Annotated in this window: 106 protein-coding genes and 1 pseudogene (1 of these 107 running past the window's edge); 95 read left to right on the top strand and 12 right to left on the bottom strand. The window is 51.1% G+C overall.

The features are described 5' to 3' along the window. Positions 1-389, top strand: the final stretch of a protein-coding gene (locus tag EDM59_RS27395; RefSeq protein WP_122926537.1) for a sigma-54 interaction domain-containing protein. Its footprint begins 1,063 nt before the window's first position; the window shows 389 of its 1,452 coding nt (coding positions 1,064-1,452); its start codon lies off the left edge, out of view; the stop codon is at positions 387-389. A 118-nt stretch (positions 390-507) separates the two neighbouring features. Here the strand turns inward: EDM59_RS27395 and EDM59_RS27390 are convergent, their stop codons facing one another. Together EDM59_RS27390 and EDM59_RS27385 are read right to left on the bottom strand one after the other, a co-directional pair. Continuing rightward, entirely contained in the window at positions 508-1,632 is a 1,125-nt protein-coding gene (locus tag EDM59_RS27390) for a M20 family metallopeptidase (protein ID WP_122926536.1), read from the bottom strand. Between the two features lie 35 nt (positions 1,633-1,667). Continuing rightward, complete coding sequence (locus EDM59_RS27385) at positions 1,668-2,990, bottom strand: amidohydrolase (protein ID WP_122926535.1); 1,323 nt, start codon at positions 2,988-2,990, stop codon at positions 1,668-1,670. Positions 2,991-3,207: 217 nt separating this feature from the next. Between EDM59_RS27385 and EDM59_RS27380 the strand changes: the two genes are divergently transcribed. From EDM59_RS27380 to EDM59_RS27350, 7 genes are all read left to right on the top strand, one after another. Next, positions 3,208-4,557, top strand: a complete 1,350-nt coding sequence (locus tag EDM59_RS27380) for a M20 family metallopeptidase (RefSeq protein WP_122926534.1) — start codon at positions 3,208-3,210, stop codon at positions 4,555-4,557. Positions 4,558-4,562: 5 nt separating this feature from the next. After that, entirely contained in the window at positions 4,563-5,765 is a 1,203-nt protein-coding gene (locus tag EDM59_RS27375) for a M20 metallopeptidase family protein (protein WP_122926533.1), read from the top strand. Between the two features lie 62 nt (positions 5,766-5,827). Further along, a complete protein-coding gene (locus tag EDM59_RS27370) occupies positions 5,828-7,417 on the top strand; it encodes an ABC transporter substrate-binding protein (RefSeq protein WP_122926532.1) in 1,590 nt (529 codons plus the stop codon). An 86-nt stretch (positions 7,418-7,503) separates the two neighbouring features. Further along, a complete protein-coding gene (locus EDM59_RS27365) occupies positions 7,504-8,421 on the top strand; it encodes an ABC transporter permease (RefSeq protein ID WP_092268351.1) in 918 nt (305 codons plus the stop codon). Between the two features lie 15 nt (positions 8,422-8,436). Beyond that, positions 8,437-9,363, top strand: a complete 927-nt coding sequence (locus EDM59_RS27360; protein ID WP_092268350.1) for an ABC transporter permease — start codon at positions 8,437-8,439, stop codon at positions 9,361-9,363. An 11-nt stretch (positions 9,364-9,374) separates the two neighbouring features. Further along, positions 9,375-10,337: an ABC transporter ATP-binding protein gene (locus EDM59_RS27355; protein ID WP_122926531.1), complete on the top strand. Its 963-nt coding sequence runs from the start codon at positions 9,375-9,377 to the stop codon at positions 10,335-10,337. A 14-nt stretch (positions 10,338-10,351) separates the two neighbouring features. Then, on the top strand, positions 10,352-11,350 hold the full coding sequence (locus EDM59_RS27350) for an ABC transporter ATP-binding protein (protein WP_122926530.1): 999 nt from the start codon (positions 10,352-10,354) through the stop codon (positions 11,348-11,350). Between the two features lie 42 nt (positions 11,351-11,392). Here the strand turns inward: EDM59_RS27350 and EDM59_RS27345 are convergent, their stop codons facing one another. Continuing rightward, entirely contained in the window at positions 11,393-11,908 is a 516-nt protein-coding gene (locus EDM59_RS27345; RefSeq protein ID WP_122926529.1) for a stalk domain-containing protein, read from the bottom strand. A 260-nt stretch (positions 11,909-12,168) separates the two neighbouring features. Here EDM59_RS27345 and EDM59_RS27340 point away from each other — a divergent pair, with 260 nt between their 5' ends. Continuing rightward, positions 12,169-12,852, top strand: coding sequence for a uracil-DNA glycosylase (locus tag EDM59_RS27340; RefSeq protein WP_183193062.1), 684 nt, complete (start codon positions 12,169-12,171; stop codon positions 12,850-12,852). A gap of 78 nt (positions 12,853-12,930) precedes the next feature. On the opposite strand, the gene EDM59_RS27335 is transcribed toward EDM59_RS27340, so the two are convergent. Beyond that, positions 12,931-13,572, bottom strand: coding sequence for a thiamine diphosphokinase (locus EDM59_RS27335; protein WP_122926527.1), 642 nt, complete (start codon positions 13,570-13,572; stop codon positions 12,931-12,933). Positions 13,573-13,651: 79 nt separating this feature from the next. After that, complete coding sequence (locus EDM59_RS31520) at positions 13,652-13,879, bottom strand: 2Fe-2S iron-sulfur cluster binding domain-containing protein (RefSeq protein WP_246011274.1); 228 nt, start codon at positions 13,877-13,879, stop codon at positions 13,652-13,654. Here EDM59_RS31520 and EDM59_RS31515 point away from each other — a divergent pair. Beyond that, positions 13,774-14,055 carry a hypothetical protein gene (locus EDM59_RS31515; RefSeq protein ID WP_246011278.1) on the top strand — a complete coding sequence of 94 codons (282 nt, stop codon included), beginning with the start codon at positions 13,774-13,776 and terminating at the stop codon, positions 14,053-14,055. The genes EDM59_RS31520 and EDM59_RS31515 overlap by 106 nt on opposite strands. Positions 14,056-14,212: 157 nt before the next feature. Beyond that, entirely contained in the window at positions 14,213-15,130 is a 918-nt protein-coding gene (locus EDM59_RS27325) for a GNAT family N-acetyltransferase (protein ID WP_122926525.1), read from the top strand. Between the two features lie 18 nt (positions 15,131-15,148). Here the strand turns inward: EDM59_RS27325 and EDM59_RS27320 are convergent, their stop codons facing one another. After that, positions 15,149-15,958, bottom strand: coding sequence for an Fpg/Nei family DNA glycosylase (locus EDM59_RS27320; protein ID WP_122926524.1), 810 nt, complete (start codon positions 15,956-15,958; stop codon positions 15,149-15,151). 196 nt (positions 15,959-16,154) lie between these two features. On the opposite strand from EDM59_RS27320, the gene EDM59_RS27315 reads away from it, so the two are divergent. The 3 genes from EDM59_RS27315 to EDM59_RS31250 all read left to right on the top strand — a co-directional run bounded on the left by EDM59_RS27315 (position 16,155) and on the right by EDM59_RS31250 (position 20,271). Further along, positions 16,155-17,312, top strand: a complete 1,158-nt coding sequence (locus EDM59_RS27315) for a THUMP domain-containing class I SAM-dependent RNA methyltransferase (RefSeq protein WP_122926523.1) — start codon at positions 16,155-16,157, stop codon at positions 17,310-17,312. A 33-nt stretch (positions 17,313-17,345) separates the two neighbouring features. Further along, positions 17,346-19,970, top strand: coding sequence for a DUF4855 domain-containing protein (locus EDM59_RS27310; RefSeq protein ID WP_122926522.1), 2,625 nt, complete (start codon positions 17,346-17,348; stop codon positions 19,968-19,970). 64 nt (positions 19,971-20,034) lie between these two features. Then, entirely contained in the window at positions 20,035-20,271 is a 237-nt protein-coding gene (locus EDM59_RS31250) for a hypothetical protein (protein ID WP_183193061.1), read from the top strand. A 1,694-nt stretch (positions 20,272-21,965) separates the two neighbouring features. On the opposite strand, the gene EDM59_RS27300 is transcribed toward EDM59_RS31250, so the two are convergent. From EDM59_RS27300 to selD, 3 genes are all read right to left on the bottom strand, one after another. Continuing rightward, positions 21,966-22,604, bottom strand: coding sequence for a hypothetical protein (locus EDM59_RS27300; protein WP_122926520.1), 639 nt, complete (start codon positions 22,602-22,604; stop codon positions 21,966-21,968). Positions 22,605-22,746: 142 nt separating this feature from the next. Next, the gene (locus tag EDM59_RS27295) at positions 22,747-23,997 is read right to left on the bottom strand and encodes an MDR family MFS transporter (protein WP_122926519.1); all 1,251 of its coding nucleotides are present in this window, start codon (positions 23,995-23,997) and stop codon (positions 22,747-22,749) included. 408 nt (positions 23,998-24,405) lie between these two features. Continuing rightward, complete coding sequence (selD, locus tag EDM59_RS27290) at positions 24,406-25,467, bottom strand: selenide, water dikinase SelD (RefSeq protein ID WP_122926518.1); 1,062 nt, start codon at positions 25,465-25,467, stop codon at positions 24,406-24,408. A 92-nt stretch (positions 25,468-25,559) separates the two neighbouring features. On the opposite strand from selD, the gene mnmH reads away from it, so the two are divergent. From mnmH to EDM59_RS27200, 20 genes are all read left to right on the top strand, one after another. Beyond that, positions 25,560-26,621, top strand: a complete 1,062-nt coding sequence (gene mnmH / locus EDM59_RS27285; protein WP_122926517.1) for a tRNA 2-selenouridine(34) synthase MnmH — start codon at positions 25,560-25,562, stop codon at positions 26,619-26,621. Positions 26,622-26,664: 43 nt separating this feature from the next. After that, the gene (locus EDM59_RS27280) at positions 26,665-27,777 is read left to right on the top strand and encodes an aminopeptidase (RefSeq protein WP_122926516.1); all 1,113 of its coding nucleotides are present in this window, start codon (positions 26,665-26,667) and stop codon (positions 27,775-27,777) included. A gap of 198 nt (positions 27,778-27,975) precedes the next feature. Beyond that, complete coding sequence (locus EDM59_RS31245; protein WP_183193060.1) at positions 27,976-28,146, top strand: hypothetical protein; 171 nt, start codon at positions 27,976-27,978, stop codon at positions 28,144-28,146. Positions 28,147-28,225: 79 nt separating this feature from the next. After that, a complete protein-coding gene (locus EDM59_RS27275; protein ID WP_122926600.1) occupies positions 28,226-29,206 on the top strand; it encodes an RluA family pseudouridine synthase in 981 nt (326 codons plus the stop codon). Positions 29,207-29,301: 95 nt separating this feature from the next. Next, complete coding sequence (locus tag EDM59_RS27270) at positions 29,302-29,925, top strand: YhbD family protein (protein ID WP_122926515.1); 624 nt, start codon at positions 29,302-29,304, stop codon at positions 29,923-29,925. A 16-nt stretch (positions 29,926-29,941) separates the two neighbouring features. Next, a complete protein-coding gene (locus EDM59_RS27265) occupies positions 29,942-30,676 on the top strand; it encodes a polymer-forming cytoskeletal protein (RefSeq protein ID WP_122926514.1) in 735 nt (244 codons plus the stop codon). Between the two features lie 166 nt (positions 30,677-30,842). Next, positions 30,843-31,469 (top strand): TetR/AcrR family transcriptional regulator, encoded by a 627-nt coding sequence (locus EDM59_RS27260; protein WP_122926513.1) that lies wholly within the window; start codon positions 30,843-30,845, stop codon positions 31,467-31,469. Between the two features lie 31 nt (positions 31,470-31,500). Then, positions 31,501-32,733: an efflux RND transporter periplasmic adaptor subunit gene (locus tag EDM59_RS27255; RefSeq protein WP_122926512.1), complete on the top strand. Its 1,233-nt coding sequence runs from the start codon at positions 31,501-31,503 to the stop codon at positions 32,731-32,733. Continuing rightward, positions 32,730-35,846 carry an efflux RND transporter permease subunit gene (locus EDM59_RS27250; RefSeq protein WP_122926511.1) on the top strand — a complete coding sequence of 1,039 codons (3,117 nt, stop codon included), beginning with the start codon at positions 32,730-32,732 and terminating at the stop codon, positions 35,844-35,846. The genes EDM59_RS27255 and EDM59_RS27250 overlap by 4 nt, the downstream gene beginning before the upstream one ends. 152 nt (positions 35,847-35,998) lie before the next feature. Then, positions 35,999-37,294 carry an HD domain-containing protein gene (locus EDM59_RS27245; protein WP_122926510.1) on the top strand — a complete coding sequence of 432 codons (1,296 nt, stop codon included), beginning with the start codon at positions 35,999-36,001 and terminating at the stop codon, positions 37,292-37,294. Further along, positions 37,287-37,814, top strand: a complete 528-nt coding sequence (locus tag EDM59_RS27240) for a YwgA family protein (RefSeq protein ID WP_122926509.1) — start codon at positions 37,287-37,289, stop codon at positions 37,812-37,814. The genes EDM59_RS27245 and EDM59_RS27240 overlap by 8 nt, the downstream gene beginning before the upstream one ends. Positions 37,815-37,881: 67 nt before the next feature. Further along, complete coding sequence (locus EDM59_RS31810) at positions 37,882-38,076, top strand: NUDIX domain-containing protein (protein WP_122926508.1); 195 nt, start codon at positions 37,882-37,884, stop codon at positions 38,074-38,076. Beyond that, positions 38,043-38,249, top strand: coding sequence for a hypothetical protein (locus tag EDM59_RS31240; RefSeq protein ID WP_183193059.1), 207 nt, complete (start codon positions 38,043-38,045; stop codon positions 38,247-38,249). The genes EDM59_RS31810 and EDM59_RS31240 overlap by 34 nt, the downstream gene beginning before the upstream one ends. A 162-nt stretch (positions 38,250-38,411) precedes the next feature. Continuing rightward, positions 38,412-38,798 (top strand): thioredoxin family protein, encoded by a 387-nt coding sequence (locus EDM59_RS27230; RefSeq protein ID WP_122926507.1) that lies wholly within the window; start codon positions 38,412-38,414, stop codon positions 38,796-38,798. 42 nt (positions 38,799-38,840) lie between these two features. After that, positions 38,841-39,743, top strand: coding sequence for an S-layer homology domain-containing protein (locus tag EDM59_RS27225; protein WP_122926506.1), 903 nt, complete (start codon positions 38,841-38,843; stop codon positions 39,741-39,743). Positions 39,744-40,384: 641 nt separating this feature from the next. Further along, positions 40,385-43,732 carry an ABC transporter permease gene (locus EDM59_RS27220; RefSeq protein WP_148040859.1) on the top strand — a complete coding sequence of 1,116 codons (3,348 nt, stop codon included), beginning with the start codon at positions 40,385-40,387 and terminating at the stop codon, positions 43,730-43,732. Positions 43,733-43,795: 63 nt separating this feature from the next. After that, a complete protein-coding gene (locus EDM59_RS27215) occupies positions 43,796-46,582 on the top strand; it encodes a lipase/acyltransferase domain-containing protein (protein ID WP_246011268.1) in 2,787 nt (928 codons plus the stop codon). A 15-nt stretch (positions 46,583-46,597) separates the two neighbouring features. Next, complete coding sequence (locus EDM59_RS27210) at positions 46,598-46,930, top strand: hypothetical protein (RefSeq protein WP_122926504.1); 333 nt, start codon at positions 46,598-46,600, stop codon at positions 46,928-46,930. A gap of 80 nt (positions 46,931-47,010) precedes the next feature. Further along, the gene (locus EDM59_RS27205) at positions 47,011-47,508 is read left to right on the top strand and encodes a YwhD family protein (protein WP_122926503.1); all 498 of its coding nucleotides are present in this window, start codon (positions 47,011-47,013) and stop codon (positions 47,506-47,508) included. Positions 47,509-47,799: 291 nt separating this feature from the next. Beyond that, positions 47,800-48,054, top strand: coding sequence for a hypothetical protein (locus tag EDM59_RS27200; RefSeq protein ID WP_092268319.1), 255 nt, complete (start codon positions 47,800-47,802; stop codon positions 48,052-48,054). Positions 48,055-48,119: 65 nt separating this feature from the next. On the opposite strand, the gene EDM59_RS27195 is transcribed toward EDM59_RS27200, so the two are convergent. Beyond that, on the bottom strand, positions 48,120-50,171 hold the full coding sequence (locus EDM59_RS27195; RefSeq protein WP_122926502.1) for a transglycosylase domain-containing protein: 2,052 nt from the start codon (positions 50,169-50,171) through the stop codon (positions 48,120-48,122). Positions 50,172-50,494: 323 nt separating this feature from the next. Here EDM59_RS27195 and speE point away from each other — a divergent pair, with 323 nt between their 5' ends. The 16 genes from speE to EDM59_RS27115 all read left to right on the top strand — a co-directional run bounded on the left by speE (position 50,495) and on the right by EDM59_RS27115 (position 71,504). Then, positions 50,495-51,328, top strand: a complete 834-nt coding sequence (speE, locus tag EDM59_RS27190; RefSeq protein WP_092268456.1) for a polyamine aminopropyltransferase — start codon at positions 50,495-50,497, stop codon at positions 51,326-51,328. 20 nt (positions 51,329-51,348) lie between these two features. Next, the gene (speB, locus tag EDM59_RS27185; RefSeq protein WP_122926501.1) at positions 51,349-52,218 is read left to right on the top strand and encodes an agmatinase; all 870 of its coding nucleotides are present in this window, start codon (positions 51,349-51,351) and stop codon (positions 52,216-52,218) included. 150 nt (positions 52,219-52,368) lie between these two features. After that, positions 52,369-53,613 carry an MFS transporter gene (locus tag EDM59_RS27180; protein WP_122926500.1) on the top strand — a complete coding sequence of 415 codons (1,245 nt, stop codon included), beginning with the start codon at positions 52,369-52,371 and terminating at the stop codon, positions 53,611-53,613. A gap of 25 nt (positions 53,614-53,638) precedes the next feature. Then, entirely contained in the window at positions 53,639-54,088 is a 450-nt protein-coding gene (locus EDM59_RS27175) for a YwiB family protein (RefSeq protein ID WP_246011267.1), read from the top strand. 127 nt (positions 54,089-54,215) lie between these two features. Further along, positions 54,216-54,620, top strand: coding sequence for a hypothetical protein (locus EDM59_RS27170; RefSeq protein WP_122926499.1), 405 nt, complete (start codon positions 54,216-54,218; stop codon positions 54,618-54,620). A gap of 71 nt (positions 54,621-54,691) precedes the next feature. Beyond that, entirely contained in the window at positions 54,692-56,116 is a 1,425-nt protein-coding gene (locus EDM59_RS27165) for a sigma-54 interaction domain-containing protein (protein WP_122926498.1), read from the top strand. Between the two features lie 183 nt (positions 56,117-56,299). Then, positions 56,300-57,670, top strand: a complete 1,371-nt coding sequence (kamA, locus tag EDM59_RS27160; protein WP_122926497.1) for a lysine 2,3-aminomutase — start codon at positions 56,300-56,302, stop codon at positions 57,668-57,670. Between the two features lie 307 nt (positions 57,671-57,977). After that, positions 57,978-60,059, top strand: a complete 2,082-nt coding sequence (locus tag EDM59_RS27155) for a (Fe-S)-binding protein (protein ID WP_122926496.1) — start codon at positions 57,978-57,980, stop codon at positions 60,057-60,059. Positions 60,060-60,216: 157 nt separating this feature from the next. Further along, a complete protein-coding gene (locus EDM59_RS27150; protein WP_122926495.1) occupies positions 60,217-61,395 on the top strand; it encodes an acetyl-CoA C-acetyltransferase in 1,179 nt (392 codons plus the stop codon). 13 nt (positions 61,396-61,408) lie between these two features. Next, positions 61,409-62,260: a 3-hydroxybutyryl-CoA dehydrogenase gene (locus tag EDM59_RS27145; RefSeq protein ID WP_122926494.1), complete on the top strand. Its 852-nt coding sequence runs from the start codon at positions 61,409-61,411 to the stop codon at positions 62,258-62,260. A gap of 32 nt (positions 62,261-62,292) precedes the next feature. Continuing rightward, positions 62,293-63,435, top strand: coding sequence for an acyl-CoA dehydrogenase (locus EDM59_RS27140; protein ID WP_122926493.1), 1,143 nt, complete (start codon positions 62,293-62,295; stop codon positions 63,433-63,435). 69 nt (positions 63,436-63,504) lie between these two features. After that, a complete protein-coding gene (locus EDM59_RS27135) occupies positions 63,505-64,647 on the top strand; it encodes an acyl-CoA dehydrogenase (protein ID WP_122926597.1) in 1,143 nt (380 codons plus the stop codon). A gap of 254 nt (positions 64,648-64,901) precedes the next feature. Next, a complete protein-coding gene (locus EDM59_RS27130) occupies positions 64,902-65,534 on the top strand; it encodes a TetR/AcrR family transcriptional regulator (RefSeq protein ID WP_122926492.1) in 633 nt (210 codons plus the stop codon). Between the two features lie 26 nt (positions 65,535-65,560). After that, entirely contained in the window at positions 65,561-68,812 is a 3,252-nt protein-coding gene (gene icmF / locus EDM59_RS27125) for a fused isobutyryl-CoA mutase/GTPase IcmF (RefSeq protein WP_122926491.1), read from the top strand. A gap of 321 nt (positions 68,813-69,133) precedes the next feature. Beyond that, entirely contained in the window at positions 69,134-69,697 is a 564-nt protein-coding gene (gene rpoE, locus EDM59_RS27120) for a DNA-directed RNA polymerase subunit delta (protein ID WP_122926490.1), read from the top strand. A 205-nt stretch (positions 69,698-69,902) separates the two neighbouring features. Then, the gene (locus EDM59_RS27115; RefSeq protein WP_122926489.1) at positions 69,903-71,504 is read left to right on the top strand and encodes a CTP synthase; all 1,602 of its coding nucleotides are present in this window, start codon (positions 69,903-69,905) and stop codon (positions 71,502-71,504) included. Positions 71,505-71,571: 67 nt separating this feature from the next. Here EDM59_RS27115 and EDM59_RS27110 read toward each other — a convergent pair whose 3' ends face one another. Then, positions 71,572-72,366, bottom strand: a complete 795-nt coding sequence (locus EDM59_RS27110; protein WP_122926488.1) for a lipid II flippase Amj family protein — start codon at positions 72,364-72,366, stop codon at positions 71,572-71,574. 159 nt (positions 72,367-72,525) lie between these two features. Between EDM59_RS27110 and EDM59_RS27105 the strand changes: the two genes are divergently transcribed. From EDM59_RS27105 to spoIIR, 15 genes are all read left to right on the top strand, one after another. Continuing rightward, entirely contained in the window at positions 72,526-72,900 is a 375-nt protein-coding gene (locus EDM59_RS27105) for a response regulator (protein ID WP_049740841.1), read from the top strand. Between the two features lie 98 nt (positions 72,901-72,998). Continuing rightward, a complete protein-coding gene (gene fba, locus EDM59_RS27100) occupies positions 72,999-73,853 on the top strand; it encodes a class II fructose-1,6-bisphosphate aldolase (RefSeq protein WP_092268303.1) in 855 nt (284 codons plus the stop codon). A 15-nt stretch (positions 73,854-73,868) separates the two neighbouring features. Then, positions 73,869-74,513: a fructose-6-phosphate aldolase gene (gene fsa / locus EDM59_RS27095; protein WP_092268302.1), complete on the top strand. Its 645-nt coding sequence runs from the start codon at positions 73,869-73,871 to the stop codon at positions 74,511-74,513. Positions 74,514-74,592: 79 nt separating this feature from the next. Then, positions 74,593-75,876, top strand: coding sequence for a UDP-N-acetylglucosamine 1-carboxyvinyltransferase (locus tag EDM59_RS27090; RefSeq protein ID WP_122926487.1), 1,284 nt, complete (start codon positions 74,593-74,595; stop codon positions 75,874-75,876). A gap of 30 nt (positions 75,877-75,906) precedes the next feature. After that, positions 75,907-76,863: a class II fructose-bisphosphatase gene (gene glpX, locus EDM59_RS27085; protein WP_092268300.1), complete on the top strand. Its 957-nt coding sequence runs from the start codon at positions 75,907-75,909 to the stop codon at positions 76,861-76,863. Positions 76,864-76,909: 46 nt separating this feature from the next. Beyond that, positions 76,910-78,190: a transcription termination factor Rho gene (gene rho / locus EDM59_RS27080; RefSeq protein WP_092268299.1), complete on the top strand. Its 1,281-nt coding sequence runs from the start codon at positions 76,910-76,912 to the stop codon at positions 78,188-78,190. 70 nt (positions 78,191-78,260) lie between these two features. After that, complete coding sequence (locus EDM59_RS27075) at positions 78,261-79,163, top strand: M23 family metallopeptidase (RefSeq protein ID WP_122926486.1); 903 nt, start codon at positions 78,261-78,263, stop codon at positions 79,161-79,163. A gap of 70 nt (positions 79,164-79,233) precedes the next feature. Then, on the top strand, positions 79,234-80,499 hold the full coding sequence (locus EDM59_RS27070) for a radical SAM family protein (protein WP_122926485.1): 1,266 nt from the start codon (positions 79,234-79,236) through the stop codon (positions 80,497-80,499). Between the two features lie 104 nt (positions 80,500-80,603). Then, positions 80,604-80,804, top strand: coding sequence for a 50S ribosomal protein L31 (gene rpmE, locus EDM59_RS27065; RefSeq protein WP_055745712.1), 201 nt, complete (start codon positions 80,604-80,606; stop codon positions 80,802-80,804). A gap of 107 nt (positions 80,805-80,911) precedes the next feature. After that, entirely contained in the window at positions 80,912-82,369 is a 1,458-nt protein-coding gene (locus EDM59_RS27060; RefSeq protein WP_122926484.1) for a cryptochrome/photolyase family protein, read from the top strand. A gap of 28 nt (positions 82,370-82,397) precedes the next feature. Continuing rightward, positions 82,398-82,970 (top strand): thymidine kinase, encoded by a 573-nt coding sequence (locus tag EDM59_RS27055; protein ID WP_092268296.1) that lies wholly within the window; start codon positions 82,398-82,400, stop codon positions 82,968-82,970. Positions 82,971-83,051: 81 nt separating this feature from the next. Next, positions 83,052-83,549, top strand: a complete 498-nt coding sequence (locus EDM59_RS27050; RefSeq protein WP_122926483.1) for a sporulation protein — start codon at positions 83,052-83,054, stop codon at positions 83,547-83,549. A 163-nt stretch (positions 83,550-83,712) separates the two neighbouring features. Beyond that, positions 83,713-84,789: a peptide chain release factor 1 gene (prfA, locus tag EDM59_RS27045; RefSeq protein WP_122926482.1), complete on the top strand. Its 1,077-nt coding sequence runs from the start codon at positions 83,713-83,715 to the stop codon at positions 84,787-84,789. Next, on the top strand, positions 84,773-85,669 hold the full coding sequence (gene prmC / locus EDM59_RS27040; RefSeq protein WP_122926481.1) for a peptide chain release factor N(5)-glutamine methyltransferase: 897 nt from the start codon (positions 84,773-84,775) through the stop codon (positions 85,667-85,669). Before prfA ends, prmC begins: the two co-directional genes overlap by 17 nt. A gap of 140 nt (positions 85,670-85,809) precedes the next feature. Beyond that, positions 85,810-86,655 carry a stage II sporulation protein R gene (spoIIR, locus tag EDM59_RS27035; protein ID WP_122926480.1) on the top strand — a complete coding sequence of 282 codons (846 nt, stop codon included), beginning with the start codon at positions 85,810-85,812 and terminating at the stop codon, positions 86,653-86,655. A gap of 69 nt (positions 86,656-86,724) precedes the next feature. Here the strand turns inward: spoIIR and EDM59_RS27030 are convergent, their stop codons facing one another. Beyond that, a complete protein-coding gene (locus EDM59_RS27030) occupies positions 86,725-87,498 on the bottom strand; it encodes a DUF3298 and DUF4163 domain-containing protein (protein WP_122926479.1) in 774 nt (257 codons plus the stop codon). 229 nt (positions 87,499-87,727) lie between these two features. On the opposite strand from EDM59_RS27030, the gene EDM59_RS27025 reads away from it, so the two are divergent. The 30 genes and pseudogenes from EDM59_RS27025 to EDM59_RS31510 all read left to right on the top strand — a co-directional run. Beyond that, entirely contained in the window at positions 87,728-88,819 is a 1,092-nt protein-coding gene (locus tag EDM59_RS27025; protein ID WP_122926478.1) for an L-threonylcarbamoyladenylate synthase, read from the top strand. Positions 88,820-88,881: 62 nt separating this feature from the next. Next, positions 88,882-89,442, top strand: coding sequence for a manganese efflux pump MntP (locus tag EDM59_RS27020; RefSeq protein ID WP_122926477.1), 561 nt, complete (start codon positions 88,882-88,884; stop codon positions 89,440-89,442). A 32-nt stretch (positions 89,443-89,474) separates the two neighbouring features. After that, entirely contained in the window at positions 89,475-89,939 is a 465-nt protein-coding gene (locus tag EDM59_RS27015) for a low molecular weight protein arginine phosphatase (RefSeq protein ID WP_122926476.1), read from the top strand. A 144-nt stretch (positions 89,940-90,083) separates the two neighbouring features. After that, a complete protein-coding gene (rpiB, locus tag EDM59_RS27010) occupies positions 90,084-90,539 on the top strand; it encodes a ribose 5-phosphate isomerase B (RefSeq protein WP_122926475.1) in 456 nt (151 codons plus the stop codon). Next, the gene (locus EDM59_RS27005) at positions 90,540-91,109 is read left to right on the top strand and encodes a TIGR01440 family protein (RefSeq protein WP_122926474.1); all 570 of its coding nucleotides are present in this window, start codon (positions 90,540-90,542) and stop codon (positions 91,107-91,109) included. A gap of 45 nt (positions 91,110-91,154) precedes the next feature. Then, a complete protein-coding gene (locus tag EDM59_RS27000) occupies positions 91,155-92,405 on the top strand; it encodes a serine hydroxymethyltransferase (RefSeq protein ID WP_092268285.1) in 1,251 nt (416 codons plus the stop codon). A gap of 717 nt (positions 92,406-93,122) precedes the next feature. Beyond that, positions 93,123-93,752 carry a uracil phosphoribosyltransferase gene (gene upp, locus EDM59_RS26990; RefSeq protein ID WP_092268284.1) on the top strand — a complete coding sequence of 210 codons (630 nt, stop codon included), beginning with the start codon at positions 93,123-93,125 and terminating at the stop codon, positions 93,750-93,752. A 16-nt stretch (positions 93,753-93,768) separates the two neighbouring features. After that, complete coding sequence (gene wecB, locus EDM59_RS26985; protein WP_122926472.1) at positions 93,769-94,917, top strand: non-hydrolyzing UDP-N-acetylglucosamine 2-epimerase; 1,149 nt, start codon at positions 93,769-93,771, stop codon at positions 94,915-94,917. A gap of 236 nt (positions 94,918-95,153) precedes the next feature. Next, positions 95,154-98,312 carry a phosphodiester glycosidase family protein gene (locus tag EDM59_RS26980; RefSeq protein WP_122926471.1) on the top strand — a complete coding sequence of 1,053 codons (3,159 nt, stop codon included), beginning with the start codon at positions 95,154-95,156 and terminating at the stop codon, positions 98,310-98,312. A gap of 148 nt (positions 98,313-98,460) precedes the next feature. Beyond that, a complete protein-coding gene (gene bioA / locus EDM59_RS26975; RefSeq protein WP_425456045.1) occupies positions 98,461-99,831 on the top strand; it encodes an adenosylmethionine--8-amino-7-oxononanoate transaminase in 1,371 nt (456 codons plus the stop codon). Next, positions 99,828-100,562 carry a dethiobiotin synthase gene (gene bioD, locus EDM59_RS26970; protein WP_122926469.1) on the top strand — a complete coding sequence of 245 codons (735 nt, stop codon included), beginning with the start codon at positions 99,828-99,830 and terminating at the stop codon, positions 100,560-100,562. The genes bioA and bioD overlap by 4 nt, the downstream gene beginning before the upstream one ends. Next, complete coding sequence (gene bioB / locus EDM59_RS26965) at positions 100,559-101,539, top strand: biotin synthase BioB (RefSeq protein ID WP_122926468.1); 981 nt, start codon at positions 100,559-100,561, stop codon at positions 101,537-101,539. The genes bioD and bioB overlap by 4 nt, the downstream gene beginning before the upstream one ends. A 13-nt stretch (positions 101,540-101,552) precedes the next feature. Then, on the top strand, positions 101,553-102,746 hold the full coding sequence (gene bioF, locus EDM59_RS26960) for an 8-amino-7-oxononanoate synthase (RefSeq protein ID WP_122926467.1): 1,194 nt from the start codon (positions 101,553-101,555) through the stop codon (positions 102,744-102,746). Then, positions 102,747-103,481 carry an alpha/beta fold hydrolase gene (locus tag EDM59_RS26955; protein ID WP_122926466.1) on the top strand — a complete coding sequence of 245 codons (735 nt, stop codon included), beginning with the start codon at positions 102,747-102,749 and terminating at the stop codon, positions 103,479-103,481. Continuing rightward, positions 103,462-104,304, top strand: a complete 843-nt coding sequence (gene bioC / locus EDM59_RS26950; RefSeq protein WP_122926465.1) for a malonyl-ACP O-methyltransferase BioC — start codon at positions 103,462-103,464, stop codon at positions 104,302-104,304. Before EDM59_RS26955 ends, bioC begins: the two co-directional genes overlap by 20 nt. 40 nt (positions 104,305-104,344) lie before the next feature. Then, positions 104,345-105,535 (top strand): acetyl-CoA C-acetyltransferase, encoded by a 1,191-nt coding sequence (locus tag EDM59_RS26945; RefSeq protein WP_122926464.1) that lies wholly within the window; start codon positions 104,345-104,347, stop codon positions 105,533-105,535. A gap of 145 nt (positions 105,536-105,680) precedes the next feature. Then, positions 105,681-105,890, top strand: coding sequence for an AtpZ/AtpI family protein (locus EDM59_RS26940; RefSeq protein ID WP_092268274.1), 210 nt, complete (start codon positions 105,681-105,683; stop codon positions 105,888-105,890). An 11-nt stretch (positions 105,891-105,901) separates the two neighbouring features. Then, positions 105,902-106,270 carry an ATP synthase subunit I gene (locus EDM59_RS26935; RefSeq protein ID WP_092268273.1) on the top strand — a complete coding sequence of 123 codons (369 nt, stop codon included), beginning with the start codon at positions 105,902-105,904 and terminating at the stop codon, positions 106,268-106,270. A gap of 65 nt (positions 106,271-106,335) precedes the next feature. After that, positions 106,336-107,151, top strand: coding sequence for a F0F1 ATP synthase subunit A (atpB, locus tag EDM59_RS26930; protein WP_122926463.1), 816 nt, complete (start codon positions 106,336-106,338; stop codon positions 107,149-107,151). A 54-nt stretch (positions 107,152-107,205) separates the two neighbouring features. Then, complete coding sequence (atpE, locus tag EDM59_RS26925; protein ID WP_029100371.1) at positions 107,206-107,427, top strand: F0F1 ATP synthase subunit C; 222 nt, start codon at positions 107,206-107,208, stop codon at positions 107,425-107,427. Positions 107,428-107,539: 112 nt separating this feature from the next. Then, positions 107,540-108,043 (top strand): F0F1 ATP synthase subunit B, encoded by a 504-nt coding sequence (gene atpF, locus EDM59_RS26920; protein ID WP_122926462.1) that lies wholly within the window; start codon positions 107,540-107,542, stop codon positions 108,041-108,043. Continuing rightward, on the top strand, positions 108,040-108,567 hold the full coding sequence (locus EDM59_RS26915; protein WP_122926461.1) for a F0F1 ATP synthase subunit delta: 528 nt from the start codon (positions 108,040-108,042) through the stop codon (positions 108,565-108,567). The genes atpF and EDM59_RS26915 overlap by 4 nt, the downstream gene beginning before the upstream one ends. 48 nt (positions 108,568-108,615) lie before the next feature. Continuing rightward, positions 108,616-110,127, top strand: coding sequence for a F0F1 ATP synthase subunit alpha (gene atpA, locus EDM59_RS26910; protein ID WP_092268269.1), 1,512 nt, complete (start codon positions 108,616-108,618; stop codon positions 110,125-110,127). A 73-nt stretch (positions 110,128-110,200) separates the two neighbouring features. Then, a complete protein-coding gene (gene atpG, locus EDM59_RS26905) occupies positions 110,201-111,064 on the top strand; it encodes an ATP synthase F1 subunit gamma (protein WP_122926460.1) in 864 nt (287 codons plus the stop codon). Positions 111,065-111,112: 48 nt separating this feature from the next. Next, complete coding sequence (gene atpD / locus EDM59_RS26900; protein WP_122926459.1) at positions 111,113-112,522, top strand: F0F1 ATP synthase subunit beta; 1,410 nt, start codon at positions 111,113-111,115, stop codon at positions 112,520-112,522. Between the two features lie 27 nt (positions 112,523-112,549). Beyond that, positions 112,550-112,948: a F0F1 ATP synthase subunit epsilon gene (locus EDM59_RS26895; RefSeq protein ID WP_092268266.1), complete on the top strand. Its 399-nt coding sequence runs from the start codon at positions 112,550-112,552 to the stop codon at positions 112,946-112,948. Between the two features lie 217 nt (positions 112,949-113,165). Continuing rightward, on the top strand, positions 113,166-113,906 hold the full coding sequence (locus EDM59_RS26890; RefSeq protein ID WP_122926458.1) for a DUF6042 family protein: 741 nt from the start codon (positions 113,166-113,168) through the stop codon (positions 113,904-113,906). A 350-nt stretch (positions 113,907-114,256) separates the two neighbouring features. Next, positions 114,257-114,628 carry an NADH-quinone oxidoreductase subunit A gene (locus EDM59_RS26885; protein WP_092268264.1) on the top strand — a complete coding sequence of 124 codons (372 nt, stop codon included), beginning with the start codon at positions 114,257-114,259 and terminating at the stop codon, positions 114,626-114,628. Beyond that, positions 114,619-115,137, top strand: coding sequence for a NuoB/complex I 20 kDa subunit family protein (locus EDM59_RS26880; protein ID WP_055745678.1), 519 nt, complete (start codon positions 114,619-114,621; stop codon positions 115,135-115,137). Before EDM59_RS26885 ends, EDM59_RS26880 begins: the two co-directional genes overlap by 10 nt. Next, positions 115,134-115,343, top strand: a pseudogene (locus EDM59_RS31510) (NADH-quinone oxidoreductase subunit C); the annotation flags it as partial. The gene EDM59_RS26880 and the pseudogene EDM59_RS31510, both read left to right, overlap by 4 nt.

Below are 115,343 nucleotides of genomic sequence, written 5' to 3'. Positions count from 1 at the left end.
TTCATCATTTTTTGTACCGGTACTCGACACTCCTGCAAAAAGGGCGCTGTCAGCTCGACTCCAGTCTGTCACAGCAGCTCATTGCCTACGACTGGCCGGGTAACATTCGGCAGCTGGAAAATGCCGTGGAATATATGGTCAACATGGCGGAAGATGAGGTGATCGGGGATGAGAATCTACCGGATTACCTGCAAACGGTTCGAGAAGGACTACAAACGGATAGCCCGTCGCTGAGCCTGGAGCAAATGCTGGCCGACTACGAGCGCTCCGTGCTGCAGCGTTACTATGCAAACAGCTCTTGTGCTCAGGATAAGGCAGCCATCGCCAACGAGCTGAAAATCAGTTTGTCTACTCTTTATCGGAAGCTGGAGAAGTACGGATTGGAATAGGAAAGCCAGCTTTGCTCGAACAAAGCTGGCTGATAGACAGAGTAGAGCTGAGCAATCAGCTCTATTTTTTGTGCAGAAAAGAGTTCCTTCTGTAGCCTGTTTCTCACCAAGCTTCCATTTACAATCGGGTCATCAAGCTGGCAAGCAATGCAGCTCGCACGGGAAGCTGGTCGATCAGGATGTGCTCGTATTCGGCATGGGGTCCATCACCCATAGCGCCTAAGCCATCGAGCGTGGGGACTCCCAGGGCGGCCGTAAAATTTCCGTCGCTTCCGCCGCCGACATGCGCTTCGGTGAGGGTCATTCCCAGTTCATTGCCGCATTCCGTAGCGAGGTGAAACAGCTTTTCCGTCTGGGCCGTGCGCTCCATGGGAGGGCGGTTTACGTTCCCCGTAATTTGCAGAGTAGTTCCTTCGAGAAAAGGGGTTGCATGGGTGATGAGATCGCTTATTCTCTCGGCCTCTGACAGCCGGTTGATGCGCACGTCGATATCGAGAAGGGCGCTTTCTGCCACTACATTGGTGCGATTCCCGCCGCTTGCTATGCCGACATTGATGGTTGTTCCCCTGCTGTAGTCGGTCAAGCCCTGCAAAAACAGAATCTGGTGGGCCATTTCTTCTACTGCGCTGATGCCCTCCTCATGATGGTTGCCGGCGTGGGAGGCTTTGCCCTTGATGCTCATGGTAAAGTGGCCGACACCTTTGCGGGAAGTTTTTAAGGCTCCGGAGTTTGCTACAGCTGGTTCAACGACCAATACAACATCACTTTTTCTGGCTTCCTGCTCGATGTATGCGCGAGAGCTGTCACTGCCTGTTTCCTCGTCACTTGTGCAAAGGAAAACCACTTTTTTCTGCAGGGCGACTCCGAGATCTTTGCATGCCTTCACAGCCCAAATCGCCTGGATGATCCCACTTTTCATGTCCAGGATGCCGGGACCGTATGCTTTGTTGCCTTCGACCCGATAAGAGAGTCTCCCGATGTCCCAGACGGTGTCCATATGGCCGAGAATAAGAATTTGTCCGTCTCCCTCCCCATAGGTAAAACGCAGATGGTTCCCGGTCGTATCCATCTGAATGACTTCGGCGGTGAGGCCCAGATGCTCAGCGAACAGGGATTGAAATACTTCCCCGCAGCGGTCGACGGCTTGCTTGTCTTGCGTAGGGGACTCAGCTTTGACGACGCGTTCCACATCGGCCAAGATATGATCCTGATTTTCTTTCAAATAATGGAGCAGTCCCGACATAATCGCATTCCTCCTGTTTTTGTGTATAAGGTCAGTTAGGCATTCACTTTAGACAGAGGTAATTCGTGCGTATGCAACGCGCAGAGAGCCAGTGTTTTTACCGCAATTTTCATGACCTCTTCGTCGATATCGAACTTTTCATTATGATGTCCGGCTGCAAGCGTGGTTCCAAACACGAGATAGGATGCGAGACCGCCGTTTTGCTTCACGCGCTCCATCAAATATGTGGCATCTTCTGAACCGCCTGCTGATGTCGTATCCACGATCGAAGCGACATCCTTCACTTTGCTTGCCTGCGCCCGGATGTAGGGGAGCAGCTCCGGGCTCGGATCGCTGCTGCCTGCTTTACCTACGATATCGATTTGGGACTCAACTCCGTACATCTTTGCCGAACCGTGGATGATGTCAATGGCGCGGGAGAGGATATACTCATTCACTTCACTTGTGTCGCCTCGGGTTTCCAGCTTGAACGAGGCATGGTTCGGTATGATGTTTCGGCCGCTTCCTGCTTCCAGCACCCCCACGTTGATCCTGGAGTTGCCGCCGCTATGACGGGTGATGGAGTGCAAATTCATGACGGCTGACGCTGCAGCAAGCAGAGCGTTTCTCCCTTCTTCCGGATTACCGCCGGCATGGGAGGCGATACCGGTATAGACGACATCCATTTTGGTAGTGGCCAGATAACCATGCGTTCCACAGACGACTTCTCGCAGAGGGATTCCAGTACCTACATGGCAGGCGAACAAGAAGTCAACATCATTGGCAACGCCAGCTTCCACCATGGCTTTGGCGCCTCGAACGCCTTCCTCAGCGGGTTGAAAGATGAGCTTTACACGGCCGTGGAGCTCTTCTTTGCTTTGGCTCAGGACGTAGGCCAGTCCCAACCCAATCGAGGTATGTGCGTCATGGCCGCAAGCGTGCATCATTTTGTCGTTGATAGAAACGAAATCGCCTGCAGCTGGAGCATGATCCAAGGCATGGGATTCTTGCAGATCGAGGGCATCCATATCTACGCGGAAGGCAACTGTGGGGCCAGGTCTGCCAGAGTCCAGAATCCCGACTACACCCGTAAAGCCGCCCGACAAGAGCGGGATCCACTCCGCGACAGCACCCTGTGAGAGGGCCCGTTGTTCCTGAGCTTTGAGAAATGCAAGGGGAGGCACACCCATCCGGGCATCCTCTGCAATGACCTCCCGCCCTGCTTTCACCTCAAAGCCCCACGAAGCAAGCTTGCTGGCTACCATGCTGGCCGTGCGAAATTCCACCCATCCTGATTCGGCGTATTTGTGGAAATCACGTCGCCATTCCTGGAGAGAGGGATACAATTCTTCTACGAGGTCATCTACCTGTCTTTCCATCGTCAAATTCCCCATTTCTAGCTTGAATTTAAAGAATGTTTTCTGAATTTTTCTCTTAATTAAATTTTAAGTGTTCTGCACTATTTCAACAAAACCTGCAAAACTACTAAAAATAATCTTTTAAAATTTAGAATATTTAAAGTTGACACCAAATTCCAATTATTTTATAGTTTTTCTGAACAATTAGCGAATATTTCTGTAAAAGGAGCTGACTTCTGTGCAGGACGTGTTTTCATTCATTGAGCAGAATAGGGAGATGTACATTCGCTGGCTTCAGCAGATTTGCCAACAACCGAGTGTCGCTGCGCAAAATCGTGGCATGAAAGAAACGGCAAACATGGTAGAGCAATTTATCACCCAGATCGGTGGCGAGTCAAAGCAACTAGAAACGTCCGGCTATCCAGTCGTGTACGGCGAGTTTCCTGGAGAGAGCGAGAAAACCTTGTCCTTTTACAACCACTATGACGTGCAGCCGGAAGATCCACTCGATTTGTGGGAGACTCCTCCTTTTGGAGCAGAAATTCGCGATGGCCGCATGTACGCTCGTGGTGTGGCTGACAACAAAGGAAATCTCATGGCGCGCCTAGCCGCAGTTCATGCCTATACACAAGTAAGGGGAAAGCTGCCTACGCGTGTGAAGTTCATCGTAGAAGGGGAAGAAGAGATCGGCAGCGTTCACCTGGAAGAGTTTGTGGAAAGATATCACGATAGGATCCAGGCTGATGGATGTATCTGGGAGTTTGGTTATAAAAATGCGGATGGACGCCCGCAGGTAAGTCTAGGTGTCAAAGGCATGTGCTACGTGGAGTTGGTTTGTCGAGGCGCAAATACTGACCTTCATTCCGCCAATGCAGCGATTATCGAAAACCCTGCCTGGAGATTGCTTTGGGCACTGAATACATTGAAGACACCGGATGAAAAGATTCAAATCAAAGGATTTTACGACAAGGTAGCGACATTAAGCGATGACGATGCCGGAATGCTTGAGCAAATGATCTACAACGAGGAAAGTACGCTAGAAAAGCTGGGACTGAAATCCTTCCTGCTTGACCTGTCAGGAATTCCTTTGAAGGAAAAACTGATTTTCCAGCCGACATGCACCGTTTGCGGACTGGTTTCCGGCTATACGGGCACTGGCTCCAAAACCGTGCTGCCAGCAGAAGCGAGGGTCAAGCTGGACTTTAGACTGGTGCCTGACCAAGATCCGCATGAAATCTTCAGCTTGCTGAGAGCGCACTTGGACGAGCATGGGTTCTCCGATATCGAGATGGAAGGCTTCACTCTGGAGCATCCTGCCCGCACCCCACTTAACAATCCATTGACCCGTGCGGTAGTGAATACCGTCAAAGACATCTACGGAATGGAGCCAACAATCATGCCGATGTCACCGGGTACAGGGCCTATGTACATACTCTGTCAAAATCTCGGAATCCCAGCGGTGTCAGTGGGAGTGGGCAATTTTGCTTCCAACAATCACGCGCCAAACGAAAATGTCATCATTGAAGACTATATTCAAGGCATCAAGCACATGGCTGCCATATTTGAAGAGTTCGCCAAGGAGGCTTAAAGAATATGGACACGATTCCCGTTTTGTACCGAAGCTCCGAGATTTTAGCGAAGGCAAGCTCGCTAAAGGAGGAAGTGATCATGTGGCGACGGGATTTTCACCAAAATCCCGAGCTCGGCTTCGAGGAAGTGCGCACATCGGAACGCGTGGCTAAACACCTCGAAGGCTTAGGACTTGAAGTGCGGCGAGGCATTGGGCGGACGGGAGTCGTCGGTTTATTGCGCGGCAGACAGCCTGGACCTACGATCGGGCTTCGCGCGGATATGGACGCATTGCCCATTCAGGATCAAAAGGAATCGGCCTACCGTTCTACCGTACCGGGCAAGATGCACGCATGTGGACACGATGCGCATACCAGCATCCTGATGGGGGCAGCCCAGTTTCTTTCGCAGCAGGCGAGACCTGAAAAAGGCAATATCGCGTTCGTTTTCCAGCCAGCGGAAGAAGGGCTGGGCGGGGCGAGTGAGATGATCAAGGATGGACTGTTGTCGGCGTACAACATCGAGGCGATGGCGGGACTTCACGTTTTCCCTGGATTGCCGACTGGTCAGATTTCAGCAGTTCGAGGAGTTAGCTGTGCGGCTGCCGACCGGATTCGCATCAACATTATCGGGCGAGGGGGTCATGCCGCACATCCACATCAAGCGATCGATTCCGTTGCGGTGACGGCAGAAGTGCTTTCCGCCTTGCAGCACATCGCCAGCCGTCAGGTGAATCCGCTTGATCCCGTCGTCATTACCATCGGCCAAATTCAAGGGGGCAGCGCGAGCAATGTCATCGCTCCAGAAGTAGAGCTTTTGGGAACCGTGCGGACGCTGAATCCAGCCTTGCGAGAGCAGATGCCGGGCAAGATCGAAGCGGTAGTCAAAGGAGTGACGATGGCGCTGGGCGCTTCCTATGAGTTTGACTACCATTTTGGCTACCCGTCCATCGTGAATGACGATCAAATGGTTGACCGGTTGCTCGTCACGTCTGATCAAGTGCTCGGTCACGGGAAATACCAGATGGTGACGCCATCTATGGGCGGCGAGGATTTCTCGTACTATACAGAGCATGTGCCCGGGGTGTTTTTCCGCTTAGGTGTGGGCAATCCGGAGAAGCAAACGCAGTATCCTCTGCATCATCCGATGTTCGATATCGATGAGGATGCCCTGCCTGTCGGAATCGCCATGCTTTCCGCACTAGCCTTGAACTACCTGGGCCAATAAAAGAATGGTGGAGTCGTGAGTAAAAGAGAAAAGAGAGCGAATAAAGATTAGGGGGCGTACACATGAAAAAACGTCTAGCTGGATTCGGGCTTGCCGCCATTTTGGCGCTGTCTACCGCAATCGTCGGCTGCAGCAGCCAATCGTCGACTACAACGGCACCAACACAGGAGCAAGCAGCCCAAGGAACCGCTGCTCCTGCTGCGAACGATACGGGGGAAAAAGTCCTGACATTTGCCAGCGGCAGCGACATTGTCAGCTTCGACATTCACGACCACAACAACACTTCAACAGAAGCGGTTCATGTAAACATGTTCAACTATCTGGTTAAGAAGGATAAGAATCAAAAGGTTCAGCCTGATCTGGCGACTTCCTGGGAAATCGTCAACGACAAGACGTGGCGCTTCAAGCTTCGTGAAGGTGTAACCTTCCACAATGGAGATCCATTCACGGCAGAAGACGTGAAATTTACCCTGGAGCGGATCGCCAAGGATCAGAAGCTGTTGGAATACGGCAACTACAAGCAAATTAAAGAAGTGAAAATCATTGACCCGCATACGGTTGAAATTATCACCAACGAATCGGAGCCCGTGCTGTTAAACCGGCTCTCCCGCCTCGGCTCAAGTATGCTGCCGTCTAAATACATCAAGGAAAAGGGCTGGGATGAATTCCTCAAAAATCCGGTCGGCACAGGTCCATACAAATTCCAGGAATGGAAGCGTGACGATCGCTTGATCCTGGTGAAAAACGATCAGTATTTCGGCGACAAGCCCAAATGGGACAAGCTAGTTTTCAGAGCGATACCGGAGGATGCGACTCGTGTGGCGGAGCTGATGACTGGCGGGGTAGACATCGCGGTGAACATTCCACCGAGCGACATGGAGCGGATCGAGAGCAATGAAGGCACACATGCGGTCACGGCACCTACGCAGCGGGTCATGCAGCTATCCTTGCGTACTACACCGGGAACCGTGACAGAAAATCCAAAAGTGCGAGAAGCGATTGACCTCGCCATCGATGAAAAAGCAATCGTGGACAACATTCTGGCAGGCGGCGGAACTCCTACACGTACGCGCGTGACCGCAGGAAACTTTGGGGCTGACCCAGAGCTGTATGGCAAATCACTCTATGACCCGGAACGTGCGAAGCAGCTCCTCGCTGAAGCAGGCTACCCGAATGGTGTGGACATTTCTTTCAGCGCAACAAGCGGCCGCTATCTGAAGGACAAGGAGACTGCCGAGCTGATTCAGGCGATGCTGGCAGAATCGGGCATTCGCGCCAAGCTGGATCTGTTGGAATGGAGCAAATTCAACGACACGTACAAAGCGAAAAAATTTGGTGAAGTGTTTATGATTTCCTACGCAAACTCCATGTTTGATGCTTCCTTGGCGTTTGATCGTTTGACGACCGAGCGTGCGAAAGGCGAGTCTGACTACAGCAATCCAGAGGTTGATAAGCTGCTGAAGGAAGCCGAAAAGAACATGAATCTGGATGAGCGTGCAAAGCAGTATGTAAAGGTACAGGAAATCATTGCGGAAGAACGCCCTCAAATCTACATGTACCAAATGAATGCAAACTACGGGGTAAGCGACAAAGTGAATTTCGAGCCTCGTTTGGATGAAATGCTTTTTGCGGATGAGGTCACCAAGAAGTAAAAGGGAAACCAGGAAAGTACCCGGGAGGAGGTCTCTTCAAGCTGAGACCTCCTCCTGTATCCAAAAACTCTTGCGGAGGTGACACCATGAGGCAGTACTTGCTGAAATCCTTGCTCCAGATCATTCCCGTCCTGTTTTTGATCTCTATCATTGTGTTCGTGCTCGTGTACTGTACCGGCGACCCGGTTTCTCTGATGTTGTCCGATACGGCTACGGACGAGGACCGGAGGATCTTGATTGCCGCTCTTGGATTGGATCAGCCATTGTACATCCAGTACTTCACGTTTATCGGACACCTGTTCCAGGGTGACTTTGGAAACTCATTCCGTTACGACATGCCTGCACTGCCGATTGTAATGGAGAGACTTCCCGCTACGTTTGAACTGGCGATTGCCGCCATGCTTGTGGCAACCGTCATCTCCGTTCCTCTAGGCATTCTCTCTGCTACGAAGCGCAATTCATTCCTCGATGTCCTCTTTTCCGGAAGTTCCGTTTTAGGAAAGGCAATGCCGCATTTTTGGCTAGGGATCATGCTCATCCTGTTATTTGCGGTGGAGCTAAAGGCTTTGCCGGTATCTGGCCGAGGGACATTGGCGCATTTAATCCTGCCTGCTTTCACCTTGGGGACTGGCATTGCAGCAGAGATGACCCGTCTGATACGCTCCAGCATGCTGGAAATTCTGAACCAGGATTACATTCGCACGGCTCGCAGCAAAGGCTTGCTGGAATCGATTGTCGTGTACAAGCATGCCTTGCGAAACTCGATGATTCCCGTCGTGACGATCATGGCCTTGCAAACCTCGACACTGATCGGAGGTACGCTGATTACCGAGACCATCTTCTCTTGGCCGGGAATGGGTCAGTTGATCATTCAGGCGGTCAATACCCGGGATATGGCGATCGTTCAGGCAGCTGTGTTTGTCGTGGCAATCCTTGTCATCTTCAGCAACCTGCTGGCAGACATTCTCTATCGTGTCCTGGATCCGCGTATCAAGTACAACTAAACGGAGGTGAGCCGTGTGTCTGCATCCTTGGAAACACAAACGCCGCAACTACAGAGCATAGGCAAACCGGTACAGCATACCGGACAGTTTAAACGATTGACTCGCATGCTGTTTAAAAGCAAGACGGGTACAATCGGATTTCTTATCGTCATTGCCGTCGTGTTCATGTCCATCTTTGCGGGTGCGATCGCTCCGCATGACCCGGCTAAAACGCAGGCGGCCAAACGCTTGAAGCCGCCCATGTGGATGGAGGGTGGATCCTCCGTACATCCATTGGGAACGGACAACCTGGGCAGAGACGTATTGAGCCGGATCATTTACGGTTCGCAGGTATCGCTCATGGTCGGAATCTGTGCCGTCATATTGGCAGGGACGATCGGCGTCATACTAGGGCTGGTCTCCGGTTATTACGGAGGGTGGATCGACAGTATTATTATGCGGACGGTTGATGCGTTTCTGGCGATTCCCAATATATTGTTCATGCTGGTTATTCTAGCTGTCTTGGGCCCAAGCTTGGTGACGCTGATCCTCGTGCTGGGATTTACCAACTGGGTAAAGTATGCGCGGATCATTCGCAGTGAGGTATTGGGGGTAAAAGAGCGAGACTACGTCAAAGCGGCTCGAACCGTCGGAGCCAGCAATCAACGAATTATCCTGACGCACATCCTGCCCAACGTCATCTCTTCTTTTATCGTGGTTTCTACTTTGAGCGTAGCCACCACGATCATCGCAGAAGCGTCGCTGAGCTTCCTCGGGCTGGGCATTCAGCCGCCGACCGTATCGTGGGGTGGTATGCTAAGCGACGGCAGACAGTACCTGGCTACCAGCTGGTGGGTCGCTACTTTTCCGGGAATTGCCATCACGATTACGGTGCTCGGCATCATGTTCCTCGGGGACTGGCTGCGCGATATTCTGGATCCACGGATGAAGGCGAGAAAGTAGGGGGTGGTCAAATGGAAACGAAATTGCTGGAAGTAAGGAACCTGCATACGCACTTTAAAACGGAAGAGGGAGTGGTTCCTTCCGTGAATGGAATCTCCTTTTCTGTTGCCAAAGGCGAGACGCTGGCTATCGTCGGAGAATCGGGTTGCGGCAAAAGCGTTACCTCCCTTTCGATCATGGGTTTGGTGGCTCCGCCAGGACAAGTGGTGGGCGGGGAAATCTTGCTCGAAGGTCAAAACTTGCTTGCGTTGAACAAAAAAGAGCTTCGCAAGCTTCGCGGCAACAAATTGTCGATGATCTTCCAGGAGCCAATGACCTCGCTCAATCCGGTCTTCACGGTTGGAAACCAGCTGGGTGAGGTGTTTCGTCTTCACCAAAACATGGACAAGCAGCAGGCGCGCGGGCGAAGTATAGAAATGCTGGAGACAGTCGGAATTCCGAGAGCGGATAAAGTGGTTGATTATTTCCCGCATCAGCTTTCCGGAGGGATGCGTCAGCGCGTGATGATTGCGATGGCTTTGGCTTGCAATCCAGCTCTATTAATTGCGGACGAGCCGACGACTGCCCTCGATGTAACCATTCAGGCGCAAATTTTGGAGCTGCTGAAAAAATTGAACGATGAATACGATACGGGTGTAATCTTGATTACGCATGACCTCGGTGTCGTTGCCGAGATGGCTGATCGAGTCGTCGTCATGTACGCAGGCGAGGTGGTGGAGCAGGCAAACGTATTTGAGCTGTTCGTAAGTCCCAAGCATCCATATACAAAAGGTTTGCTTGGCTCCTTGCCCAAGCTCGACGAACAGCGGGAAGAGCTGGAATCCATTCCAGGTGCCGTTCCGAATCCGCTGGAAATGCCAGGGGGCTGCGCGTTTCACCCCCGCTGTCCACTGGCAACCGAGCAGTGCCAATCCAAGAAGCCGTCGCTTGTCGAGGTGGCTCCAGACCATCTGGCACGGTGCTTATATGCGTAAGGAGGGAATGCACCATGAATCAGACGCAAGATAAGTTGCTAGAGGTGAAAGGGCTGAAAAAACACTTTCCGTACAAGCAAGGCATGTTTTCCAATAAAATGGGCCATGTGCGGGCTGTTGACGGCGTTGACTTTACGGTGTACCGAGGAGAAACCCTCGGGATCGTAGGGGAGTCAGGCTGTGGTAAATCAACAACGGGACAGATGATTCTCCAGCTGCTGGAGCCAACGGAAGGGGAAATCTGGTTCGAGGGCAAGCACCTGACGGGACTCGATAAAGGAGAAGAGAAGGCGATCCGGCGGAACATGCAGATGATCTTTCAGGACCCTTATTCTTCCTTAAATCCGCGGATGCGAGTAGAGGATATCGTGGCGGAACCACTTCGGGTACACGGTTTGGGGCGTGGAAGGGAGATCCGGGAGAAAGTCGTGGAGCTGCTGCGGCTAGTCGGACTGGATGCCCATCACTTGAGTCGTCATCCCCATGAATTCAGCGGTGGGCAGCGACAGCGTATCGGTATCGCACGGGCGCTCGCACTCCATCCGAGCCTGATCGTCTGCGACGAAGCCGTTTCGGCCCTCGACGTATCCATTCAGTCACAAATCTTGAATCTGTTGAAAAAGCTGCAAAAAGAGCTTCAGCTAACCTACATTTTTATCTCGCATGGACTTCCAGCAGTCAAGCATATCAGCGATCGGATCGCCGTCATGTATCTGGGCAAAATCGTAGAACTGGCTGAACGGGACGAGCTGTTCGAAAGACCCATGCATCCCTACACGGAAGCACTGCTATCGGCTGTTCCGATTCCGGACCCGACCCAGCGCAAAGAGCGGATCGTCTTGCAAGGAGATTTGCCGAATCCAGCCAATCCGCCGTCAGGCTGCCATTTTCACACGCGCTGTCCGTACGTTCAGGACATGTGTCGTCAGTCGGCACCCTCGCTGCAGCAGCGAACAGATGGCCATTTTGTCTCTTGCCATTTTCCTCTGCAGGAGCTGCGTAATCTCATATAAAAAAAGAACAGCGGCCCCCCTAAGGCTGCTGTTCTTGATTTATTAAAGCAAGGATTTGATTTCTCCGGTATTCGGATTCACCACAAACCAGCCGTAAGTGCTCGTATAGCTGTCCCCAGATTGGAAGTTGTTCACGACCGTTTGATAAACTTGAATAACATAATGGCCTTTTTCGTCGTCGTGATCGTATTCCACTACATGGGTTGGCGTCAGGCTGTTGGCGAATTTCTTTTTAACCAGCTCGACTGCCTCCATTTTGGAGTACATTTTGGCTACGGGGAGCTTCCCGATAAAGATGGATTTCGATTTTGCATCATAAATCACGGGCTTGTTCAGATTTTCCGCAACAAAGCGGATCGGAACGTATACAGAATTTTTGTACATAATGCCTTGCACGTCGCTCGAAGGCGATTTGGGTACTCCTTCAAAATAGTAGGTGAACGGTGTTTTTGTTCCCTCGGTGGCATCTGGAAAAGCTGGAGCTGCGATGGCGATCCCGGAGAACAAAACCGAGCCCACGACAATGCCCCCAACAAACGATTTGATATCCCATTTCATGTTGTAAACCTCTTCCCTTTCTGTATCTAAATCTTCCCAAAAAATATTATGGCAAAAATCGACAAGAACAGCTATCAAGCAAGGGTACTAGGAAACAAAGACTAGAAAAATCGAAAAAACGGGCGAAAAGGGAGTAGTCCTAGGTAGAAAGCTCTGAATCGTGTTGAATAGACGCCAGTGGAATTGATCCATATCTTTTCTCTCGTGGCGGCAGCCGTTATGATAGAGTAGAAGAAAACTTTCGGACAGGTGAGAAAATCATGTCGATTTTGCAAAATGACTGGGGCAAGGTACTGGCTGACGAGTTTGAAAAGCCCTATTACTTGAGGCTGAGACAGATGCTCAAGGAAGAATATCAAACGCAAACGATTTATCCCGATATGTACAGCATCTTTACAGCCCTTCATTTGACTGGCTACGAGAACACCAAGGTCGTTATTTTAGGACAAGACCCGTACCACGGACCGGGACAAGCTCATGGCCTGAGCTTTTCCGTCAAGCCGGGGATCAAGCCGCCGCCTTCCCTGCAAAACATTTACAAGGAGCTGCAGAGCGATCTGAACTGCACGATCCCGCAGCATGGCTACCTGACGCACTGGGCAAAGCAAGGTGTGATGATGCTCAATACCGTGCTTACTGTGCGCAGCGGTACTCCCAATTCACACAAAGGCTTGGGGTGGGAGACGTTTACGGATCAGATCATTACTCATCTGAACGAACGGGAAACGCCTATGGTGTTCATTCTGTGGGGCAAGCATGCCCAGGAAAAGGCAGCATTCATCGATTCCCGCAAGCATTTCATCATTCAATCGCCGCATCCCAGCCCGTTTTCCGCCAATCGAGGCTTCTTTGGCAGTCGTCCTTTTTCGCGGGCAAACGCGTTTCTGCGATCCAAAGGCATTGCGGAAATTGATTGGCAGCTGCCGCTTGAACCGGAAGAGTAAACGGTATGTGAAAACAAAAAAAGGATCGCCGTCAATGGTTAGACAGGCGATCCTTTTTTTGCGTGTTTGCTAGGGGAGTTAGTCCTTGCTCTTGATAGCGAGCAGAAGGCCCGTTTTCACGGTAATCGTTCCCAAATCAGCGGTCAGCACATTGCTGATGCCAATGGTATCGCCAATGCGGAGAGTGGCATCCTGGAGCGGATATTGAAAGCCACACAGCGTAATCCCGGTTACCTCATGGCTGAAAGGAAGCAGAGAGACATGTGAGAAATGATCACGCTCGACGGTGAGCTCGCGGTCGATCAGGTGAATTTCGTTGGTCTCGTCCACGATTTTGCAATTGATCCGGGCAACTAAGGCTTTCTGAAGCAAATGAACATTGGCCAGGGAATGGTCAAACCGGGAGCCCAAAGCACCTAGCAGTACGATTTCGGCTGGCTGCTGCTCCAGTGCCCAGGTGAGCGCCATTTCTGTGTCGGTCAAGTCCTTCATAACCGGGTCACAGGCGGAAACGTACCCGCTATGCTGTTCGATTTTTGCCCGTTCCTCGACACTTACCGAGTCGAAGTCACCGATAGACAGGCGAGGAGATAAACCGTGCTGGATGAGGAATAAGGCCCCACGGTCAACCCCAACCAGCCAATCCTCCTGTCGAATATAGCGAATCGCCCATTGTCCGAGGTTTCCACCAGCGAACAGCAAGATTCGATTTGGTTTCATGGAGTAGCCACCTCTATTTTACTGTGAGAATGTATTAGATTCGTCGTTCATCCTTGACCTGGCCTCGATAGAGATTTTCTTATTGCCTCTGTAGCGTGGATGAAAAGCTGCTTTGGCATGCAAGGCGATACCCTTGGGCGAGCTTTGTGCCCAGCTTCTCCTGTTCGCGGGCGTTTGGTTTGGTTAAGGACGAGCTTCCCGTTGTCACCTGTACGCAGCATTTGCCGCAATGCCCTTGCAGACATTTGTACGAGAGTGCTTGCCCTTGTGAGAGGGCGGCAGACAGGAGCGATTGCCCAGGAGCCATCCGGACAGAAAACCTCTGCCCGCGCTGCGTCACGTGCACGAAGGGATTCGTGCTTGACCTCGGAGCAGCTGATTGCCTTGCTTCCTGACGAGGGCGTGCAGGGAGCGGAGTATGTACCAGTTGAGGAGTCGGAGCGCTGGGAACAGTGCGCCCAGCGATCAACGAGCCTACCGTGAGTGATTTGCGCATGGAAACCTCCGGGAAACAAACTTTTATTCATCTTATCATGCCAGCTGATAGAGGGACAGATGGGGGTTTTGTCGAGTGAAAGTGATTGAATTTTTAGTTTTTATTGATTAAAATAATTTTACTAAAGGATTGGAAGGTGATTCCATGATCTTCATCAAGCGAATGAGTGACTGTACGTTTTCTGAAGTAACAAAAGCGTGGAACAGAGGCTTCGAAGGCTATTTTTTCCCGGTTGCCATGACCGAGGAGATGCTGGTGCAGCGTCTAGGTGCGGAGGGCTACGTGCTCAGTCTGTCGGTTGTTGCTTTTGACGATCAGGAGCCGGTGGGCTTAGTGGCAAGTGGTCTGAGAACAATCAACGGCCGAAAAATCGCGTGGAATGGAGGTACCGGAGTCGCAACAGCCTACCGTCGGAAGGGACTGGGGCGCCAGCTGATGGAAGCTACCTTTCAGCTGTACGAAGAAGCAGGGGTACATGATGCCACACTGGAAGCCATCAGTGAAAACGAGAAAGCAATCGCTCTGTATGAACAGCTTGGATACGACGTGGTAGACAGACTGATTTTCTGGCAGCGGACGGATGCTCTTCCCGAAAATCCTTTCGGCATACAAGATAGCGCAGGCTATCGCGTTCGCCACGTTCTTGCGCAGGAGGCAGCACAGTTGCCTTACTATCAGTCCAATGCTCCCTGGCAAAACCAATGGCAGAGCATGCGGGATGGAGAAGCCTTGGTTGTCGAGGACGCAGTGGGTCAGGAGGTTGGCTACGCCATGTACAAGCGGGTAGCAAGCGACGCTGGGAAAGTCACTGCCATCGCCCTTCGCCATTGTGTCGCTCAGCCCGATCATGCAGATGCAGATACCATCTTGCGGGTAGCTTTGACAGAAATGTACGCTCCTTATGAGCTGGAATGCCGCCGTTCAACCTTTAATCTGCCTGCTTCTCAGGAGCAGCTCTTGCACATCCTGCAGGAAGCCGGCTTCGGGCCATCGGGTACGGAACAGGTGTACATGGTGAAAAAGATGAAAATGCCAGAGACCGTAGCGGAATTAGCTGAGTAGATAAGCCTTTGCTAGTTGCTAGTTCTGGCAATGCGAGCAATAAAAGACTTTGCGGGAGGAGAGCTTGTCGCCGACGATTGCATGTTTGCAGCGTGGGCAGGGTTCTCCTCCTCTGTCGTATACCCGGCAACGTTCGTCAAAGCCTCCGGTGAGCCCGTCCCCTCGGTAAAGCGGAGTATCCATGTACCCGCCAAATTGTATGGCTTCTTTCAAAACAGCCTGCATGGAGCGAAAGAGCTGTGCGACCTCTTCCGAAGTGAGGTCGGGAATGCGACGGGTAGGTAAGATACCGGCATGAAAGCAGATCTCGTCCGAGTAGCAGTTGCCGATACCGGCGAGCCAATGCTGGTCGACAAGAGTCGTCTTGAGTATACCTCGTTTTCCTGACAGCAGCGAAGAGAAATGAGAGAGTGTAAAGGTAGGGGCAAGTGGTTCGGGACCGAGCTCGGAAAGTCGTTCATCGATTTGGGCCGTGGTCAAAAGATGCAGGTACCCCAGCCGCAAGCCGTGAAAGTAAAGAATTCGGCTGCCAAAGGAAAGCGTCACCTGCGCAGTGCGCTCCAGCTTGTCCTCTGCTGTTCCGAGATAGAGAAAGCCGCCCAGCATCAAATGGAGCAGCAGGACAAAATTGTTTTCCAGATGAAACAGGATATGCTTGCCGCGACGGTCGACGAGGGTTATTTTGTTCCCGACTACGATCTGGGCAAAGTGTTCAGGAGGGGTGTTGATGGTCTTTTCCCTTTGTACGTGGGTATCTGTAATCGTCAATCCATTGATTTGTTGCTGGAGCAGTCTGCGATAGGTCTCCATCTCGGGTAATTCAGGCATAGCAGCCTCCTTTTGAATAGTACGTTTCGATCTAAATAGGTTTTCCCGTCATTTCCCAGATCATGCCGCGCAGAGAGGGCCGAAAAAGTGGCAGTTTTCTTACATAAGGACAAGATTACCAACCCTATGCCCAAATCGGGTAATATAGTATAAAGGGATAGCCCATTAGCGAAGGCATGAACAGGAGAAAAGTGGAATGCAAAAAGTGGAATTGATCGCTACGGCGACATTTGGATTGGAATCAGTGGTAGCAGAAGAGGTAAAAGCACTTGGCTACACGGATGTGCAGGTGGAAAACGGCAAGGTAACCTTCACCGCAGAAATTTCTGCGATAGCTCGTACAAATTTATGGTTACGAACGGCCGACCGGGTGCGTCTAAAGATAGGGGAGTTCCAAGCGACGACGTTTGACGAGCTGTTTGAGAAGACCAAGGCGCTGCCATGGGCGGATTGGATCACGGAAGATGGTACGTTTCCCGTGGAGGGGAAGTCGGTAAAGTCTACGTTGTTCAGTGTGCCTGACTGTCAGGCGATCGTGAAGAAGGCAGTCGTGGAAAGTCTGAAAAAGACGTACAAGCGCGATTGGTTCGAGGAAAATGGACCGCTGTACAAGATTGAGGTCGCTCTGCTCAAGGATGTGGCCACGCTGACCATCGATACCTCGGGGCCCGGATTACATAAGCGCGGCTACCGCGAGCTGATTGGTACGGCACCACTCAAGGAGACGATGGCCGCGGCGTTGATCATGCTATCCCGCTGGAAGCCGGATCGGGTGTTCATGGACCCGTTTTGTGGTTCGGGTACCATTCCGATTGAAGCTGCCTTGATCGGTCAAAACATCGCGCCAGGCATGAACCGGGAATTTGTTTCCGAGAGCTGGCCGACCATCCCGAAAGCGGCATGGAGAGAGGCGCGGGCGGAGACGCATGACTTGGCTCGCTACGATCAGAAGCTGGAGATCATCGGTACGGACAATGATGAGGAGATTTTGAAGATCGCGCGCAGAAATGCTTCGGAAGCAGGCGTAGACGATCTGATTCACTTCCAGCGCATGGACGTACGCGATATCCGAACGAAGAAAAAGTACGGCTATCTGATCTGCAACCCGCCTTACGGGGAACGTCTGGGCGAATGGAAGCAAGTGAGCCGCATGTACGGGGAAATGGGCAAAACCTTTGCCGCGCTGGATACCTGGTCTTTTTACGTCATCACGTCAGACGAATTGTTTGAAGAGCATTTTGGACGCAAGGCGAGCAAGAAGCGGAAGCTCTACAACGGAAACATGAAGGTAGATTACTATCAGTTTTTTGGACCAAAACCGCCTCGTCCGTCAATGGTTTCCCCTGCCGAATAGGAAAAAAGAGAAGGGGTAATTGGAGGAGAGAAAATGAGCAAGAAACGAATGGGGAGTCGGATTGTAGCTGCTTGTCTGGCGTTGTCTACGCTCGTGGCTACAGGGGCTCCGATGGCGGGAGCTGTGCCTGATACGACCAGTACGGCTGTAGAATCTGGGCAGGATCAAGCTGTCGCATTCACCGACTTGGGCAACAGCTATGCCAAGGACGCGATCAACCGGTTGGCATCGCTTCAATTGATCGGTGGTCAAGGAGATGGGCTCTTTCATCCCCAGGACAAGATTACCCGTCAAGATATCGCTGTTTTATTGAGTAAAGTAGTGGGATTGCAGCCGGAGTCAACGGATGATGCGATCTTTGAAGACGTACCAGCGGACAGTCCCTATGCGCCGTATATCTACGGCCTGTCCGACTTGGGGGTCATGAACGGGAGAAATAACAATACGGTGGGAGCCGCTGACCCACTGACCAGACAAGAGCTGGCCGTATTGCTCTCCCGGCTGATAAAGGCCAGTCAGGTTGCGAAAGCTGTGAGTACCACTGAGGTCTCGTACAGTGACGAACAGGATATGGCGGGCTATGCCAAAGAAGCCATCGCCGAAGTTACGAACCAGCGCTGGATGCAAGGCGCAGGTGGCAGCTTCAACCCACTGGGAAATGTGACGCGTGCCGAAGCAGCCGTGATTGCGGAGCGCGTGTTGAATGCGCGTTTTCAGCAGGCCGAGCAGGCGGATTTTACTTTGAATACCGCAAGTCTGAGCTTGATGGCGGGTACGAGTGAGCGCGTAAAGGTAGCGAGTGCCAACGGAGAAAAGCTTCCGTTTACGCCGATCTACGCATTTGATCGACCAGAGCTGGGGAGCATTTTGCCGGATGGAACCTTCGTTGCCGGGCCGACACCGGGCAAAGGGAATGTGAGCGTCACCATGGGCTACAAGACGAAAACCATTCCTGTCGAGATTACCAATGCGCCACAGCCTGAACAACAGGAGGAACAGAAGGACGATTCGACTCAGGCTGTTTCGGAGCCTTCGAGCGAAGCAGCAGCGACTGTGGATGAGTCGCAGCCTGCAGAGAACGAAGAGGCGGGAGAGGCAGCTGAACAGGACGATTTGGTCAACGTGGCTCCCGGCAGCTTTACTTCGGTAAAGACGTTTGGACCGCCAGACTCCTATTTCCAGACCGTGGAGAAGCAGTATCCTGGTCCGGTAGGTGGACTGGTAACACCGTCTGAAGAGTGGACCGGGTTCAATCGGCAGTTCGGTCGGAAGGTGACGGTAGCCCTTTCGCAGGATAAGCCTTTGGAAAGAGTCGCACTGACGTTCAGACAACAAAAGTCTTCGGGCATCACCATGCCGGAATCGATGGACGTCGAAGTATCACGGGATGGGAAAGCTTGGTCGTATGCAGGAAAAGTCGTTCATGATGTCCCTGCGTCCGAAGACAAGCAGGTCGTGCGTACGTTGAGTGTGACGCTCCCGGATATTGAGGCGCGCTACGTTCGCGTGTCCTTCCCGGTAAAAGTGTTTGCCTTTGCGAGACAGCTCGAAGTATGGGCAAACGAGAGCAGCTCATGGGAAGGTGGAGCTGTGCTGCTGCCACCGCCAAGTCCGACGCAGATGATGGAGGACAAAAAGGCCGGAAACCGCGTCGAGAATATGCTTTTGGCGTATTCTGGAGCTTATGGTGATCGAGGAAACTGGACGAAAGACGACTTCCTGCCAATGGTCGGCTATCGCACCAGTGACGGTTATATGCGTGACCAAATGTTCGATACGGTTCTCTTTTTGCCTTATCAGGACATGGCAGCCACCAAGGTAGGCTGGCAAGGGTACCTAAATGACCTGTTTGGGACGAACCGCCAGCTGGATGCCTTGAATAGCGCGATGCGGGAGTACAACCGCCTAAGAGGCACCCTGTATACCACACCAACCCAGGAAAATGTCGTCTTGGCTTTGCCATACCCGGCGATGAGCCAGACCAACTTTGGCAAGCTTGCCGACAATAAGCCGTCGCTGTCCTTTAATCCGGCAGGCATCGGCGAGGAGCAAGCATACGAGAATCGCAAGCAGGCATTGGAGTGGTATTTCCAAGAGCTGTTAAAGCGATGGAACAAGGCGGAATACCCTTATCTGAAGCTGGAAGGCATCTACTGGTTCCATGAGCTGATCGAGGACGGCGCTCCCAAGGAACGTGATTTGATCCGCAGCATGGCGAGCATGGTCCATGACGAGGCGCTGCGCTTCTACTGGATTCCGTATTACGGCGCACCAGGTGTGCAGGAGTGGAAGTCGCTGTACTTCGACTACGCCTTCCTGCAGCCCAACTATTACAGCGACAAGCCCGTTCAGCTGGATCGCATCGAAGGCGTGCTGGATACCGTCAGCAAGTACGGGATGGGCGTAGAGATCGAGGGTGACGAGCGGATGTACCGCGATCCGAAGTTCTACCAGACCTATTACAACCAGCTCGTGGCCGCTCACAAGCTCGGCATGGACAAAAACAACGTCCACGCCTACTACTACGGCTCCAAGACGTTGATTCAGTCCGCAACCAGCACCGACCCGGTCGTACGCAGCATTTACGATGACACGTACAAATGGATGCGCGGCAAGTTTGACCGGGAAGAGTATTACGAAGGAAGCGAAATGCCATAAGGATTTTTCGCGCATAGGTAAAACGAAGAGCCTGTTCTCCTGAATCGGAGGGCGGGCTCTTTGTTTGTTTATGAATGTGGGGAAAAGCCTGTTTCCAAGCTGCGCTCCAGGCTACGTCCGCGGGGAAGTGAGGACTGTCCGCTGCGCCATGATCCCGAGGGAATCGCTAAAAGGGGGGAAAAGCCTGTTTCCAAGCTGCGCTCCAGGCTACGTCCACGGGGAAGTGAGGACTGTCCGCTGCGCCATGATCCCGAGGGAATCGCTAAAAGGGGGAGTCGCTGCGCCGCAGATTCAAGGGTAGCGATTCTTTGCCTCGGTCTTCATGGCTCCGCTGGGTAGGACTCCACAGTCGCTCCGCTTGAAAACATGCTTTTCTGGCGTGGGAAAAGATATGAAAAATAAAACCATTAGATTGTGAGTGGTGTGGGAAAAGCCTGTTTCCAAGCTGCGCTCCAGGCTACGTCCACGGGGAAGTGAGGACTGTCCGCTGCGCCATGATCCCGAGGGAATCACTAAAAGGGGAGTCGCTACGCCGCTGATTCAAGGGTAGCGATTCTTTGCCTCGGTCTTCATGGCTCCGCTGGGTAGGACTCCACAGTCGCTCCGCTTGAAAACATGCTTTTCTGGCGTGGGAAAAGACCTGAAAGCTAAAGCTATCAGAAAGTGATTGGTGTGGGGAAAGCCTTTTAAAGTTGCGCGCAAGTCTACGTCAGCGAGGAAACGAAGAATGTCCGCAGGGCTATGATCCCGAGGGAATCTCTAAAAGTGGAGTCGCTGCGCCGCTGATTCATGGGTAGCGATTCTTTGCTTCGGTCTTCATGGCTCCGCTGGGTAGGACTCCACAGTCGCTCCGCTTGGAAACATGTTTTTCTGGCGTGGGAAAAGACCTGAAAGCTAAAGCTATCAGAAAGTGATTGGTGTGGGGAAAGCCTTTTAAAGTTGCGCGCAAGTCTACGTCAGCGAGGAAACGAAGAGTGTCCGCAGGGCTATGATCCCGAGGGAATCTCTAAAAGTGGAGTCGCTGCGCCGCTGATTCATGGGTAGCGATTCTTTGCTTCGGTCTTCATGGCTCCGCTGGGTAGGACTCCACAGTCGCTCCGCTTGGAAACATGTTTTTCTGGCGTGGGAAAAGACCTGAAAGCTAAAGCTATCAGAAAGTGATTGGTGTGGGGAAAGCCTTTTAAAGTTGCGCGCAAGTCTACGTCAGCGAGGAAACGAAGAGTGTCCGCAGGGCAATGATCCCGAGGGAATCGCGAAAAGGGGTGTCGCTGCGCCGCTGATACATGGGTAGCATTTCTTTGCTTCGGCCTTCATGGCTCCGCTGGGTAGGACTCCACAGTCGCTCCGCTTGGAAACATGTTTTTCGGTCATAACTTTCTGGTTTAAAGATGCTCCATGCACGCACGCCAGCTTCCCCGGAAAAAGGTGAAAAAAGCGGAGGTATTAGGGACACAGCCCAGGTGGAATGGAAAAAACGGAACCTGTCTTTAGTGTCCACCTCTGAATAACATCGCAGAGACAACCACTTTGGTCGCGGGTTCCGTTTTTGGAATGGAGCTGAACAGGAATGGCCGCCCAGCAAGTGGCCCTACTACTGCAGTGTTTTCACCTTTTTCCGCCCCAGCCGCTAAGCTCCGAGCGATCTCAATCGGAAAGCATCGCAGCGCTTACCAACAAAGTTTTTCAAACGAAACAGCTACCCCGGAAAAAGGTGAAAAAAGCGGAGGTATTAGGGACACAGCCCAGGTGGAATGGAAAAAACGGAACCTGTCTTTAGTGTCCACCTCTGAATAACATCGCAGAGACAACGACTTTGGACGCGGGGTTCCGTTTTTGGAATGGAGCCGAACAGGAATGGCCTCCCTGCAAGTGGCCCTACTCCTGTAGCGTTTTCGCCTTTTTCCGCCCCAGCCGCTAAGCTCCGAGCGATCTCAATGGGAAAACATCGAAGCAAGCGCCAACAAAGTTTTTCAAACGAAACAGCTACCCAGCAAATTATCCGCGAACCGTCCCGCAAACCTGCTCATGCAAAGCAATCAAGTCCCGCAATATCAGCTCTCTCATCGCATGAAGCTGCGGGCACGGGTGGTAGTAGTTTTTCCCCGTTGCGCAAGGCTTGCCAAAGGTCGGGACACCTGCAGCAGCGATTTCCTGCAGCCAGCGCTCCTTTAGCGACGTAATGGCACGCGAAGTCTTCGCCATGCATCCCCACCCAAGCAGCATCCACGGATGCTTGACCAACTCATGGGAACGGGTAATGTGCTCATCGAGAGCCGTTTCACCTTTCTGCAAAAGATCTTCCAGCAGACCGATCGCTTCCTTGGCAGTCGGATGCTGCAAAGAAAAGAGGTTGTAGATGTGCAGCCTGCCGTTTAATGTGCCTTGCGCTGCCCTCGCAGAGTAGATTCCTTCGGTTAGCTTGACCAACTGGCGCATGGTTGGGTCCAGAGTGGTTTCGCCCATCGTGGCGTGATGCGGCGCAGGTCTTTCCCGGTACAAGGTGGACGAGCCCGGATTGAGCAAGAGACAGCTTCCCAGTGATTCAGATGACGTACCCCACTGAATATAGGCAGATGTCCGGTAAACGAACTCTCCCTTTGTCTTGAATGTAGCGTAAGCGCTCGGCTGATTCATGGCAAAAACCCTCCTGACGTGACCCTTCCTTCTACTACTCACTATATGCTAGTTTTTGAAGGCTAGTACGATTATGGAGGGGGAGGGGATGATCCGTAAAAAAGCCGCCACTGCCAAGCAGAGGCGACGAGGATCGTGCGTATTAGGAGTGAGCCGAATCATGCCCATCTTCCGGGATCAGGCGGAACAAAGGAATATACAGATACGCGCTGATCAACGTGAGAGCCAGAATGATGCCAAACACCCCTACAGGCGACAACCATTGCGAAATCGAGATAGACATGGGGGCAATGAAACGGCCAATGGAAAACTGCAAGGAGGACGCTCCCATGTACTGTCCGCGCGCATCCTCCGGAGAGTACTTACTGATAAAGCTCTGAGCGACTGGGGTACGGATCAGCTCTCCCAGCGTCAGAATGACCATACAGCCAAAGAGCAGCCAGATGTTCGTGGTAAAAGCCATCAGGAACATGCCAAACCCGTACAAAACAGACGAGATGACCAGGCTGTTGCGGTCGCTCCAATGCTGGAACCACTTTGTGACCGGGAGAGTAAACAAGACCACGAGCAAGCCGTTCAGTCCCATCAGCCAGCCAAAGGCACTGGTTCCACCAACCGTAAACGTCCAGTCTCCCCACCACATCAACGGCTGATCGTGAACGTGTTCTTTCACATACAGTGCCATGTACATGTCCAGCTGCATAAAGGCGATTGCTACCAGAACGCCAGCACCGATGTAGAGGGCAAACACTTTGTCCCGGAAAATGACGGCGTAGCCTTTGAACTGTTGGGTAATGGAGAAGCGTTCCTTGGAGCGTTCTGCACGAACTGTAGCAGGCAGCGTCTCCTTGATGAGAAAGAAAATCGAAGCGGCGAAAATCAGCTCGACAATCGTACAGATGAGCAGCAGCTCAAAGCGGTAATTCACAAAGAAGAAGGAGCCGAGGACAGGGCCTGCTACAACTCCCATGTTCATCGCAGTGTAAAAAGTAGCAAAGACAACGCGGCGGTCCTCCTCAGTCGTCAGGTCCGCCACCATCGCGGAGCTGGCTGGCCAATAAAGTGAGCTGGCAATCCCGATGCCGATGAAGGCAAAATAGTCGACAACAGGGGAGGGGGAAAAGGCAAAAATGGCAAACATCACCGACGATGTACAGAGAGAAAGCAGCATGGTCGGTTTGCGCCCCACTTTATCTGCCAAATAGCCCCCAAACAGGTTGGACATCATGCCCAAGAGCGGAGGAACCATCAGCATGATGCCTGCGATGTCTTTTCCGAATGAATCGCTGAAGTACAGGGCCATAAAAGGGAAGTACATCCAGAAAAACGTATGTGTAATGAGTTCGCCGACGAGTCGGACTTTTAGGTTTAAATCCCAAGTGCGCCACACCATGACAAAAAATCCTCCATTCCAATCTGATTCTCTGTCTGCAGGAGCCTTTGCACGCGAAAAAGCGCAAACGGGAGAGACGGTGCTCACTCGCTTGCGCTTTGACTATCGATATGTGGAGAAGGAGAGAAAAACCCCCTTTCATTCGAGAGCAAACCAGAGCATTTGACTCGAAAAAGAGAAGGGACTCCTAGCATCCTATCGGGAAAAAGACGGAAGCGGTTCCGGCATCCTGCAGTTTCTTGCTATAGATGGTTGATGAGAGGCAGCGCCCCTTATCAGAGGCCCACCTATGCGAAGACAACTACAGAAACGACCATGAACCAACACTCCCGTCCTTCAAAATTTTTCGTTAGATCAACTCTTGTTGACTAGAATACTGCAAACCTGGGTGGGGATGCAAGGAGAATTTTACAAAGGATTCGAAATAACCCGAATGGTTCCCGGATGTTCCGAAACAACCTCTCCGACGATCTGAGCCCATTCGATTCCACGAGCATGCAGCTCCTCCAAAAGACGAATTCCGTCCGATGCAGGCACACTGATCAGCAAGCCGCCAGAGGTCACAGCGTCACACAGGATCAGGCGGTCGAGCTCCTCCATACCCTCGGGGAACTGCACCCGGTCAGCGACCCAGCGGAAATTGGACTTGCTTCCACCCGGGATGATGCCTTGCCCTGCGAGTTCACGCGTCCCAGGAAGTACAGGAACCTCGTCCGCGTAAATGCGGATGCCCGCCTGACTGCCCTCTGCCATCTCCAGCGCGTGACCCAGGAGTCCAAAGCCGGTGACATCTGTGCAGGCATGTACCGGGAAGCTCTCCATGCATTCTGCTGCATATTTGTTCAAGGTAGCCATGACGTTCATGACCAGCTCCGTTTGTTCAGGCGACAGAGCATCACGTTTGATCGCGGTCGTCTGTATGCCGACACCGATGGGCTTCGTCAGGATGAGCACGTCACCTGGTTTTGCCCCGGCATTGGTCAGCACGCGGGAGGGATGAACGGTCCCGGTCACGGACAAGCCAAACTTCGGCTCGGGATCATCGATAGAATGTCCGCCGACAAGCACAGCTCCAGCCTCTGCTACCTTTTCCGCAGCGCCGCGCAAAATTTCCGTCAAGATCGAAGGATCCAGCTTCGTTATAGGGAAACCGACGATGTTCAATACGGTAATCGGCTTTCCACCCATGGCAAAAACATCACTGATCGCATTCGCTGCTGCAATTTTCCCGAACCAGTACGGATCGTCTACAATCGGAGTAAAAAAGTCGAGTGTTTGGACAATAGCCAAATCGTCATTCAGCAAAAAGACGCCGGCGTCATCTGATGTTTCTACACCGACTAGCAGGCGTGGATCACGAGCGGCAGGAGCAGGCAGGTTTTTCAAAACCGCCGACAAGGCATCTGGGCTAATTTTGCACCCACAACCGCCTTTGGTAGTAAAGGATGTCAATTTCACTTTTTCAGACATGTTATGGCCTCCTGATTTACGAGGTATAATAATAGAATACTAGAAAAAACAAGTGGATAAATCTAGCATAACAGAAGTTAGGGTGACATACATTGCAAGAGATAACCGTTGAGGAATTATTGGTGAGGGGCTATTCGAATCTGGTAGATGTTCGTTCTCCAGGCGAGTTTGCACGGGAAACCATTCCGGGTGCTGTAAATATCCCCCTGTTCAGTGATGAAGAACGTGCGCGGGTAGGCACGACGTACAAACGGGAAGGGCAGCAGGCCGCCCAATGGTTGGGTATGCAGATCGTATCTCCCAAAATGGAAGCGATTATGCAGGCGATTCGTCAGCGGGGAGAAGAATGGGGAGAGCCCCCTACGATTTTTTGCTGGCGGGGAGGAATGCGCAGCAGGGCGATGGCGACCTTTGCCACGTTTTCCGGTCTGCGGGTTCGCCGGCTGCAGGGTGGATACCGTTCCTACCGTCAGCACGTTCTGGAAACGATCACGCCATACGAGCTGCAAGTCCCTGTCTTCTTGCTACACGGTATGACGGGAGTGGGGAAAACAGAACTGCTCCGAAAACTGGAGGAAAAGGGCTATCCAGTCCTGGATCTGGAGCGTATGGCAGGGCATCGCGGATCGGTATTTGGGCATATCGGCAAAGGCAAGCCGGCTAATCAGAAAATGTTTGATGCGAGATTGTTTGAGACGCTGCATGAAAACCGCGACGCTTCCTTCTTTGTCATGGAGGCGGAAAGCAAACGAATTGGGAACGCCATCGTACCTTCCTTTTTGATGGAGGCGAAAAAGCAGGCCGTTCATATTCAGCTGACGGCTCCATTGGAGGTCCGCGTCCAGCGAATCTACGACGAGTACGTGATTCCGTTTTCCTGGCGCCCTGATTTTGTAGAAAAGATAGAGACGGCGTATACATCTATTGCGAGGAGAATTCCTACTGAGCAGGCTGCGCTCTTGCGGCAGGCGATAGCTGAGAGAGACTATCGGACGGCGATTGCTACACTTCTGGTTTCCTATTACGATCCGCGCTACCAAAACAAGCAAAGCGAGTACGTAGAAAAGCTGGAGCATCATATCGACACGACAGATTTGCCTGCAGCGGTCGAACAGATCGGGGACATCATTGAAAAAGGTCTGGCCATTCGGTAAAATATATTTTATTAATGAATTTTGATCGTGAGGGGGAGAGCGTATGTTAGATAACCGATTGGTAAAGCTGGCTGAGAATCTGTTGAGTCACTCCGTTCAGCTGGGAGAAAAGGAAAGTCTTTTGATTGAGGTACGGGGCGAAGGTCATGCGCTGGCAAAAGAACTGGTCAAACAAGCGTATGCCAAAGGAGCGTATCCGTTTGTGCGCATCATCGACCCAACGATTCAGCGTGAATTGATGATGGGGGCAAGCGAGGAACGAGCTGCTCATCTGATGAAGTGGGAGGAGCCGATGTACAAGGATTTGGATACGTACATCGTCATCAATGGCCCGGTAAATGACAGCGAAATGGCTGACGTGCCGGTAGAGCGCCGCCGTGCGCATCAAAAGGTCATGCAGGAGCTGAACGATTTCCTGGTTTCAAACGTACGCTGGACACTTCTCAACTATCCAACTGCCGCCATGGCCCAAAGCGCAAACATGTCCACGGAAGCCTTCGAGGACTTTTACTTCGATGTCTGCTCGGTTGACTACAAGAAGATGCACGAGGCATTCCTGCCGCTGAAGGACCTGATGGACCGCACAGATAAAGTCCGCCTGGTTGGACAGGGAACGGACCTGCGCTTTTCCATCAAGGACATTCCGAACGTCATTTGCTCGGGTCTGCGCAACATCCCGGACGGTGAGATTTTCACAGCACCTGTGCGTGATTCCGTAAATGGAACGATCACATTCAATACGGCGACCAGCTATATGGGGACCAAATTTGAAAATGTTCGGTTGACGTTTGCGAATGGAAAAATCGTAGAAGCGACTTCCAACAATACGGAAAAGCTGAACCAAATCTTTGATACCGATGAGGGAGCGCGCTACATCGGTGAATTTGCGATCGGTGTGCACCCGTACATTTTGCACCCGATGAACGATATTTTATTTGATGAAAAAATTGCGGGCAGCTTCCATTTCACACCCGGTCGTGCCTATGAAAATGCGGATAACGGCAACCGCAGCCAAATTCACTGGGACATGGTCAATATCCAGCGTCCAGAGTACGGGGGCGGAGAGATCTGGTTTGACGACGTACTGATCCGAAAAGACGGTCTGTTCGTTTTGCCAGAGCTACAAGGACTGAACCCGGAAAGTTTGAAGGGCTGAGGAAAACCTCTGAATTCGCAGGACAATCAAGCCATCATGCTGAGCAGCATGGTGGCTTTGTTACGTTTCGGAATAGATTCGCGATGGAGTTTGAATCATTTTTGTAACTTTATAAACAAAAATGTTTGCAAAATACCAAGTTCAACCATATACTTATTATACAAATAAGTTTAATAAGTTGATGTGGGGGAATGAGCCATGATTCGATTGGGTTGGAAACAATGCTTGCACACCTTTTTTGCGGGTCGTTTGCTCGGGTGCGAATTTTTAGCTGATGAAGGGTATGTGACCCAAATGCTGGAGATGGGACAACGAAAAGCGGTAGCCGACTTTCAGCAAGTGCTGCATGACGTGCAGATCTATCGATAAGGCTCAGGGGGAGAAAAAAGCATGTCCGGCTGCCATTTTTGCTACAATAGGAAAAAAAGCAGGAACAGAGGGATTTGAAGTGAGCCGCAAAGACTGGATTGAATACACCGTCACGGATGAAGACGCGGGAATGAATGTAGAGCAGATCGTTCGGCAAAAGCTGAACGTGTCAGGGCGGATGATGCAGCGGCTGACGAGAAGCAAAGGGATCCAGCTTAATCGCAAGCAGCCGTTTTTGCAGCGACTGGTAAAGGCAGGGGATCAAGTCGCGATCCGAGTCGTGGATCGGCAGCCGGAAAAAACGCAGGAAACACAAGGACAGCCCGAAGCCTCCCGCCAGACTCGGACAGCACGTTCTACTCTCCGGGAAAACAAGGACACGCTGTTCGCTACGGCACTGCCTATTGAGCTGCTGTATGAGGACGATCATTTGCTCATAGCCAACAAGCCGGCGGGGATGACCGTGCATCCGGTCAAACAGGAGCAGGAGGGGACACTCGTCGACGCGCTGGCTGAGCTATTTGCAGCCAGAGGAGAGAGTGCGAATGTTCACTCGGTGCACCGCTTGGATAAAGACACGTCAGGCGCGATCCTGCTTGCCAAAAGCAGCTACGGACATCAGCTGGCGGATCGTCTATTGCGAGAGGGCGGCATTCATCGGGAGTATGTAGCGATCGTAAGCGGCGTTCTGTCAGATGAGCGAGGCACGATTGAGGCACCGATCGGTCGTGATCCGAAGCACCCGACAAAACGAAGAGTGGCAGCAGGTGGAGACGAGGCGATTACTCATTATGAGGTGATCCGCCGTTCTTCTTACATGACCATGGCGCGTGTCTGGCTGGAAACGGGGCGCACTCATCAAATCCGCGTTCATTTCGAGCATATCGGTCATCCGCTGGCTGGAGATGCGATGTACGGAGGAGCGAGGGGATTGTTACGCAGACAGGCCCTGCATGCATCGTCGTTGAGCTTTCTGCACCCGTTAACAGGCGAAACGGTCCATTGCGTAGCACCGCTGCCAGTGGATATGAAGCGCTTGATCCAGGCGGAATTTGAATAGAACGAGGGATGAGAGACAGCGATTCGAGCGCCGTCTCTTTTTTTAGTTGATTAGCGTAACAATGTTATGTTACATTGTTTTTGGAGGTGCTTTACATGGATCGTGACTATATCTCGAAAAAGGAGCTATTGGAGCTTACCGGTATTTCGTACGGTCAGCTGTACAGGTGGAAAAGAAAGAATCTGATCCCTGAGGACTGGTTTATTCGCCGCTCTACCTTTACGGGGCAGGAGACGTTTTTTCCAAAGGAAAAGATCATGGCCAGGATCGACAAGATCATTCACATGAAGGATGACCTTTCCTTGGATGAGCTGGCAGACATGTTTTCCCCCAATCTCACCGGCTCGATGCTCAAGCCAGAGGAATTTATCGCACAGAACATTGTTTCGAAAGCAACCGTGGATTTATTTACGCAGCATTTCGGGAGCGCAGAGTCGTATCCGTTTCAGCACTTTCTGTATGCGTACATCGTGGAGCGCCTGCTCGTGATGGGGGAGATGAGCTTGGAGGAAGGAAAAGGCTTGCTGCAAGTTCTGGAGAGCCATTACCCAAAATTTCAGGGCAAGCCGTGCGAGCTGATCTTTATCCGGAAAATGGGGATTTCTGCGTTTGCCTTGGCCTCGAATGCGTCTGAGCTGTATTTCGATCAGAGCGTGAAAGTCGTCAGCAGATTGAATGTGTCCAGCTGTTTGGAAGAGCTGAAAACGAAGCTGAAATAATAAAAGGAGGTAGGTCATGATGAATCAGGATAATCGACCAGACTTGGTGATTCACGGAACGGTAAATGCGGCGGGTGGCGTGTATGGAGAAGTTGTTGTACATGGCTTTGGCAAGATCAAAGGGAATGTAGAGTGTCTGGATCTGCATTGTGCAGGTCACGTGAATGTAGAGGGAGATGTGCATGCGAGCCGCGGAAAAATCGAGGGCAACGCCAACATTCGCGGGGCTGCTCATTTCGAAAATATGGAGGTTTACGGACAGCTGGACGTAAACGGCGACATGACATTCACCCAGCTACGTGTGGATGGCAGTGTGAAAGTGCATGGCAGTGTATCTGGCGAGGAGATTTTGCTCAACGGCTTTTTAAAGGCTACAGGTGACTGTGAGGCAGAGGTGTTCAAAGCAAAAGGAGCCTTTACGATCGGAGGTTTGTTGAATGCAGGACACGTCTCCATCCATTTGCACGGCAGTAGTGAAGCGAGGGAGATTGGAGGAGAGCATATCGAGGTGCGCAAGGCTGGAATCAGCACGTTAAACAAGCTGATGAAGCCATTCTTCAACAACACGCTGTCTGTCGATACGGTGGAGGGTGACGAGATTTACTTGGAGTATACGCGGGCCAAGATTGTGCGCGGAACTAACATCGAGATCGGTCCTGGCTGCGAAATTGATCTGGTGGAATACAGCGGAGAGTTCCGTCAGGACAGCAGCTCCCGGGTAAAAGAGCATACAAAACGTGGAGAAGCCTGAATCATTCAGGCTTTTTCTCTAGGAACAAACAGCTGCGAAATGGAAGACTTTGTGAAATTTTGGTGAAAGCGCATGCAAGTGTTTACATGCATTTGCATGCGGGATATAATGGCGTTGGTAAAATTTGAAATGTTAGTGAGTACTTGCATAGATAGGGAGGATCGAGATGGATCAACCGCATATAGAACCACCACAGGGAGGGAAAGGCGAAGAGCAGGAGACCCGCGAGCGCATTTTGGCAGCAGCCAGCCAGCTTATGGCGAAAAAGGGGTACAAGGGTGCGACGACGCGCAAAATATCCGAGCTCGCAGGAGTCAACGAGGTAACGATCTTTCGGCACTTCAAAAACAAGGAAACGATCCTCGAAGAGCTTTTAAAAGGGATTTTGAATATTCGTCAGCAGCTGGAGAATCATCTGCACGGGGAGTATTCCGAGCTCCGCGAGATGCTCAGAAGATATGCGCATGGCTATTACGGCATGCTGGTCGAGCGCAAGGAAATCCTCATGATCTGCATGATCGAAGCGGATAATCACCCAGAGGTCATCAAGCTGTTCAGCAGCCTTCCGGTAACAGCCGTCGAAGTGCTGTGCAGCAAGCTCCAGGAGTTTCAGGACCGGGGACATTTGCCGAAAAAGGATTCCTTTACGGCAGCGCTCATGTTTGTCTCGACCTTTTTCTACGCCTTTATGGCAAAGCATCGCATCAATCTTGCACTCGATCTGGATGAAGAGCAGCTGGTTGAGAACGCATGTGACATTTTGATCAATGGGATTACGAAACAACGGAATTAACCAAGTTAGCTACATAGGAGCGGAGGATGTCATGAAAAAGAGATGGCTTGTTTCTGCAATAGTATTCAGTATATTGGCCACTTCAGCCTGCAGCGAGCAAGAGCAGGCAGCAGCGCCGGTGAAAGAGGTAAAGCAAGTCGTGTTGGAACGGGTAAAGCAGGAGCAAGCCATATTTGTGTCGGAAACCTCCGGCACATTGCTGCCGCTGGAGGAGGCAGTGGTCTCCTTTGAGGTAGGGGGACGCGTTATCGAGCTGAACCGGAATGAAGGAGACAATGTCAAAGCTGGCGACGTCCTGGCACGTGTCAATTCGCAGGATTACTCCCTGCAGGTAGCGTCCTCCAATGCCGCCCTGCAGCAGTCAGCGGCCAGTTTGAGCAAAGTGAACAACGGGGCACGGGAGCAAGAAGTTGTTCAGGCACGTTTGCTCGTCGAAAAGGCAAAGACCGGCTATCAAAAGATGCAGGACGATTTTAAACGGATCGAACAGCTTTATCAGGAAAAGGCCATTTCCAAAAGCGAATTTGAAAACGCACAGAACGCCCTGACGCTGGCAGAAAAAGACCTGCAAAATGCACAGCAGTCGTACTCACTTGTAACTCAAGGGGCGCGAGCGGAGGATAAGGAGCTGTCCAAAGCGACCTACAATCAGGCTGTAGTCGCCAAAGAAGTAGCGGCCTCTACTCTGGCAAAAGCACAGCTGCGTGCTCCGATCAGCGGGACGATCCTGGCGAAGCTATCTTCCACCGGAACGCTGGTCAGCCCAGGGACTCCTGTCTATCAGGTGGGAAATATCGACACGCTGAAAGTCGTGCTGCCTGTGCCTGACCGGGAGATTTCCTCGTGGAAGCTAGGGGAGACGCTGTCCCTTGATCTGTATGGACAAAAGCGCGATGCGAAGGTGACTAAAATCTTCCCTGCAACGAACCAGAGTACAGGAACCATCGGAGTCGAGGTTCAGCTGGCCAACCCGCAGCATGATTGGTTTGCCGGGCAGGTAGTAAAGGCGACCAAGACGATGAAGGGGCAGGAAGGAATTTACGTTCCGGTCGAAGCTGTCCTGAGCAGAGGACAAAACGATGCGCATGTCTTCGTGAATGTAGGTGGAAAAGCGGTCAAAACAGCCGTAACCATAGGTCAGCTGACCAATGATCGCCTGGAGATTCGCAGTGGTCTGAAAGTGGGAGAAGAGCTGATCGTCAAAGGTGTGGATCGCTTGTTTGACCAAGATCCGATCGAAGCAGCTGGAGGTACAAAACCGTGATCGAGTACATCGTACGCAAGCGCAAAATTACGCTTTTGTTTTTCGTAATGATCGTGCTTGTCGGCTTTCTCAGCTTCTTTCAGCTGCCGAAGCAGGAGTCGCCGGACATTATCATCAACATGGCGACCGTCACGACGATCTACCCGGGAGCTTCTCCAGAAAAAGTAGAGCAGACCGTTACGAAAAAGCTGGAAGAAAAAATCAACGAGCTGCAAGGGCTTAACTATATATCTTCTACATCGAGCTTGGGCGTATCCTCGATCATTGTGGAGACGAAAAGCGGTGTGGACCCGAAGCAAAAATGGGATGAGCTGCGGAAAAAGGTAAAGGATGCCGAGGCGGATCTGCCTGCCGACGCGAAGCAGCCCATTATTAATGACGATTTAAACCGAACCTTTGTTCAGACTCTTGCGGTAACGGCGGATACGACAGAGCAGCTCTACAGCCTGCGCGACATGATGAAATCGTGGAAAGAACAGCTGCGTACGATCCCGAATGTTGCCGATGTGACTGTAGAGGGTCTGCCAGAGCAAGAGGTGCACATCGAGGTCGATACGCAAAAGCTGAGCCAGTATGGACTTACATGGGCTCAGGTGATGATGGCGGTCAAAAAGGAAAATGAGAAAATTCCACTGGGTGACCTCACGACTGACAAGCGCACCTACCAGCTGAAGCTGGCGGAAACAGAAAATGTAGATGAGCTGAATCAAGTGATCATCAGCCGCACGCCAGAGGGCTATCCCATTTATATGAAGGATATCGGCACGGTAAAAATGACGACCGAGAGCATCAAGTCGATGTCCTATTACAACGGTAAGCCTTCGCTGTCGGTCAGTGTCAATGCGGAGACGGGAAGCGATGTTCCCTCCTTGCAGAAGCGTGTGGACGAAATGATGGTGACGCTCGAAAAGTCCCTTCCTGTATGGGCGCAGACGCATTCCGTCTACAGTCAAAACGAGAGGGTCGATGAGCTTTTCTCCGATCTTACCCGGGAAATGTGGATTGCGATTATCGCCGTTTTGCTCGTATGTACACTTGGTTTGAACTTGATTACCTCTTTTGTTGTGGCATTGGCCATCCCGATCTCGTTGGCAGTGGGCTTGTTGTTCCTGCCCTCCCTGGGGATTTCCCTCAATATGATCTCGATCGTCTCCTTGATTATCGTACTGGGGATTCTGGTAGACGATGCTGTGGTAGTCAACGACAATATCGAGCGCCGCTTGTCCGTCTTGGGCGAGAAGCCACTGAGAGCTGCAGTCAATGGTGCGAATGAAGTTTCGATTTCCATTGTTACCGCTACGCTTGCTACGATCGCTTCCTTTGCACCGCTCATGTTTTTAAGCGGGAATGCCGGGCAGTTCATTCGCCCAGTACCGGCTATCATTTCTTTGACCATGCTGGCATCGATGATTATGTCGCTCACGATTATTCCGATCTTCCGTCAATGGTATGAGCAGCGGAGGAAAACGAGTGCAGAGGGCTATCGGAAGCCGGCAGGTCTGCTCGGCAAGCAGTTGAACCAGCTGACGAAGTGGTACGCCAATAAGCTGATGCCTAAAATTTTGCGTCGACCGCTGATGGCGGGAATGATCGGCGTTTTGATCGGGACGGCAGCCTACGGGCTGATTCCACTGACGCCCGTGCAGCTGTTTCCAAATGACGACCGCCCTGAGTTTTTGGTCAATATTCGGGTACCCGTAGGAAGCAGTATTTATGAAACAGATCGGGTTGTTCGAGGTGTTTCCGATTGGATCAGGCAGCAGCCTGCGATCGAATCCGTTGCTTCGTATGCAGGTGGCAGCGCGCCGAAAATGTTCGGAGGCGACACGGCAGCAGGAAGCGGCATAACGGTAGGACAGCTCGTGGTCCGTTTTGATGAAAAAAAGGTAAAAATCGAAGACATGATGGAGCCGTGGACGGAGGAGTTTAAAAAGCTGTACCCGGAAGCGACGATACTGCCGACGCAGCTGGAGGCAGGGCCGCCAGTTGGGAAGCCTGTTGTGATTCGGATTTATGGGGAAGACATCGAAACCCTGCGCTCTCTTTCCGCCCAGGTAAAAGATGTCGTAGCGAATGCCCAGGGAACCTACGACGTGCAGGATAACTTTGGCGTCGAGCGCTATACCCTCGAGTTCGTGGTCAACAAAGAGCTGATGGAGCAAAAGCTGGTCAACTACACAGATCTGTCCCAAACCCTGCGCCTTGTCAGCGAGGGGATAACTGTCAGTGAATTTGATTCCGGTACAGACCTGATCGATATCAAGCTGTTCCTGCAAAAAGATCAGGAAGAGCCGGCGCTTCTGTTCCAACGGCTCAGTATTGCCAATGCGAGAGGAGAGCAGATCCCGCTTTCCCAGCTGGCAGAGGTCAAACCGACATTTAGCACGCAGGCCATCCCGCATCGTGATTTGTCCCGCGCTGTGACGATTTCCAGCGACTTGAAGGATCGCACGGCAACCGATGTGATGACGGAGCTTGCGCCAAAGCTGAACGGAATTTCATGGCCAGAAGGCTACCGCTTTGAAGTAGGCGGAGAGACATCTGAGCAGACGGACATCTTCATCGATATGGGCAAACTGTCCATTCTCGTCGTCTTCCTGATTTTGATTCTGATTGCCATGCAGTTTTACTCGCTCACCATTCCGGTGCTGGTCATGAGTACGGTATATCTAGCGGTGGCGGGCAGCTTGATCGGGCTGTTCATTACCCAGACCCCACTCGGATTCATGACGATGATGGGCGTGATTTCTCTCTCCGGGATCGTTGTGCGAAACGGAATCGTGTTTATCGAATTCATCGAAGAGGCAAGGCACGCAGGAGTAGAGCTGAAGCAGGCTGTTATTCATGCAGGAGAGGCGCGTCTGCGTCCGATTCTGTTAACGTCGATGACCGCTGTAGCAGGCTTGATGCCACTCGCGATCTCAGGCGATGTCCTGTTCAAGCCCCTGGCTGTAACGATTATTTCGGGCTTGCTGTTCTCGACGATGCTGACCTTGATTGTCGTTCCTTCGTTTTACACCGTTTTGACCCAGCGTAAACTGAAAAAGCTGGCGAGAAAAGCAGCCAAACGCCCCGATTTGTATGGGCCTGAGGCGGAAATGAATGAAGTTTAGGCAAGCTGGAAGGATGGAAGAAGTGCTCACTCGAGTGCTTCTTCCTTTTTGTCCGAATAACCCAGTAAAATAGCCACGCAGCGTTTTCTCCCAGGAAAGGGCTGTGATATGATAGGGGCAACTACGAGAGAAACAGGAAGGGAGTGTCCAGGATGCAACAGCCACAACTTCTCCATGAAGAAAAGGTATTCAAAGACCCAGTGCACCGATACGTCCACGTGCGGGACAAGTTCATTTGGGATTTGATCAATTCTGCAGAATTCCAACGGCTGCGCCGGATCAAGCAACTGGGCACCAGTTATTTTACCTTTCACGGCGGAGAGCACAGCCGGTTTAACCATTCCCTTGGCGTGTACGAGCTGATGCGCAGGATTTTGGATACGTTTAAGGAGCGGATTCAGCTTACCTATGAAGAGAGGCTGCTTTGCCTGTGCGCCGGACTCTTGCACGATGTGGGTCACGGACCGTTTTCCCATTCCTTTGAAAAGGTATTTCGCTACCATCATGAGGATTGGACCCGTGCGATCCTTTTGGGAGATACACAGATTAACCAGATCTTGCGCCGCTTTGACGAGGACTTTCCCAAAAAACTGGCAGAGGTCATCAACAAAACCTACGATAACAAGCTCATCGTCAGCCTGATTTCCAGCCAATTGGACGCCGACCGGATGGACTACCTGCTGCGAGATGCGTACTATACCGGGGTCAATTACGGCAATTTTGAGATTGAACGAATTTTGCGAGTCATGCGTCCGCAAGAGGATGGGATTGTTTTCAAATTCAGCGGGATGCACGCCGTCGAGGACTATATCATGTCCCGCTACCAAATGTACTGGCAGGTGTATTTCCATCCAGTGACGCGCAGCGCTGAAGTCGTCCTGCGAAAAATATTTCAGCGTGCCAAGCTGCTGTTTTCCCAGGGATATTCGTTTGCGCAGGAGCCTGTCATGCTGCTACCCTTTTTACAGGACAAGGTAGAGCTGAAAGATTATTTGGCACTCGACGAGTCGATTATTCTTTTCTACATGCAGGTGTGGAGAGGCGAGGCCGATCCGATTTTGAAAGATTTATGCGGGCGTTTTTTGGACAGGAATCTCTATAAATACGTCGAATATAACCCTAGAGATTTCCGCTTGCTGGCAGAGCTGAAGGAAGAGTTCCAAAAGGCGGGGATTGACCCAATGTATTATTTGGAGGTAGACACCACCTCCGATCTTCCGTATGATTTTTACCGTGCCGGTGAAGAAGAAGAGCGTATCCCGATCATGCTGCAAATGCCGACAGGAGAGCTTGTCGAGCTTTCGCAGAAGTCTGAGATTGTCCAGGCGATCAGCGGAAAGCGCCGGTTTGATTACAAATTGTACTTTCCTTTAGATAAAGTCATGGCATTGCCGGGGGATGTGTCCCGGAAGATTCGAGAACGTCTGGGAGTGATGGAAGATGCTTAATCGTCACGCCAAAATCATACGCTTGATCGAGATCGTAGGCGAAGTGAGTGGGCGAAAAAAGCTGCAAAAAATGGTGTACATAGGAAAACATTTGCAAATGGATTTCGATGAACGCTACGAGTTTCACATGTACGGCCCATATTCCGAAGAGCTGACTCTGCGGGTAGATGAGCTGTGCAACATGGGTCTCTTGGACGAGCAAATGGAGAGCAAGGGTGCGATCCATATGTATCGCTATACGTTGAACGAGACCGGCAGGGATTTTTTGCGTTTTCATGAGGTGGATTTCGGAAGCGGCGAGCGAGTCATTCGCCGGATGAACGAAGAGAACTCCCGCTTTTTGGAGCTTGTTTCTACCATTCTGTATTTTAATGATCTGCCGTATGAAGAGATGAAAGCGAAGATCTTTACCTTCAAGAGCAAGCAGCGCTACACCGAGGAGGAAATCCACAAGGGACAGGCGTTCGTGGAAGAATTGCGGGCCATGATGACAGAAGGCGACGACAGCAGGCTGAACTAAGATTTGGCGAACGAATAGAAAAATAGAGAAACGTAGGGCGCACGATCGAAACTTGCAAAAGTAGAGGATGCGTCTTTTTCTATCCTTTTTATTTCACGGAGATCGCATTCTGCTGACAAATTTGAACAGCCGCGGATGGGATCTGCCTGGAGGACATGTGGAGGCAGGAGAAACGGCATTTGATGCGATGCAAAGGGAATTGTGGGAGGAAACAGGAGCGGTGTTTGGGTGCCCATCCCCTATGCCTACCCGTATCCGGTAAGCTATCTCGTCTTTTACTGGGGGCGAATGAATAGACTGACGGCGCGGGAGGCAAACGTAGAAACGAGAGGTAGCGGATTTTTTACGTTTGCCGAAGCGAGCGCCCTCGCTTGTATCCAGCAGAATGCCAAGCTTTTTGAAGCTGCTTTTAACAGAAACAAGATGATGCCCTAGCACTATCTATAGAAGCCTGTGTTTCCAATCAGCAGACCTTCCAACGAGGTCTGCTTTTTTTGTCTCAATACGACGCAGCATAATGAATGGCAAACGTTCTTTGAAAACTCTATAAGAAGTCCGTTCAGTGAGATCACCAGAAATAGAGGGAGAGTGATAAGAATGAGAGGCTTGCGAACAAAATGGCTGTGGATGGCAGGCGGTGCTAGTCTGCTGATTGCTGTGTTGCTCGCATGGAATTGGGGGGCAGCCAGCGCCTATGAGGAAAAGATTGTCTATGTGTACAGCGATACTTGTGGATATTGTCAGACTTTCAGACCGACGCTCGAGGCTGTTCTCGCCGATTATCCACAGCATACTGTGGAACGTCTGGATATCCGTGACCAGCAGGATTTAGAAGCTGCATTGCGGTTAGGTGCAGAAGCCACGCCCACCGTGTTTATCGTAAAAGGGAAACAGGCTATCGAAAAACTGGAGGGCGATGTGCCCGAAAAGGTTCTCCGAAGTTTTTTTCAAAAAAATCTCAATTATCCTCTTTCTGGAAAATGAATAAATAAGTAAAATATTGGTAGTAGATAAGGGGGATGGCCGATGAAGATACTGTGGAAAGGTTTGGGGACAAGCCTGATGATGGTCGGGATTACGATTGGGCAAACGCTATGGGGAGGCACGTGGGGGGTATATCCAGCTGCAGCCGCTCAGCCTTTGCAGACCATGTCGGATTTTGCTGCACACCCAGCCAAAGAATCGATCCTTCTCGGCTTGCAAAAGGGATACATCTGGAAATATCCTGACGGCCGCTTTTACCCCGACAAACAGATCGTCCAATCACAGCTTGTAGCCAGTCTCGTCGCGATTCGAGGCCTAAAAGAGACGGCACCCGTGCCAGAGCTTCCTGTAGGACACTGGGCAAAAGGAACGTACGAACGGGCACAAAAGGCAGGCATTCTCGCTGATGTTAAAATCGATCCCAATAAGCTATTGACCAAAGAAGAAGCGGCTCAGCTCGTCTTTAACGCATGGAAGCCCTATCGTGGTGTGAAAATGAAGGGCTACACCCATACAGGCGCACTTATCACATGGGGCTGGATGGACCCCGCCCCCGCAGGACAGCCAAAATTCCGAGAAGATCTGCCGGTGTCGCGCGGGGATGCGGCGAAGATACTACAATTTTTATATGATGACAAGCTCCAAATAGAGCTAGGGGAAAAACTTTGGAGGGAGTTTCATGATAGTCTGAATGTTAAAAACGGAATTCTTTCTGGTAAGATACCGTCTGCAGATAAAAATTACTACATTAACGTGCAATTTTTTATGAAAAACAACCAGATTGTAGGTTTTGAAAATGGACAGAACTTTACGGTTAACCTTTCAAATATAAAGACCGCAGGATTTATTGTAATGGATAGAAGGGATTCTACTAAATCTATTTCTTATAGTTACCCAAACCTGCCTAATTTAAATTGGGAAAAAACTACACAGAAGTTCTCATGAATATATGTGAAAGGTGAATGAGCTTGTTTTTTAAAATAAGTAAAGTATATCCACTGATTATTACCATAATAGTTTTATTAACATCATCGACTATAGTTAACTTCATGCCTCAGAATGTGAAAGCAGCTTCTCCAGCAATGCATCAAATAATTACCGGTAGTGTAGATCAGAAGAAAGAAATTGTTCCAAAATCAGGGATATCAAAGTTAAATATATCAGGGATTCCTGGTACTTTGGGGGCGACGATTGCTACAATTGAGATTAATAATGTGAAAAATAATCAACAGGTTTTAGGATTTTCTGATTTAGATACGAAAGTTGACAAGGGATGGTATTTTGTAGATAGAGACGAAGCTATTTATTGGACTAACGCGTTCCAAGGTAATTTAAATTTCGTTTTAACAAGCCAATCGAATGTTTATAGTAAAACTGTTACCAATCCATTAGATTCAACTTTTAAACCCTACCAAGCCTACAACCTAGCAGAACTAGCCACAGCCTCAGGCGGCGCTGGCTACACGATCGGCGATAACCTGGAGCCCTACGGAAATGGGTACATTTCTGTAGGACACTTCCGGACGACTTCTCCTCCAACAGGGGGCGTCAAGACAGACAAAACAAAATATCAGGTCAACGAACAGGTGACCATTTCGGCAAATGCCACGGACTATTCATACTATGACCGTGGCATTTTCATTTGGAATCTGTCAGTTATCAACAAGACAACTGGAAAAGGCTATACCCAGTTTGTGAGCAATGAAGGAATCGCTGACCAGAGCGGTTATCTTCCGCCAGTGAACGAATCCAGCAGCCCCAATCCGTTTTCCTGGCTTAAAAACTACCAATATAAGCCCACCGAGGCAGGCCTCTACGAGGTTTCTCTCACGATCACAGACAGGCATCATCGTTCCCGGCAAGGTTCACCGAGTATGAGCGTATCAACGCCTTACACGTATCAATTTACGGTGGGGGAGGTCCCCACTGACCCCGATCCAGGCACAGACCCGCCAGCATCCTGCAAACGCGTTACGATGGACTTGAGGCTGGAGCAGGAAAACAGTGATAAGGAGCTGACAGGTGTCCCGAGCGGCGGAGACTCCCTTTCAGTCAAAGACGACACGAGGATTGTAGCGACTGCCACAAAACCAGGGACATTCAAGTACAACGGAGACGTGATGCAAAGCGGGACGGGCAACAATCGCAAAATAGGAATTACGTACGCTCCAGCCGCAGGCACATTCACGATTTCCTACGAGAGTGACGATGGAACTGAGTGCTGGCAAAAGACATTTGAGGTGTCAAACGGCGAGGAAGGTGTGGACCGATGCCCGATCGTGTCCATTCAAGGCAGTGTGAAAACGAGCGGCTCAACCATTGAAGTGACGCCCGGCGAGGAAGTTATTCTGCAGGCGAAGTATACGGATGCTCATGGGGAAACGGGGCCGGCGGAAGTAAAATGGGATGTGACCATGCCCAACGGCTCCGTGGAGACACTGCCAGGCTCCTACGAAGAAGTGGGGGGAAGGGATCGGTGGGGAGTCTACAACTCTGCCAAGCTGAAACTCCCATTTGGAGATGGCAGCGACTCGCACGATGTTCTCTTGGAACGAGGGAAGACCTACCAAGTGAAGCTTAACTTCAATCAAACTCTCTGGAAGGACAGGCCGGAATGTGGTTGGGTGATTACGATCAAGGTGCGAGATGCGACGTGTTCGATTACCGAGCAGAACAAAATCAAATTCAAAAGGTACGGCACTCCTCCTTCTCTGTATCCACCAGGAGGAGAGAGCTTTACGAGGCTGGATCTTGACTCGATCTACGTAGAGGATTTCGTACCTGCCGCAGATGGATACGACACGCATATCAAAGTTTCCGCAAGTACAGCAGGTAGTTGGTATCTGGTATATAGCGAGAAAAAGGTAGCCCTAGGGTCAAAGCTTTCAGCCGATGAAAAGCAGGATGTTCTTCTCCCGGATGATTTTGAGGTCGGGGAGCCGATGAAGCTCGTGTTTCAATCGGAAACAGGATGTATTCGTGAATTTGTGTTTACGGTAGTCTCATCGAGACGATGCTACGGGCTGCAGCTAGGTTTAGAAAAGAGCAGGGGTGACCAGAAATGGATACGGCCCATCGAGAGGGGCGAAGTCGTTCAGTTTGAATCGGCAGAACTTCCTGATGATGGGAACGATCTAAAACTGAGAACCGGTGAAGACACCAAGATGGTTGTCCAGTGGTTTGACCCTGTCTCTGAGACGTGGGAGTTCAAACGCGAAGATCATTCCTTGCCAGGAGATACAAACTCGCGTGAGGAGCATTGGCTGCGTCTTCCGCGAGACGATAATACCAGTGAAATGCTGGAAGGCCTGTATTTGGTACAGTTTTATGACGAGGATGGTTCCTCGACTACTTGTGACGGTCACTTTTTTATTCAGATAGGCCAAAGCGCACCTGCTGGGGAGAATCTATTGATTATCAAGAGCAGCTTTTCGATCTCTCCCAAATCACCACAGGCAGCGGGGACGGCAAGTACGATTACGTTTCAAGTGAAAAACGCGGGGCAGCTCATGCACGATACCAAGCTGGCTGTTCGCTGGGAGAGCTCTCCACAAGAGACGGTGTTAGATGTGGATAACTTCAAATCAGGTGAGATTCGGACCATTACGATACCCACACAGTATCCACAGCAAGGGGAAAACTTTATCGCCAACATCAATCCGTACAAAAACAAGCCTTCGGATGAAACGATTTGGACGGACAATCGTGCGCAGTGGCCAGTGAAAATAAACGGGTCAGAGGTGCCAAATCCGCCGGGGGGTGGGGGGAATTTTGATGGCGGCGAAATTGGTCTGGAGATCTACGACAGTGACGACCGCCAGCTGCAGAAGCTTGCAGTTCAGGTAGACGGCGTTTGGGAGCGTGAGCCTGCGACCATTCTTGTCAGCATTGACCAAACGAAAATCAATGAAGGCTTTTTGCGTACACAGCAGGAAATCAATGCGAAAATCGCGGCGTACAAAGCCCAGCTTGAGCAAGCCATAAGCGGAGACGGGATTCAAAACGTATCGGTCACAGCGCAGCCGGAATGGATCGCGGATGCCAAAAGGATGGCCGTATACAGTCCCGAAAAGCTCGATCTGAAAATAACAGGTCCTGGAACACCCCAGCAGTGGCAGGTAAGCAGTGCATCTACCGGTGGAGACTATATCTACACGGGGACGATTGTACCGACCCAAACGACGTGGCGTGAGGAGCTGCAGTCAGTGAAATACAAGGCACAGATCAACGGCTTTGTCATCTCCATGGCGTATAATATCCAGTTCAGCCTGACGTACGACAGCTGCACGACAAATGATGACGGCGAAGAAGTATGCGAACCTAAAAACGATGCCAAAAACATGACAGGAACATACACCATTACAGTAAAAGGTGGGGAAAGGCCCTTCGAGGTGTTTGAGCCAAATGTCACTGGCACGCTGCGTCATACAGCTGAATGGATGGAATACCACGCACGGGATCGTTATCCGAACAGCCTTCCGAACGATTTTTACGCAGGAGAGCGTATCTTGTCCCAAGTGGAGCTGCAGGCGCGTCATCGGCATCCGGTCAGCGGCAAGTATCCAGTCGTTGTGTCTGCGCAAGCCTGGATCTCAGAAATAGGCAGGAGACAAACGCTTTTGCAATCCTCACTGTCCCTCGTTTCAGCCTCACCGCAGCTTTGGAGGGGAAGCACGTACTCGGCCTCCAAGCTGGGTTTACGTGAGGTCGGTGTAGACAATCCGCTGATGGGGGACAAGCAGCGAGGGTTTCAAAAGGACGCCTCCTACGCCGTTTACTACACGGTGCAGTTCCGCTTTGGTGTGCAAAAAGGATTTGAGTACCCGGTGAAAAGCAGTGGTCAAGGGCATGATCTCAGCGACTATCGTATCCCCTTCCGGATCATTGCGAATGCATGGGAACGACAAGGAATCCGCAACCATACTACGCAGTAAATTTATTTGCAGCCCCTCTCTGTCTTTTTCTACCTTGAAGGAAGAGACAAAGGGGGGATTTTTATGTGGAAAACGGCGAAACGCATCGTTATGGCTTGTCTGATGCTGACACTGATCTGCAGCAGCTTCACCCAGCCGGGATGGGGATTGGAACGGCAATCTCTCGTAAAAGAGGCTTGGGCTTGGGTAGAAGATGGCGAGATTAGGGTGCAGGCATTGCTGCAGCCGACAAAAGATGAGATCGAGGTCGTGGTCAAACAGGAGAGCCAAGAGGTCTCATACGTGATAAAAGACGAAAAACGCTTTTCCATTGCGGTTCAACCAGTCGTTGACCAAGGTGCTTTGACCATAGAATGGATACGAGACGGAACCAATAAGCCTGAGCTTCGCTGGCAGGTACCGTTGGCGGATTCTGTTCGTTTGGCATCTGATCAGCTCGATGTAAGAGAAGCCCCATGGGATCGAGAGGCGGAGAAAAAAGAAGGCGCGCTGGACCTGATTGAGGCAGCTGAGCAGGACGAAACCGGACAGGGCGAAACCGAGCTGGGTACATTCGAGAAGGCAAACAGAAAGCAAGCAGAGGTACAGCGGCTGGCGGATGACTTTTATACTGATTTCACGAAAGGAAAAAAGCCGAGGGAAGCGGTTTTGCGCAGCAGAGCAGCCACATTCGAGATGGAGCCCAACGATGTTGTGGGTAAAGCTGACTGGCTTTTCGATGCGAAAAATGCCCACGGAAAGATCGGGAAATCAGGCGATGTGGATATGTGGAAAATCCAAGCTGTGAAGAGCGGGCTGATGAGCTTTTCTCTCCGTGATATTCCGCTGGGCCAAGACTACCATTTATACGTTTTTGACGAGAAGAATCAGGAACTGGGGCATTCGGAAAAGGAGGGGACTGAGGACGAGGTTGTCGACGGAATTGCTGTTGAAAAGGCCGAGTGGTACTACGTCATGGTCAAAGGAAACAATGGCTCCTTCCACAAAGATGTCTACTATCGATTGCAGGCTGATTTTTTGACCGAGCAGGGCGATGGCAAGCTGGATGAATACGAGCCCAACAATTCGGTGAAAGAACCGCATGTTCTCGCTACTGATTTCGATGAGACTCTCCAGGCCAATCTCCACAGCTTGGGAGATGTTGATTTCTATCAATTTGGGGTAACGCTGGCATCTACGGTGATCCTCGATGTAAAGGAGATCCCCGCGGGAATGGATATCGACCTTTACCTGCAGGACCCATCAGGAAAGGTGCTCGCCAAATCGGAAAAGCCGAAAAACGCAAGTGAGCAAATCGTTTTTCAGGCAAATCCAGGGCAATACATCGCCAAGGTCGCAGCAAGCTCACGGTCTGGATTTGCTCCGAATACGTACAAGCTCCACGTCGAAACCAACCCCAACCCGGTCATTTTAATCCCTGGGATTGGCGGCTCCAGGCTGGAAGTAGACGAAGGAGGGGAAATATCAGAAATCTGGCTGGGTCTGGGAGACAGCCTCATCGGAATAAATGATCCCAGGCACCGTAGATTACTTTCTCTGGAGCCGATTCGCCCTAACAGTGTAGATGTTCAGCCACGAACAAAAGGAATCAGCATTTTCCCAGAGCGTGCTGATGAAGGCTTTTCCGCCATTGAGTACTTGTCTCATTCACCTATAGGGCCTGTCCGCGATACGACGGAGCAGTATTACAGCATGGTAAAGCAGCTGGAAAAGATGGGGTACAAAAAGTTCCAGACCCTTTTTGCGATGCCCTATGATTGGCGATATAGCAGCACGAAAAATGCAGCGGCACTCAAGCAAAAGATTGATACTGCCCTACAGAGATCGGGTGCCAGACAGGTTCAGCTGGTCGCGCACAGTATGGGAGGATTGCTCGTTCGCGAGACGCTCCTGGCCAATGTCTCCTATCAATCCAAGGTGAGCCGCATTATCTACATGGGCACTCCATTTTTGGGGGCTCCTAGAGCGTATCAGGCTATACGATATGGCTACAACTTCGCCATTCCTTGGATGGACGAGGAAACGGGGAAGATTATTTCCGAGTATGCGCCTGCTGTATATGAGTTGTTGCCATCCAAGAAGTACTTTCAGACCGTGGGATTCTTAAAAAAGGACAAAGACGAGCCCTACAGCTACGAAGAATTTTTGCAGGACAAAGCCATCCGCTTGCCGTACTCCCCGCTTGTCAAACAGGCAGGTAAGCTTCACGACAAGTGGGATACCAAGACGATCAACGTTCCACAATACGCCATCGTAGGTCAGGGGGAGCCTACACTGCTCGGCTATTTCTTCGATCACTACCATCAAGAGTGGGCGCCCTATTACGATAAAGGAATGGGTGACGGGACGGTTCCGTACCTAAGTGCGAGTTACGCTCAAAAGGATATGAAGAAAAAGTATTACGTAAAAGGGGAGCATGCGAAGCTGCCAACCATTCCGGAGGTCATCACGCAAGTATCCCAATTGCTGCAGGGAAATGATGCGACCCAGTCCGGACTGCGAAAATCCTCCGTCAAGAATCCTAGCTATCTAACCTATATTATTTCCCGATCGGATGGCGCATTTCCGGAAGTGACCTTTACCAAATCTGGAAGAACAATTACCCTTTCGCCAAAGAAAAAAGAAGTGTGGGACGATCTTACGATTGAATATCACGGGACCATTGTGGTCGTGCATGTAAAAGACGGAGAAGAGCTGCATTTTCAAGCAGATCCTTCGGTGGAGCTGGAGAATGCCAATCTCAAAATCCAACGTTTTTCATCTGAAGATTCCGAACGGGATGAAGAAACAGGGCAATGGTACCGGCTGGGTAAAAATGGTTTGGTTAAAGTAGAGCAGATTCGTGAGTAGGAAAGGATCAGATAAATGGAAAATGTACTCGTTTGGTTATTTCTTGGACCCTTTGTTTACGCATGGCAGCTATTAGGTCCGTTTCTTGCCCTGTTTTTGGCGGCTTATATTCGAATCGTCTACGGGTTTCGGATATGGGCGACGCTTTTAGCCTCGTTTTGCTCCAGCTTTTTGTACTACTTCGTCATTATCCCTTCTGGTGGGCTTTTGTCAGGAGGCATGTGGATTATTGAGCTGTTAATGGCGTTGCATACCTCTTTGCTCGTGACCTTGATTCTGTGGATATTTGACAAGGTAAGACGCCCGCGCAGCCAACAGGATGAAGAAAAGGAGTCGACGGACGAATAGCTGGGCACACAGTCAAATTGCGTCGCTATGTGTTTCCGAGTAGAATAAAGAAAGGAGAATGACGTCTGGAGGGTGTGTAAATGGATATTTTTGATAATAAAAAAGGCGGCTTTACCATCATGAGCGGCAAGACTGATGTGCATGGCGGTTTTGGTCAAGGGGTACTTGATCTGAATGCTGTTTCTTCTGTCATTATCGATGGGGACGAAGCCTATATCGATATGGGCGCTCTGCATGCAAAGAGCGCAGTCGAAAAAGGGATCAAGTGGACGACGAATAAAGAAGAAGTCCCAAATGGAAAACCATATTGGCTCGTGTGGGTTACCGTAGACCGCAACGAAGCGGGGCCTTATTATGCAGGGGCTACTGCTTGCTACATGGAAGTGGATCGGGAAGCACGTCGCGGCTATAAAATTTTGGCAGACCACGTGAACCGTATGGATTATTCCATGAAAAGACGGATCATGCTGTCTGATCTTGGTGCCACAGAAAAGGCTGCTTTGAAAAAGCTTTTGGTTGAAAATAACGCAACCATGTTCGAGAATTCCACTAACGAATTGAAGGAAGCGTTGTCCTGAACCTTAAAAGGAACCTTACCTCCATTAAAAAACGTGAACGGTCTGTGAACAAATTGTGAAATCAATTGTTACCAGTTTGGTAGTGAGGTAAACTTATTTTCATATCTGTGTACATGTACACTAGGTCATCAAACAGGGAAAGAGCCGTCACTCTTTCCCTGTTTGTCATATAAATGGGTTTTTTTGGACCTTTTCGTATCAGGCTTTATTTTCAGCTCATGCTTTCCTTCCGGAGCGGAACACTACTGAGGCATGACTACTTAAGTCTGACGACGGAAGGGGCGTTACCCGATGAGTGAAGAGATACGCACACAGGAAACAGCCGACGATCATTTTGTTAAGCACGGCGGCGTCCATTTCCGCACGCACGCGTCTCCGCAGGAAATCAACAATTTTATTCGCAAGCTACCTGCGGGAAAACGGGAAAGCTTGTTTGAGGTGCTCGATCAGCTGGATCAAGCTGGCATGATCAGCGTTATTAATGACCACGTGTTCACAGATGGAGATGGGGTCATCGCTGGCGGAGAGGATCAGTCCCTCCGTTAGGAAATGCTTGAGTGGATAGAAAAAAAGGACGTGGAGGTAAGCCGCGTCCTTTTTTCTATGCCCATTTATGGCTCCGGCTTCCACCAGCTGCCCATCCGTTGCCAGAACGACGAAGGATCAGGCGGCTGAAGCGGTGTTGGCTGTTGGTTCGCTGGCAGGTGGTCTGTGCAATAATCTTGAGGCTCGGTTCCGCTTGCGAAATAAAACAGCTGTGGATTCGGACAATTTTCTGTAGCCAGCTTTCCGGAATGCGGGTCAATATAGACGGACACGACTCCGGCAGGCATGTCAAACAGAGCGGGAGGCTGATCTTTTAGGGCGCTTTCCATAAACTGCGCCCAGATTTTCTTGGACAAGTACCCTTCCTTTACATCATCGACCTTTTGGTTTTTGTCGTAGCCGATCCAGACGGTCGATACCAGCTGCGGCGTAAATCCGGCCAGCCAAGCATCGTAGTCTGTAGAGCCCGTTTTTCCCGCTACGGGACGATTGAGTTCGCTTACGACACGAAAGCCAGTGCCACCGCGTTCAAACACACTCTGCATCAAATGGGTCAGCAGGGATGCAGCTACCGGATCGGCTGCAGGTGTTTTCTCCGTTTTTTCCTCGACCAAGATATTTCCCTGATTATCCTCGATGGAGGTAATGGCGATAGGCTTGACTGCTTCCCCTTTGTTGGCAATCGCAGCATAAGCTGCATTCAGCTCCAGAGGAGAGACAGGCGATGTTCCCAATGCAAGGGAAGGTACGGCCTGCAGGGTACTCGCGATCCCCAACCGATTGGCTTGATCCACTACCTTTTGCGGACCGAGAAAATCGATTGTCTTGACCGCGTAAATGTTGTCAGAGGTCTTGATGGCTTCCCGCATGTTGATCATGGCATTCGCATATTTTCCCCCGAAGTTGCTGGGGATGTACTGCTTGTTTTTGTCGTAAGTAAAGACAGTAGGCTCGCTCTTCATCATGGTCAATGGGGTATAGCCGTTTTGCAACGCTGCCAAATACATGATCGGCTTGAACGAGGAACCGGGCTGGCGCTTTCCAAGCACGCGGTTGTACTGCGTTTGCTTGTAATCGCGACCGCCTACCATCGCTTTGATGTAGCCTGTGTTCGGGTCCATCGCGACCAAGGCTACTTGCAGATTGGGATTATCCTTTGGCAAAACAGCAGCGACAATGTCTTCTGCTTTTTTCTGCATCACAGGGTCGAGTGTCGTATGAATCTTCAAGCCCCCATGGATAAACAGCTCTTCATCAATGCCGTACTTGTTTTTTACCAAATTGGCGATATAGTCGCGAAAATAGGGCGCTTGCTCTACGATGCTGCTCGCTGATCGCTCCTTTAGCTTAATCTTCTCTGCAAAAGCCTGCTCCGCTTGCTTCGGCGTAATCATTTCGTCTCGTTCCATCGCATCCAAAATCAGCTTTTGCCGCGACTTTGCCTTTTCAAAATCGACGAAAGGAGAATAGTAAGAAGGTCCCTTTGGAATCCCGGCGAGCATGGCGCTTTCCGCCAAAGTCAGGTCTTTTGCATCCTTTCCAAAATACGTCTGGGCAGCTGCTTGAGCGCCATAGGCAGAGTGACCGTAGTAAATCTGGTTCATGTACATGCCCAGGATCTCATCCTTGTTGTAATTTAGCTCCAACTGGATAGCGAGCAAGGCTTCCTTGACCTTCCGTTCCCACGTTTTGTCCAGGCTTAAATACAGGTTTCGCGCTAGCTGCTGCGTAATGGTGCTCGCTCCTTGGCGCATGTCCATGTTAATGACGTCTACATAGGCAGCTTTCGCCAGCCGTTTCCAGTCGAAGCCGTAATGCTCACGGAACGTCCGGTCCTCAATCGCGATTGTTGCGTCTACGAGAGCAGGTGAGATTTCATTGATCGGTACGACAATACGGTTTTCCCCTCGGTGCATGGTATCGAGTACATCACCATTGGAGGCGTAAATCGTCGTCGTCTGTTTGACAAATGTCTCTGGCAAAGGCTGAGAACGCAGGTAAAGAATCAGGAGCAAAATGGCAAAAGACACGCACAATAGGCTGAGTATGACAAATTTTACGAATTTCTTGGCCCAGCGAAAATAGCGAAGCAGAGGGGCTTCCCGAATGACTTCCATGTGTCTTTCCTCCTTTCTCCCGATGGTTTGTAAGAATCGGGGCATACTAAGACACAAGTTATTCCTAGTATGGGTCAGCAAATCGTTGGATAAACTTGCTAAGCCAATGAAAGGAAGCCTGCCCAAAAAAACCTTGCATTTTGAAGGACAGCCACTATAATTTTCTTGTACTATGCGAATGGCTGATAGTACCAGCGCAACTCGAACCAAAGAGTGAAAGCCTGACCATTTTCCTTGGATGCTAAGGTTGCACCAAAAGGCTTGCGATCGTCAAGCCTTCAAAATACATGCGGTTACTTGAAGGAGGTTACATAACCATGAACATGGAATTGTGGTACACCGAGAAACAAACGGAAAATCACGGGATTACAACGAAAATTACAGACACCCTATACAGTGAAAAAACCGAGTTTCAACAAATCGATGTGATTACTACCAAGCAATTTGGACGCATGTTGGTGCTCGACGGCATGGTTATGACCACCGATGTCGATGAGTTTGTTTACCATGAGATGATTACTCACGTAGCGCTGAACACGCACCCGAACCCGAAAAAAGTTCTGGTTGTAGGCGGCGGAGACGGCGGAGCGATCCGCGAAATCGTGAAGCATCCATCCGTGGAAAAAGCGGTTTTGGCTGAAATCGACGGTGGCGTAATTGAGTCCTGCAAAAAATATTTCCCTGAGATCGCAAGCGCGCTGACGGGCAACTCCCGCGTGGACGTGCAAGTAATCGACGGGATCAAGCACATTCATGACCATAAAGGCGAGTACGATGTGATCATGGTTGACTCTACAGAGCCAGTAGGACCAGCTGTAGGCTTGTTCGAAAAAGGCTTCTACCAAGGAATCCATGATGCACTGAAACCAGATGGTATCATGGTCGCTCAAACAGAATCTCCTTGGTTCAACCGCGAGCTGATCAAACGCGTATTCAAAGACCTGAAATCGATCTTCCCGGTAACCCGTCTCTATACGTGCAGCATCCCGACCTATCCATCCGGTCTGTGGAGCTTCACGATCGCTTCCAAGCAGCATGATCCGTTGGAAGTAGATCCAGCGAAAATCAAAGATGTTGGCACCAAATACTACAATGCAGACCTTCACCACGCTGTCTTCAAGCTGCCAAACTTCGTGGCTGAGCTGACACGCGACTAATCGAAGGAGGACGACAAAGCATGCGATTTGACGAAGCATACTCTGGCAATGTCTTCATTCGTAGCCACGGAAACTACGAAGAGAGCCAAGCAGTTATCTACGGAATGCCAATGGACTGGACGGTTAGCTTCCGCCCAGGCTCCCGTTTCGGCCCTGCCCGTATCCGTGAAGTATCCATCGGTCTGGAAGAGTACAGCCCGTACCTCGACAGACTGCTGGAAGACATCAAATACTTTGATGCTGGCGATATTCCGCTTCCTTTCGGGAACGTGGAAGGCAGCCTGGACATGATCCGCAATTTCGTGGCGAAGGTCCTGGAAGACGGCAAGTTTCCACTCGGATTGGGCGGAGAGCACTTGGTTTCCTGGCCCGTTTTCCAAGCCGTTTATGAAAAGTACAAGGATATGGTTGTTTTCCACTTTGACGCGCACACAGACCTGCGCGACAACTACGAGGGCTATCAGTATTCCCACTCCACTCCGATCAAAAAGGTGTGCAACCTGATCGGCGGAAAAAACGTGTACTCGTTCGGTATTCGCAGCGGTATGCGCGAAGAGTTCGAGTGGGCGAAGGAAAACATGCACCTGACAAAATTCGATGTGCTGGAGCCAGTGAAAAAGGTGCTGCCAACGATCGGCAACCGCCCAATTTACCTGACGATCGACATCGATGTACTCGATCCGGCTCACGCGCCAGGTACAGGTACGACAGAAGCAGGCGGTATCACTTCCCGCGAGCTGCTGGACACGATTCATTTCATGGCAAACAACGGGGCAAACGTAATCGGCTGCGACCTGGTAGAGGTAGCGCCTGTATACGACCACAGTGAAATGACGCAAATCGTTGCATCCAAAATCGTACGCGAGCTGCTGCTGAGCTTTGTAAAATAATTGACGATCAATAGACGTCTCCGGATACCTACTCCGGGGGCGTTTTTGTTTCCATTTTCGATGCTAGAATATTTTTAAACATTTTTGTTTACAAAATATAATTATAAAGGTACGATGATCACGAGAAGCTGTGACGGGGAGTTGTATTCTATGAAAGAGGTATTCGCGAATGTAGATTTTCGCAAACTGTTTTTCTCCAACTTGTTTTCCGGGTTTGGTCAAGGCATGACGATGATCGGGATCGCATGGTACCTGGTAGAAAAGACCGGATCCGCCCAGCTGCTGGGCAGCACGATGTTCACTTCCGCGGTGCTCATGTTCTTTATTGGTCCGTACATCGGTACATTGATCGATCGTTTCTCCCGCAAAAAAATGCTGCTGGTGGAGAACCTGATCGGCTTTAGTGTGCTAGGAGCCTTGGCTATATGGGGATTTTTCGGCTCGTACGTGGAGTGGATGCTGATCGCCATTTATCTCGTGACGACTTTTATGTATCAAATTCATTACCCGGCTCAATCTGCGCTGGTTCAGGAGGGCTTTGAACCAAGGCATTACAATAGCATCAACAGCCTGCTAGAGATTGAAGGACAGACGGCCTCTGTTCTTGCAGGCGGGGTGGCCGGATTCTTGTTAAACTCGTACGGATTGCATATCGTAATCCTCTTTAACGCCTTGACGTATTTATTTGCCTTTGGACTCTTGTCCACCATGAAGTACACTTTCACGCTGGAGGGCGAGGCAAAAGCAAACCAAGGAGTAAACTGGCTGGGACAGCTTTGGCAAAGCTGGCGGTACATACGGGAGAAACGAGGGTTTATGGTCTTCGGCATTTCCGCCATGATGCCCTTCATCGCCATTATGGCGAGCAATCTGTTAAAGCCGGTCTATGTGAGCCAGACGCTGAAAGCGGATGTCTCGATCTTTTCCCTTGGTGAAATGGCCTATGCGATCGGTGCAGTTGCAGCGGGTGTTCTCGTATCCTTTCTGGTAGCGAAAATGGGGCAGTTTTCGGCGATCGTCGGTAATACGCTGTTGTTTGCTATCGTGATGGTAGCGATGGTCTCTTTGCCGTACGGATGGGCGCTGGTTGCTTCCTATATGGTGTACGGCTGGTGTAATGCTTCAGTGCGGCTGATCAGACAATCTCTCTACATGACCATTGTGCCGAAGCACTTTATGGGGCGGGTCATGAGCTTTTTCAATTCCGTCGGCATGATGATGCGCCTGATGCTGATCGGTGGCTTTACCATGATGATTGATTATACCGGGGCGGGTGCGGGGTATCTGGTCTTGGCAGGGCTGCTGCTGCTGGCTGCAGTCGGTATAGCTATCACGATGCGGTCCATGCTCATAGAAGCTTCCACGCAAGCCGCTGTTGCAAGCGAAGAGAGTTGAAGGGTAAAATGAACGGATGTAAACGATGGTGGACAGGAAGAAAAAGTGGAGTGTGGAAGCGATTATGCAAGACGTGAAAATCGAATTGACTGCCAAACACCGGGTCGATGGTGAATGGGAGGAGACGATTCATACCTATGAAGGAAAATGCGTACAAAAGATCGGGGCCTGGTATTTGACCTATAAGGAGCAGGTAGAAGGAGCTGGAGAAGTCAGCACGACTCTCAAGCTGACGGAGCAATCCATCACGCTTGTTCGGCAGGGAGGGGTTTCTACGCGCCAGCAGTTTGAAAAAGGGGCGAGCACCCATGCCAGCTATCAAAGTCCGTATGGTCCATTTGCGATGGAAACGCATACCAACAAGCTGCGGATTCGCTACGAACGGCAGATGCCTGCACGCGTGGAATTGGCTTATCAGTTGTGGATGAACGAGCAATATGCCGGCGAACACGAGCTGACGATACAGATCCAATAAAATAAGCTGCCTCTCTGCCTCCCATTTGGGCTGGGGTATGAGGCGAAAAATAAGCCGTCCTTGGCAAGGGCGGTTTTCTACACGTACAATGGAAGTACTCCTTCAGGAAGAAAAGGAGGTTTGCTTGATGTTCGTAGTGGGTAACGGACTCTTGGCTGGTCTCGTTCTTGCAGGATTTTTAGCTTTGGGTGATGGACTGTTTGGTACGCGGACGTTCTCGGTGCTGATCGATGTTGGGTATGTACCCGGCATGGAAAACCTCCCGTCTGTCGTGGAGCTGTTGATCCATCTTCTCATTAGCGTGGCGATCGCCTGTGTGTGGGTATTTGTCTATCCTCGGTCCGGCAAAGGGAGGGAGATCAAATTCAGCCTGTACTGGATGCTGGCCTTTGCCCTTCTATTTTTTCCATTCAGTTTCCTGAGCGGCGCAGCTTTATCATGGACGGCTTTTTTGATTTGGGTGCTGGGACACCTCCTATTCACGAGCATACTTGTGGTGCAAATACGCAGGCTCCGCTCTCGATCCCTATAAATGAAATGTGCCGAATATTCGGCATTGTGATGATTTTTTGGCAGCATGGGCTTAAAGGAGTGAGTACGAGGATGCCTTTGTCAGATACAGTAGAAATGTTGCAGGCAATTCTGGGAGCGATTGATGAAGGAATACACGTGGTAGACGCAAACGGAATCACGATTTTTTACAATCACGTAGCCTCCAAGCTTGATGGCCTCACCTCGGAGGAGGTGCTGGGAAAGCCGTTATTAGAGGTATTTCCTTCGCTGGATCGTGAATCCAGTACCTTGCTTCGGGTCATAGACAGCGGCGAATCGATCTATAATCAGCCACAGGTCTATAAAAACTGGAAAGGCGTCAGGGTGGAAACGATCAATACGACCTTGCCTGTGCGCGTAGGCAAAAGACTGGTTGGAGCAGTCGAGGTAGCCAAGGATATCGGAAAGCTGAAAGAGTTGTCGGAGCGACTGGTCGATTTGCAGGCGAAGATCAGCAAGCCCAAGCGAACCAAGAGCCAAAAGGATGGGCTCTCCTTTCATTTTGATGATATTTTGACCTGTAGCGAGCAGATGGATCTGGTGAAAGATCGTGCTCGCAGGGCCGCTCGTACTTCCTCGCCCGTGTTGATTTACGGAGAGACGGGGACAGGGAAGGAACTGTTCGTCCAGTCGATTCACCAAGCGTCGTCTCGCAGCAGCAAGCCCTTTATTGCACAAAACTGTGCGGCGCTCCCTTCGTCGTTATTGGAAAGCCTGTTATTCGGTACGACGAAAGGGAGCTTCACGGGGGCGGATGACAGACCGGGTCTGTTTGAGCTGGCAGATGGAGGAACATTGTTTTTGGATGAGCTGAACAGCATGCCGCTGGATTTACAGGCAAAGCTGCTTCGCGTATTGCAGGATGGGCAGATTCGCAGGATTGGCGGCAGTCAGCAAAGCAAAGTCGACGTTCGTGTGATCGCAGCCGTCAACGAGCCTCCGCAAAAGCTTGTTCAGCAAGGGCTGATGCGTACGGATTTGTACTATCGCATCAACGTGGTATCGTTTGAGCTGCCACCGCTGCGAAAGCGCAGGGAAGATATCCATCTATTGTCGAACCATTTTCTCGAGAAATTCAATCAGCAGTTTGGTATGAATGTGCGGGCTTTCAGCAGCGAAGTGGAGCGTTTATTTCATTCCTATTCGTGGCCAGGAAACGTGCGGGAATTGGAGCATGTCGTAGAGGCAGCGATGAACATGGTCGAAGGTACTAGGATTGACATGGAGCATTTGCCGCCGCACTTGCTGGAGCGGCCGTTGGGACATAGCGAGGCGGAGCAGGTCATCCCGACAAATCTGCTGCAGCCAGGAGCAGGCAGAACACTTCCGGATCTATTGAAGGAGATCGAGGAGCATGTGATTCAGGACGCCATGAAAACAACGGAGGGAAACGTCCTTCGAGCTGCCAAGCTGCTAGGAATTCCGCGGCAGACCCTGCAATACAAGCTGAATCAACGGGCAAACCCTCTCAATTAACTGCCGAAATTTCGGCACACCAATCAAGGAATAGCTGAAGCGCAAAACACAGCTGGAGGCCGACAAACCGCTCTATTCCTTATTTTCTAAATTTTTTGATTTGATTGGCACGACCCTTGCATCTCTTGTTCAACGAGTGAATGACAATGGCTTCACTATTGACGAGAGGGGATGTAACAAACCATGGCAGTAGCAACGAAGCGCAATTGGCGCGATATTGAGCTCTGGAAAGACGTTACCGACGAACAGTGGAATGACTGGATGTGGCAGCTGACCCACACCATTAAAACCGTAGATGATCTCAAGCAGGTAGTCAATCTGACTCCTGAAGAAGAAGAAGGCGTACGTATTTCCACCCAGACCATCCCGTTGAACATCACTCCTTACTACGCCAGTCTGATGGATCCGGATGATCCGAGCGATCCAGTACGTATGCAGTCCGTTCCGCTTTCCTCGGAGATGGTCCGCACCAAATACGACATGGAAGATCCGCTTCACGAAGACGAGGATTCTCCTGTTCCTGGTTTGACGCACCGCTATCCAGACCGCGTGCTGTTTCTGGTAACCAACCAATGCTCGATGTACTGCCGCTACTGTACTCGTCGCCGCTTCTCCGGCCAGATCGGAATGGGCGTGCCAAAGAAACAGCTGGATGCTTGTATTGACTATATTCGTCGTACTCCAGAAATCCGTGACGTTCTTTTGTCCGGTGGAGACGGTCTCTTGATCAACGACCGCGTACTCGAATACATCATCAGCAGCCTGCGTGAAATCGAGCACGTGGAAATCATCCGCATCGGTACGCGTGCGCCTGTGGTATTCCCACAACGCATCACTGAAAACCTGTGCAACATCCTGAAAAAGTACCACCCAGTTTGGCTCAATACACACTTTAACCATCCAAAAGAAATTACACCGGAAGCCAAACAGGCCTGTGAGATGCTCGCAAATGCAGGTGTGCCGCTGGGGAACCAAGCCGTTATTCTGGCTGGTATCAACGATTGCCCCAATACGATGAAAAAATTGATGCAGGATCTGGTGAAAATCCGCGTCCGCCCATACTATATCTATCAATGCGACCTGTCGGAAGGAATCGGTCACTTCCGCGCACCTGTCAGCAAAGGTATCGAAATCATTGAACACCTGCGCGGCCATACCTCTGGCTATGCTGTACCAACCTTCGTAGTCGATGCTCCACACGGCGGCGGTAAAATCCCTGTGAGCCCGAACTACATTATCTCGCAGGCATCCGATAAAGTCGTTCTGCGCAACTTCGAGGGTGTCATTACCTCTTATCCAGAACCAAAGCAATATCACGAGCATGACGAAGAAAACTGCGAATACTGCCAGGCAGCCAAAGGAAAAGCGGTCGGGATCGCTGCGCTTATGCAGGATGAGGCAGACAACCTGGAGCCAACCGATCTGCCGCGTAACAAACGCATCAAGGCGACGAAGGTCAAATCCTTGGCAGACGTTCGCAGTGAGCAAAAAGAGCAAAAACAGAAGAAAACAGCAGAATCGGATGCTGCTTCCAAAGAAGTATCCGGCAAGTAAGAGATTGCTGCTAGCTGAAAAGACAGTCGTCTGGCAAGTCCAGGCGACTGTTTTTCTTTTGCTGAGGAGAAGGGCTCCTCCCCAAAGGCTTGACCGAGCCAAGTTTATTTCGTCCACTTTTTTAGTATGGTTGACCGGCGATAAGTGTGGTAAGATCATAGCATAATCATCATTGAGCGACCGCTCAGTTTTATTTTATTTTTCAGAAAAAGAACACCCTAGAGACTGAATAGTCATTCATTTCCTGGGACGATTCTGATAAAATAAAACAAATAGAAAACTCGATCATTGGAGGAGGAGTAGAATCATGCTGGCACTTATTAATCTGATTGCCTTTTTCCTGGTGCTTGCCTATGGACTTTACTTGGCCGGACATGTCGTATACAGCCGGTATTTGTTCATCAAGCTGGGCAAAAAGCCGGAAGTGAAAGATGACTTTGGCGCACGCATCAATCTGCTGCTGGACAACGTCATTTTTCACAAGAAGCTCTTGAAGGATAAAAAGAGCGGCGTTATGCACGTAGTCATGTTCTACGGCTTTATCATCTTGCAATTCGGTGCCATCGAGCTGGTAATCAAAGGGCTGTCGAAGGGCTTTGAGCTTCCGTTTGGTAGCGCTCACAAGTACTTCAGCCTGATGCAGGAGATCACGACGTTCCTGATTTTAGCTGCAGTTGGCTACGCTTTTTACCGCCGTTACATCGAAAAGCTAAAACGCCTGAAACGCGGCTTCAAGTCAGGGATTGTGCTGCTGCTGATTTCCTCCCTGATGGCTTCGGTTCTGCTCTCACTCGCATTTGAGCAGATCTGGCTGGGGCATGAGCCTTCTGGTTTTGCTCCGATTTCTTCGGTTCTCGCTAGTCTTTTCTCCGCGATCGGGGTGGGAACGACAGCTGGTGCCGTCCTGTTCTATATTTTCTGGTGGGCACATCTGATTATTTTGCTCGGCTTTGCTGTTTACGTGCCGCAGTCCAAACACGCGCACTTGCTGTTTGCTCCGGTGAACGTCTGGTTTAAAAAGCTGGACCCGCCAGGCAAGCTTTCGAGCATCAATTTTGAAGACGAGACCCAGGAAGTTTTCGGTGTCGGCAAGATCGAGGACTTTACCCAAACGCAGTTGATCGACCTGTACGCCTGTGTGGAGTGCGGCCGTTGTACGAATATGTGTCCTGCATCGGGAACCGGTAAGATGCTGTCCCCGATGGACCTGATTACGAAAATGCGCGATCATCTGACGGAAAAAGGGGCAGCGGTAACTTCGCGCACGCCTTGGATGCCAAGCTTTGCTTTTGCCAATACTCAAGCAAACCAGATCGCGATGCAAGCATCCGAAGTAGCTGCGACCGCTGAAGGTGCAACAGCTGCAGCGGTTTACGAAAAGAACCTGATCGGCGATGTCATCACGGAGCAGGAGCTGTGGGCTTGTACCACCTGTCGCAACTGTGAAGACCAATGCCCGGTGATGAATGAGCACGTGGAAAAAATTATCGACATGCGCCGTTACCTCGTCATGACAGAAGGCAGCATGCCAGCGGAAGCCCAGCGCGCTTTGAACAACATCGAGCGTCAAGGCAATCCATGGGGGATCAACCGTAAAGACCGGATGAAGTGGATCGAAGGCCTGAATGGAGAGTACGAGGTTCCGACCGTCAAGCAAGTGGAGGAATTTGAGTACCTGTTCTGGGTAGGCTCCATGGGATCGTTCGACCTGCGCAGCCAAAAAATCTCGCAAGCCTTTGTCAAACTGATGCACGAAGCGGGAGTGAAATTCGCCATTCTCGGAAACGAGGAGAAAAACTCTGGTGATACCGCGCGCCGCATCGGAAACGAGTTTTTGTTCCAGCAGCTGGCACAGGAAAACATCGGGCTGTTCGAAGCATATGATGTGAAAAAAATTGTGACCTGCGATCCGCACGCCTTCAATACGTTTAAAAACGAGTATCCGGAATTCGGCCTGCAAGCAGAGGTGTACCACCACTCCGAGTTGTTGGCTCAGTGGGTAAAAGAAGGCCGTCTAAAACCGACCAAGGAAGTAAACGAGCGTATTACGTATCACGATTCCTGCTATTTGGGTCGTTACAACGAGATTTACGACAAACCGCGCGTCATTCTGGAAGCTATTCCTGGCGTAGAAGTGCTCGAAATGAAGCGCAGTGGCTGCGACAGTATGTGCTGCGGCGCGGGTGGCGGCTTGATGTGGATGGAAGAGCATGAAGGCTCCCGTGTGAACGTGACACGTACCGAGCAGGCGCTGGAAGTCAATCCGACGGCGATCGCGAGCGCGTGCCCGTATTGCTTGACGATGATGAACGACGGTGTGAAAACGAAAGAAAAAGAAGATGAGGTAAAAACGCGTGACGTAGCGGAGATTCTGGCAGACGCTATCTAAATGCACAAGCCTCAAAGGGGAAAAGCTGTGCTGCTGTCAGTGCAGGCAGCTTTTTTCTTTCTAAATACATTGACTATTGTGGCAGCAAACGGCAAAATGAGTATATAGAAAATGAGCGAACGCTCGGTCACATGAAACGAAATGGAGGGATCGTGCGATGAAAACAGTGATTGTCGGAGCGGCAAGAACCCCTTTTGGAAAGTTTGGCGGAGCATTAAAACCTTTGTCTGCCGTTGAACTGGGGGCAATCGTTATCAAAGAGGCATTGGAGCGCTCTGGTGTATCTGGCGAGCAAGTGGATGAAGTCATTATGGGCATGGTCGTACAGGCTGGAGCGGGTCAGGTTCCTTCTCGTCAGGCAGCGCGCAAAGCGGGATTGCCGTGGGGCGTTGCCAGTGAAACCATCAACAAGGTCTGTGCTTCCGGGATGCGTGCTGTGACGATGGGAGATCAGATCATCCGTGCAGGGGATGGGGAAATCATCGTAGCTGGAGGTATGGAGAGCATGAGCAATGTTCCGTATGCCCTTCCAGATGCCCGGTACGGAATGCGCATGGGTGATGCGACGGTTCGTGATCTGATGATGTACGACGGTCTCACTTGTCCGTTTGACCAAGTTCCGATGGCGGTTCATGGCAGCAATGTCGCTGATGAATACGGCATTACGCGGGAAGCTCAGGATCAGTGGGCATTGCGCAGCCAGCAGCGTGCATCTCGAGCAATCGAGAACGGCCTCTTCGCCGATGAGATCGTAGCTGTCAGCATTCCGCAACGAAAAGGAGATCCGCTCGTCGTCAGCAAAGACGAAGGACCTCGACCAGATACAACGTTCGAAGGGTTGGCGAAGCTTCCGCCTGTATATAAAAAGGACGGTACCATTACAGCAGGAAATGCGCCGGGAATTAACGACGGCGCGGCGGCGATGGTTCTCATGTCGGATGCGAAGGCAGCTGAGCTTGGAATCCAGCCGCTTGCAACCATTTTGGGTCACGCCGAGGTAGGAGCGGAGGCGCCGTACATCGCGACTACCCCGGGCCTCGCTATCCAAAAGCTGTTGAAAAAAACCGGAGTGGCTTTAAAAGACATCGATCTGTTTGAAGTAAACGAAGCCTTCGCGGCCGTTACCCTGACGAGCGGCAAAATCGTTGGCTGGGACGAAGAAAAGGTAAACGTCAACGGCGGAGCGATTGCACTCGGTCATCCGATTGGTGCGAGTGGTGCACGAATCATCATGCATCTTGCTTACGAATTGAAAAGACGAGGCGGTGGCCTTGGTATAGCAGCGATTTGCAGCGGAGCCGCACAAGGTGATGCGGTCCTGATTAAAGTGGAATAGGGAGGCACTTCAGATGAACGTACAAACCATCATGGTTATCGGAGCAGGACAAATGGGGAGCGGGATCGCCCAAGTATCGGCACAAGCTGGCTTTCGCGTCTACTTAAACGACGTCAAGCAGGAGTTCGTCGAGCGTGGGCTTGCAACTATTACGAAAAACCTGACGCGCAACGTGGAGAAGGGCACCATCAGTGAAGAGGAAAAGCAAGCAGTACTGTCCCGTCTTATCCTGTCGACTGATTTGGCAGATGCGAAGGACGCGGACTTCGTGATCGAAGCCGTTACGGAAAACATGGCAGTCAAAACACAAATCTTCTCCAAACTGGATGAGGTTTGCCCTCCGCATACGATTTTGGCGAGCAACACCTCTTCGCTGCCCATCACTGAGATCGCTGCAGTGACGAAGCGCCCGGAGAAAGTCATCGGGATGCACTTCATGAACCCGGTTCCTGTGATGAAGCTGGTCGAAATCATTCGCGGCCTGCAAACGGCAGACGAGGTCTACCAGCTGACAGAAGACCTCTCCAAGCAAATGAAAAAAGTGCCGGTCAGCGTCAATGACTTCCCTGGCTTCGTTTCCAATCGCGTGCTGATGCCGATGATCAATGAAGCGATCTATTGCGTATACGAAGGGGTAGCTACCCCAGAGGCAATCGATGAAGTGATGAAGCTGGGCATGAATCATCCGATGGGGCCGCTGACGTTGGCTGATTTTATCGGACTGGATACATGTCTCTATATCATGGAAGTGCTGCATGAAGGGTTCGGCGATTCGAAATACCGCCCATGCCCGCTTCTCCGCAAATACGTCAAGGCAGGATGGCTCGGCAAGAAGTCCGGTCGCGGGTTCTACGTTTACAACTGACAGATGATTGAGGCAGAAAGGCAGGACTAGACATGGATCTTCGAATGAAGGAAGAGCATGAGATGATGCGGCGAATGGTTCGCGATTTTGCGCAAAAAGAAATCGCACCCTTTGTTCCGATCATGGAGGAGACGGATCAGTTTCCGCGCCACATTTTGCAAAAGATGGGCGAAATGGGGCTGATGGGGATCCCGATCGCGGAGGAATGGGGCGGAGCCGGTGCGGATTTTCTCTCGTACATTACCGCGATTCATGAGATATCCAAGGTAAGCGCGACAGTAGGCGTTATCTTATCCGTTCATACATCGGTAGGCACCAACCCGATTCTTTATTTCGGAAACGATGAGCAGAAACAAAAATACGTCACCAAGCTGGCGGCAGGCAAGTATCTGGGAGCGTTTGCTTTGACGGAGCCGCATGCGGGCTCTGATGCGAGCAGCATCCGTACCTCTGCTGTTCGCCAGGGAGACGCGTACATCTTAAATGGTAACAAAGTCTTCATTACCAACGGCGGCGAAGCGGATACGTACATCACATTTGCGGTTACGGATCCATCGAAAGGGACGAGAGGAATTTCCGCGTTTATTGTGGAAAAGGATACTCCAGGATTTACCGTCGGCAAAAAGGAAAAGAAAATGGGGCTGCACGGCTCCTATACGACTGAGCTGGTATTTGACAACGCTCGCGTCCCTGCCGAGAATTTGCTCGGTCAGGAAGGAGAGGGCTTTACGATCGCGATGGCCAACCTTGATACAGGGCGAATCGGAATTGCCGCGCAAGCATTGGGGATAGCGGAAGCTGCCTTGCAATATGCGACGGAGTACGCGAAAGAACGCAAGCAGTTTGGGCAGTCCATCGGCAAGCAGCAGGCAATTGCTTTCAAGCTGGCTGACATGGCGACCAAGGCAGAAGCAGCAAAGCTGCTGGTATATCAGGCGGCGTCTCTGCGCAGCCAAGGCAAAGCATGCGGCTTGGAAGCATCTATGGCAAAACGCTTCGCAACCGATACGGCGATGGAGCTCGCGATCGAGACCGTGCAAATCTTCGGTGGATACGGTTATACGCGTGAATATCCGGTAGAGCGACTCTTCCGCGATGCAAAAGTCACGCAGATTTACGAGGGCACCAACGAAATTCAACGCATTGTGATCGCCAAGCATTTGCTTGCTGACTAAATAATGAGGATGTCCGTCGACGCGTTCGATGTCCGGGCTGACCGAAAAGCACACGGGGGAGTGGTAGAAATGAATTTCCAATTGACGGAAGAACATGAGATGCTGCGAAAAATGATACGTGACTTTGCCGAAAACCAGGTGGCTCCTTCGGCAGCGGAACGCGACGAGGAAGAACGCTTTGACCGCTCGATTTTCGAGCAAATGGCTGAGCTGGGTTTGACGGGAATCCCGTGGCCTGAGCAATACGGCGGAGCAGGAGCCGACTACCTGAGCTATGTGATCGCAGTGGAAGAGCTGTCCCGCGTAGACGCATCTATCGGAGTGACGTTGTCTGCACAAGTATCCTTGGCAAGCTGGCCGCTCTACAAATTCGGTACAGAAGAGCAAAAACAGAAATTTTTGCGTCCGCTGGCAGAAGGCAAGAAAATGGGCGCGTATTGCCTCACAGAACCGGGCTCGGGCTCGGACTCGGCAGGTATGCGCACCACGGCTGTTCGCGACGGCGACCACTATATTTTGAACGGCAGCAAAATCTTCATCACGAATGCCGGTGAAGCCGAAATTTACATCGTGTTTGCAGTTACGGAGCCTGAGCTTAAGCACAAGGGCATTACTGCCTTTATCGTGGAAAAAGGCATGGACGGCTTCACGATGGGCAAAAAAGAGAAGAAGCTGGGGATTCGTTCCTCGCCAACACTCGCGATCAACTTCGAGGATGTACGCGTTCCAGCTGAAAACATGCTGGGCAAAGAGGGCGAGGGCTTCAAGATTGCCATGATGACTCTCGATGGCGGACGCAACGGAATTGCCGCACAAGCGCTGGGTATCGCGCAGGGGGCATACGAGCAGGCTCGCAATTATGCAAAAGAACGCAACCAATTCGGCAAGCCGATCGCTTCCTTGCAAGCGATTCAGTTCAAGCTGGCAGATATGGCGACCAAGATCGAAGCGGCTCGCCTGCTCACCTATCAGGCGGCATGGCTGGAGGATCAGGGGCTGCCATACGGAAAAGCATCTGCCATGTCCAAAGTGTTCGCGGGTGACACGGCTATGGAGGTAACGACCGAAGCCGTTCAAGTATTCGGCGGGTATGGCTACACACGTGAGTATCCGGTAGAGCGTTTCATGCGCGATGCGAAGATCACGCAGATCTATGAAGGAACGAACGAAATTCAGCGAGTCGTTATCAGTAACTATCTATTGAAAGAATAGGCGACCCCAAAAGTCTAGGCGCTGATCAGATAACCGATTACCATAAAGGAGTGCATGGGGGCAGGTCTCACCTGCTCCCGCCAATTCTTCTCGCTTCTGTCCGCGTTCTGTAGGATGGGGAAAGAAAGATTTGGCTTTCTTCGTCTTACTCGCGTATAATGGTTGCGATAAGATACGAAAGACGAGTGTTTTTTGTCTTGACTTTTTTGAAATGTCTGACCAAACGCTCAGTCGGTGGAAAAGGTGGATCGGTCATGTCCGAGAAAAGAAAAACGATTCCTTCATTGGTTAAGGATCCTAAGCTCATTGAGAAGCGCCGCGAACAAATCGTTGAAGCAGCGGTCAACTTGTTCATTCATAAAGGCTTTCATAAAACGACGACTAGAGAGATTGCACGCGCTTCTGGTTTTAGTATTGGTACCTTGTACGAGTACATTGAATCCAAAGAGGACGTGCTGTACCTCGTATGTGATGCGATCCATGCGGAGATGGAGACTCGTCTGCGCGAAGCGATCAACTTTAACGGGTCTGGTGTGAAAATCTTGACCCTCGCACTAAAGAGCTTTATCCGTGTGATGGACCAGATGAGCGATCGTGTTTTGCTCATTTATCAGGAAGCAAAGTCACTGCCAAAAGAAACGCTTCGCTTTGTATTAGGACGTGAAGAAGCGATTGCACAAGTTTTCGTAGAGATCATTCACAAAGGAATTAATGACGGCTCCCTGCGTCTGGATGAAAAACACGTCAAGCTCATGGCGGATAACATCATGGTTCTGGGCGAGATGTGGGTATTCCGTCGCTGGGCTCTGCACAAGCACTATACGCTAGAGGAGTTCACCGAAAAGCAGATAGCATTGTTGCTGCGCGAAATCAGTGTCTCCGACTAAAACGGAATCTCGGGGAGAGTGGAACGATGGAAACAGAAGTTTTTCGTCCGCAAAACAAAGTTCGTTTTGTGACCGCCGCCAGCTTGTACGATGGTCACGATGCCTCGATCAACATCATGCGCCGTATTTTGCAGTCTTCAGGGGTGGAAGTCATCCATTTGGGTCACAACCGTTCTGTTGATGATATAGTTACCGCAGCGATTCAGGAGGATGTGCAAGGGATTGCTATCAGCTCCTATCAGGGCGGTCATGTGGAATATTTCAAGTACATGATTGATTTGCTGAAAGAACGAGGAGCTGAGCATATCCGCGTTTTTGGGGGCGGGGGCGGCGTGATCGTTCCACGCGAGATTCGGGAATTGGAAGAGTACGGAGTCTGTAAAATCTATTCGCCAGATGATGGCCGCAACTTCGGATTGCAGGGGATGATCAATGACATGATCCGGCATTCCGATTTTCCGACGGTCAAACAGCTGGGCGATGAAGTACAAGCGCTTCGCGATCAAAATCATAAAGCGGTAGCCCGTCTCATTTCTGTAGCGGAGTATGCCGTTGACCAGCCAGAGTGGGTAGAGCCAATCAAAAACAGCGTGCCAGAGCCGCAGGAGATGATCCCGGTGCTCGGCATTACCGGTACAGGGGGAGCAGGGAAAAGCTCGCTGACAGATGAATTGGTTCGACGCTTCATTCGAACGTATACGGACAAGACTGTCGCGATTTTATCTGTCGATCCATCCAAGCAAAAATCGGGTGGAGCGCTATTAGGCGACCGCATCCGTATGAATGCCAACAACACACCTCGTGTGTACATGCGCAGCTTGGCTACCCGCAAATCGGGCATGGAGCTGTCTGCGGCGCTGGAGGACGCGATCCGCGTAGCACGGGCTGCCCATTTTGACTTGATTATCGTGGAGACGAGCGGGATCGGTCAGGGTGATGCGCAGGTTACGGATGTGTGCGACGTATCCATGTACGTTATGACCAGTGAGTTCGGGGCACCATCGCAGCTGGAAAAAATCGATATGCTTGATTTCGCAGACGTGATTGCCATCAACAAGTTCGAGCGAAAAGGCTCCGAGGATGCCCTGCGTGAGGTGCGGAAGCAATATCGCCGCAATCACCAGCTGTTCGAGCTTCCCGATGAAAAAGTGCCCGTGTACGGAACGATCGCCAGTCAGTTTAACGATCCGGGTACAAACGTCCTGTTTGCGGCACTGATGCACAAAATCGTAGAAAAGACAGGAGTAGACTGGTCGGTTGAGGGATTGGATACGGCTCCTGTTAAAATTCATAAAACTTCGTTGATTCCGACAGAGCGGATCAACTACTTGCAAGACATCGCCAATACCGTTCGAAAATACCGCCAATACACGGATGAGCAATCCGCCATCGCGCGTAAGCTGTTCCAGCTGCAGGGGGCGAAAGAGACGCTCCTGGCTTCAGGGGAAGCTTCGGCACAAGAGGTAGCAGCTGTCTTGGATAAGCAGATCGAACTGTTCGAGGAGAAGCTTCATCCGGAGTGCAAACGGATTCTCGCGCAATGGCCAAAGCTCAAAGCTGCCTACAAGCAGGATCAGTTCGTGACCAAAATCCGCGACAAGGAGCTTGTGACGAAGCTGTTCAGTGAATCGCTGTCCGGTACGCGTATCTCCAAGGTGGCCGTGCCTGAGTACGAGGATTGGGGCGAAATTTTAAAATGGTCCCTGAAAGAAAATGTACCAGGAGAGTTCCCATACACGGCTGGCGTCTTTCCATTCAAGCGGGAAGGAGAAGATCCAAAGCGCCAATTTGCGGGAGAAGGGACGCCAGAGCGGACCAACAGACGTTTCCACTTCCTTTCGCAAAATGACGAGGCGAAACGGCTCAGTACCGCTTTTGACTCGGTTACTCTTTACGGAGAAGACCCGGATTACCGTCCGGACATCTACGGCAAGATCGGAACGAGCGGCGTGAGCATTTGTACGCTGGATGACATGAAAAAGCTGTATGCCGGCTTTGATCTGTGCGCGCCAAGCACCTCTGTGTCGATGACGATCAATGGTCCTGCACCGATGATTTTGGCGATGTTTATGAACACGGCAATCGAACAGCAAATGGAAGCTTTCGTGCAGCGCGAAGGACGTCAGCCAACTGCTGAAGAGAGCGAGCAAATCAAGGCGTACACGCTCTCCACGGTCCGCGGTACCGTACAGGCTGACATTTTGAAGGAAGACCAGGGGCAAAACACCTGCATCTTCTCTACGGAGTTTGCACTGCGGATGATGGGCGATATCCAGCAGTATTTCATTGATAAAAAGGTGCGGAACTACTATTCCGTGTCGATTTCGGGCTACCATATTGCAGAAGCTGGGGCGAACCCGATTACCCAATTGGCATTCACGCTTGCCAACGGCTTTACGTACGTCGAATACTATTTGAGCCGCGGCATGAACATTGACGATTTTGCACCGAATCTGTCGTTCTTCTTCTCCAATGGACTCGATCCCGAGTATACCGTGATTGGGCGGGTGGCACGACGCATCTGGGCAACCGTTATGAAAAACCGCTACGGCGCAAATGACCGCAGCCAGAAGCTGAAATACCATATCCAGACGTCTGGCCGTTCCTTGCACGCGCAGGAGATGGACTTCAACGATATCCGTACAACCTTGCAGGCGTTGGTTGCGATTTATGACAACTGCAACTCCTTGCACACGAATGCTTACGACGAAGCCATCACGACACCGACAGAAAACTCGGTGCGACGCGCGATGGCCATCCAGATGATCATCAACAAGGAGCTGGGCCTCGCGAAAAACGAAAACCCGTTGCAGGGTGCTTTCATCATCGACGAGCTGACTGATCTGGTCGAGGAATCCGTGATGCAGGAGTTTGAGCGGATCAGCTCCCGCGGCGGCGTTCTCGGAGCGATGGAGACTCAGTACCAACGGGGCAAAATTCAGGATGAGTCGATGTACTACGAAATGAAAAAACATACGGGTGAACTGCCAATTATCGGGGTCAACACCTTTCTCAATCCAAACTCGTCCGAGGAAGACTACGAGATCGAGCTGGCCCGTGCGACAGAGGAAGAAAAGGTACAGCAAATCTTGAATCTGCGTGCCTTCCAGGAAAAGCATCGGGAGCAATCAGGGGCGGCTCTGCGTCGCTTGCAGGAGGTCGCGACTTCGGGAGGTAACATTTTCGAAGAGCTGATGGAAACGGTCAAGGTAGCTTCTCTGGGGCAAATCAGTGCGGCCCTGTATGAAGTAGGGGGACAATACCGCAGAAACATGTAAGAAAGGCTTTTTTCTGCAAGAAAGAGCGGCTGGTGATGATCACTGGCCGCTTTTGCTTTCTCCTTTGATCTGCTCCGTCATTACCAGGCGAAAACAGCCCGGTTTTGCCAGGGGAAAACGGGGGCGAATAATATATTTGCCAGCCTGTTTGAAAGCCTTGCATTTTCGTCTAAAATAAGGAATACTGTATGTTAGCCTTCGTATGTTGTACAATCGAAGAATCCGACATTATTGTAGATTTACCTATACAAAGCCGCGCCTCACATTGAAGTGGCGGCCGTATGGTATCCCATAGTTTTCAATGGAAAGGACGTGCCCTGAGTGAGTCAATTATTTGCTCATGTTGATTCCGAGAAACTGAGTGAGATGGCATTGGTTGACATTGCCTATGAAATTTTGCGCCAAACCAATCGAACTTACAACTTCCGCGAGCTGATGGATGAACTGGTTTCCGTTCGCAAGATGACGAAGGAACAGCTCATGGCGATCATCGCTCAAGTATACACAGAAATTAATATTGACGGCCGTTTCGTTTGCCTGGGTGACAATATCTGGGGTCTGAAACGCTGGTACCCAACCGACACTGTCGAAGAAACACAAGAGGGCGGCGGAACCAAGAAGAAAAAAGTCATTCTCGACGACGATTTCGACGACTACGATACCGAAGACGACATCGTTGAAGAATTCGAGGAAGACGATGTGGTTATCTTTGAAGACGATGAAGACTTCGTGGACGAAGATGCAGAGATCGAAGAAGAGGAAATTGATGCTGAAATCGACGAAGAAGAGCTCGATGAGGAAGAAGAAGAGCTGTTCGAGGGCGAGGAAGCAGAAGATGAGGAATTGGAAGACGACGCTGAAGAGGAAGAAGACGAGAAATTATAAGTCCTTGACTTCCGCCTGAGGGACAGATAAAATACTCCTTGGGCTTCACATGAAGAAGGATCAAATATGGGAAACTATAAAACAAAAGTGCCCCTACCCCACTGCTTAACGGGATAGGACTCGCTTTTGTTTTTTCTTTTTTTTGGAGCCGTCTTCATACGATTTATCATCATCTTGAGGATTAGGGAAAGAGGGGACGTAAACGATGACGAAGTATATTTTTGTGACAGGCGGGGTCGTATCCTCGTTGGGAAAAGGGATTACAGCGGCGTCTCTGGGCCGACTCCTGAAGAATAGGGGACTGAAGGTTACCATCCAGAAGTTTGACCCATACATTAACGTGGACCCGGGTACCATGAGTCCATATCAGCACGGGGAAGTATTCGTTACGGATGACGGAGCAGAAACCGACCTGGACCTGGGGCACTACGAGCGCTTTATCGACATCAACCTGAGCTCCAACTCCAATGTAACGACCGGTAAAATTTACTCTTCCGTAATCGCCAAAGAGCGCCGTGGCGACTATCTGGGTGGAACCGTACAGGTAATCCCGCACATCACGAACGAGATTAAAGAGCGCGTATTCCGTGCCGGTCGTGAAACAGGAGCGGACGTGGTCATCACGGAGATCGGTGGAACCGTGGGCGACATCGAGAGCTTGCCTTTCCTGGAAGCGATCCGTCAAATCAAAAGCGATATTGGCCGCGAGAATGTCATGTACATTCACGTAACACTTGTTCCTTACATCAAGGCAGCAGGTGAAATGAAAACAAAGCCAACCCAACACAGCGTAAAAGAGCTGCGCAGCCTGGGGATCCAGCCAACCGTCATCGTTACGCGTACCGAGCAACCGATGACCCAAGAAATGAAAGACAAGCTGGCTCTGTTCTGTGATATCGATAAAAACGCAGTTGTGGAATGTATCGATGCAGAAACGCTGTATGATGTGCCATTGCAATTGCAGGCACAAGGCCTCGACGATTATGTTTGCCGCCATCTCGGCTTGACTTGCCAGGAAGCAGATATGACGGAGTGGAAACAGCTCGTAGGCAAAATCAAGAACCTGTCCAAAACTACTCGCATCGCGATTGTTGGTAAATATGTGGAGCTGCACGACGCTTATCTGTCGGTTGCAGAGGCGCTTTATCATGGCGGATATGCCATTGATTCCAAAATCGACATCAAATGGGTAAGCGCAGAAGAAGTCACCTTGCAAAACGTCAGCGAATTGCTGGGTGATGTAGATGGTGTCCTCGTACCAGGCGGTTTCGGTGACCGTGGTATCGAAGGAAAAATCATCGCGACGCGCTACGCTCGTGAAAATAAAGTACCATTCCTGGGAATTTGCCTGGGTATGCAGATCGCCGTTATTGAATTTGCCCGCCACGTTGCAGGCATGGATCTGGCAAACAGCTCCGAAATCAATCCGGAAACGCCATATCCAGTCATCGATCTCTTGCCAGAGCAAAAAGAAATCGAGGACAAAGGCGGCACCATGCGTCTGGGTGTAGGTCCAACGAAGGTTGAAGAAGGCACCTTGACCGAGCAGGCATACGGCAGCACGGTTGTATACGAGCGCCATCGCCACCGCTATGAAGTGAACAACGAATACCGTCCTCAACTGGCTGAACTGGGTCTGCGTTTCGCAGGTACGACGCCAGATGGAAGACTGGTTGAAATTGTGGAAGTTCCTGAGCATCCTTGGTTCGTAGCTACGCAGTTCCACCCAGAGTTTACATCTCGTCCAAATCGTCCGCAGCCATTGTTCCGTGACTTTGTCAAAGCTGCGCTGACCAATCAAAAATAATCGGTTTCGATAAAAAGGCACCTGCGAAGGAAAATCGCGGGTGCTTTTTGCTAAAAAAATATGGTTTTTAATGAAAAAGCGGTGTGATCCAGGCTACCCAGTAAGCAGCAGGAATCAGCAGGACCTGAGCAAGCAAGGTTCCAAAAAAGCGGCTGATCATCAACCACATGTACATATCGCGAATGGACTCCAGCGAGGACTTGCCTTGCATGGCCTTTTCCGTCATGAGGGCTACCTGCGGATCGACCAGAATCGTCATGAAAATGGTGGCGAACCCGTTGATCAGGCCAGAGGACATCAGTACGGTCGCTTTGTAGTCGGGTACGAGCAGTGTAGCGTATAAAACAGACAGGATGCTGCTCGTGTAAATGCCTGTTCCCAGGCAATTGAGCAGTAACAGCCGGTTGGGAACTCCCTTGATCCGAAAGCGTGCGAGGACATTTAAAGTCGGGACCCTGACGTGATGCCGTACGCTTCGCAAGCTGTCGATGGTAACGGCCGTGCGGAGCATTTGGGGAATGGAGCCAGCGAGCTCCAGCCGGGCAATCACCCGTTTGGATAGCTGGGCGGCAGTGGGAAAAAGCAGAATCGAGAAACAAGTCCCAAGAGAAGCGGCAGCGACGATCAGATGCAGCTTGAGGCTTGGATCTGTATGGGTGAGAGCCGCTTCGTCAATCAATCCTCCAGTAAAAGGGCCCTGAATCAGATTGGATGTACGAGACAGCAGCAGAATAATTCCGACGAGTGACAGAGCCACGGCGAGTCTCCCCGACTGTACGCCAGCAAAGCGCACTGCGTAGGACAATGTCTCTGTGGTATGGATAATAAATGTCAACAGGCATATCAGCCAAACAGCGTCCATTTTGTTCTCGGCTCCTCACTAAGCGGGAAAAATAGTATTCCTATTATACTCGATAGCTCGAGGGCAGGAAAATTTCGACGAGATTTAGGAAGGAGTTTCCTAAATTTAGGCGAACTAATGTCGTTAAGGAAAAGGCATAGGTCAGGGGGGAATAATCAGATGTTGGACAAGCATGATAAGAAAGTATTGGTAGTCGACGATCAGTACGGAATCCGCATCTTGTTATACGAAGTATTGGGTAAGGAAGGTTACAAGACATTTCAGGCAGCTAACGGGAAGATGGCGCTGGAGATTGTAGAAAAGGAATCTCCTGATCTGGTAATTCTGGATATGAAGATTCCAGGTATGGATGGAATCGAGATTTTGAAGCACATCAAAAAAATCAACCAAGATATTAAGGTCATTATGATGACTGCGTACGGTGAGTTGGACATGATAAAGGAAGCGACCCAGCTGGGTGCATTGACGCACTTTACCAAGCCGTTTGATATCGACGAATTGCGCATGGCGGTACATCAGCAATTAGCATGTTAGTCCCAGGTGTATCCCAGACATGCGTACCTGTTAACAAGCCAGTGACTGTGGTATAATAAGCCACAGTATTGAAGTTTGCTAGAGGAGGATTTACGAAAATGCCACTCGTACCTATGACCGCTTTTACCGAAGACGTCAAAAAGCATAAATACGCCGTCGGACAATTCAACCTGAACAACCTGGAGTTCACTCAAGCAATTACCGAAGCAGCGATGGAAGAAAAATCGCCTGTGATTTTCGGTGTGTCTGAGGGGGCTCTTAAATACATGGGCATTGATTACACCGTAGCCATCGCAAAAGTGGCGGCGGAGCGTGCCGGTGTCCCCGTTGCATTGCACCTTGACCACGGTAGCAACTTTGACATGGTTATGAAGTGCATTCGTGCAGGATTCTCTTCTGTTATGTTTGATGGTTCCCACCACTCTTTCGAAGACAATCTCCGCCTGACGAAACAAGTTGTCGAGGCTGCTCACGCTGTAGGCGTTTCTGTAGAAGGCGAGCTCGGCACAATCGGCGGGGTAGAAGACGACCTGTCTGTGGATGAGGAAGACGCTACTCTGGCAAATCCTGAGGAAGCGATCCGCTTCTGGGAAGAGACCAAAGTAGACTATGTAGCGATCGCTGTAGGTACTGCTCACGGCATGTACAAAGGCGTTCCGAAAATCCGCTACGACATCATTGAAAAAGTAGCAAGCAACATCGGCGCACCAATCGTACTGCACGGTGGTTCTGGCGTTCCGGATGAAGCGATTGTGAAATCCATCAGCCTGGGCGTTGGTAAAATCAATGTGAACACAGAGTCTCAAGTAGCATGCACCGAAACGGTACGCAAGGTGCTCGCTGCCAAACCGAACGAGATTGACCCGCGCAAATATCTGGGCCCTGCTCGCGACGCGATCAAGGAAGTAGTTAAAGGAAAAATGCGCTTGTTCGGCAGTAGCAACCGCGCGTAACCAAGGAGGATAACCATGCGTTTTCTGATAGATACAGCAAACGTTGATGAAATTCGTGAGATTCACGAGTGGGGCGTACTTGCAGGCGTAACCACCAACCCTTCCCTGGTTGCCAAGGAAGGCAGAGATTTCATCGACACGTTGAAAGAAATTATCGACATTGTAGATGGTCCGATCAGTGCTGAGGTCATCAGCACCGATGCGAAAGGCATGATCGAAGAAGGCGAAAAGCTGGCTTCCCTGTCGAAGAATATCGTGATCAAAATCCCGATGACGGCAGAAGGCTTGAAGGCAGCGAAGTACTTCGCGAAAAAGAAAATCAAAACCAATGTGACGCTGGTGTTTTCCGCAAACCAGGCACTGTTGGCTGCGCGTGCAGGAGCGAGCTACGTTTCTCCGTTCCTGGGACGTTTGGACGATATTGGTCAGGACGGCATGACGCTGATTGACGATATCGCTGAAATTTTCTCCGTACATGGGATCGAAACAGAAATTATCGCAGCGTCGGTTCGCCACCCTGTTCATGTGACAGAAGCGGCAAAACGCGGAGCACATTTCGCTACCATCCCAGCAAAAGTATTTAAGCAAATCATTGGCCACCCACTGACAGACAGCGGTCTGGAAAAATTCCTCGCTGACTGGGCAAGCATGCAAAAATAAGATCGAACGTTACAGTTTCGAGCACCTTTTCCACTGGGGAAGGTGCTTCTTTCCCGATTACGCCTGAGGAGAGCAGAGCATGGATAAGCTAATCATCAATGGTGGGAAACCGCTCGCGGGGACGGTAACCATCAGCGGAGCAAAAAACAGCGCGGTAGCCTTGATTCCGGCAGCGCTTCTGGCAGATGGGCCAGTCGTCATCGAAAACTTGCCCCGTATTCAGGACGTGGACATTTATTTTGAGCTCCTGCAGGAAATGGGAGCCGATGTATTGTTTGAAGAAGACTGGATGGAAGTAGACGGTCGGGCGATGAAGCTTATGCTGATGCCCAACGGTCGCATCAAAAAACTGCGAGCTTCCTACTATTTGTGGGGCGCTTTGCTGGCCAAGTTTGGAGAGGCACAAGTAGGCTTGCCGGGTGGCTGTGATCTGGGTCCGCGTCCGGTTGATTTGCATATCAAAGGCTTTGAAGCGATGGGCGCCCAAGTGGAAAACAAGAACGGCGTCATGACGATCAAAGCAAAAAATGGCCGACTCCAAGGCGCGAGGATCTACCTTGACCTTGTCAGTGTCGGCGCTACTATTAACATCATGCTCGCTGCTGCCAAAGCAGACGGTGTGACCATTATTGAAAATGCAGCCCGTGAGCCGGAGATTGTCGATGTAGCTACTCTGTTGAACAACATGGGAGCCAATATCAAAGGTGCCGGGACTGACATGATCCGCATTCAGGGTGTAGAATTCCTGCGTGGCTGTCGCCATACGATCATCCCTGACCGGATCGAAGCAGGTACGTATATGATTGCAGCCGCTGCGACAAACGGCAATGTTTTGGTGGAGAATGTCATCCCCAAGCATTTGGAGTCCGTGACAGCCAAGCTGCGTGAAATAGGAGCGGAAGTAGTGGAAATGGACGATTGCATTCAAGTGATCGGCCAAAAGGGCTACCGTTCCATTGATGTGAAAACAAGTCCTTATCCAGGATTCCCGACAGATCTTCAACAGCCGATCACGACCCTTTTGACGTTGGCAAAAGGCTCCAGCATCGTTACCGACAACATTTACAGCTCCCGTTTTCGTCATGTTGACGAGCTGCGACGCATGGGGGCAAATTTGAAGGTAGAGGGCAGATCCGCCGTGATAGAAGGTGGAAGCAGCCTGAACGGTGCTAAGGTAGTTGCCTCTGATCTGCGGGCGGGAGCCGCTTTGTTCATCGCTGGCCTTGCGACGAATGGCGTAACCGAGCTGGAAGGATTGGAACATATTGATCGCGGATATGAAAATTTGGTAGGCAAGTTGCAAACACTAGGAGCCGATGTACAAAGAGTAGGCTTGCATCGCTCGGAAAATCATCAACGCTAAATAGATCAACCAGGAGAGGAGTCTTCCAGAATGGAACGCAGCTTAACACTTGAACTGGTACGTGTGACCGAGGCAGCAGCATTGGCATCCGCTAGTTGGATGGGACTCGGTAAAAAAGATGAGGCTGACGATGCAGCAACAACGGCCATGAGAAAAGAGTTTGAAAAGGTGCCGATGGACGGAATCGTCGTCATTGGTGAAGGGGAAATGGACGAAGCCCCGATGCTCTACATTGGGGAGCGTTTGGGTCAGGGTGTAGCTCCTGCTGTCGATGTGGCCGTTGATCCGCTGGAGGGAACCAATATCCTCGCAAAAGGTACGTGGGGCGCTATTTCTGTTATTGCCATTGCGGACCGCGGCAATCTGCTGCATGCTCCTGATATGTACATGGAGAAAATAGCAGTAGGACCGAAAGCAGTAGGCAAAATTGATATCAATGCACCGATTCGCGACAACCTGAAAGCTGTTGCCCAAGCACAGGGGAAAGATATCAGCGATTTGGTAGCGATCGTGCTCGACCGGGAACGCCATCAACAGATTATTCACGAAATCCGCGAGGCAGGTGCCCGCATCCGCCTTATTTCAGACGGGGATGTGGCTGCTGCGATCAATACAGCTTTCCCGGATACAGGCGTAGATATCATGTTTGGTTCCGGTGGTGCGCCTGAGGGAGTGCTCGCTGCTGTCGCCCTGAAATGCTTGGGCGGAGAAATCCAAGGAAAGCTGCTGCCGCAAAGCCAGGAGGAAATCGAGCGCTGTATGAAAATGGGCCTGCAGAACCCGCATCAAGTTCTTTTCATGAACGACTTGGTGAAAGGTGACGATGCCATTTTTGCAGCAACTGGTGTTACCGATGGGGAGCTGCTAAAGGGCGTGCGTTTCCAAGGTACTCGTGCAACGACGAATTCGGTGGTTATGCGTGCAAAAACGGGAACCGTCCGTTTTATCGAAGGCAACCATCGTTTGGAAAGAAAGCCGACGCTGTAATAGATGCTCCAATGAGTAGAAAGAGTAAATAAAGAGTGGTGGATGTATGTTAATTTCTGAACTAGAAGAAAAGAAGCTGACCGATCTCTACAAGCTGGCCAAAGAGTATCACATTCCTTACTATTCGCAGTTGAAGAAGAAGGAATTGATCTTTGCTATATTGCGAGCCAGAGCGGAGAAAGACGGTCTCATGTTTATGGAGGGCGTGCTGGATATCCTGCCGGAAGGGTATGGCTTCCTGCGTCCGATCAACTATCTCCCTAGCTCCGAGGACATCTACATCTCCCAATCGCAGATCAGACGCTTTGATCTGCGGATGGGAGACGTAGTATCGGGTAAGGCGCGACCGCCAAAAGAGAACGAACGATATTTCGGCCTCTTGCAAGTAGAAGCAGTCAATGGAGAAGACCCCGAAACAGCTGCAGAGCGTTTGCATTTCCCCGCTTTGACGCCGTTGTATCCTCAAACCAAGCTTGTCCTGGAAACCTCACCTGAGCGTGTTTCCACCCGCCTGATGGACCTCCTCTCCCCTGTTGGACTGGGTCAGCGTGGACTTATCGTGGCTCCACCAAAAGCAGGGAAAACCATGCTGCTAAAGGAAATCGCAAATAGCATCACGGAGAGTCGCCCTGATATTCATTTGTTTGTGCTGCTCATCGATGAGCGTCCCGAAGAAGTAACAGACATGCAGCGCTCCGTCAAAGGAGAAGTTGTCGCGTCTACTTTTGACGAATTGCCTGAGAATCATATCAAAGTGGCTGAGCTGGTATTGGAACGTGCAAAACGTCTGGTCGAGCATAAAAAAGACGTTGTCATTTTGCTTGATTCCATCACGCGTTTGGCTCGTGCCTACAATCTGGTCATTCCTCCGAGCGGCAGGACACTTTCCGGTGGTATTGATCCAGCAGCTTTTCATCGTCCCAAGCGCTTCTTCGGTTCGGCGCGCAACATCGAGGAAGGCGGCAGCCTGACGATCCTGGCGACTGCGCTGGTAGAAACCGGATCGCGGATGGACGATGTCATTTACGAGGAATTTAAAGGAACAGGAAACATGGAGCTTCATTTGGACAGAAAGCTGGCAGAACGTCGTATTTTCCCGGCAATCGACATTCGCCGTTCCGGTACACGGCGTGAAGAGCTGCTGCTATCCAAGGAAGAGCTGGACAAGTTGTGGATGATCCGCAAGAACATGAACGAGACCAACGAGTTTGTCGATTCGTTTATCAAAAAGCTCGCGGATACGAAAACCAATGATGAATTTTTGCAAACGCTTGAATCCAAGCAAGGGCGCGGAAAAGCGGCTAATACGACGGTGAGTTCTTCATGACTCACCGTCATTTTTTTGTTCAGGCACGCATACGGTAGGAAATAGAATTTGAACGAAGGAGGAGTTTTCTGTGCCATTCGAGCAGATTCCAGCTCCGATCGAGAGTCTGGACGAAGCCAAAAGAACGGTCGTGGAACAAGCTTTGTTTCAAGCGTTCAATCCGTATGCAGGCTTGGCTAAATCAGATGCTTCATCCAAAAGTAATGTCATGGTATATGCCGTCAATCAGGGAGATACGCTCTCAGGTATTGCCCAGCGCTACGGTCTTACTTTAAGAAGGCTGGTCGAAATGAACAAAATCAATAATCCCAACTTTGTCAGTGTCGGGATGAAGCTCATCATTAGCAAAGATGAAGTGAAGCATACGGTAAAACGAGGGGAAACGCTCAACTACATAGCCAGTCGTTATCGGGTCAGCCGGGAATTGCTGATAGACCGCAATCCGCTGCTTAAGTGGCTGTCGGACAACCTGTATGTGGGACAGGTTGTGTATGTCCCGATCGTTGGTGAGCCGTCTTTGCAAGCAGAAGACCTCCAGCAAAAGAGGAATACGTCACAGGCAGCCAGTCGACAGGTGATCGGACGAATCAGGGAGCGCATGGAATGGCCGGTGAAAGAGGCGACGATCACCAGCGGGTTTGGTGTGCGATGGGGAAAGGCGCATAAAGGAGTGGATCTGTGGAATGAAAGCGAAGCCAAGGCTCCGATCTATGCGGCAAAATCAGGTGTCGTAGTAGAGGCAGGGGCGAACCGTTCGGGCTACGGCAGGATGGTGGTGCTTGATCACGGAGACGGGCTGCAAACTTTTTACGCCCATATGCGCAGCATTATCGTGGCGCCTGGTCAATCGGTAGATGCAGGTGAAATGCTCGGGTACATGGGGCATACGGGAGACTCGACGGGGTATCATTTGCACTTTGAGGTCAGGCAGGACGATGTGCCGATCAATCCATTGCCATATCTGGGCAGGTAAACTCCTGCAATTTACTTTACTTTTTCTATGCGTTACAATGGGCAAAGCAAAGAAGCGAGGCGATTTTCCCATGTATTTAGTGTACGCAGATGAAAAAGGTAATGTCTACGACCACCCGGGATTGCTTTCGGTGGCACGTAACGGTGATATATTGACAGAAATCCTGGAGGAAGAGCTGATTCCACTGCCAGAAGGCGCGACCTTGGTCAGCCTGCCAGATACCGTTCCGATCGGGATGGATCCAAATACGGGTGAAATGGTGAAGCTGGACGGTTGCACGGCGGTGGGAGCACTTGTTCCTCAAGGAATTACACGGCTGCTGCTCCCCGGGTATGTGAAATCAAACAAGGACAGCAAGCTGCCACTCTTCGGCTATTCCGCGGTTGTGTGGAAAGACGGCAGCTTCTGGGTAGCGGGCAGATCGAGTGATGACATCTATAAATGGGATCCGCTCAACTTCCCGATGGACGAGCTGCGCCAGCGCGTAGAAAAAACGCTGGAGCAGTTTCCGCAAAACCGGATCTTGAACCATCTGTCCCACTGTGCGTTGGAGTACGAATGCTTGACGGCTTCCAACAACTTCTTCCATCGTTGGGAAGGCAGCTTGCCCGTCTCTTATACCTGTAATGCCGGCTGCTACGGCTGTATTTCCGAGCAGCCCGAAGACAGCGGATTTCCGTCCCCTCAGACGCGGATGAACTTCAAGCCGACAGAGGACGAGCTAGTAGAGGTCATGCTCCATCACTTGCAAACGCCGGAGAGCATCATCAGCTTTGGACAAGGCTGTGAAGGGGAGCCGTCCACGATGGCTTCCATCATCGTTCCCGCGATGCGCCGTGTGCGGGAGCAAACAGACATGGGCTACATCAACATCAACACCAACGCAGGGCTGACCGACCACATCAAAGGAATTGTGGACGCAGGTCTTGACCTTATGCGTGTCAGCATCATCAGTGCGATTGACGAGCATTACAACGCTTACTATCGCCCGCGCAACTACACGCTGGAGAATGTCGCGCGTTCCGCAGAATATGCGGCTTCCAAGGGTGTCTATACGTCCATCAATTATCTGTGCTTCCCAGGTGTGTTCGACCGCGAAGAAGAGATGGAAGCAATGATTAACTTCATCCGTCGAACCGGAATCAAATTGATTCAGATGCGCAATCTAAACATTGATCCTGAGAGCTATTTGGCCATGATTCCGAAGGCGCAGGGAGAAGTGTTTGGCATGAAGCAAGCCATCGAGATTTATCAGGAAGAGCTGCCAGACGTAGTAATCGGGTCTTTTACTCACATCCCACCGGAGCAATTGCGTCGCAGGAAAAACATGGCCTAGGCGGGCAACCTGTTGCATTTGCGACGTTGGCATGCTACTATTTTTACTGTGTTTATATAACTCTGTTTCGGCAAACGATTCAGGGCGGAAAGAGGTGCATTTAGATGAAACAAGGTATTCATCCACAGTACAACACTGTGAAAGTAACATGTGCATGCGGTAACGAATTTGAATCCGGTTCTGTGAAGCAAGCGCTGAAAGTGGAGATCTGCTCCAACTGCCATCCTTTCTTCACCGGTAAACAAAAATTCGTGGATGCTGGCGGCCGTGTAGACCGTTTCAAACGCAAATACAATCTTTCCTAATTGGAAAGGATTGGAGCAACCAGGTAGAGCAATCTGCCTGGTTTTGTTTTTTCTTAGGAATATTTCGAATAGAGCATAGACAGCGAAACAAAGCAGGAGGTCATTGGATGACAGCCATCGTCTGGTTCCGGCGTGATTTGCGCCTGCATGATCACGCGGCGCTACATAAAGCAGTGCAAACGGGCGAGGACATCGTGCCCGTATGTATTCTCGAGGATCGCTTTTGCCGCTCGGAGACGGTGGGAGATCGGCGACTGCATGCCTTTTTGTCGGCAGTGGGTGCTCTGGAAACAAATTTGGAGCACGCGGGCAGCCGGTTGATTATTCGTCATGGGGAGTCTTTGCAGGTGCTCGAACAGCTGATACAGGAGACCGGGGCGGACAAGCTGTTTTACAACCGGGACTACTCTCCTTTTGCACGAAGCCGGGATGAGCAGGTGGAGATGGCCTTCTGTTCAAAAGGAGTATTTGTTCAGGGGTGCAAAGATCTGGTGTTGCACGAACCAGGGGAAATTATGAACAAGCAGGGAAAGGAGTATGCCGTCTTTACGCCGTTTCGGAGAGTGTGGCAGACGCTTCCGAAAGACCGCCCCTTCCCGATTGCTGAAAAGTTTCCGACCTGGGACGGAATCACAGACTTATTGAGTGAGAAGGCTCCTGTTGTAGAGCAATTCGGTCGAGAGAAACCGCTCGGGGAGCAATGGAAGCCTTCGCTTTTTGGGGAAGAAGCAGCAAGGCAACGGCTGAAGCAATTTATCGAGGAAGACCTGTACCGCTATAAGGAAAAAAGGGACTTTCCAGGCGTAGAGGGCACGTCCCGGCTCTCCTTTGCCTTGCAAGCAGGGACGCTCTCGATTCGGACGGTGTACCATGCGGCGGCGGAGGCTCTGCTGGAAGCGCGTGGAGATGAGGTAGCTTCTATCGAGTCTTTTCTGACCGAGCTGATTTGGCGCGAATTTTATCAGCAGGTACTTTTCTTTCACCCACACACCGTGGAACATGCTTATTTGCCGCAGTTCGAGGAGGTAGCGTGGGAAAATAAAGAGCAGCTGTTTTCCCTGTGGTGCCATGCGCAGACTGGATACCCGATCGTTGACGCAGCTATGCGACAGCTGAATGAGACGGGGTGGATGCACAATCGGCTGCGGATGATTACGGCCTCTTTTTTGACAAAGGACTTGCTGGTTGATTGGCGAGCGGGGATGGCGTATTTTGCCAAGCAGCTAATCGATTGCGATGACGCGGCAAATATCGGCGGTTGGCAATGGAGCGCCTCTACCGGGACAGATCCACAGCCGTATTTCCGCATTTTCAACCCAGTTTCGCAAGGGGAGAAATTTGATCCGGATGGAGCCTTCGTAAAAAAATATCTTCCCGTGCTGCAGCATGTACCTCTACAATATATCCATAAACCGTGGGAAATGCCGCTGCATTTACAGGAGCAAACAGGATGCGTCATCGGTCTGGACTATCCGCCACCGTGCGTGGACCATGCGCAAAGAAGGAAGCTCGCCCTGTCCTTGTTTCAAGAGGCAAGGGACCGGCATCTGACAAAGACGGAGTAATGACTTCTTGATAAAGGGAGATAGAATCGTGGCACAACTTTACTTTCGTTACGGAGCAATGAATGCTTCCAAATCGATTCAGCTTTTGACTGTCGCTCACAATTACGAGCAATCCGGGAAAAAAGTGATGGTGTTTACTCCAGCGGTAGACGATCGCTTTGGCGTCGGAAAAGTGGCGTCTCGAGTAGGGATTAGTCGGGAAGCTTACCCGATTACGGATGAAACCGACCTGTATGAAATTGTGGCGGCAGAGGAGCTGAAGCCCCACTGTGTGCTGGTCGATGAAGCACAATTTATCGGTAAGCACCATGTCGATCAGCTCGTTGCGATTGTGGACAAGCTGGGCATTCCTGTGATTGTCTACGGCTTGCTGAAAAACTTTAAAAACGAACTGTTCCCAGGAAGTGCTGCATTGCTCTGTGAGGCAGACAAGGTGGAAGAAATCAAGACCGTCTGTGTCTACTGCAATAAAAAGGCAACGCACATCCTCAAATTTAAAAATGGAAAACCGGTGTATGCCGGAGAGACGATTGAGATCGCTGGCAATGATACGTACAGCAGTGTTTGCCGTCGTCACTACTACCACCCGCCGGGATTTTAAGTGAACGCCACCTCTCTTTTGGTCGTGCATGAGCACTCGATACGATGCGCAGACTAAGGCAAAACAGGAGGTGGCTTTTTCATGCGATGCTTGCCTTTTTGGAAAAGCTCGATGGCGGTGCTCTGCGTGGCGGCTCTCGCCTCTGTGCTGACTGTCGGATGCAACCGGACGATGACGCAGGAGAAGGGCTATGGAACGCAAAATCTCGATCGTCAACACAATACGACCATAAAAGGGGAACAAAGCGGTGATGTTCTCCATCGGGCGGCTACTCCTACGGAAGACCGTGATGGATTGATGGGGAGAAACCAAAATCCGAACCTGATCATTGGACATAATCAGACGCGAGGCTATCAGGTTGATCTGAACAATATGGAGACGATGGCGAAGTCCATTCCTGGCGTGGAAAATGCGCGTATCACACTAAACGGCGGAAACGCATATGTTACTCTTGATCTCGTGCACAACGTGACGGCAAGTCAAGCTCGAAACATTGAGAAGCAGGTCATCGATGCACTGAAGCAGAAAATTCCCCGCTATGATTTCCACGTCACCTCAAATGAAGGTTTTCATCGCTGACATAGCGAGACGAAATGAAAGGCTCGGCATTGCCGGGCCTGTTTTTGCACGACTGGAAGCCTTTTTCCAGTAAAATAATGCGCTTTGACTTATTTCCGGTTTCCTCCTATAATTTATCTGTTATGATTGATCTTCGTATTTTTTACGATTGGGGTGAAGTACAGTGTTTACACGCTTATCTGCAGTTGAAGAGCGTTTTGAAGAAGTGACCAATCTCCTTTGTGACCCCGACGTCATTAGTGACACAAAACGCTTGCGTGAATTGTCCAAGGAGCAGTCTTCCCTGGAAGAAACCGTGACGGCTTACCGTGAATATAAATCAGTTGTATCCCAGATGGAAGATGCCAAGGCCATGTTGGAGGAAAAACTGGACGATGAAATGCGCGAAATGGTCAAGCTCGAAATCAGTGAGCTGGCTTCGCGTAAAGAAAAGCTGGAAGAGCGCTTGAAAATCCTGCTCTTGCCGAAGGATCCAAACGATGAGAAAAACGTGATCGTGGAGGTTCGAGGTGCTGCAGGTGGCGACGAGGCTGCATTGTTTGCTGCGGTTCTTTTCCGTATGTACACACGCTTTGCAGAGCGCAACGGCTTCAAGATCGAGGTCCTGGAAGCTAGCCCTACTGACATCGGCGGGTACAAAGAAATCGTGTTTTCGCTCAGTGGTCGCGGAGCTTACAGCAAAATGAAGTTTGAAAGCGGAGCGCATCGCGTGCAGCGCATCCCGGCAACCGAGTCCGGCGGTCGTATCCATACCTCGACAGCTACGGTTCTCGTTCTGCCTGAAGCAGAGGAAGTCGAAGTAGAAGTCCACGACAAGGATATCCGCATCGATACCTTCTGTTCCAGTGGAGCGGGTGGACAGAGCGTTAATACCACCAAGTCTGCCGTTCGTGTGACGCACCTTCCTACAGGAATCATGGTTTCCTGTCAGGATGAGAAGTCGCAGCACTCCAACAAGGATAAAGCACTGCGCGTATTGCGAGCTCGTCTGTACGATTTTTATATGCAGCAGCAAAACGCTGAAGTAGATGCCAACCGCAAGAGCCTGGTGGGTACTGGTGACCGAAGCGAGCGTATCCGTACGTACAATTATCCACAAAGCCGCGTAACCGACCACCGTATCGGCCTGACGTTGCATCGATTGGAATCGGTTCTCGAAGGCGAGTTGGATGAAGTGATCGACAACCTGATCATGCACGAACAGACGGAGCTGTTGAAAAGTCATGCAAACACAGCTTGATTGGTCTACTGTCACGACGATTCGAGAAGCCCTGACACGGGCTTCTTCCTTTTTGCGGGAGCATGGGGCAAATGATCCGGTGTTTGAGGCAGAGCTGCTGATTCGCCATTGCTTGGACTGGGACCGTACCCGTTTCCTGATCGCGATGATGGATCCGATTCCTCCAGAGGCGATAGAGAAACTGGATGAGCTGCTCTTGCGGCGTGCCCAGCATGAGCCTTTGCAGTATATGTTTGGCTCACAGGAGTTTTTTGGCCGGCTGTTTCATGTGCGCCCTGGTGTGCTGATCCCACGGCCGGAAACGGAAATTTTGGTTGAGCAGGTGCTCCTGCATGCGGCCAAGCTGTGGCAGGGGGACGAGGCTGACGTTTTGACTGTAGCAGATATCGGCACAGGCAGTGGTGCCATTTGCATTACACTTGCCTGCGAGCGGCCTAGCTGGAAAGTCACGACCGTGGATTTGTCTTTGGACGCAACTGTGATTGCCAAGGAAAATGCGGAGCGTCTCGGAGCTGCCGTTCGCTTTTTGCAAGGGGATCTGGTGCAGCCGTTGCTTACTGCTGGTGAGCAGGTAGATATCCTCGTATCCAATCCGCCGTATATTCCAAGTGCAGATGTGGATGAGCTGGATGCGGAAGTACTCGAGCACGAGCCACGCTTGGCTTTGGATGGTGGAACAGATGGCCTGGACTGCTATCGACGTTTGTGCGAGGCACTGCCAGCTCTTTTAAAGAAAAAAGCACTGGTTGCCTATGAGGTGGGTATTCATCAGGCACGTGATGTTGAGGATCTGATGAAGGCATCCGGCGTTATTGATGAAGTGCATGTTGTACCTGATTTGGCGGGCATAGAACGGGTAGTCATCGGCGTCAGACGATAGCGACTCGTTTGCTCGCCTTTTTCTTTCCGATTCGTTCAGAATATTTTCGATCTGCCGTTTGAATTCAGAACCTTCTGCCCATACTGATGCTATAGAGAAAAAGAGCGTGACTAGCACAGTACAAGAGGGAGCTGTTCGATATGAAACGGACACTATGGATGGCGTTTTGTGTACTCATGTTAATGATGAGCTGGGAGGGACAGCTTACTTCGGCCAATGTTGTGGATAACGGGCCGATCCCTCAAGAATCCATTCGCTTGCGGATTATTGCCAACAGCGATTCCTTTCAAGACCAGTGGTTAAAGCGGGAAGTGCGTGATGCGCTGATCGCTCAAATGGATACATGGGCAACGGATATCAAGGATTTCAAAGATGCAGAGAAAGTCGTAAGAGCAAATCTGCCTGTGATGCAGCAAGTGGTCGACCAAACGATTCGTGATCGCGGTTTTAGCTATAAAGCTGTCGTTGATTTTGGACAAGTCCCATTTCCTACAAAGCTGTATGGTTCCTATGTGTACCCGGCAGGTGATTATGAGGCGCTGCGCGTACAAATCGGCGAGGCGAAAGGGCAAAACTGGTGGTGTGTCCTGTTCCCGCCGCTCTGCTTTATCGATATGTCCAACGGGGATGGTGTACAAGCAGCTCCAGCGGATACAGAGCAGGAGCCTGTTGCGGATGAGACAGATGCGGCACTTGAAACGCAAGCGAGTGAAGCTGCTGCACCAGTAGATGCGGCTACAGGCCGAGCACGGGATGAATGGCAGGAATGGCGCCAGCTGCGTTTGGAGGATGTGTATGGAGATCGCCAAGCTGACCGCGAGCCTGAACGTGGTCCAGAGAGTCAAGTCGTATCTGCCAGCACAGATGAATCCGTGGCAGGCAGCGAAGAAGCGCAGACAGAGACAGAACAGCCAGCTGCAGCTCCTGCACCTGAAATCGAGGTAAGATTCTTTCTGTGGGATCGACTGGAGAAGCTGTTCTCCTAAACAAAGAAAAAACGACACCTGGCAGTGGGCGCAGGTGTCGTTTCTCTCGTTTGATGATGGGAGTAGGCGCTATTGCAGCAAGGCTTTCACATCGGATCGAAGCAAATTCAGGTAGCTGTGCGGTGGGATCGCGAAAGCAGGCATTCCCGCTGCATAGGCGGCAATTTCGTATTGAGTGAAATGAATGACCAGATTGCCGTTCTCGAAAGAATAGGGCTGGTTGTCAGCAACGGTTTCGAAGTTGTAGATCTCGGCTTTTTCAGGATCCGCCTGAATTTGTTGTTTGATCAGATTGTTCAGGACATAGCGGTAATTGATGCCTGGCTGGAACAGGTCAGCCAGCTGCAGGTTCTGAGCTTTGTCCAGGTTGGCGATATTGTAGTAGGTAACATCGGTCATGCCGTGTGCGCCACCTGTGTACAGATACGTTTGCACAGAGAATGCGACGAGCTTGCCCACAGAGTGTACCTTGTAGGAAATATCCACAGCATGCGGACGCATCGGATAGCCGTATTTCTTGGCGTCAATTGCGTCTTGCTTGCTCATGATTTGTCGTTCCTTCAACGCATCCTGAGCTTGTTTGAGCAAATCAGCATTCAGCTTTGCTTCATACGCTTTATCGTTCAGCCCGCTGATGACAGGGATCGTGATGTTGGCTTCGTACTCGGCTGTCTTTTGTTGAATGGTTTTGGAGGTAATCACGACTCCTTTTACTTGCGGGGAGCTTACCGGTGCAGCAGGCTTGACGGGCACTGGAGCAGCAGCCATTGCTGGTGAAACGACAGCGCTGAGCAGGACAGCTGAACCGAGCAGGCTTGCTGCCATGGATTTGAATGATTTCATGAGAATGTCACGATCCTTTCAAGAAGGGGCGTTTTGGAATGGTGTTGATACTCTTATCCTACTACATTCCTGAACAACACTCGGTTAAAAATCGGTAACAATGTTTTTTCCACTGTGCTGATTAAAGTTATCAACAAGTTACCCACAGGCTGTTGAAAACTTTAATCAGCACATCTATACTTAAGGCACTCATGAATACGAAACGTGCTAGAGAAAGGATATTTTTATCATGGAGCAAAAGGTAGTCACCAAAGTGTGGACTGTGGATAATATTGTGGAAAATGCTGTGGAGAAAATACAGAGTTGTACACAGATTGTGGATGCAGCACGTTTGCTGCGGGATCGTGCGGTCGTCGCGTTTCCGACTGAAACCGTTTATGGCCTGGGAGCCAATGCATTGTCCAACGAAGCTGTGGAGAAAATATTTGCAGCCAAAGGAAGGCCCAGCGATAATCCACTGATTGTGCATATCGCAAAAAAGGAGCAGTTGTCCACTGTGGCGGCGGATATACCGGAGAAGGCGGAGCATTTGATGGATGCTTTCTGGCCCGGTCCGTTGACCATTATTTTGCCGCGGACAGATGAGGTCGCCTCGCTCGTGACGGCTGGTCTTGATTCCGTCGGGGTACGGATGCCGGATCATCCCATCGCACTGGCTTTGATTGCGGAAGCAGGGGTTCCCATCGCTGCACCGAGTGCCAATCGATCCGGGCGTCCGAGTCCCACGACAGCGGCCCATGTTCTTGCTGATTTGGATGGCCGTGTAGCTGGTATCGTGGACGGGGGAGCGACGGGAGTGGGATTGGAGTCCACAGTGATAGATGTAACGGTGGAGCCTCCAGTGATTCTTCGTCCGGGAGGCATTACCCGTGAAGAGCTGGAAGCCGTGATTGGACCTGTCGCACTGGACCCGTCTTTTCAGGCAGGAGCTACGGAGACTCCGCGTGCGCCTGGCATGAAATATACACACTACGCACCGGAAGGCGAAATGTGGCTGGTGGCAGGAGAGGCAGAACGCGTGCGGGACAAGATGGCCGCTATGCTGCGAGAAGCGAAGCAGCATGGGCGAAAAACAGGTGTGCTGGCAACGGAGGAGACTTTTGAGGCGTGGCGTGCACATCCTGACGCTGATGTCGTGCTGTCCGTTGGATCGCGTTCTGACTTGGGAGAGGTTGCCCATCAGCTGTATGCCGTCCTGCGCGATTTTGATGCCCACCAAGCACAGTACATTGTAGGCGAAACATTTTCCCGAGAGGGCCTCGGCATGGCTGTCATGAATCGGCTGGAAAAGGCAGCTGGCGGTCGAATCGAGCAGGCGTAAAATGCCTTGTCTAAACTCCTTCTTGTCCGCATAGGTTGAAGAGACGAGGAGGGGGAGGCCAGTTGGACCAGGTCTTGTTTCAGTGGGGGCAATTTCTGACCTTGCTCATGATCGCATTTGCCTTGAGTATGGACGCATTTTCGTTGGGAATCGGCGTAGGAATGGTAGGGATTCGGCTTCGGGAGATTATAAAAGTCAGTATCACCATAGGGCTTTTTCATATAGGTATGCCGGTTGTAGGGATTTTCGTTGGGGCGTATTTGTCTGATTTGGTTGGGGATATCGCCGTTTTTATGGGAGGCGGTGTCCTGATGGTGATTGGCTTGCATATGTTATGGAACGGATTTGTGAATGGCGATCAAAAAAGCGTGCTGCGGACCAAAGGGTTTGGCTTGATCCTTTTCGCCTTCAGTGTGAGTCTGGATGCCCTCACAGTCGGCTTCTCTTTCGGATTGATCGAAGTGAACAGGCTGCTCGCTATCACGCTTTTTGGCATCATGGGCGGTGCGATGTCCTACTTCGGATTACTTCTCGGCAGAAGCGTAGGAGGATGGTTGGGGGATTACAGCGAATTAGTAGGTGGACTTATTTTGTTCTGTTTTGGGTTAAAATTTATGTTATAGCAGGATGGCGCAGGCAGAAGGAGGCGAGATACGTGAAACGGATATTGTTTGTCTGCACAGGCAATACCTGCCGAAGTCCCATGGCAGAAGCGATTTTCCGAGCCAAAACGACTGGGCAGGATTTTGAGGTGCGCTCAGCAGGGGTGGCAGCCTATGACGGGCAAGCGGCCTCTCCTCACGCCAGTAAAGTACTGGAAGAGCGTGGGATTGAGCACAACCATTCCTCAAGCAGACTGGATGAAGGACTGATCGAGTGGTCCGATCTGATCTTGACGATGACAGCCAATCACAAGCAGGCGATTTTGATGTACTATCCTGCTGCAGCAAACAAGGTACACACCTTGCGTGAATTTGTAGGAGTAGAAGGCTTTGGCGATATTGCAGACCCGTTTGGTGGGTCCATTGAGGATTATCGCAGAAGTGCAGAGGAAATCGAGGAGGCGCTGGACAGGCTATCGGTAAGATTGCTTCAAGAGCGTTTTCGTGAATCGCGCTAAGAATGAGGTGCTGGCCCCTTGTCAGTACCTTGTTTCGCGTTAGAGTACGAACATTTTCTCTAACATGGATTGAAATGTTCACTTTTTACTTGTGGAATTATGATGTATAATGAACGAGATCAAGTACAAGCGAGGGATGACAAGATGAAAGTAGCAATTGCTGCTGATCATGGTGGATACAAGCTCAAAGAGGAGATCAAGACGCTGCTTGCATCCTTGAATGTGGAGACCGAAGACTTCGGAGTCTCCTGCGCCGACTCGGTAGACTATCCTGATTATGCGCTTCCTGTAGCGGAAAAAGTAGCGGCAGGCGAGTTCGACCGTGGCATTTTGGTGTGCGGTACAGGCATTGGCATGTCGATTGCTGCGAACAAAGTGCCGGGGATTCGCTGCGCGCTGGTGCACGATACCTTCTCGGCTCGGGCTACTCGTGAGCACAACAACACGAATGTCCTTGCCATGGGTGAACGTGTCATCGGTCCTGGATTGGCACTCGATATCGTGAAGATCTGGTTGGATACGGACTTCCAGGGTGGACGTCACGAGCGACGTGTGGAGAAAATCTCGGAGATCGAAGCGAAACACACGGGAGTGAAGTAAGTGGATCTGGTCGCCATTGAAAAACAGGTCAGTGAGGTTGTAAAGGAAGTTGTCCATCTGTCTGAGCTGAAGCCAGGACAGCTGCTCGTCATCGGTTGCAGTACCAGTGAAGTGCTGGGCAAGCATATCGGCAAGGCGGGAAGCAAGGAAGTGGCAGCTGCGCTTTATCGCGGTATTCGTGCTGTACAAGACCTGAGCGGGTTTGCCGTGGCTTTTCAATGTTGTGAACATTTGAACAGGGCGTTGGTCGTGGAGCGCGAAGTAGTGGAGCGATTCGGATGGGATGAGGTATCGGTCGTCCCCGTTCCTACTGCAGGCGGTTCCATGGCAGCCCATGCTTACACCCAGATGAAGGATGCTGCCGTCGTCGAGCATATTTCGGCACACGCCGGGATCGATATCGGCGATACGCTTATTGGCATGCATTTGAAGCATGTAGCGGTTCCGGTGCGACCAACAATTCGCGTCATCGGGGAAGCACATGTTACGGCAGCGCGGACTCGTCCGAAGCTGATCGGCGGCGCCCGTGCCGTGTATGAAAAAGCACCAACTACGGAGAGCTGTACCTAAAAAGAACGTGAGACAAGCTCATGTTCAAGGAGGAGAGAATATATCATGCTAGATCATTTGCGCCAGCAAGACCCACAAGTATTGGAAGCCATCCAGTTGGAACTGGGAAGACAACGCGACAAGATTGAGCTGATCGCATCCGAGAACTTCGTTAGCCGTGCTGTAATGGAAGCAATGGGAACCGTTCTGACAAACAAATACGCAGAAGGATATCCAGGCCGTCGCTACTACGGTGGCTGCGAATACGTGGATATCGCTGAAAATATTGCTCGCGATCGTGTGAAAGAACTGTTTGGGGCAGAACATGCCAACGTTCAACCTCACTCCGGCGCTCAAGCAAACATGGCTGTATACTTCACCATCCTGAAGCCAGGCGATACTGTACTCGGTATGAACCTGTCCCACGGTGGTCACTTGACGCATGGCAGCCCTGTAAACTTCTCCGGTACGCTCTACAACTTCGTAGAATACGGAGTAGATCAAGAATCCCACACGATCAATTACGAAGACGTTCGTGCGAAAGCTCTCGAGCACAAGCCAAAATTGATCGTAGCGGGCGCGAGTGCATACCCACGTACAATCGACTTCGCTAAGTTCCGTGAAATCGCGGATGAAGTGGGCGCATACTTCATGGTAGACATGGCTCACATCGCAGGTCTGGTAGCTGCAGGTCTGCATCCAAACCCAGTGCCATACGCTCATTTCGTAACTTCTACTACTCACAAAACCTTGCGCGGTCCTCGCGGTGGTCTGATTCTTTGCAAAGAAGAGTTTGCAAAAGCAATCGACAAATCCGTGTTCCCGGGCGTACAAGGCGGACCTTTGATGCACGTAATCGCAGCAAAAGCAGTTGCTTTTGGTGAAGCTCTGCAAGCAGACTTCAAAGACTACGCAGCTCGCATCGTAAGCAACGCAAAAGCATTTGCAGAAGCTTTGACTGCAGAAGGGTTGACGCTGGTATCCGGCGGTACCGATAACCACTTGGTTCTGGTGGATGTAAGCAAGATCGGCTTGACTGGTAAAGTGGCTGAGCATCTGTTGGATGAAGTCAGCATCACAACCAACAAAAACACGATCCCTTACGATTCCGAGAGCCCATTTGTAACAAGCGGCGTTCGTATGGGTACACCAGCGGTTACCAGCCGTGGCTTTGATGAAGAAGCAATGAAAGAAGTAGCAGCGATCATCGCGCTCACTTTGAAAAATCCAGAAGACGCAGCGAAACACGAAGAAGCTCGCCAGCGCGTAGCTGCTCTGTGCCAACGCTACCCAATGTACGAAGGCTTGGAAATCTAAGCTTCACGATATGGTGAGAAAGCAGACTCCGACGGGGGTCTGCTTTTTTCGTGGGAGAAGAACATTTCCAAGCTGCGCTCAATGCTACGCCCTGCTGGGAGAAGAACATTTCCAAGCTGCGCTCAATGCTACGCCCTGCTGGGGGAAGAACATTTCCAAGCTGCGCTCAATGCTACGCCCTGCTGGGGGAGAAACTGCCCGCTCCGCATCCACTGGCGGGGAAACGCAAAAGTGGTAGCCGCTGCGCCGCGTTTGCAGGTTGCGTTTCTGTTGCCCGCCAGTGGCTGCTCCGCTCGGTTGGGCTCCACAACTCGCTCCGCTTGGAAATGTTCTTCTTGTCGGGGGAGAAAATGCTTTGAGGGATTACTCATGAAGAGAAGGTAGTTTACTGGTTTTCTTGCTACGCTTCGTAGTCATACCAGCAAAAACGCCAAGAAGCCGGTCTCCAGGCGGAGCGACTGTCGGAGTCCGACCGAGCGGAGCGATGAGGCGCAGGCAAAAGGAGCGTAACCGTGAATATTCGGCGTAGCGGCTACCACTTTTACGCGCCCCTGCGACTCATTGCGCAGCGGGCAGTCCTACCCTCAGCGGGACGTAGGGTGGAGCGGAGTCTGGAGATCGGCTTCTCGAAAAGAACGAAGATTGGGCAAATTGACGGCGGGACACTCCTTCGCTATGATGAGAAGGATGTATTGATAGGGAAACGGAGGAACGTTCATGAGCCGTGTATATGTGTTTGACCATCCGCTGATTCAGCATAAAGTAACTTATATCCGTGACAAGAATACGGGGACCAAGGAATTTCGCGAGTTGGTGGACGAAGTAGCGACACTGATGGGGTATGAAATTACCCGCGATATGCCGTTGGAGGAAACCACGATTGATACGCCTGTGGCTACTTGTAAATCCAATGTGATTGCAGGGAAAAAGGTGGGTCTCGTACCGATTTTGCGCGCTGGTCTCGGTATGGTTGACGGTCTGTTGAAGCTGATTCCTGCAGCCAAGGTAGGTCATGTTGGGTTGTATCGTGATCCGGAAACCTTGCAGCCCATTGAGTACTACGTCAAGCTGCCTTCTGACGTAGCTGAGCGTGAATTGATCGTGATTGATCCGATGCTGGCAACAGGCGGTTCTGCCGTTGCAGCGATTACTGCACTGAAAAAGCGCGGTGCGAAGAATATGAAGCTGATGTGCCTCATCGCTGCGCCAGAAGGTATTAAAATGGTGCAGGACGAGCATCCGGATGTAGATATTTTCGTAGCCGCGATTGATGAATATTTGAATGATCATGGATATATCGTGCCAGGCTTGGGAGATGCGGGAGACCGTCTGTACGGCACAAAGTAGCGGGAGAGGGAAACCGATGAAAACATGTAAAGTAATGACGGTATTTGGTACACGTCCGGAAGCGATCAAAATGGCTCCGCTCGTGCACGAATTGAACAAGCACAGCGAGCAGATTGAATCCGTTGTTTGCGTGACGGCGCAGCATCGCCAAATGCTGGACCAGGTGCTGGAGATTTTCGATATCAAACCGGACATTGACTTGAACATCATGAAAGACCGGCAGACACTGGTAGGAGTCACTACCCGTGCGCTGGAGAGCTTGGACACGGCGATCAAGGAAGTGAAGCCTGACATCGTGCTGGTCCATGGGGATACGACAACGACTTTTGTCGCGAGCTTGGCAGCGTTCTACAACCAGGTTGCGATTGGCCACGTCGAAGCGGGCCTGCGTACGTGGGACAAGTATTCGCCATTCCCGGAAGAGATGAACCGTCAGCTGACAGGCGTCATGGCAGACCTGCACTTCGCCCCAACCGATGGCTCCGCTGACAATCTGCGTCGGGAAAACAAAAAGGAAGAGACCATCTACATCACCGGTAATACAGCGATTGATGCGCTGAAGACAACGGTGCGTGAAGATTATACACATCCTGTGCTCGACCTGGTTTCCAATCACAAAATGGTGCTGATGACCGCTCACCGTCGCGAAAATCTGGGTGAACCGATGCGCCAGATTTTCCGTGCCGTGAGAAGAATGGTGGACGAGCATCCAGAGATCGCGGTAGTCTATCCTGTGCATCTCAACCCGGCCGTACAGGAAGTAGCCCACGAGCTTCTGGGCAGACATGAGCGCATTCATTTGATCGAGCCGCTCGATGCCTTTGATTTCCACAACTTTGCGAGACGCGCGCATTTGATTCTGACTGACTCCGGTGGGGTACAGGAGGAAGCACCTTCTCTGGGAGTTCCTGTTCTCGTGCTGCGTGATACGACTGAGCGTCCGGAAGGGATTGCAGCAGGAACACTCAAGCTAGCTGGTACCGATGAAGCGCAGGTGTATGCGATGGCAAAAGAGCTGCTGACAAACCAAGCAGCGTATGATGCGATGGCGCATGCTGCCAATCCGTACGGGGATGGGGAAGCTTCCCGTCGGATTGTAGAGGCTATTCTTCATCATTTCGGATTGCGTGAAGAGCGTCCGGAGCCGTTCCATTCTGGCCATTAATCATCTAGGTCTGCACATACTGATTTTCTTTGAAGTCCCGTCCGGTGCTGTTGGTATAGCCGGACGGGTTTTCTTTCCGCACAATTGCCGACTAACTATTTGTTATATTTTTCTAATAGAGAATCTAGCGACAAGGCGAAACTATCAACCACCATGGAGCGTCTACATTCTAGTTGGGTTTTTGTACCTGAACGATAGACATACAAAAGATCGGAAAACGGAGAGGAGTCACCAACATGAGAGCGCGGAAGGCGGTTACGCTGCTCACGGCTGCGACAGTAGCCTGGGGAGCTTTTGTTCCGTTTGTGCCGCTTGCGACCAATGTGGCACAAGCGAGAGCGGAGACCAGTTCATTGCAGATGATGTGGCAAACCCCGATTGGCGAGGGTACCACTTTACTCAAATACACAAAATCTTTTGCAGATCAATTGGTTACAGTCATGGTGACCAAAGTGGATCTGAACAATCAGTACGTGGAAGTAAAGCCGGTCTACGGCACGAAAGGCAAGCTGACGGAGAGGCAAACCGTAACGCAGATGGCGCGGGAAACGGGAGCGATCGCAGCGATCAATGCGGACTTTTTCAACATGTCCAAACGCGGTGCGCCTTTTGGAATCGTGCAGAAGGACGGCGAGCTGGTTTCCTCAATGGGGCTGATCTCTTACTGGTACAGCCTCGGATTGACGGGTGACAAGACCGCAATCATCGAAAAATTTGGATTTGGCGGAAAGGTAACCGCACCAAGTGGAGCTGCCTTCTCGATCCAAGGGGTTAACAAAGAAGAGTACAATCCCAGCGATGGCCGCAAAAGCCATCAAAACCAGCTGAATCTGTACACCCCGTCTTTTGGCAAGACAAGCCTCGGGGCCATTTCCGGCTACAAAGACGTCGTAGAAATTTTGTTCGTCGACGATGTCGCCAAAGAAGTCCGAGTCAATCAACCTGGCGTATACATACCTTACAACGGCTATGTCCTGTGGGGACATGGCGAGGCTGCGGCCTTCCTGAAACAAAACTTCCCTGTCGGTGCGAAAGCGCAGGTACAGTACCAAACAACACCGCAAGACATCAATTTGTTGGATGCGGTAGGGGGCAACGTGCTTCTGGTTAACCAGGGAAAAGCGCTTACCTCCTTCCAGGCAGATAAATCCATTACCTCGATCAATTCTCGTACAGCTGTCGGTATCTCCCAAGACGGCAAAACGCTGTACATGGTCACCATCGACGCGAGCAAAGGGGTTTATCTGGACGAGCTGGCAAAAATCATGGCAGAGCTGGGCTCCTATCGCGCTGTGAACTTTGACGGCGGCGGTTCCACGACTTTGGCTACCCGTATGTTGGGAGAGACGCAGGCGAACCTGTCCAACGTGCCAAGCGGCGGAGCCGAACGCAGAGTACCGACCGGACTGGCTGTGTATAATACCGCTCCAAAAGGCGACTTGCGCGGCTTTACGATTGATGTACCTTCCGATGTACTGATTGGACAAACGGTTTCGATGACCGCATCAAAAGGATACGACACGCACTACCAGCCATACGCGATCAATACGTCTAATGTCGCATGGGACGTAAGCGGCGGCTCGGATGTAGGGACAGTAGACGGTACACGCTTTACGCCTGCCCGTTCGGGTCAAATTACCCTGCAAGGGCGCTTGGGCAATGTGACGCAAAATAAAGAAATTCACGTCGTTTCTGGCAGCGAGGTCCAGCAGATAGTCGTTTCGCCAAATCCGGTGACGATTGCTCCTGGCCAAACCTTGACGCTCGATATCAAAATCAAGACGAAAAAGGGAGCGCTTGTTCAGGCGACTCCGCTTAGTGTGCGGACAAGTATAGACTCTTCGATCGCTACGGTGAACGACAAGCTGCAGCTGACAGCGGGAGATCTGCCAGGCAACGGCAAACTCACTGTGACCTATGACGGGGTTTCTACAACGATTCCGTTTGCGATCGGTCAATTCGAGCAGCCTTGGCTGACATTTGACAACCAAGTGGGCATGTACCACGCTGCTAACCCTGCGAGCATCAGCTCTGCTGGTTCCTTCGGTGCTGTCACCGATCCTGTGTTCCGTACGAAAAAAGCAGCGAAACTGGTCTACAACTTCTCAGGAGCGCCAGCAAGCAGCATGAGAATCGCTTACGGCGTCCTTGGTGCAAATCCGGTGACGATCCCAGGCAAGCCACTTGGATTGGGACTGTGGGTCAATGGCGACAACAGCAGACACTGGCTGCGTGCGGAAGTCATCGATGCAAACGGCAAGACCGTTTACGTGGATCTGGCCAAAGAAATCGACTGGTCGGGCTGGAAGCAAGTGAAAGGCTACTTCCCGAGCAATGCCGCCTATCCGCTGAAGTTGAAGAGCATTTACGTCGTCGACCAGGCAAACGACGGAATTACGCACGATCAAGGTACCCTGTACTTCGACGAGGCTTCTCTCCTCTTGCCGAACCAAACGGGTCAACCGAGTGATTCGGTGATCGTACCTGAGCTGCCGGGAAGCATGTCTCTCGGAGCGGAGCTCGACTTGCAGCATTCCTTTGTAAGCACAGCATCGTTCCTGGAGACCGCGAAGATCGATGTAGAGCCGATCGTTTCGCAGCCGCTTCCAGGCTACGTGCCGGCAGACTACTCCTTTACGATTCAGCCGGGTGAGCTGAAGGCTGGAGAAGAAGATCGCATCTCTACCTCTCCAATTCAGCTGACACTCGTGCCGAAAAATTGGATTGCGGGGAAAGGCGTTGGACTCCTGTATGTGAACGAGACCAACAATACGCTCGATCCGTTGCTGGGTACGAGAAATGCACAAGGCCAATGGGTCTATGAAGTCAATTCCTACGGGAAGTACGTGCCGTACTATCTCGATAATGTCGGCCCAGCGTTCACTGACATTGCCAACCACCCTGCAAAAAACGAAATCACGTACATGGCAGATCAAGGCTATGTGAAGGGCTTGACCGATACCAAATTCGGTCCGGAGGCTTCTCTGACCCGTGCGCAGTTTGTCGCTTTGCTCGCGCGCACGTTTGATTGGCAGCTGCCGTCTACACCAAAGCTAAGCTTCAAGGATAAAGTGCCTTCCTATGCACAAGGAGCTGTGCAGGTTGCAGTGTCCAAAGGCTTGGTGAAAGGATACGGAGATAACACCTTCCGTCCAGACCAGCCGGTGACGCGTGCGGAAGCAGCCGTGATTCTGGACCGTCTCGTCAATAAAAAGGGAGCCACCAAAACAGTCGGGGATAAAGGAACATGGCCGACGTGGGCAGCTTCCTCGATCAACAACATGGTCGGGCTCGGTCTGATGGATCCGGTCAGCAACAAATTCCAGCCGAACAAGGCAACGACCCGTGCAGTGTGCGTCGTGGCTCTATACCGGATTTTGCAGCAAACGAAATAAGCAGGAAATATCCAAAAAAAGGACCTAGTTTCTCCTCAGGGAGCGACAGGGTCCTTTTTTTGTTGCCAAACGAAGGAAAAAGGCTTTGCGAAAATATGTTAACCAAATTAAAATACTAGTTAACAAATAAACGTTAACCAAGGAGGTCATCAAGTTGTTATATTCACCTGAGGAGCTGGCTGCCAAGAACAAGCAGTATCTGTGGCATCCATTTACACAGATGAAGGACTACATAGAAGACGAGCCGCTCATTATTGCCAGAGGAAAAGGTATCAAGCTGTTTGATGTGCATGGAAAGGAATACTACGATGGATTTTCGTCTGTGTGGTTGAATGTGCACGGCCACAACGTTCCAGAGCTGAATCAAGCCATCATCGAGCAGCTCGATCAGGTCGCGCATTCAACTTTGCTAGGGATGGCGAATGTGCCGTCCATCTTGCTGGCAGAGGAGCTGGTACGCCTCGCTCCGGAAGGCTTGACCAAAGTGTTTTACTCAGACAATGGGGCTACCGCTGTAGAAATCTCCTTGAAAATGGCTTTCCAGTATTGGCAAAACCGCGGGAAGCACGAGAGGAAGTCTTTTATCACCATGAGCAATGCCTATCACGGCGATACGATCGGTGCCACGAGTGTTGGTGCGATCCCGCTCTATCATCAGATCTACAAGCCATTGCTATTTTCGCCCTATGTGATCCCATATCCGTACCCATACCGGGATGGCGGAGATGAGGCTGCGGTAAAGAACACACTCGATAGGCTGGAGCAGCTGCTCCAGGAAAAAGGGACGGAGATCGCCGCCATGATTGTGGAGCCGGTGGTGCAGGGCGCGAGCGGGATGATCATCATGCCGGATGGCTGCTTACGGCAGATCGCGGAAATGCTCCAGGCGTACGATGTGCTGCTCATTGCCGACGAAGTAGCAACTGGCTTTGGACGGACGGGGAAGATGTTTGCTTGCGAGCATGATGGGGTAACGCCAGACATTATGGCTGTGGCAAAAGGGCTAACGGGCGGCTATCTGCCGGTTGCCGCTACATTGGTCAAGGAAAAAGTGTACGCGGCTTTTTATGCCGACTACGAGGAGCAAAAAACGTTCTTTCACGGGCATTCGTTTACTGGCAATCCGTTGGGATGTGCGGTCGCCTTGGCTAATCTGCGCTTGATGGAGGAGGGGCGGCTCGTAGAGGGTAGTGTAGAAAAAGCAAAATACCTCGCCGAGCTGTTGCTCCCTTTGGCAGAAGAGGCTCATGTGGGGGACATCCGCCAAAAAGGGCTGATGGCAGGCATTGAGCTCGTGCGGGATAAGGAGACAAAGGAGCCGTTTCACTGGAACGAGCGCATTGGAGTTCGCGTCTGCAAGCTCGCCCGGGAAAAAGGACTGTTGACGCGTCCGTTGGGCAACGTGATCGTGTTCATTCCTCCGCTCGCTTCTACCTGTGAGGAGCTGCGTGACATGATCCGCATTCTCGAGGCGTCGATCAAGGAGGCGAACTCGGCGACAAAGGCGGGATTGGTATGAACGAACAAAGATGTGCTGGCTTATTCATCGCGGGTACCGATACTGGGGTAGGAAAAACGATTGTCACGGCAGGTCTAGCAGCTGCTTTGCGGGAGGATGGACTGGAGATCGGCGTATGGAAGCCCGTGATGTCTGGAGCCCTAGCGCATGAGGAGGGAAGCGATGCAGCCTTTCTTCATACATTCTCAGGTGTTGCAGATCTGCCTGACGAGATCGCTCCTCTCGTCTTTCCACAGCCACTCACCCCACTGCTGGCAGCTAAAGCCGCAAATCATGAGCTGACGATGGAGCAAGTCCTGCAAGGAGGTGAGCTTCTGAAGAAAAGGCATCGATTTTTGCTGGTAGAGGGAGCAGGGGGACTCGCTGTTCCCCTCACGGAGACGGAAATGATGATCGATCTGGCAAGGAAGCTTGAGCTTCCGCTGTTGTTGGTGGCAAGAGCTGGCCTGAGGACCATCAATCATACGCTGCTGTCAGTCTGGTATGCCCGAGAAAAAGGAGTGCCTGTCGCTGGTGTCCTGCTAAACGAGGCGGAAGCAGATCTTGCTGACGACGCCAGTAGGGCGAGCAACGCCAGCATGATTGAACGCTACGGGCAAGTCAAGGTGTGGGGAAGCCTTCCGAGATTGAGGGAGCCGTTTTCTCGTCCGGACCTGATAGTGGCCATACGCCAGCATGTAAATTTGGGGGCCATTGCCGCTCATATTTTGGGAGAAGAGGGGACACGATGATCGATTGGATGAGCTACGCAAAGAAAGCGATACAGAACGAATTGCTGACACGCGAGGAAGCGCTTCACGTTCTGCAGGCACCGGACGACGAGCTATTGCCGCTGCTGCACGCAGCTTTTCGGGTCAGGCAGCATTTTTTTGGCAAAAAGGTAAAGCTGAATATGATTCTAAACGCCAAAAGCGGTCTGTGCCCGGAGGACTGTGGATACTGCTCGCAATCGATCGTGTCAAACGCTCCTGTAGCGAAATACACGCTGTTGGACAAGGAAACGCTGCTGGCAGGTGCCAGAGAAGCGCTGAACCGCAAAGCAGGGACGTATTGCATCGTGGCTTCCGGACGAGGGCCGACGGAAAAAGAGCTGGCGCAGGTCATTGAAGCGGTAGAGGAAATTCGCGATACGATGCCTCTGAAGATTTGTGCTTGTCTGGGGATTCTGAGCAACGAGCAGGCCACGCGATTACAAGCCGCAGGTGTGCATCGCTACAACCACAATCTCAATACGAGCCGTTCCCATTACGGGGACATTACGACCACGCATACGTACGATCAGCGGGTAGACACCGTCGATACGGTGAAAAAAGCCGGCATGTCCCCGTGCTCCGGTGTCATTATCGGGATGGGAGAGAGCGAAGAGGAAATCGTGGAGATGGCGCAGGCATTAAGAGAGCTGGATGCCGACTCGATTCCTGTCAATTTTTTAAATGCAATTCCGGGGACTCCCCTCGAAGCTTATGGACGGACGCCTGTTAGAAAAGCACTCAAGGTGCTCGCCTTGTTCCGCTTTCTCTGTCCCACCAAGGAAATTCGTGTGGCAGGAGGAAGAGAGGTCAACCTGCGGTCCCTGCAGCCACTTGCGCTGTATGCAGCCAATTCGTTATTTGTAGGCGATTATTTGACGACTCCAGGGCAGGAAATTACGTCGGACCACCAGATGATTGAAGATCTGGGATTTGAAATCGAGCTGTGTGCGCTTTAGGAAGGTGTTTGAAATGCTAGATCGATACGCTTGGCTGAATGAAGAGTATGAGCGATTGGAACAGCAGGCGCTGGCAAGGCACATACGTAGTGTGGATTCCGTGCTGGGAGATCGAGGAGCGTGGATCCGCGTTGCAGGCAAAACGCTGTTGAATCTATCGTCCAACAATTATTTGGGACTTGCCCATGATTCGCGGCTGAAGGCGGCAGCGATAGAGGCGATCGAGCTGTGGGGGACGGGAGCGACTGCTTCCCGTCTCATAACAGGTAGCTGCGCCTTGTATACCGAGCTGGAGCAGCGATTGGCAGCGTGGAAAGAGCGTGAAGCAGCTTTGGTGTTTGCGAGCGGCTATCAGGCGAATACGGGCGTCATCTCTGCTTTGGTTGGCAGAGGAGATGCCGTATTCAGTGATCGCCTCAATCATGCCAGCATCGTGGATGGAATCGTCCAAAGCCGCGCCGAGCATTACCGCTACCGTCACAACGATCCCGAGCATCTGGCGTATTTGCTGGAGAAGCACCAGGGAGCCCGCCGAAAACTGATCGTGACAGACACGGTCTTTTCGATGGATGGAGATACAGCTTTGTTACCCGATCTGGTTGACTTGAGGGCTCGCTATGGGGCACTTCTGATGGTAGACGAGGCTCATGCAGGAGGTGTGCTTGGAGAGCGTGGAGAAGGGCTCTGTCACGCCCTAGGGCTGCACAGGGAGATCGATGTGATTATGGGGACGTTCAGCAAAGCGTTTGGGGCATACGGAGGCTATATTTGCGCTGATCATAGCGTGGTTCGGTATCTTGCTGCCAAATCACGGCCGCTCATCTATTCGACAGCCCTGCCGCCGGCGGTGCTTGCTTCCGTGCAAACAGCATTGACCATTGTGATGAAGGACGCAGAGAGACGAAAAAGCCTGCAGGCAAAGGCGAAATGGCTTCGCGAACGGCTGGCATCGTACGGCTTTTCCGTAGGGGAGGGAGATACTCCCATCATCCCGTTGATCATCGGTGATAACGAAAAAACACTTCGCTACAGCCGCAAGCTGGAGGAAATGGGGATCGCTGCCGTCGCGATTCGTCCGCCTACTGTGCCAGTGGGGACTTCGCGGATCCGTCTCACAGTGATGGCGACACATACCTGGGCAGAACTGGAATGGGCAGCAGACCAACTGCAGAGTATCCGGGTCGATCTGGAAGGAGGGATCGGGTAAATGGCAACCCAAACCGTCTTACTGTGGCTGGCGGGCTGGGGGATGTCCAACGACCTTTGGCACCCGATTCAGGCGCGATTTCCTACCTGTCATCATGTCACACCCGACTTCACACGCGCGACGCATCCAAAAGATTTTATGGCGGTGATAGAAAAGGAAGCAAGAGCGGTCGGCCATGGAAGGCTGTTCGTGATTGGATGGTCGATGGGAGGGATGCTCGCCCAGCGTCTCGCCGCAAGCGTACCTATCCATGGAATGGTTCTGATCAGTACAGGGAGCAGATTTGTTCGACCGAAAGAAGAACGGAGCAAAGGATGGCCCAAGGCTTCGCTGCTGAGAATGGAGCGCGGACTGATTGAAAATAGAGAGCGTGTGTGGGGAGATTTTTTCGAGAGCATTGCTACCGAAAAGGAGAGAGGGGAGCAGAAGGACGCGTTTCTGGCATCGCGGGTAAACGAATGGTCCACGGAAGCACTTTTGGCGGGACTCGCCTACTTGCGAGAAGAGGACTGCGGCCAGCTATGCGGCTCTTTAGACGTCCCGGTGACGATCATACATGGAAAGAACGATACGATCTGGCCGTTTGCAGCAGGAGCGGAATTGGCGGAGGGCCAGCCTCAAGCGGAGCTGGTGCCAATAGAAGACTGCGGACATGCACCACCCGTTTTTTATCCGGAAATCGTAACGCTTGCTGTGCAGAGGATGGTGGAGAGTGATGGAGAAGGCAAGGCTTAAAAGCCGGTTCAGCCAAAAGGCGAGTAGCTATGATCGCTACGCGCTGGTTCAAAAGGAGATGGCAGTCCAGCTGCAAAAGCTCACATGCGCGGCGGTAGAACCGGATCAAGTCGCGAGGCTATTGGAAGTGGGATGCGGCACAGGGGGTCTCACACGAATGCTCCGCAGATATTTTGCCGAGTCCGCCTATCAGTCGATGGACATCGCACGAGGAATGCTGGAGCAGGCAAAGCGTAGTCTGCAGGCTGAAGGCATGGATTGCGAGTTTCTGCATGCTGATATCGAAGAATGGGTCTGGGAGCAGCCCCCAAAGACGTACGATCTGATCGTGTCCGGTGCCTGCTTTCAATGGCTCGCCCATCCGGCAAAGACTTTAAGGGGCATGGCAAAGCTGCTTCGCCCGGGGGCGCCGCTTCTTTTTTCGACTTTCGGTCCAGCGACTTTTCAGGAGCTTCATGCTTCGTATAGGTATGCGCATCGTAGTCTAGGGCAGAATGAGGTTCGTCACGGTTTATCGTTTGTCACATCTGAGCAGTGGGAGCGCATGCTAAGAGATGCTGGTATGGAAGACATTCGCACTACCACGCGAAAAGCAGTGCTATCCTATCCCTCCGTCCTCGAGTTTCTGCATGCGGTCAAATCAATAGGGGCAAATGCGAGCCAGGAAAGAGAGCAAGGACTGGGGCAAAGAAAGCTTTTGGCAGAGATGATCGGTTATTATGAACGTACATATGCCTTCGATCACGGCATTCCGGTCACATACGATTTGCTTTATATTCAAGCAAGTCGAAGCAGGAATCTGAGCACAAACATGGAATCATAGGAAAGTTGGCTAACATGATTATTCCGGGGAGTGTTTGAATATGAGTCAAAGAGAAATCGTTATTGCGAGTGCTGTCCGCACTGCTATAGGGAGCTTTCAAGGCACGCTGTCTGGTGTAAGCGCTACAAAACTGGGAGGAATCGTGCTTGAAGCAGCTCTGGAGCGGGCAGGGGTACCCAAGGAAGCTGTGGACGAGGTCATCATGGGGAACGTACTCCAGGCTGGTCTGGGCCAAAACCCTGCACGTCAAGCTTCCATCCAAGCTGGTTTGGCAAATGAAGTTCCTTCCCTGACCATTAACAAAGTGTGCGGCTCAGGTCTGAAAGCGGTACACTTGGCCGTACAGGCGATTCTCAGCGGTGATTCTGAAGTGGTACTCGCAGGTGGCATGGAAAACATGAGCCAGGCGCCGTACCTTTTGGAAGGCGCACGCAACGGCTACCGCATGGGAGATCAAAAAGTAGTAGATTCCATGATCCGCGATGGTCTGTGGTGTGCTTTCAACGACTATCACATGGGGATCACGGCAGAAAATCTTTGCAGCAAATACGAGATTGGCCGCGACGAGCAGGACGAATTTGCCGCGTGGAGTCAGCAAAAGGCGCAAAAGGCGATTGAAACCGGCCGCTTCCAGGAAGAGATCGTCCCAGTGGCCATTCCACAGAGAAAAGGCGATCCTGTCCTATTCGCTGTGGATGAATTCCCGCGTGCAGGCGTTACCGCAGAAGCGCTGGGCAAGCTGAAGCCAGCCTTTAAAAAAGACGGTACCGTCACGGCGGGCAACGCTTCGGGAATCAATGACGGCGCAGCTGCTCTCTTGATTATGACAAAAGAAAAGGCTGACGAGCTTGGCGTCAAGCCGTTAGCGCGCATTATCGCCAATGCCAGCGCTGGTGTAGATCCGAGCATCATGGGCTACGGACCGGTTCCGGCTACCGAGAAGGTGCTGAAGAAGGCGGGCTTGTCGATTGCCGACATCGACCTGATCGAAGCGAACGAAGCGTTTGCCGTTCAATCCTTGTCCGTTGGAAAAGCACTCGGCTTCGATTCGGAGAAGGTAAATGTGAACGGAGGAGCGATTGCTCTGGGGCATCCGATCGGTGCGAGCGGCGCCCGAATTTTAGTTACCCTTATTCACGAATTACATAAGCGTGAAGGGGTAAAATATGGGTTAGCGACTCTTTGCATTGGCGGCGGACAGGGAGTAGCGACGGTCATTGAGAAACTGTAGTATTTTCAATAGTTTTCAATTGTGAACGCTTTGTGTACAGAACGGGTCGAACGTTGACAAAGGGAATAATCTTTCGTTAATATGGATGAGGGCAAAGGGGCGCTTGACACCTGCCCTCTCCTTATGTCTGAAAGGAGAATGTCCTGTGTCGAAAATTGATAATCCATGGCGAGCCATCACACTGGTTACTTTAATTGGTGTCGATATGGCAATTTGTGTGATTGCAGGGGTATTTCTGGGTAAATATCTGGATGGCCTTTTCGCTTCCAATCCGCTGTTTTTGATGATTGGATTGCTCGCAGGATTAGGTATAGGCGTGTACAGCGTCTACCGCATCATTCGCGGGTACCTCTAGGGAGATGGGACATGCAAACGTTTACTTTGGCTATGCGAGCCACTTTTCGCTATGCCTTTTTCTGTATGGCGATAGCTGCGATACTCTGGGCAGTGTTGCCATCGTATCGATTCTTTTTGCAAGGCCTCCTTTTAGGGATGGTCTGCAGTCTCGTGAATGGAACTGTCCTCTTCAGCAAAACCTGGCGTATCGGTCAGATGGCTGTCGATCCAAGTGTACGGCCTAAAGGGACTGGCATGCTACAACGCCTCATCGTCGCGGGCTTTGCTGTCTTCCTGACGATGCGATTCCCTCATTTATTTGGACTTGCTGGCGTTTTGATAGGGTTGTTCCTCTTTCAGGCTCTTAGTTTCCTTTTTGTGTATCGCTCCTTTAAATAGATATCTGCATTTCTTTTTTACATGTATGCGAAAAACTACTCGCGCGGAAGAAAGGGGTGAAATACATGCATTATTCTCTGCGATTTGAATGGCTGGGCATGGTATTTGACATCTCCACTATTCTCATGATTCTGGTAACCTCTCTGGTGGTACTCTTCATGTGTATCGGTATGACCCGCAAGCTGACCTCCGCTACTCCAAGCGGCGCGCAAAACGTGATGGAATGGATTGTGGACTTTGTCACCGGTATTACGAAGAGCTACATCACACCGAAGAAAGCTGCGGGTTTTGTCTCCTTGGCACTCACGTTGTTCCTGTACATCTTCTTGGGGAACCAGTTGGGACTTTTGTTCAACGTGAACACGGCTCACCACAATAGTCATGGCCAAGAGGTAAGCCAAGGTTTCATCGACATGCTGACAATTTCCACTAGCGATGAAATGAAACAGCAAAAGCTGGAAAAAGTAACGGAAGAGTTGAACTCTACCGATCCGCATGCACACGGTGTGGTAATTGGTTGGTGGAAATCGCCTACCGCAACGCCGAGCGTTACCTTCGCTTTGGCACTCATCGTTCTTCTCTACTCTCACTACCTGGGAATCAAGAAGAGCTTTGGCGGTTGGCTGAAACATACATTCCTGAACCCGATTCACATTCTCGAGGAGTTCATCATTAAGCCGTTGACGCTTCCTTTGCGTCTATTCGGTAACATCTTTGCAGGTGAGGTTTTGATTGCCTTCCTGCTGAGTGTAGGAATCTTCGGCAGCATCCCGCTGTTTATCTGGCTGGGTTACTCCGTATTCGTAGGTTCCGTACAAGCGTTCATTTTCACAACGCTTGCAATGGTGTACCTCTCGCAGCAAGTGAACGAAGATCATTAATCGGCAATTTCCGTATTTCATTCTTTTTTACAACACTAAGGAGGTTTTTAAACAATGGAAGGTTTGGCTCTTGCAATCGGTATCGTATTTGGTCTTGCTGCTCTTGGTGCGGCAATCGGTAACTCCCTGGTAATCTCTCGTACAATTGAAGGCGTAGCTCGCCAACCTGAAGCGCGTGGTAACCTGATGGGTCTCATGTTCCTGGGTCTTGGTCTGGTAGAGGCAGTTCCGATCATCGCTGTAGCGATCGGTTTCATCCTCTTTGGTCGTCTGTAAGCGAGCAACGGAAACGATAGGCGGGCGCTTGTTACCCGCCTCTATTTTTGGAACCAGCGGTAAATGAATCCGTGAAGATACATCTTTCTTTTCGCAGGAAGGAGTGAAACGAATGCTCGACTTTGGTGCTGTATCCCTGGAATGGGGAACACTATTAACCCAAGCAATTGTATTCTTGTTGTTGTTGCTGGCTGTTCGTAAATTCGCCATGGGCCCGATCGTAGGCATGATGGAAAAACGCCGTCAGCATATCGCAAATGAAATCTCCTCGGCTGAGCGCAACCGTAATGAAGCGGAAGCACTGCTCGCTGAGCAACGTCGTGTACTGGATGAAGCACGTGCTGAATCCAAAGCGATCATCGACCGTGCTGCAAAGCAAGCGTCTGATGAAGCTAGCAAAATCGTAGCGGAAGCTCAAGCTGCTTCCGAGCGCATGAAAGCTGATGCAAGTGCTGAACTGGCTCGTGAAGTAGAAAAAGCGAAGCTGGAACTGCGTGAGCAAATGACTAGCCTTTCCGTACTCTTGGCTTCCAAGATCATCGAGAAAGAACTGGACGAAGCTGCGCAAAAGTCTACTGTTGACAAATTTCTCGCTCAAGTGGGAGATCGCCTATGAGTAGCGCTGTAGGAAAACGTTATGCTCGCGCTCTCTTCGATGTAGCGAGCGAGCGTGGCAAGATCGATCAGGTAGAAGCAGACCTCGGTGCGATCGTGCAAGCTGTCGAGCAGAATGCCGATCTGAGCAAGATCATGCATCATCCGCACATTGCTGCTGATGCAAAAATCAAGCTGGTAGACGAACTGTTCAAAAGTCATGTAGGGGAAGAAAGCTTCAACTTTCTAAACGTACTGATTGAAAATGGACGGGAAGCGGAACTGGCGGCGATTTACAGTTCCTTTGTGAAGCTGGCGAACGACGCACGTGGCATCGCGGATGCGATCGTGACGAGCGCGAAACCGCTCACATCTGAAGAACAAGCAGAGTTGGCTGAGAAGTTCGGTCAAACCTTGAATAAAAAATTGCGTTTGACGGCAGTGGTAGACCCAGCAATCCTCGGAGGCATCGTGATCAAGATCGGTGACCGTCTGTATGATGGCAGCCTGAAAACGAAGTTGGAAACCTTTGCGCATCAAGCGTAAAGCTGGCAGTACCTCTACTAAGAAGTTGGATGAATGGGGTGAATGTAAGTGAGTGCAATCAGACCAGAAGAGATTAGCTCCCTCATCAAAGAGCGGATCGCTAACTTTAAATCTGAAATCGAAGTTGTGGATGTAGGCACAGTCATCCAGGTAGGTGACGGTATCGCCCGCGTTCACGGTTTGGAAAAGGCCATGCAAGGGGAGCTCCTCGAGTTCCAAAATGGCGTAATGGGTATGGTACTCAACTTGGAAGAAGACAACGTGGGTGTCGTTATTATGGGACCTTTCCGCGACATTAAGGAAGGCGATACTGTAAAACGTACCGGCCGCGTAATGGAAGTTCCAGTTGGGGAAGGAATGCTCGGCCGCGTAGTAAACCCACTGGGTCAACCAATCGACGGCCAGGGTCCTATCGCAAACAACGGTTTCCGCCCAATCGAGAGCCCGGCTCCTGGTGTTATGGCGCGTAAATCCGTACACGAACCACTCCAAACAGGTATCAAAGCGATCGACGCGATGATCCCGGTTGGTCGTGGACAGCGTGAGTTGATCATTGGAGACCGCCAAACAGGTAAAACTGCAGTAGCGCTCGACACGATCATCAACCAAAAAGGTCAAAACATGATTTGTATCTACGTAGCAATCGGTCAAAAGCAGTCCACTGTTGCAAACATCGTAGAAACGCTGCGTAAAGCAGGCGCTCTTGAATACACCATCATCGTATCCGCTACAGCTTCTGACCCAGCTCCGATGCTGTACCTGGCTCCTTACACTGGCGTAACCATGGGTGAATACTTCATGTACAAAGGACAACATGTCCTCTGCGTATACGATGACCTGTCCAAACAGGCTTCTGCATACCGCGAGATGTCCCTGTTGCTCCGCCGTCCTCCAGGTCGTGAGGCTTATCCTGGTGACGTATTCTACTTGCACTCCCGTTTGCTGGAGCGCGCTGCGAAACTGTCCGATGAATTGGGTGGCGGTTCTATTACTGCTCTTCCTTTCATCGAAACACAAGCAGGCGATATCTCCGCTTACATTCCAACCAACGTGATCTCCATCACGGACGGTCAGATCTTCCTGGAGACAGACTTGTTCAACGCAGGTCAACGTCCAGCGGTGAATACCGGTCTTTCCGTATCCCGTGTAGGTGGTTCCGCGCAAATCAAGGCGATGAAAAAGGTAGCAGGTCCACTCAAGCTTGAGTTGGCTCAATACCGTGAGCTCGCTGCTTTCGCTCAGTTCGGTTCCGATCTGGACAAAGCAACCCAAGCTCGTCTGACCCGTGGTGAGCGCTTGATGGAAATCATGAAACAAGGTCAGTTCGATCCAATGCCTGTTGAGAAGCAAGTTGCTTCTATCTATACAGCTACAAAAGGTTTCCTGGATGATATTCCAGTTGGCGACGTAGGCCGCTTTGAGAAGGAGCTTCTGTCCTATCTGGATTCCAACAAACCGCAATTGTTGGAGCATATCCGGACTACGAAAGAACTTCCAGATGAAAAAGAATTCAACGCAGCGATCGAAGAGTTCAAAAAAGGCTTTTCGGTAACTCGCTAATCGCGAACGATTGACATCAGATGCATGCCGGGCGCTCTCGCTCGGCCATGCGTCCTCAAGGTGGTGAAAACGAGTGGCTAAAGGAATACGTGAGATTCGACGCAGTATCAAGAGTACGAAAAATACGCGCCAAATCACGAAAGCGATGAAAATGGTGGCAGCTGCAAAGCTTCGCCGCAACCAGGAGAAAGCAGAAGCGGCACGTCCGTACGCTGACAAAATCCAGGAAGTGATTTCTAGCATTGCGAGCGGTAACACTGGTTCCAAGCATCCAATGCTCCAATCCCGTCCTGTGAAAAAGACTGGTTACATCGTCATCACTTCCGACCGTGGTCTTGCAGGTGGTTACAACGCAAACATGCTTCGCGCTGTAGTCAACACCATTGCTGAAAAGCACAAGTCCAAGGATGAGTATGGCATTTTTGTTATCGGACGCAAAGGTCGCGATTTCTTCCGTAAACGTAATTACTCGGTGATGGAAGAGGTTACGGGTCTGCCAGCCAGCCCATCCTTTGGCGATATCAAGAAAATTGCAGGCGCGGCAGTCCAAATGTTCACGGATGAGCAAATCGACGAGCTGTACCTCTGCTACAACAAGTTCCAGAGTGCAATTTCGCAAATACCTACCGTAAAACGCTTGCTGCCGTTGGAGGCTCCCGAGAGCACAAACGACCGCAAAATGAATTACGAGTATGAGCCGTCCTCGGAAGAAGTACTGGCCGATCTGCTGCCAAAATATGCGGAGACACTGGTGTACAGTGCGCTTCTGGAAGCGAAGGCTTCCGAAGAAGGTTCCCGTATGACTGCAATGGGCAACGCGACAGATAACGCAACGGACATGATCAACCGTTACACGTTGATTTACAACCGTGCCCGTCAGGCAGCCATTACTCAAGAGATTTCCGAGATCGTCGCAGGTGCAAACGCACAGGCGTAATGGCAGCGAATAGCTCCCAATTCAGCTTTACAGGAGGGAAGAAGTAAGATGGCGAATGGACGCGTGGTTCAGGTAATGGGTCCGGTTGTTGACATCGAGTTCGATCGTGGACACCTGCCTGCCATTTACAATGCGATCAAGATTCAACATAAAGCACAAAGCGCTGGCGAGCGCGACATCGACTTGACCGTTGAGGTTGCGACTCACCTGGGTGATAACATGGTTCGTACCGTAGCAATGTCTTCCACCGACGGTTTGGTTCGCGGTATGGAAGCTGTTGATACTGGTGCAGCTATTTCCGTTCCAGTAGGTGCAGTAACTCTCGGACGCGTATTCAACGTACTCGGCGAACCGATTGACCTGCAAGAACTGGGTCAAGTAGATCGTCGTGACCCGATTCACCGCAAAGCTCCTGAGTTCGTTGAGCAAGCGACTACTGTTGAAATCCTTGAAACAGGAATCAAGGTTATTGACCTGTTGGCTCCTTACATCAAGGGTGGTAAGATCGGTCTGTTCGGTGGTGCGGGTGTAGGTAAAACCGTTACTATTCAAGAGCTGATCAACAACATCGCGCAAGAACACGGCGGTATTTCCGTATTCGCTGGTGTAGGTGAGCGTACCCGTGAAGGTAACGACCTGTACCACGAGATGAAAGACGCAGGCGTTCTGCCGAAAACCGCGATGGTATTCGGACAAATGAACGAACCACCTGGTGCACGTCTTCGTGTAGCACTGACCGGTTTGACCATGGCGGAATATTTCCGTGATGAAGAAGGCCGCGACGTACTCTTGTTTATCGACAACATCTTCCGCTTTACTCAAGCGGGTTCTGAAGTATCCGCTCTCCTCGGCCGTATGCCATCCGCGGTAGGTTACCAACCAACATTGGCTACCGAAATGGGTCAGCTGCAAGAGCGTATTACTTCCACGAAAAAAGGTTCCGTAACGTCTATTCAAGCGATCTACGTACCAGCGGATGACTATACTGACCCGGCTCCTGCTACTACGTTTGCTCACTTGGACGCTACGACTAACCTGGAGCGTTCCATCGCTGAGTTGGGTATCTTCCCTGCGGTAGACCCACTCGCATCTACTTCCCGTGCTCTGTCCCCGGACGTTGTAGGTCAAGAACACTACGATGTAGCACGTGGCGTACAAAAAATCCTGCAACGTTATAAAGAGTTGCAAGATATCATCGCAATCTTGGGTATGGACGAATTGAGCGATGAAGACAAGCAAGTAGTTGGACGCGCACGCCGCATTCAACGTTTCCTGTCCCAATCCTTCCACGTTGCCGAGCAATTTACCGGTAACCCTGGTCAATACGTTCCACTGAAAGATACAGTTCGTAGCTTCAAAGAAATCCTCGAAGGTAAGCACGACCACCTGCCAGAGGGCGCGTTCCTGTATGTTGGTACGATTGAAGAAGCGGTAGAAAAAGCGAAGTCCATGGCGTAAGACACCCTGGAAAGGGGAGACCAGTAAGTGAGCAAGATGACAGTTGAAGTCGTAACTCCTGAACGGGTTGTCTACAGCGGTCAAGCTGAAATGGTCATCGCCCGCGGTGTAGTAGGGGATCTCGGTATTTTGCCGAATCACATGCCGCTGGTGAGCCCGCTGAAAACAGCGCCAGTTCGGATCAAAACAGAAGGCGAAAAAGAAGTGAAGATGGCAGTGAGCGGCGGCTTCATGGAAGTGCGCGGCGACAAAGTAACCATCCTCGCTGAAACGGCTGAATTGCCAGGTGACATCGATGTAGAACGTGCGCAGGCTGCAAAAGGCCGTGCGGAAAAGCGTTTGTCCGAGAAGTACCCTGACCTTGACTTCCAAAGAGCAGAGCGTGCCCTGCAACGTGCGATGGCTCGTCTCGACGTAACGAAGTAAGTAGCAAGAAGCTGGGATCCCCGCGGCCATGTGGTTGCGGGGATTTTTCGTTCAAATTGAATGAACTGGAACTGTTTGGGGGCATGATATTTCCAGTTGGTAATTGCCTGTGGTTTCTGTGTATAATAGACCTAATGCCCTGCCGACAAGCGTAATTGTAAGGATGACATCGGGATGAAGCGGCATTGGCTATTGGGGAAAAAGGAGAGTAGTAGTGATGCAAACCATTCGCGATATCCGCCAGAGCAACGAAGGCGTAGTAATTCCCAGCAGCTATACAGCAAACGGCTGGTCTAGCGTGCTGTCTCATGAGATGAATGTATTGTTCCAAGCGTTGTGCTATGTAACCACCAAATATGAAACAAAAGCAGAAATGGAAGCGGCTTTGAAGGAGTTTAAAGCTCTGGAAGGCACATTCACTGCTCCTGTAAAAAAGCAGTTCAAATCCGAAGAAGACTACAATGGCTACGTGAACCTCTTGAAGCGTTTCAAGGCGTTTTTGAGCCGTTCCAACTATGAGTATCCGACTTCTCTGGAAGAAGCGGTTGCTCTCTTCGAAAAATGGGGCCTGGTCATCGATAAAGGGGATGTTTGGGACGTACCGGTTTATCCGTTCCCGGACGCTGCTGATCTGTTCCAATTGAACGAAGCAGAAACATTGGCTCTGGCACACGTGAAGCTCGAGGCATTGGTTCATCCGATCTTTAGCCGCTTGATCATGATGCTTCATGAGAAAGACGAAAACAGCTTCACGCTCTCGAAAACTGAGCTGAAAAGCATGCTGAACACGAACGACGAAATGTTGGCTGAGGTTTTGATCAAATTGACGCCATACATGGAAGAAGCAGTAGAAGGCATTCTGGAGATTCCAGAAGACGAGAGCATGACTTTCACCGTTGTGTGGGAGCGTGTATACGAGGATTTCCTCGGCGAGCAGTTCTCGAAAAACGTGCAATAAAGCAAACAAGGGTGATCGGACAAGCCGATTGCTTTGGTCATCAAGGTTTGAAGAGTGGACCCAGAGAAATTTCTCTGGGTTTTTTCCTATATATGGATTTGTTTCGAGGCTTTCGTTAGACACTTATTGGGCGATTTGATATAATGATAAAGGTATTTTTTTCTATCTGGATCAGATTGTAGCACATGAAAAAAGGACGATTTGATTCAGGAGTTCTTCCAGTATCAGAGATGTCAACAGCCGTACCTACACCCGTATACTGCAGGCAGTACCCTTTGAGAGGAGTGTCGACTCCAGCAGAGGGCACGTAGTAAAGGATTCATACCTTGCACAGAGCGGAGGGAACGTGGGTGAATGACATTTATACCAACAATTATGTCATTGTCGCCATCTTTTTGATCCTTGGTGTGTTATTGCCCGTGGCTACTGTCAGTTTCATCGGTCCGCTGTTACGCCCAAAGAAACCAACACGGGAGAAGCAAACAACTTATGAAAGCGGTAACATTCCAGTTGGGGACAGTTGGGTACGCTTCAATGTGAAGTACTACATCTTTGCGCTCATGTTTGTGATTTTTGACGTAGAAACACTCTTTCTGTACCCGTGGGCCGTCGCTTACAACCAGCTAGGTCTGTTTGCCCTAGTCGAGATGGTCATCTTTATATCCTTGTTGGTAGTAGGATTGATCTACGCGTGGAGAAAGAAGGTGCTGGAATGGAACTAGATCTGACAAGCATTGCGCCTGAACTGCAGGAGGAACTGGATCGCAACGTCATGTTTACGACGTTGGAGACGGTAAAAGGCTGGGTACGCAGCAACTCGCTGTGGCCATTGACATTTGGTCTCGCCTGTTGCGCGATTGAGATGATGGGAACAGGTGGAGCTCGTTATGACCTCGACCGTTTTGGTGTGATTTTCCGTGCTTCTCCTCGCCAGTCAGACGTCATGATCGTGGCGGGGACGGTAACGAAGAAAATGGCGCCGTTGTTGCGCCGATTGTACGATCAAATGCCGGAGCCGAAATGGGTGATCGCCATGGGGTCCTGTGCGACGGCTGGAGGCCCATACGTGCGGTCTTATAGCGTGGTAAAAGGGGTCGATCAGGTCGTTCCGGTTGACGTGTATATTCCAGGGTGCCCACCGAATCCGGCAGCGCTGATCTATGGCATTAACAAGCTGCAAGAAAAGATTCGCTATGAGGCGAAGACTGGGAAGCAGGTGACCAGTCAATGAGCGAGGAGAAGCGCAGGCCAACGCCGGAGGAAAAGGCGCAGGCGGCAGCCGAGGCTCGTGCCAAAGCTGAAGCTTTGCGAAAATTAAGAGAACAAGAAGCGGCGGGGGAAGCTTCCCAGGAAGCAGCTTCGCAAAAGGAAGAGCAAGGCGATAATGCTGCTCCAGAATCGGCCCCAACCCCAGCCCCAGCGAAGCCGGTGTCCGAG

Source organism: Brevibacillus nitrificans, from assembly GCF_003710965.1.
Lineage (GTDB): Bacteria > Bacillota > Bacilli > Brevibacillales > Brevibacillaceae > Brevibacillus > Brevibacillus centrosporus.
Note: the sequence above shows the minus strand (reverse complement) of the source record. Positions and strands in the feature narration are given on the sequence as shown.

Excerpts from the sequence above, each read along its gene's own strand:
- kamA (WP_122926497.1), top strand. The coding sequence starts at position 56,300 with ATGGCAGTAGCAACGAAGCGCAATTGGCGCGATATTGAGCTCTGGAAA.
- icmF (WP_122926491.1), top strand. The coding sequence starts at position 65,561 with ATGGAAACAGAAGTTTTTCGTCCGCAAAACAAAGTTCGTTTTGTGACC.
- EDM59_RS27245 (WP_122926510.1), top strand. The coding sequence starts at position 35,999 with ATGCAACAGCCACAACTTCTCCATGAAGAAAAGGTATTCAAAGACCCA.
- fsa (WP_092268302.1), top strand. The coding sequence starts at position 73,869 with ATGCGTTTTCTGATAGATACAGCAAACGTTGATGAAATTCGTGAGATT.
- EDM59_RS27325 (WP_122926525.1), top strand. The coding sequence starts at position 14,213 with ATGATCTTCATCAAGCGAATGAGTGACTGTACGTTTTCTGAAGTAACA.
- atpB (WP_122926463.1), top strand. The coding sequence starts at position 106,336 with ATGCATTATTCTCTGCGATTTGAATGGCTGGGCATGGTATTTGACATC.
- EDM59_RS27345 (WP_122926529.1), bottom strand. The coding sequence starts at position 11,908 with ATGAAATGGGATATCAAATCGTTTGTTGGGGGCATTGTCGTGGGCTCG.
- EDM59_RS27200 (WP_092268319.1), top strand. The coding sequence starts at position 47,800 with ATGAGTGAAGAGATACGCACACAGGAAACAGCCGACGATCATTTTGTT.
- EDM59_RS27320 (WP_122926524.1), bottom strand. The coding sequence starts at position 15,958 with ATGCCTGAATTACCCGAGATGGAGACCTATCGCAGACTGCTCCAGCAA.
- EDM59_RS27050 (WP_122926483.1), top strand. The coding sequence starts at position 83,052 with ATGCGATGCTTGCCTTTTTGGAAAAGCTCGATGGCGGTGCTCTGCGTG.
- EDM59_RS27260 (WP_122926513.1), top strand. The coding sequence starts at position 30,843 with ATGGATCAACCGCATATAGAACCACCACAGGGAGGGAAAGGCGAAGAG.
- EDM59_RS27215 (WP_246011268.1), top strand. The coding sequence starts at position 43,796 with ATGTGGAAAACGGCGAAACGCATCGTTATGGCTTGTCTGATGCTGACA.
- speE (WP_092268456.1), top strand. The coding sequence starts at position 50,495 with ATGGAATTGTGGTACACCGAGAAACAAACGGAAAATCACGGGATTACA.
- atpF (WP_122926462.1), top strand. The coding sequence starts at position 107,540 with ATGCTCGACTTTGGTGCTGTATCCCTGGAATGGGGAACACTATTAACC.
- EDM59_RS27105 (WP_049740841.1), top strand. The coding sequence starts at position 72,526 with ATGTTGGACAAGCATGATAAGAAAGTATTGGTAGTCGACGATCAGTAC.
- EDM59_RS27165 (WP_122926498.1), top strand. The coding sequence starts at position 54,692 with ATGCCTTTGTCAGATACAGTAGAAATGTTGCAGGCAATTCTGGGAGCG.
- EDM59_RS27385 (WP_122926535.1), bottom strand. The coding sequence starts at position 2,990 with ATGGAAAGACAGGTAGATGACCTCGTAGAAGAATTGTATCCCTCTCTC.
- EDM59_RS27240 (WP_122926509.1), top strand. The coding sequence starts at position 37,287 with ATGCTTAATCGTCACGCCAAAATCATACGCTTGATCGAGATCGTAGGC.
- EDM59_RS27265 (WP_122926514.1), top strand. The coding sequence starts at position 29,942 with ATGATGAATCAGGATAATCGACCAGACTTGGTGATTCACGGAACGGTA.
- EDM59_RS27255 (WP_122926512.1), top strand. The coding sequence starts at position 31,501 with ATGAAAAAGAGATGGCTTGTTTCTGCAATAGTATTCAGTATATTGGCC.
- EDM59_RS26890 (WP_122926458.1), top strand. The coding sequence starts at position 113,166 with ATGCAAACCATTCGCGATATCCGCCAGAGCAACGAAGGCGTAGTAATT.
- EDM59_RS31245 (WP_183193060.1), top strand. The coding sequence starts at position 27,976 with ATGATTCGATTGGGTTGGAAACAATGCTTGCACACCTTTTTTGCGGGT.
- EDM59_RS27370 (WP_122926532.1), top strand. The coding sequence starts at position 5,828 with ATGAAAAAACGTCTAGCTGGATTCGGGCTTGCCGCCATTTTGGCGCTG.
- EDM59_RS31810 (WP_122926508.1), top strand. The coding sequence starts at position 37,882 with ATGCGTCTTTTTCTATCCTTTTTATTTCACGGAGATCGCATTCTGCTG.
- EDM59_RS27230 (WP_122926507.1), top strand. The coding sequence starts at position 38,412 with ATGAGAGGCTTGCGAACAAAATGGCTGTGGATGGCAGGCGGTGCTAGT.
- EDM59_RS27070 (WP_122926485.1), top strand. The coding sequence starts at position 79,234 with ATGTATTTAGTGTACGCAGATGAAAAAGGTAATGTCTACGACCACCCG.
- EDM59_RS26945 (WP_122926464.1), top strand. The coding sequence starts at position 104,345 with ATGAGTCAAAGAGAAATCGTTATTGCGAGTGCTGTCCGCACTGCTATA.
- EDM59_RS27110 (WP_122926488.1), bottom strand. The coding sequence starts at position 72,366 with ATGGACGCTGTTTGGCTGATATGCCTGTTGACATTTATTATCCATACC.
- EDM59_RS31520 (WP_246011274.1), bottom strand. The coding sequence starts at position 13,879 with ATGGCTCCTGGGCAATCGCTCCTGTCTGCCGCCCTCTCACAAGGGCAA.
- EDM59_RS27030 (WP_122926479.1), bottom strand. The coding sequence starts at position 87,498 with ATGAAATCATTCAAATCCATGGCAGCAAGCCTGCTCGGTTCAGCTGTC.
- upp (WP_092268284.1), top strand. The coding sequence starts at position 93,123 with ATGAGCCGTGTATATGTGTTTGACCATCCGCTGATTCAGCATAAAGTA.
- prmC (WP_122926481.1), top strand. The coding sequence starts at position 84,773 with ATGCAAACACAGCTTGATTGGTCTACTGTCACGACGATTCGAGAAGCC.
- rpmE (WP_055745712.1), top strand. The coding sequence starts at position 80,604 with ATGAAACAAGGTATTCATCCACAGTACAACACTGTGAAAGTAACATGT.
- EDM59_RS27300 (WP_122926520.1), bottom strand. The coding sequence starts at position 22,604 with ATGAATCAGCCGAGCGCTTACGCTACATTCAAGACAAAGGGAGAGTTC.
- EDM59_RS27180 (WP_122926500.1), top strand. The coding sequence starts at position 52,369 with ATGAAAGAGGTATTCGCGAATGTAGATTTTCGCAAACTGTTTTTCTCC.
- EDM59_RS27145 (WP_122926494.1), top strand. The coding sequence starts at position 61,409 with ATGAACGTACAAACCATCATGGTTATCGGAGCAGGACAAATGGGGAGC.
- bioC (WP_122926465.1), top strand. The coding sequence starts at position 103,462 with ATGGAGAAGGCAAGGCTTAAAAGCCGGTTCAGCCAAAAGGCGAGTAGC.
- EDM59_RS27375 (WP_122926533.1), top strand. The coding sequence starts at position 4,563 with ATGGACACGATTCCCGTTTTGTACCGAAGCTCCGAGATTTTAGCGAAG.
- EDM59_RS26980 (WP_122926471.1), top strand. The coding sequence starts at position 95,154 with ATGAGAGCGCGGAAGGCGGTTACGCTGCTCACGGCTGCGACAGTAGCC.
- EDM59_RS27115 (WP_122926489.1), top strand. The coding sequence starts at position 69,903 with ATGACGAAGTATATTTTTGTGACAGGCGGGGTCGTATCCTCGTTGGGA.
- EDM59_RS27280 (WP_122926516.1), top strand. The coding sequence starts at position 26,665 with ATGTTAGATAACCGATTGGTAAAGCTGGCTGAGAATCTGTTGAGTCAC.
- EDM59_RS27175 (WP_246011267.1), top strand. The coding sequence starts at position 53,639 with ATGGTGGACAGGAAGAAAAAGTGGAGTGTGGAAGCGATTATGCAAGAC.
- EDM59_RS27135 (WP_122926597.1), top strand. The coding sequence starts at position 63,505 with ATGAATTTCCAATTGACGGAAGAACATGAGATGCTGCGAAAAATGATA.
- EDM59_RS27000 (WP_092268285.1), top strand. The coding sequence starts at position 91,155 with ATGCTAGATCATTTGCGCCAGCAAGACCCACAAGTATTGGAAGCCATC.
- EDM59_RS27210 (WP_122926504.1), top strand. The coding sequence starts at position 46,598 with ATGGAAAATGTACTCGTTTGGTTATTTCTTGGACCCTTTGTTTACGCA.
- speB (WP_122926501.1), top strand. The coding sequence starts at position 51,349 with ATGCGATTTGACGAAGCATACTCTGGCAATGTCTTCATTCGTAGCCAC.
- EDM59_RS27315 (WP_122926523.1), top strand. The coding sequence starts at position 16,155 with ATGCAAAAAGTGGAATTGATCGCTACGGCGACATTTGGATTGGAATCA.
- EDM59_RS27340 (WP_183193062.1), top strand. The coding sequence starts at position 12,169 with ATGTCGATTTTGCAAAATGACTGGGGCAAGGTACTGGCTGACGAGTTT.
- EDM59_RS27025 (WP_122926478.1), top strand. The coding sequence starts at position 87,728 with ATGGAGCAAAAGGTAGTCACCAAAGTGTGGACTGTGGATAATATTGTG.
- EDM59_RS27155 (WP_122926496.1), top strand. The coding sequence starts at position 57,978 with ATGCTGGCACTTATTAATCTGATTGCCTTTTTCCTGGTGCTTGCCTAT.
- EDM59_RS27365 (WP_092268351.1), top strand. The coding sequence starts at position 7,504 with ATGAGGCAGTACTTGCTGAAATCCTTGCTCCAGATCATTCCCGTCCTG.
- glpX (WP_092268300.1), top strand. The coding sequence starts at position 75,907 with ATGGAACGCAGCTTAACACTTGAACTGGTACGTGTGACCGAGGCAGCA.
- EDM59_RS26955 (WP_122926466.1), top strand. The coding sequence starts at position 102,747 with ATGGCAACCCAAACCGTCTTACTGTGGCTGGCGGGCTGGGGGATGTCC.
- EDM59_RS26935 (WP_092268273.1), top strand. The coding sequence starts at position 105,902 with ATGCAAACGTTTACTTTGGCTATGCGAGCCACTTTTCGCTATGCCTTT.
- bioB (WP_122926468.1), top strand. The coding sequence starts at position 100,559 with ATGATCGATTGGATGAGCTACGCAAAGAAAGCGATACAGAACGAATTG.
- rho (WP_092268299.1), top strand. The coding sequence starts at position 76,910 with ATGTTAATTTCTGAACTAGAAGAAAAGAAGCTGACCGATCTCTACAAG.
- EDM59_RS27335 (WP_122926527.1), bottom strand. The coding sequence starts at position 13,572 with ATGAAACCAAATCGAATCTTGCTGTTCGCTGGTGGAAACCTCGGACAA.
- bioF (WP_122926467.1), top strand. The coding sequence starts at position 101,553 with ATGCTAGATCGATACGCTTGGCTGAATGAAGAGTATGAGCGATTGGAA.
- rpiB (WP_122926475.1), top strand. The coding sequence starts at position 90,084 with ATGAAAGTAGCAATTGCTGCTGATCATGGTGGATACAAGCTCAAAGAG.
- EDM59_RS27355 (WP_122926531.1), top strand. The coding sequence starts at position 9,375 with ATGGAAACGAAATTGCTGGAAGTAAGGAACCTGCATACGCACTTTAAA.
- EDM59_RS27090 (WP_122926487.1), top strand. The coding sequence starts at position 74,593 with ATGGATAAGCTAATCATCAATGGTGGGAAACCGCTCGCGGGGACGGTA.
- bioD (WP_122926469.1), top strand. The coding sequence starts at position 99,828 with ATGAACGAACAAAGATGTGCTGGCTTATTCATCGCGGGTACCGATACT.
- EDM59_RS27310 (WP_122926522.1), top strand. The coding sequence starts at position 17,346 with ATGAGCAAGAAACGAATGGGGAGTCGGATTGTAGCTGCTTGTCTGGCG.
- EDM59_RS27170 (WP_122926499.1), top strand. The coding sequence starts at position 54,216 with ATGTTCGTAGTGGGTAACGGACTCTTGGCTGGTCTCGTTCTTGCAGGA.
- EDM59_RS27130 (WP_122926492.1), top strand. The coding sequence starts at position 64,902 with ATGTCCGAGAAAAGAAAAACGATTCCTTCATTGGTTAAGGATCCTAAG.
- atpD (WP_122926459.1), top strand. The coding sequence starts at position 111,113 with ATGGCGAATGGACGCGTGGTTCAGGTAATGGGTCCGGTTGTTGACATC.
- EDM59_RS26880 (WP_055745678.1), top strand. The coding sequence starts at position 114,619 with ATGGAACTAGATCTGACAAGCATTGCGCCTGAACTGCAGGAGGAACTG.
- spoIIR (WP_122926480.1), top strand. The coding sequence starts at position 85,810 with ATGAAACGGACACTATGGATGGCGTTTTGTGTACTCATGTTAATGATG.
- atpE (WP_029100371.1), top strand. The coding sequence starts at position 107,206 with ATGGAAGGTTTGGCTCTTGCAATCGGTATCGTATTTGGTCTTGCTGCT.
- EDM59_RS27150 (WP_122926495.1), top strand. The coding sequence starts at position 60,217 with ATGAAAACAGTGATTGTCGGAGCGGCAAGAACCCCTTTTGGAAAGTTT.
- wecB (WP_122926472.1), top strand. The coding sequence starts at position 93,769 with ATGAAAACATGTAAAGTAATGACGGTATTTGGTACACGTCCGGAAGCG.
- EDM59_RS27195 (WP_122926502.1), bottom strand. The coding sequence starts at position 50,171 with ATGGAAGTCATTCGGGAAGCCCCTCTGCTTCGCTATTTTCGCTGGGCC.
- EDM59_RS27390 (WP_122926536.1), bottom strand. The coding sequence starts at position 1,632 with ATGTCGGGACTGCTCCATTATTTGAAAGAAAATCAGGATCATATCTTG.
- EDM59_RS27140 (WP_122926493.1), top strand. The coding sequence starts at position 62,293 with ATGGATCTTCGAATGAAGGAAGAGCATGAGATGATGCGGCGAATGGTT.
- EDM59_RS27225 (WP_122926506.1), top strand. The coding sequence starts at position 38,841 with ATGAAGATACTGTGGAAAGGTTTGGGGACAAGCCTGATGATGGTCGGG.
- EDM59_RS26915 (WP_122926461.1), top strand. The coding sequence starts at position 108,040 with ATGAGTAGCGCTGTAGGAAAACGTTATGCTCGCGCTCTCTTCGATGTA.
- EDM59_RS27270 (WP_122926515.1), top strand. The coding sequence starts at position 29,302 with ATGGATCGTGACTATATCTCGAAAAAGGAGCTATTGGAGCTTACCGGT.
- selD (WP_122926518.1), bottom strand. The coding sequence starts at position 25,467 with ATGTCTGAAAAAGTGAAATTGACATCCTTTACTACCAAAGGCGGTTGT.
- EDM59_RS27205 (WP_122926503.1), top strand. The coding sequence starts at position 47,011 with ATGGATATTTTTGATAATAAAAAAGGCGGCTTTACCATCATGAGCGGC.
- EDM59_RS27295 (WP_122926519.1), bottom strand. The coding sequence starts at position 23,997 with ATGGTGTGGCGCACTTGGGATTTAAACCTAAAAGTCCGACTCGTCGGC.
- EDM59_RS27350 (WP_122926530.1), top strand. The coding sequence starts at position 10,352 with ATGAATCAGACGCAAGATAAGTTGCTAGAGGTGAAAGGGCTGAAAAAA.
- EDM59_RS27060 (WP_122926484.1), top strand. The coding sequence starts at position 80,912 with ATGACAGCCATCGTCTGGTTCCGGCGTGATTTGCGCCTGCATGATCAC.
- fba (WP_092268303.1), top strand. The coding sequence starts at position 72,999 with ATGCCACTCGTACCTATGACCGCTTTTACCGAAGACGTCAAAAAGCAT.